Annotated in this window: 99 protein-coding genes (2 of these 99 only partly in view); 26 read left to right on the forward strand and 73 right to left on the reverse strand. The window is 74.7% G+C overall.

Annotation, left to right across the window (positions count from 1 at the left end; all coding sequences use genetic code 11):
* On the reverse strand, positions 1-676 hold the 5' end (the start) of the coding sequence (gene gltX / locus HL054_RS14745; protein ID WP_369139758.1) for a glutamate--tRNA ligase. 818 nt of this gene lie to the left of the window's left edge; 676 of the gene's 1,494 nt are visible here — the first part of the coding sequence; it begins with the start codon at positions 674-676; the stop codon falls past the left edge of the window.
* Positions 673-1,485, reverse strand: a complete 813-nt coding sequence (locus HL054_RS14750) for a fumarylacetoacetate hydrolase family protein (RefSeq protein ID WP_369139759.1) — start codon at positions 1,483-1,485, stop codon at positions 673-675. The genes gltX and HL054_RS14750 overlap by 4 nt, the downstream gene beginning before the upstream one ends.
* A 53-nt stretch (positions 1,486-1,538) precedes the next feature.
* Here HL054_RS14750 and HL054_RS14755 point away from each other — a divergent pair, with 53 nt between their 5' ends.
* Positions 1,539-1,937 carry a VOC family protein gene (locus tag HL054_RS14755; RefSeq protein ID WP_369139760.1) on the forward strand — a complete coding sequence of 133 codons (399 nt, stop codon included), beginning with the start codon at positions 1,539-1,541 and terminating at the stop codon, positions 1,935-1,937.
* Between the two features lie 24 nt (positions 1,938-1,961).
* Here the strand turns inward: HL054_RS14755 and HL054_RS14760 are convergent, their stop codons facing one another.
* From HL054_RS14760 to HL054_RS14775, 4 genes are all read right to left on the reverse strand, one after another.
* Complete coding sequence (locus HL054_RS14760) at positions 1,962-2,510, reverse strand: MarR family winged helix-turn-helix transcriptional regulator (protein ID WP_369139761.1); 549 nt, start codon at positions 2,508-2,510, stop codon at positions 1,962-1,964.
* 140 nt (positions 2,511-2,650) lie between these two features.
* A complete protein-coding gene (locus HL054_RS14765) occupies positions 2,651-3,859 on the reverse strand; it encodes a cytochrome P450 (protein ID WP_369139762.1) in 1,209 nt (402 codons plus the stop codon).
* On the reverse strand, positions 3,856-5,490 hold the full coding sequence (locus HL054_RS14770; protein ID WP_369139764.1) for a flavin-containing monooxygenase: 1,635 nt from the start codon (positions 5,488-5,490) through the stop codon (positions 3,856-3,858). Before HL054_RS14770 ends, HL054_RS14765 begins: the two co-directional genes overlap by 4 nt.
* 101 nt (positions 5,491-5,591) lie before the next feature.
* Complete coding sequence (locus HL054_RS14775) at positions 5,592-6,575, reverse strand: ABC transporter substrate-binding protein (protein ID WP_369139765.1); 984 nt, start codon at positions 6,573-6,575, stop codon at positions 5,592-5,594.
* 236 nt (positions 6,576-6,811) lie between these two features.
* Between HL054_RS14775 and HL054_RS14780 the strand changes: the two genes are divergently transcribed.
* Together HL054_RS14780 and HL054_RS14785 are read left to right on the forward strand one after the other, a co-directional pair.
* Positions 6,812-7,660, forward strand: coding sequence for an SDR family NAD(P)-dependent oxidoreductase (locus HL054_RS14780; protein WP_369139766.1), 849 nt, complete (start codon positions 6,812-6,814; stop codon positions 7,658-7,660).
* A 111-nt stretch (positions 7,661-7,771) separates the two neighbouring features.
* Positions 7,772-8,185 (forward strand): heme-binding protein, encoded by a 414-nt coding sequence (locus HL054_RS14785; protein WP_369139767.1) that lies wholly within the window; start codon positions 7,772-7,774, stop codon positions 8,183-8,185.
* 10 nt (positions 8,186-8,195) lie between these two features.
* On the opposite strand, the gene HL054_RS14790 is transcribed toward HL054_RS14785, so the two are convergent.
* The 4 genes from HL054_RS14790 to cimA form a co-directional block, all read right to left on the reverse strand.
* Positions 8,196-8,987: an ABC transporter ATP-binding protein gene (locus tag HL054_RS14790; protein WP_369139768.1), complete on the reverse strand. Its 792-nt coding sequence runs from the start codon at positions 8,985-8,987 to the stop codon at positions 8,196-8,198.
* A gap of 99 nt (positions 8,988-9,086) precedes the next feature.
* Complete coding sequence (locus tag HL054_RS14795) at positions 9,087-9,860, reverse strand: ABC transporter permease (RefSeq protein WP_369139769.1); 774 nt, start codon at positions 9,858-9,860, stop codon at positions 9,087-9,089.
* A complete protein-coding gene (locus HL054_RS14800; protein ID WP_369139770.1) occupies positions 9,860-10,726 on the reverse strand; it encodes an ABC transporter permease in 867 nt (288 codons plus the stop codon). Before HL054_RS14800 ends, HL054_RS14795 begins: the two co-directional genes overlap by 1 nt.
* 343 nt (positions 10,727-11,069) lie before the next feature.
* Positions 11,070-12,665 (reverse strand): citramalate synthase, encoded by a 1,596-nt coding sequence (cimA, locus tag HL054_RS14805; protein ID WP_369139771.1) that lies wholly within the window; start codon positions 12,663-12,665, stop codon positions 11,070-11,072.
* Between the two features lie 236 nt (positions 12,666-12,901).
* Between cimA and HL054_RS14810 the strand changes: the two genes are divergently transcribed.
* A complete protein-coding gene (locus tag HL054_RS14810) occupies positions 12,902-13,303 on the forward strand; it encodes a hypothetical protein (protein ID WP_369139772.1) in 402 nt (133 codons plus the stop codon).
* On the opposite strand, the gene HL054_RS14815 is transcribed toward HL054_RS14810, so the two are convergent.
* Positions 13,300-14,322, reverse strand: a complete 1,023-nt coding sequence (locus HL054_RS14815) for a 3-isopropylmalate dehydrogenase (RefSeq protein ID WP_369139773.1) — start codon at positions 14,320-14,322, stop codon at positions 13,300-13,302. The two genes, HL054_RS14810 and HL054_RS14815, sit on opposite strands and share 4 nt — an antisense overlap.
* 171 nt (positions 14,323-14,493) lie before the next feature.
* Positions 14,494-16,095: a phosphoglycerate dehydrogenase gene (gene serA / locus HL054_RS14820; protein WP_369139774.1), complete on the reverse strand. Its 1,602-nt coding sequence runs from the start codon at positions 16,093-16,095 to the stop codon at positions 14,494-14,496.
* A gap of 161 nt (positions 16,096-16,256) precedes the next feature.
* Here serA and HL054_RS14825 point away from each other — a divergent pair, with 161 nt between their 5' ends.
* Complete coding sequence (locus HL054_RS14825) at positions 16,257-17,183, forward strand: hypothetical protein (RefSeq protein WP_369139775.1); 927 nt, start codon at positions 16,257-16,259, stop codon at positions 17,181-17,183.
* A gap of 89 nt (positions 17,184-17,272) precedes the next feature.
* Here the strand turns inward: HL054_RS14825 and ilvC are convergent, their stop codons facing one another.
* From ilvC to ilvD, 6 genes are all read right to left on the reverse strand, one after another.
* Positions 17,273-18,298, reverse strand: coding sequence for a ketol-acid reductoisomerase (gene ilvC, locus HL054_RS14830; protein WP_369139776.1), 1,026 nt, complete (start codon positions 18,296-18,298; stop codon positions 17,273-17,275).
* 100 nt (positions 18,299-18,398) lie between these two features.
* On the reverse strand, positions 18,399-18,929 hold the full coding sequence (ilvN, locus tag HL054_RS14835) for an acetolactate synthase small subunit (RefSeq protein WP_369139777.1): 531 nt from the start codon (positions 18,927-18,929) through the stop codon (positions 18,399-18,401).
* Positions 18,930-19,020: 91 nt separating this feature from the next.
* Positions 19,021-20,940 carry an acetolactate synthase large subunit gene (locus HL054_RS14840; RefSeq protein WP_369139778.1) on the reverse strand — a complete coding sequence of 640 codons (1,920 nt, stop codon included), beginning with the start codon at positions 20,938-20,940 and terminating at the stop codon, positions 19,021-19,023.
* A 248-nt stretch (positions 20,941-21,188) separates the two neighbouring features.
* The gene (locus HL054_RS14845) at positions 21,189-23,957 is read right to left on the reverse strand and encodes a putative bifunctional diguanylate cyclase/phosphodiesterase (protein WP_369139779.1); all 2,769 of its coding nucleotides are present in this window, start codon (positions 23,955-23,957) and stop codon (positions 21,189-21,191) included.
* A complete protein-coding gene (locus HL054_RS14850) occupies positions 23,954-26,674 on the reverse strand; it encodes a putative bifunctional diguanylate cyclase/phosphodiesterase (RefSeq protein ID WP_369139780.1) in 2,721 nt (906 codons plus the stop codon). The genes HL054_RS14845 and HL054_RS14850 overlap by 4 nt, the downstream gene beginning before the upstream one ends.
* An 88-nt stretch (positions 26,675-26,762) precedes the next feature.
* The gene (ilvD, locus tag HL054_RS14855) at positions 26,763-28,472 is read right to left on the reverse strand and encodes a dihydroxy-acid dehydratase (protein ID WP_369139781.1); all 1,710 of its coding nucleotides are present in this window, start codon (positions 28,470-28,472) and stop codon (positions 26,763-26,765) included.
* Between the two features lie 270 nt (positions 28,473-28,742).
* Here ilvD and HL054_RS14860 point away from each other — a divergent pair, with 270 nt between their 5' ends.
* Both HL054_RS14860 and HL054_RS14865 read left to right on the forward strand, forming a co-directional pair.
* Positions 28,743-29,570, forward strand: a complete 828-nt coding sequence (locus HL054_RS14860) for a helix-turn-helix transcriptional regulator (RefSeq protein ID WP_369139782.1) — start codon at positions 28,743-28,745, stop codon at positions 29,568-29,570.
* Positions 29,571-29,614: 44 nt separating this feature from the next.
* A complete protein-coding gene (locus HL054_RS14865; RefSeq protein ID WP_369139783.1) occupies positions 29,615-29,977 on the forward strand; it encodes a PH domain-containing protein in 363 nt (120 codons plus the stop codon).
* Positions 29,978-30,009: 32 nt separating this feature from the next.
* Here the strand turns inward: HL054_RS14865 and HL054_RS14870 are convergent, their stop codons facing one another.
* Positions 30,010-30,969, reverse strand: a complete 960-nt coding sequence (locus HL054_RS14870) for a 2-hydroxyacid dehydrogenase (protein ID WP_369139784.1) — start codon at positions 30,967-30,969, stop codon at positions 30,010-30,012.
* Positions 30,970-31,053: 84 nt separating this feature from the next.
* On the opposite strand from HL054_RS14870, the gene HL054_RS14875 reads away from it, so the two are divergent.
* On the forward strand, positions 31,054-32,199 hold the full coding sequence (locus HL054_RS14875) for a PQQ-dependent sugar dehydrogenase (RefSeq protein WP_369139785.1): 1,146 nt from the start codon (positions 31,054-31,056) through the stop codon (positions 32,197-32,199).
* 3 nt (positions 32,200-32,202) lie between these two features.
* On the opposite strand, the gene HL054_RS14880 is transcribed toward HL054_RS14875, so the two are convergent.
* Genes HL054_RS14880 through gatC form a run of 5 tightly spaced genes read right to left on the reverse strand, consistent with a single transcriptional unit; the run spans position 32,203 to position 36,297 of the window.
* On the reverse strand, positions 32,203-32,745 hold the full coding sequence (locus tag HL054_RS14880; protein ID WP_369139786.1) for a GNAT family N-acetyltransferase: 543 nt from the start codon (positions 32,743-32,745) through the stop codon (positions 32,203-32,205).
* 9 nt (positions 32,746-32,754) lie between these two features.
* Positions 32,755-34,272, reverse strand: coding sequence for an Asp-tRNA(Asn)/Glu-tRNA(Gln) amidotransferase subunit GatB (gene gatB / locus HL054_RS14885; RefSeq protein WP_440347945.1), 1,518 nt, complete (start codon positions 34,270-34,272; stop codon positions 32,755-32,757).
* A complete protein-coding gene (locus tag HL054_RS14890; protein ID WP_369139787.1) occupies positions 34,269-34,472 on the reverse strand; it encodes a hypothetical protein in 204 nt (67 codons plus the stop codon). Before HL054_RS14890 ends, gatB begins: the two co-directional genes overlap by 4 nt.
* Positions 34,469-36,001, reverse strand: a complete 1,533-nt coding sequence (gene gatA / locus HL054_RS14895) for an Asp-tRNA(Asn)/Glu-tRNA(Gln) amidotransferase subunit GatA (protein ID WP_369139788.1) — start codon at positions 35,999-36,001, stop codon at positions 34,469-34,471. The genes HL054_RS14890 and gatA overlap by 4 nt, the downstream gene beginning before the upstream one ends.
* Entirely contained in the window at positions 35,998-36,297 is a 300-nt protein-coding gene (gatC, locus tag HL054_RS14900) for an Asp-tRNA(Asn)/Glu-tRNA(Gln) amidotransferase subunit GatC (protein ID WP_369139789.1), read from the reverse strand. Before gatC ends, gatA begins: the two co-directional genes overlap by 4 nt.
* Positions 36,298-36,479: 182 nt before the next feature.
* Here gatC and HL054_RS14905 point away from each other — a divergent pair, with 182 nt between their 5' ends.
* Positions 36,480-37,142 carry an ACT domain-containing protein gene (locus HL054_RS14905; RefSeq protein ID WP_369139790.1) on the forward strand — a complete coding sequence of 221 codons (663 nt, stop codon included), beginning with the start codon at positions 36,480-36,482 and terminating at the stop codon, positions 37,140-37,142.
* Positions 37,143-37,203: 61 nt separating this feature from the next.
* On the opposite strand, the gene ligA is transcribed toward HL054_RS14905, so the two are convergent.
* The 12 genes from ligA to HL054_RS14965 form a co-directional block, all read right to left on the reverse strand.
* Entirely contained in the window at positions 37,204-39,387 is a 2,184-nt protein-coding gene (gene ligA, locus HL054_RS14910) for an NAD-dependent DNA ligase LigA (protein ID WP_369139791.1), read from the reverse strand.
* A gap of 172 nt (positions 39,388-39,559) precedes the next feature.
* Positions 39,560-40,765: an HNH endonuclease signature motif containing protein gene (locus HL054_RS14915; RefSeq protein WP_369139792.1), complete on the reverse strand. Its 1,206-nt coding sequence runs from the start codon at positions 40,763-40,765 to the stop codon at positions 39,560-39,562.
* Between the two features lie 507 nt (positions 40,766-41,272).
* Positions 41,273-42,262, reverse strand: coding sequence for a methionine synthase (locus tag HL054_RS14920; protein ID WP_369139793.1), 990 nt, complete (start codon positions 42,260-42,262; stop codon positions 41,273-41,275).
* Between the two features lie 58 nt (positions 42,263-42,320).
* A complete protein-coding gene (locus HL054_RS14925; RefSeq protein ID WP_369139794.1) occupies positions 42,321-44,900 on the reverse strand; it encodes a bifunctional metallophosphatase/5'-nucleotidase in 2,580 nt (859 codons plus the stop codon).
* A 122-nt stretch (positions 44,901-45,022) separates the two neighbouring features.
* A complete protein-coding gene (mnmA, locus tag HL054_RS14930) occupies positions 45,023-46,135 on the reverse strand; it encodes a tRNA 2-thiouridine(34) synthase MnmA (protein ID WP_369139795.1) in 1,113 nt (370 codons plus the stop codon).
* A gap of 1 nt (position 46,136) precedes the next feature.
* Positions 46,137-47,327, reverse strand: coding sequence for a cysteine desulfurase family protein (locus HL054_RS14935; protein ID WP_369139796.1), 1,191 nt, complete (start codon positions 47,325-47,327; stop codon positions 46,137-46,139).
* Positions 47,324-48,721, reverse strand: coding sequence for an MFS transporter (locus HL054_RS14940; protein WP_369139797.1), 1,398 nt, complete (start codon positions 48,719-48,721; stop codon positions 47,324-47,326). Before HL054_RS14940 ends, HL054_RS14935 begins: the two co-directional genes overlap by 4 nt.
* A gap of 157 nt (positions 48,722-48,878) precedes the next feature.
* Positions 48,879-49,856, reverse strand: coding sequence for an electron transfer flavoprotein subunit alpha/FixB family protein (locus HL054_RS14945; RefSeq protein ID WP_369139798.1), 978 nt, complete (start codon positions 49,854-49,856; stop codon positions 48,879-48,881).
* Between the two features lie 25 nt (positions 49,857-49,881).
* A complete protein-coding gene (locus tag HL054_RS14950; RefSeq protein ID WP_369139799.1) occupies positions 49,882-50,661 on the reverse strand; it encodes an electron transfer flavoprotein subunit beta/FixA family protein in 780 nt (259 codons plus the stop codon).
* Positions 50,662-50,776: 115 nt separating this feature from the next.
* The gene (locus HL054_RS14955; protein WP_369139800.1) at positions 50,777-51,874 is read right to left on the reverse strand and encodes a PLP-dependent cysteine synthase family protein; all 1,098 of its coding nucleotides are present in this window, start codon (positions 51,872-51,874) and stop codon (positions 50,777-50,779) included.
* Between the two features lie 32 nt (positions 51,875-51,906).
* Positions 51,907-52,692 carry an enoyl-CoA hydratase/isomerase family protein gene (locus HL054_RS14960; protein ID WP_369139801.1) on the reverse strand — a complete coding sequence of 262 codons (786 nt, stop codon included), beginning with the start codon at positions 52,690-52,692 and terminating at the stop codon, positions 51,907-51,909.
* A 49-nt stretch (positions 52,693-52,741) separates the two neighbouring features.
* Positions 52,742-53,662: an ABC transporter ATP-binding protein gene (locus HL054_RS14965; protein WP_369139803.1), complete on the reverse strand. Its 921-nt coding sequence runs from the start codon at positions 53,660-53,662 to the stop codon at positions 52,742-52,744.
* Positions 53,663-53,692: 30 nt separating this feature from the next.
* Here HL054_RS14965 and glgX point away from each other — a divergent pair, with 30 nt between their 5' ends.
* Positions 53,693-55,867, forward strand: a complete 2,175-nt coding sequence (gene glgX / locus HL054_RS14970; RefSeq protein ID WP_369139805.1) for a glycogen debranching protein GlgX — start codon at positions 53,693-53,695, stop codon at positions 55,865-55,867.
* 281 nt (positions 55,868-56,148) lie between these two features.
* On the opposite strand, the gene HL054_RS14975 is transcribed toward glgX, so the two are convergent.
* Together HL054_RS14975 and glgP are read right to left on the reverse strand one after the other, a co-directional pair.
* Positions 56,149-57,114 carry an FHA domain-containing protein gene (locus tag HL054_RS14975; protein ID WP_369139807.1) on the reverse strand — a complete coding sequence of 322 codons (966 nt, stop codon included), beginning with the start codon at positions 57,112-57,114 and terminating at the stop codon, positions 56,149-56,151.
* Positions 57,115-57,371: 257 nt separating this feature from the next.
* Complete coding sequence (gene glgP / locus HL054_RS14980) at positions 57,372-59,921, reverse strand: alpha-glucan family phosphorylase (protein ID WP_369139808.1); 2,550 nt, start codon at positions 59,919-59,921, stop codon at positions 57,372-57,374.
* A 160-nt stretch (positions 59,922-60,081) separates the two neighbouring features.
* Between glgP and HL054_RS14985 the strand changes: the two genes are divergently transcribed.
* The 5 genes from HL054_RS14985 (at position 60,082) to HL054_RS15005 (ending at position 70,352) form a co-directional block, all read left to right on the forward strand.
* Complete coding sequence (locus HL054_RS14985) at positions 60,082-62,097, forward strand: alpha-1,4-glucan--maltose-1-phosphate maltosyltransferase (protein ID WP_369139809.1); 2,016 nt, start codon at positions 60,082-60,084, stop codon at positions 62,095-62,097.
* Between the two features lie 106 nt (positions 62,098-62,203).
* Entirely contained in the window at positions 62,204-64,078 is a 1,875-nt protein-coding gene (treS, locus tag HL054_RS14990) for a maltose alpha-D-glucosyltransferase (protein WP_369139810.1), read from the forward strand.
* On the forward strand, positions 64,078-65,448 hold the full coding sequence (locus HL054_RS14995) for a maltokinase N-terminal cap-like domain-containing protein (protein WP_369139811.1): 1,371 nt from the start codon (positions 64,078-64,080) through the stop codon (positions 65,446-65,448). Before treS ends, HL054_RS14995 begins: the two co-directional genes overlap by 1 nt.
* Before the next feature lie 109 nt (positions 65,449-65,557).
* Entirely contained in the window at positions 65,558-68,740 is a 3,183-nt protein-coding gene (gene glgB, locus HL054_RS15000) for a 1,4-alpha-glucan branching protein GlgB (protein WP_369139812.1), read from the forward strand.
* 178 nt (positions 68,741-68,918) lie between these two features.
* Positions 68,919-70,352: a neutral zinc metallopeptidase gene (locus tag HL054_RS15005; RefSeq protein WP_369139813.1), complete on the forward strand. Its 1,434-nt coding sequence runs from the start codon at positions 68,919-68,921 to the stop codon at positions 70,350-70,352.
* Positions 70,353-70,467: 115 nt separating this feature from the next.
* Here the strand turns inward: HL054_RS15005 and HL054_RS15010 are convergent, their stop codons facing one another.
* Genes HL054_RS15010 through HL054_RS15040 form a run of 7 tightly spaced genes read right to left on the reverse strand, consistent with a single transcriptional unit; the run spans position 70,468 to position 77,924 of the window.
* On the reverse strand, positions 70,468-71,442 hold the full coding sequence (locus tag HL054_RS15010) for a tetratricopeptide repeat protein (RefSeq protein ID WP_369139814.1): 975 nt from the start codon (positions 71,440-71,442) through the stop codon (positions 70,468-70,470).
* 51 nt (positions 71,443-71,493) lie between these two features.
* Positions 71,494-71,862, reverse strand: a complete 369-nt coding sequence (locus HL054_RS15015; protein ID WP_369139815.1) for a VOC family protein — start codon at positions 71,860-71,862, stop codon at positions 71,494-71,496.
* Positions 71,863-71,888: 26 nt separating this feature from the next.
* Entirely contained in the window at positions 71,889-73,574 is a 1,686-nt protein-coding gene (locus HL054_RS15020) for an acyl-CoA mutase large subunit family protein (protein ID WP_369139816.1), read from the reverse strand.
* A gap of 39 nt (positions 73,575-73,613) precedes the next feature.
* Positions 73,614-74,123 carry a MarR family winged helix-turn-helix transcriptional regulator gene (locus tag HL054_RS15025; RefSeq protein WP_369139817.1) on the reverse strand — a complete coding sequence of 170 codons (510 nt, stop codon included), beginning with the start codon at positions 74,121-74,123 and terminating at the stop codon, positions 73,614-73,616.
* Between the two features lie 56 nt (positions 74,124-74,179).
* Entirely contained in the window at positions 74,180-75,649 is a 1,470-nt protein-coding gene (locus HL054_RS15030; RefSeq protein WP_369139819.1) for a phytoene desaturase family protein, read from the reverse strand.
* A gap of 23 nt (positions 75,650-75,672) precedes the next feature.
* The gene (gene meaB / locus HL054_RS15035; RefSeq protein ID WP_369139820.1) at positions 75,673-76,698 is read right to left on the reverse strand and encodes a methylmalonyl Co-A mutase-associated GTPase MeaB; all 1,026 of its coding nucleotides are present in this window, start codon (positions 76,696-76,698) and stop codon (positions 75,673-75,675) included.
* On the reverse strand, positions 76,695-77,924 hold the full coding sequence (locus HL054_RS15040; protein ID WP_369139821.1) for an acetyl-CoA C-acetyltransferase: 1,230 nt from the start codon (positions 77,922-77,924) through the stop codon (positions 76,695-76,697). The genes meaB and HL054_RS15040 overlap by 4 nt, the downstream gene beginning before the upstream one ends.
* 240 nt (positions 77,925-78,164) lie before the next feature.
* On the opposite strand from HL054_RS15040, the gene mce reads away from it, so the two are divergent.
* The 5 genes from mce to HL054_RS15065 all read left to right on the forward strand — a co-directional run bounded on the left by mce (position 78,165) and on the right by HL054_RS15065 (position 83,813).
* Positions 78,165-78,626, forward strand: coding sequence for a methylmalonyl-CoA epimerase (mce, locus tag HL054_RS15045; protein ID WP_369139822.1), 462 nt, complete (start codon positions 78,165-78,167; stop codon positions 78,624-78,626).
* Positions 78,627-78,786: 160 nt separating this feature from the next.
* Positions 78,787-80,181, forward strand: a complete 1,395-nt coding sequence (locus tag HL054_RS15050) for a hypothetical protein (RefSeq protein WP_369139823.1) — start codon at positions 78,787-78,789, stop codon at positions 80,179-80,181.
* A 196-nt stretch (positions 80,182-80,377) separates the two neighbouring features.
* Positions 80,378-82,219 (forward strand): hypothetical protein, encoded by a 1,842-nt coding sequence (locus HL054_RS15055; protein ID WP_369139824.1) that lies wholly within the window; start codon positions 80,378-80,380, stop codon positions 82,217-82,219.
* 83 nt (positions 82,220-82,302) lie between these two features.
* Positions 82,303-83,172: a DUF4397 domain-containing protein gene (locus tag HL054_RS15060; RefSeq protein WP_369139825.1), complete on the forward strand. Its 870-nt coding sequence runs from the start codon at positions 82,303-82,305 to the stop codon at positions 83,170-83,172.
* An 80-nt stretch (positions 83,173-83,252) separates the two neighbouring features.
* Positions 83,253-83,813 carry a class F sortase gene (locus HL054_RS15065; protein ID WP_369139826.1) on the forward strand — a complete coding sequence of 187 codons (561 nt, stop codon included), beginning with the start codon at positions 83,253-83,255 and terminating at the stop codon, positions 83,811-83,813.
* A 67-nt stretch (positions 83,814-83,880) separates the two neighbouring features.
* On the opposite strand, the gene HL054_RS15070 is transcribed toward HL054_RS15065, so the two are convergent.
* From HL054_RS15070 to nucS, 3 genes are all read right to left on the reverse strand, one after another.
* On the reverse strand, positions 83,881-84,117 hold the full coding sequence (locus HL054_RS15070) for a hypothetical protein (RefSeq protein WP_369139827.1): 237 nt from the start codon (positions 84,115-84,117) through the stop codon (positions 83,881-83,883).
* Between the two features lie 84 nt (positions 84,118-84,201).
* The gene (locus tag HL054_RS15075; protein WP_369139828.1) at positions 84,202-85,980 is read right to left on the reverse strand and encodes a 3-hydroxyacyl-CoA dehydrogenase family protein; all 1,779 of its coding nucleotides are present in this window, start codon (positions 85,978-85,980) and stop codon (positions 84,202-84,204) included.
* 119 nt (positions 85,981-86,099) lie between these two features.
* Positions 86,100-86,771 carry an endonuclease NucS gene (nucS, locus tag HL054_RS15080; RefSeq protein WP_369139830.1) on the reverse strand — a complete coding sequence of 224 codons (672 nt, stop codon included), beginning with the start codon at positions 86,769-86,771 and terminating at the stop codon, positions 86,100-86,102.
* 54 nt (positions 86,772-86,825) lie between these two features.
* Between nucS and HL054_RS15085 the strand changes: the two genes are divergently transcribed.
* Positions 86,826-87,725, forward strand: coding sequence for a hypothetical protein (locus tag HL054_RS15085; RefSeq protein WP_369139831.1), 900 nt, complete (start codon positions 86,826-86,828; stop codon positions 87,723-87,725).
* 4 nt (positions 87,726-87,729) lie between these two features.
* Here the strand turns inward: HL054_RS15085 and HL054_RS15090 are convergent, their stop codons facing one another.
* Positions 87,730-88,503: an enoyl-CoA hydratase-related protein gene (locus HL054_RS15090; RefSeq protein WP_369139832.1), complete on the reverse strand. Its 774-nt coding sequence runs from the start codon at positions 88,501-88,503 to the stop codon at positions 87,730-87,732.
* A gap of 141 nt (positions 88,504-88,644) precedes the next feature.
* Between HL054_RS15090 and HL054_RS15095 the strand changes: the two genes are divergently transcribed.
* The 4 genes from HL054_RS15095 to HL054_RS15110 all read left to right on the forward strand — a co-directional run bounded on the left by HL054_RS15095 (position 88,645) and on the right by HL054_RS15110 (position 91,539).
* Entirely contained in the window at positions 88,645-89,304 is a 660-nt protein-coding gene (locus HL054_RS15095) for a DedA family protein (RefSeq protein WP_369139833.1), read from the forward strand.
* Between the two features lie 16 nt (positions 89,305-89,320).
* Positions 89,321-90,100 (forward strand): YqjF family protein, encoded by a 780-nt coding sequence (locus HL054_RS15100; RefSeq protein ID WP_369139834.1) that lies wholly within the window; start codon positions 89,321-89,323, stop codon positions 90,098-90,100.
* 13 nt (positions 90,101-90,113) lie between these two features.
* The gene (locus HL054_RS15105; protein ID WP_369139835.1) at positions 90,114-91,142 is read left to right on the forward strand and encodes a Gfo/Idh/MocA family protein; all 1,029 of its coding nucleotides are present in this window, start codon (positions 90,114-90,116) and stop codon (positions 91,140-91,142) included.
* 76 nt (positions 91,143-91,218) lie between these two features.
* Complete coding sequence (locus HL054_RS15110; RefSeq protein ID WP_369139836.1) at positions 91,219-91,539, forward strand: hypothetical protein; 321 nt, start codon at positions 91,219-91,221, stop codon at positions 91,537-91,539.
* A 1-nt stretch (position 91,540) separates the two neighbouring features.
* On the opposite strand, the gene murA is transcribed toward HL054_RS15110, so the two are convergent.
* Positions 91,541-92,836, reverse strand: a complete 1,296-nt coding sequence (murA, locus tag HL054_RS15115) for a UDP-N-acetylglucosamine 1-carboxyvinyltransferase (protein ID WP_369139837.1) — start codon at positions 92,834-92,836, stop codon at positions 91,541-91,543.
* Positions 92,837-92,928: 92 nt separating this feature from the next.
* On the opposite strand from murA, the gene HL054_RS15120 reads away from it, so the two are divergent.
* Positions 92,929-93,537, forward strand: a complete 609-nt coding sequence (locus HL054_RS15120; protein WP_369139838.1) for a cob(I)yrinic acid a,c-diamide adenosyltransferase — start codon at positions 92,929-92,931, stop codon at positions 93,535-93,537.
* A gap of 68 nt (positions 93,538-93,605) precedes the next feature.
* Here the strand turns inward: HL054_RS15120 and HL054_RS15125 are convergent, their stop codons facing one another.
* The 23 genes from HL054_RS15125 to lysA form a co-directional block, all read right to left on the reverse strand.
* The gene (locus tag HL054_RS15125) at positions 93,606-94,010 is read right to left on the reverse strand and encodes a DUF2550 domain-containing protein (RefSeq protein ID WP_369139839.1); all 405 of its coding nucleotides are present in this window, start codon (positions 94,008-94,010) and stop codon (positions 93,606-93,608) included.
* A 59-nt stretch (positions 94,011-94,069) separates the two neighbouring features.
* Positions 94,070-94,459, reverse strand: coding sequence for a F0F1 ATP synthase subunit epsilon (locus tag HL054_RS15130; protein ID WP_369139840.1), 390 nt, complete (start codon positions 94,457-94,459; stop codon positions 94,070-94,072).
* 230 nt (positions 94,460-94,689) lie between these two features.
* Positions 94,690-94,923, reverse strand: a complete 234-nt coding sequence (locus HL054_RS15135) for a hypothetical protein (protein WP_369139841.1) — start codon at positions 94,921-94,923, stop codon at positions 94,690-94,692.
* 302 nt (positions 94,924-95,225) lie between these two features.
* Complete coding sequence (gene atpD, locus HL054_RS15140; protein WP_369139842.1) at positions 95,226-96,671, reverse strand: F0F1 ATP synthase subunit beta; 1,446 nt, start codon at positions 96,669-96,671, stop codon at positions 95,226-95,228.
* Positions 96,672-96,779: 108 nt separating this feature from the next.
* Positions 96,780-97,739, reverse strand: a complete 960-nt coding sequence (locus HL054_RS15145; RefSeq protein WP_369139843.1) for a F0F1 ATP synthase subunit gamma — start codon at positions 97,737-97,739, stop codon at positions 96,780-96,782.
* Positions 97,740-97,741: 2 nt separating this feature from the next.
* Complete coding sequence (atpA, locus tag HL054_RS15150) at positions 97,742-99,379, reverse strand: F0F1 ATP synthase subunit alpha (RefSeq protein WP_369139844.1); 1,638 nt, start codon at positions 99,377-99,379, stop codon at positions 97,742-97,744.
* 73 nt (positions 99,380-99,452) lie between these two features.
* Positions 99,453-100,283 carry a F0F1 ATP synthase subunit delta gene (locus HL054_RS15155; RefSeq protein ID WP_369139845.1) on the reverse strand — a complete coding sequence of 277 codons (831 nt, stop codon included), beginning with the start codon at positions 100,281-100,283 and terminating at the stop codon, positions 99,453-99,455.
* Positions 100,283-100,873: a F0F1 ATP synthase subunit B gene (locus HL054_RS15160; RefSeq protein WP_369139846.1), complete on the reverse strand. Its 591-nt coding sequence runs from the start codon at positions 100,871-100,873 to the stop codon at positions 100,283-100,285. The genes HL054_RS15155 and HL054_RS15160 overlap by 1 nt, the downstream gene beginning before the upstream one ends.
* A gap of 50 nt (positions 100,874-100,923) precedes the next feature.
* Entirely contained in the window at positions 100,924-101,151 is a 228-nt protein-coding gene (gene atpE, locus HL054_RS15165) for an ATP synthase F0 subunit C (RefSeq protein ID WP_014742489.1), read from the reverse strand.
* Positions 101,152-101,252: 101 nt separating this feature from the next.
* Complete coding sequence (gene atpB, locus HL054_RS15170; protein WP_369139847.1) at positions 101,253-102,083, reverse strand: F0F1 ATP synthase subunit A; 831 nt, start codon at positions 102,081-102,083, stop codon at positions 101,253-101,255.
* Between the two features lie 22 nt (positions 102,084-102,105).
* Positions 102,106-102,300, reverse strand: a complete 195-nt coding sequence (locus HL054_RS15175; protein WP_369139848.1) for a hypothetical protein — start codon at positions 102,298-102,300, stop codon at positions 102,106-102,108.
* 176 nt (positions 102,301-102,476) lie between these two features.
* Positions 102,477-102,935, reverse strand: a complete 459-nt coding sequence (locus tag HL054_RS15180) for a hypothetical protein (RefSeq protein WP_369139849.1) — start codon at positions 102,933-102,935, stop codon at positions 102,477-102,479.
* On the reverse strand, positions 102,932-104,203 hold the full coding sequence (locus HL054_RS15185) for a glycosyltransferase family 4 protein (RefSeq protein ID WP_369139850.1): 1,272 nt from the start codon (positions 104,201-104,203) through the stop codon (positions 102,932-102,934). Before HL054_RS15185 ends, HL054_RS15180 begins: the two co-directional genes overlap by 4 nt.
* A 4-nt stretch (positions 104,204-104,207) precedes the next feature.
* Positions 104,208-105,515, reverse strand: coding sequence for a serine hydroxymethyltransferase (gene glyA / locus HL054_RS15190; protein WP_369139851.1), 1,308 nt, complete (start codon positions 105,513-105,515; stop codon positions 104,208-104,210).
* A gap of 285 nt (positions 105,516-105,800) precedes the next feature.
* Positions 105,801-106,442, reverse strand: coding sequence for an L-threonylcarbamoyladenylate synthase (locus HL054_RS15195; RefSeq protein ID WP_369139852.1), 642 nt, complete (start codon positions 106,440-106,442; stop codon positions 105,801-105,803).
* 47 nt (positions 106,443-106,489) lie between these two features.
* Positions 106,490-107,347 (reverse strand): peptide chain release factor N(5)-glutamine methyltransferase, encoded by an 858-nt coding sequence (gene prmC, locus HL054_RS15200; protein WP_369140036.1) that lies wholly within the window; start codon positions 107,345-107,347, stop codon positions 106,490-106,492.
* Positions 107,344-108,420, reverse strand: coding sequence for a peptide chain release factor 1 (prfA, locus tag HL054_RS15205; RefSeq protein WP_440347946.1), 1,077 nt, complete (start codon positions 108,418-108,420; stop codon positions 107,344-107,346). The genes prmC and prfA overlap by 4 nt, the downstream gene beginning before the upstream one ends.
* A gap of 112 nt (positions 108,421-108,532) precedes the next feature.
* Complete coding sequence (gene rpmE / locus HL054_RS15210; RefSeq protein WP_369139854.1) at positions 108,533-108,763, reverse strand: 50S ribosomal protein L31; 231 nt, start codon at positions 108,761-108,763, stop codon at positions 108,533-108,535.
* Between the two features lie 163 nt (positions 108,764-108,926).
* The gene (rho, locus tag HL054_RS15215; RefSeq protein ID WP_369139855.1) at positions 108,927-111,167 is read right to left on the reverse strand and encodes a transcription termination factor Rho; all 2,241 of its coding nucleotides are present in this window, start codon (positions 111,165-111,167) and stop codon (positions 108,927-108,929) included.
* Between the two features lie 271 nt (positions 111,168-111,438).
* Complete coding sequence (gene thrB / locus HL054_RS15220; protein ID WP_369139856.1) at positions 111,439-112,380, reverse strand: homoserine kinase; 942 nt, start codon at positions 112,378-112,380, stop codon at positions 111,439-111,441.
* A 2-nt stretch (positions 112,381-112,382) separates the two neighbouring features.
* Positions 112,383-113,465: a threonine synthase gene (thrC, locus tag HL054_RS15225; RefSeq protein WP_369139857.1), complete on the reverse strand. Its 1,083-nt coding sequence runs from the start codon at positions 113,463-113,465 to the stop codon at positions 112,383-112,385.
* Positions 113,462-114,760: a homoserine dehydrogenase gene (locus HL054_RS15230; RefSeq protein ID WP_369139858.1), complete on the reverse strand. Its 1,299-nt coding sequence runs from the start codon at positions 114,758-114,760 to the stop codon at positions 113,462-113,464. The genes thrC and HL054_RS15230 overlap by 4 nt, the downstream gene beginning before the upstream one ends.
* A protein-coding gene (gene lysA / locus HL054_RS15235; RefSeq protein WP_369139859.1) for a diaminopimelate decarboxylase crosses the window boundary here: on the reverse strand, positions 114,757-115,343 show its 3' end. Its footprint extends 907 nt past the window's final position; only the last 587 of its 1,494 coding nucleotides appear in the window; its start codon lies off the right edge, out of view — the gene reads right to left on this strand; its stop codon occupies positions 114,757-114,759. The genes HL054_RS15230 and lysA overlap by 4 nt, the downstream gene beginning before the upstream one ends.

The following is a 115,343-nucleotide window of genomic DNA, read 5'->3' on the forward strand; positions in this document are numbered from 1 at the left end:
TGGAGGGCAGCAGGTCCTCGCCGCGCAGCACGTCGGTGATGCCCATCAGGGCGTCGTCCACGGGGTTGACGAACGGGTACAGCGGCGCGCCGTTGCCCCGCACGAGCACGAAGTCGGGCACCGAGCCGGCGGCGAACCGCACCTCGCCGCGCACCAGGTCGGTCCAGACGAGGTCCTCGTCGGGCATCCGCAGCCGGAGCACCGGGGAACGCCCCTCGTCCCGGAACGCCGCCTTCTGCGCGTCGGTGAGCAACCGGTCGGCGTTGTCGTAGCCGAGCTTGGGGTCCTGCCCGGCGGCCCGCCGGCGGGCGTCGACCTCCTCGTTCGTGGAGTAGGACTCGTAGGCGTGGCCGGCCTCCAGCAGCCGGGCCGCGACGTCGCGGTAGACGTCGTGCCGCTCGGACTGGCGGTACGGGCCGTGCGGGCCGCCGACCTCGGGGCCCTCGTCCCAGTCGATGCCCAGCCAGCGCAGGCTGTCCAGCAGGTGCCGGTAGGACTCCTCGGAGTCCCGGGAGGCGTCGGTGTCCTCGACCCGGAACACCAGCTGCCCGCCCGTGTGCCGGGCGTGCGCCCAGTTGAACAGCGCGGTGCGCATCAGCCCGACGTGCACCATGCCGGTCGGCGAGGGGCAGAACCGGGTCCGGACGACGCCCGGCTCGAGCTGCGGAGCCGTCATCGGGCGGACCCGGCGGTGGACGCCGGGTCGGCGCCGGCGACGGAGTTGGCCAGCGTGCCGAGGCCCTCGATCGTGCACTCGACGCGCTGGCCGGGCGCGATCGGGCCGACCCCGGACGGGGTGCCGGTGAGCACGACGTCGCCGGGGAGCAGGGTCATCACCTGGGAGATGTGCGAGATGAGCGTGGGCAGGCCGAACAGCAGCTGGCTGGTGCGGCCGGACTGGCGCAGCTCGCCGTCCACGGTGCAGGTGACCTCCAGGTCGGCCGGGTCCTTGCCGATGCCGGCGAGGTCGGTCTCGATCCACGGGCCCAGGGGGCAGAAGGAGTCGAAGCCCTTGGCCCGGGTCCACTGCCCGTCGCTGCGCTGCATGTCGCGCTCGGTCACGTCGTTGCCGATCGTGTAGCCGAAGACGCTGGCCATCGCCTGCTCCGGGGTCACCTGCCGGGCGCCGCGGGCGCCGATGACGACGGCGAGCTCGACCTCGTGGTGCACGTTGGTGCTGCCGGCCGGGATGCGGATGGCGTCGCCGGGGCCGATGACCGAGGTGGAGGGCTTGAGGAAGATCAGCGGCTCCTTCGGGGCGTCGCCGGTGTTCATCTCCTGCACGTGGTCGGCGTAGTTCTTGCCGATGCAGACCACCTTGCTCGGCAGGATGGGCGAGAGCAGCCGGACGTCGGCGGCGGCGTACCGCTGCCCGGTGAAGGAGATCTGCCCGAAGGGGTGGCCCTCGATCTGGGCGACCTGACCGTCCCCGTCGAGGACTCCGAAGGACATGCCGGCTGGGTGGGCGAAGCGGACGATGCGCACCTGCCCAGGCTAGTCGCCGACCGCGGCCGTCCTCCCGGTCGCTACCGTGCGCCATGGCCAGCCGCATCACCGAGCTCGTCGTCGACTCCCGCGACCCCGCCGCCCTCGCGGCCTGGTGGGCCGAGGTGCTCGGTTACGAGGTCCAGGGCACCGAGGACGACGGCGCGGTCGAGATCGGCCCGCCCGGGCAGCCGCCGAAGGGCCCGGTGCCCACCCTGCTGTTCGCGCCGGTCGCGCACCCGACGCCGGGGAAGCTGCGGCTGCACCTGGACCTGAACGCCACCGACCGCGACCAGGACGCCGAGCTGGCCCGGCTGCTCGTCCTGGGCGCGACGCCGGTCGACGTGGGCCAGGGACCCCTCAGCGACACCATGACCTGGCACGTGCTCGCCGACCCGGAGGGCAACGAGTTCTGCCTGCTGGCCAGCACCGTGCCCCCGCTCGGCGGCTGAGGGCCGCGCACCACCCGCCGGGGGTCAGCCCGGGAGCGGTGGCGCCGCGCCGGTGTCCCCGCCGGTGTCCCCGCCGGTGTCCCCGCCGGTGTCCCCGCCGGTGTCCCCGCCGGCGCTGCCGGTCCCCGCGGGGTCGTAGGCGGCCAGGGCCGGCAGGTTGGCCAGCAGCTTGCGCAACAGACCCAACAGCTGGTCGACCTCCTCCGCCGACAGCCCGGCGAGGAGCGTCCGTTCCCGCTCCACAGCCACCGGGAGCATCTCCTTGTGCAGCGCGGCGCCCTTGGCGGTGAGGTACAGCCGGCGGAACCCGGGCGTGCGCTCGGCCGCGACCAGGCCCTCGTCGACCAGGGTCCGCACGCTCCGGCTGACGACCGACTTGTCCACCCGCAGCTCGTTGCTCACGACCTGCGCGGTGCAGCCCGGGTCCATCCCCAGGTGGGAGATGACCCGCCAGTCGTTGACCCCCACGCCGAACCGCCGCAGGTAGACCTGGGACGCCGAGCTGGAGACGACGTTGGCGATCAGGGTGAGGAAGTAGGGCACGTACCGGTCGCGGTCCAGCCGCGTCGCCATGGGCCGCCGCCGCACGTCCGCCGACGCCGGGCTCCCCCTCCTCGCAGGCCGTCGCATGGCCACCACCCTTCCTGACCCCTCGTGGCCGCCTGCGGACGCCGTCCCGGCGGCAGCTGCGGCGGCCGGGCACCCCGCGGGGCTCAGGCCGGCGTCAGCGCCACGGGCAGGCTCTTCCAGGAGCGCAGCGAGTTGTTCGGCTTCCGCTCACCCGGACCGAGGAGGTCGATCGCCGCGACCCGCCGGGCGAGCACCCGGAGGAACGCCTCGCCCTCCATCCGCGCGACGTGCTGGCCGATGCACTGGTGGACGCCGAGCCCGAGGTCCAGCTGCCCGTGCCCCCGCCGCCCGACCCGGAACTCGAGCGGGTCCTCGTACCGCCGGGGGTCGGCGTTCGCCGCGGCGAGCAGCAGCATCACCTTCTCCCTGGCCGGGATGCGGGTGCCGGCGACCACGACGTCCCGGGTCGTCGTCCGGAAGACGTTCTGCACCGGCGACTCGTACCGCAGCGTCTCCTCGAAGGCGTGCCGGGCCTGGTCCGGGTCGGCCCGCAGCACGGCCCACTGGTCGGGTCGGGCGGCCAGGCACTGCACCGCCGCCGAGAGGCCGGCGACCGTGGAGTCCAGCCCGGCGCCGAGCAGGGACCGGACCAGGATCGGCGCCTCCTGCTCGGTGACCGTGCCGTCGTCGGCCAGCGCCCAGACCGCGGCACCGATCCCGTCGCCGGCCAGCGACTCCCGCCGGCACTGGGCGCCCACCCACTCCGTCGCGCCCGCCGCGGCCTGCTGGGTGCTGCGGAACAGGTCGTTGAGCGGGCCGAAGCTGTTGAAGATCGAGTGGCCGTAGGGCAGCAGGTGCTCGCGCCCCTCGGTGCCGAGCCCGACCGCGTCGGCGAACACCTGGACGACGTAGGGCTCGGCGAGGTCGGTGACCACGTCGATGCGGCCGGCGGGCAGCAGCCGGTCCAGCAGCGCCGAGGCGGCCTGCTCGAACACCGGCCGCAGGTGCTGCAGCGCCCGGGGCAGCAGCAGCGGGTCGACCGCGTCCCGGTAGCGGGTGTGCTCGGGCGGGTCGTGCTCCAGCAGGAGGCTGCGGGGCCGCCAGGACGGCTCCTTCCGGTAGTCCTGCAGGCCGGTGCCCGCGCCGGACTCGAAGTCGGCCCAGTTCCGCAGGGCGGCCTTGACGTCGGCGTGCCGGCTGAGCACGTAGGCGCCGTACCGCGACAGCCGGACCACCGGGGCCTGCTCGCGCAGCTGCGTCTGCCACGGCACCGGGTCGGCGAGGGCGTCGAGGGAGAACGGGTCGACCTCCGACTCCGGCGCCGTGGCCGGGGCCGCCTCCGCGGTGCTCATGCCCGCGCCGTCCGGCGGTCCAGGACGAAGCCCTGGTAGCCGGCCGCGACGACCTGCTCGCACTTCTGCCGGTAGACCGGCACGCCCCCCAGGTAGGGCAGGAAGACGCGTGGCTTGCCCGGCACGTTCGCGCCGGTGAACCAGGACGCCGCGCGGGGGTAGAGGGTCGCGGCGGCGACGTCCTGCACGTGCTGCACCCACTCGGCCTCGGCGTCCGGGTGCGGCTCGATCGAGTCGATGCCGGCGTCGCGCAGGTACCGCAGGCACTCGGCGATCCAGTCGACGTGCTGCTCGATCGACACGATCACGTTGCTGATGATCGACGGGCTGCCGGGTCCGGTGACGGTGAACAGGTTGGGGAACCCGGCGACCTGGAGCCCCAGGTAGCTGCGCGGGCCGGCGGACCACGCGTCCCGGAGCGAGACGCCGCCGCGGCCCCGGACGTCCATCCGCAGCAGGGGCCCGGTGACCGCGTCGAACCCGGTGGCGAGGACCAGCACGTCCAGCTCGTGCTCCCGCTCGGTGGTCCGCACCCCGCGCGCGGTGACCTCGACGACCGGGGTGCGGCGCAGGTTGACCAGCGTCACGTCGTCGCGGTCGAGGGTCTCGTACCAGCCGGAGTCGAGGCAGACCCGCTTGGTGCCGAACGGGTGGTCGCGCGGCGTGAGGTCCTCGGCGAGCTGCGGGTCGCGGACCGCCTCCCGGATCTTGCCGCGGAGGTGCTCGGCCACCGTCTCGTTCGCGGCCAGGTCGGTCACCACGTCGGTGTAGGACGCCGTGTAGCAGGCGAACGCCCCGGCCTGCCAGCACGCCTCGAACCGGGCCGCCCGTTCCTCGGCGGAGGCCTCCAGCGCCCGGGTGGTGCCGCGCTCCACCAGGATCCCGGTCCGGGTCTGCAGCGCCGCCGCGCGGTGCTCCCGGTAGCGGGCCTTCCACGCGCGCTGGTCCTCGGGGTCCAGGGGGGCGTTGCGCGCGGGCACCGTGTAGTTCGGCGTCCGCTGGAAGACGGTCAGCGAGCGGGCCTGCTCGGCCAGGCGCGGGACCACCTGGATGCCGGAGGAGCCGGTGCCGACGACGCCCACCCGCAGGCCGGTGACGTCCACGTCCTCGTGCGGCCAGCTGCTCGTCGAGAGGACCCGCCCGCCGAAGGAGCCGATGCCGTCGAACTCCGGCGGCTTGGGCGCCGACAGGCACCCGGCGGCCGTGACGACCCAGGTCGCCGAGGCCTGCTCCCCGGAGTCGGTGGTCACCAGCCAACGGCCGGTGTCGTCCTGGTGCACCAGCGACTCCACCCGGGTGCCGAAGGTGATGTCCCGGCGGAGGTCGTGGCGGTCGGCGACGTGCTGGACGTAGCGGAGGATCTCCGGCTGCGCGGCGTACCGCTCGGTCCACTCCCACTCCTGCTCCAGCTCCGGGTCGAAGGAGTAGGAGTACTCCAGGCTGGGCACGTCGCAGCGCGCGCCGGGGTACCTGTTCCACCACCAGGTGCCGCCGACGTCCCCGCCGGCCTCGTAGACCCGGACCGACAGGCCCAGCCCGCGGACCCGGTGCAGCATGTACAGACCGGCGAGCCCGGCGCCGACGATCACGACGTCGACCCGGCGGTCCTCCGCGGGTCCCTGGTCGGGCATGGCTGCTCCTCGCTCGGCGCGGAGACCGCCCGGCCGGCGGCCGGGCGGGGTGGCGACCGGACGCAGGTGGCGGACCGGGGCCCGGGCCGCCACCTGACGCCTCAGTCGGCCACGTAGACGACCTCGTCGAGCACCGGCTCCTCCTCGAGGATGCCGAAGCGGACGGCCGCGTCCGCCATGGGGCCGAGGTCCTCCGGCTCGATGGACTCGCGGAACTCCGGCAGCCGCAGCTCCGCGATCAGCTCAGGGGCCAGCTGGGTGTAGTTCGGCAGCTGCGCCTTGACCGCGTCCGGGTTCGCCGCGGCGTACGCCTGCGACTCCGCGATCGCCTCCTGCAGCCGGGCGAAGAGCTCAGGGTCCTCGGCGATCGCCTGCTCGGTGCTGAAGTAGACCGAGGCGGTGATCTGCTCGCCCGGCGCGAGGTCGTCGTACGGGTTGGCGATGACGCGCGCACCGTTCGCCGCCGCCGTGCTGCAGAACGGCTCGGCGCAGACGAAGGCGTCGATGTCACCGGAGGCCAGGGCGACCAGCTGGTCGGGGAAGGACAGTTCGGCCAGCTTCACCTCCTCGGGGTCACCGCCGGCGGCCTCGACCGCCACGTCGACCATGAGCTCGGAGAGGTTGTTCAGCGTGTTCACCCCGACGGTCCGGCCGACCAGGTCGCCGGCGTCCTGGATGGCCGGGTCGACCGCCATCAGCATGTTGATGCCGAAGTCCGCGTCGCCCGTGCTCGCCGCGGCGGGCCCGACGATCGTCAGCGGCAGGCCCTGCTCCCGCGCCTGCATGATGGAGATGACGTTGCTGAAGGCGATGTCGTACTCGCCGCTGACCACCGACGGCACCAGGGCGGCCCCGCCCTGGCCGGTGTTGAAGTTCAGCGTGATGCCGCGGTCGGCGAAGAAGCCCTCCTCCTGACCGACGTAGAGCACCGCCACGTCGATCACGGGGATGACGCCCACCTCGACGGTGACGGGTTCGGCCGAGCCCGTGGAGCTCCCCCCGCCGCCCCCCGCGGCCTCCGGCGCGTCCCCGCCGCCGCAGGCGGCCAGCGTCAGCGAGACGCTCCCTGCGAGGGCTGCGGCCACCAGCGACCTGGACCTGCCCTGCCGTGCTCGTGCCATGGTGTACCGCTCTCGTCGATGACCCTGGTCTGGCGTGAACGTGACAGGGCTCACACCCCTTGTCAAGGACCGAGTTGCAACTGCAACCCGACAGCGACCTGCCCAGTCGGCTTGACGGTGCACAGCTCCGGCCGACACAGTTGCGACCGCATCAGCGCTCGCCCGTCGTGCAGGGGGTGCGGTCGACGAGAGGTGGAGCGGTGGACGAGGTGGGAGTGGTGGCCCCCGGCCGGGTGGCCGTCGTGACCGGTGCGGCGAGCGGGATCGGCCTCGGGCTCAGCCGGCGCTTCGCCGCCGAGGGCATGCACGTGGTCATGGCCGACGTCGAGGAGCCGGCCCTGACCGCCGCCGCCGACGGGATCGCGCGGGACGGCGGCAGCGTCCTGCCCCTGGTCACCGACGTCGCCGACCTGCCCGCGGTGGAGGCACTCCGCGACGCCGCGGTGGACGCGTTCGGCGGCGTCCACCTGCTGTGCAACAACGCCGGCGTCGGTGGCTCGCAGGAGCCGCTGTGGGAGGTCCCCCTCGGCGACCTCGAGTGGGTGTTCGGCGTCAACCTCTGGGGCGTCGTCCACGGCGTCCGGGCGTTCATGCCGGTGCTCGAGCAGCAGGACGCCGCGCACATCGTCAACACCAGCTCGGTGTTCGGCCTGTTCGCCGGCTCGCTGGGGGCCTACGGCGCCTCCAAGCACGCCGCCGTCGCCCTCTCCGAGTCGCTGCACTTCCAGCTGCGGGAGGCCGGCTCGCACATCGGCGTCAGCGTGCTCTGCCCGAGCGCGGTGCGCACCAACTTCGACACCTCGGCGCGGAACCGGCCGGCGTCCGCGGGCCCGGCCGCCGACGCCGACGCCACCCGGGCCGCGCAGCAGGACCTGCACGCGCGGTCGGCACCCATGCGCGAGCCGGACGAGGTCGCCGAGCTGGTCGTGGAGGCGGTCCGCACGTCGCGGTTCTACGTGCTCACCAACTCCGTCCGGGACACCGCGATCCGCATGCGCGCCGAGGAGGTCCTGTCCGGGACCCCACCCACTCCCCCGCTGACCTGGTGACCCCGCCGCCCGGTCGGCCGGGACGCGCGCGAGAGGGTGCACCAGGAAGCGTAGGACAGTGACGGCAGACCGGGGACCGCACACCCGGCACGAGGCACCCGAGGAGCAGGCATGACGCAGGGCACCGGGCAGGAGCGGGCGACCGCGGCGGCGGTCGCCGCGCTGCAGCACGCGCGGACCATCGGCGTGCGGGTGAGCGTGGCGCTCGTCGACCTCGCCGGCCACGAGCTCGTCGTCGTCCGGGACGACGGCGCACCCGGGTTCACCGCCGGCATCGCCCGCCGCAAGGCGGCCACGGCGGCCGCGTTCAACCGGCCCTCCGCGGAGCTCCGGGACGTCCAGGAGCGCCGCCCCGAGGTGCTCGAGGTGGCGGGTGAGCAGCTGCGCTTCCGGCCGACCACGCTGGGCGGCGGCCTGCCCTGGCTCCTCGACGGCCAGGTGGTCGGCGGGGTCGGGGTCAGCGGTGCGACCCCCGAGCAGGACACCGAGTGCGCGGAGGCCGCCCTGGCCGCGCTCGCCGGCTGACCGGCCGCACCTAGACCAGGTCGACCGCGCCGGGCAGGGTCTCCTTCGGCCGGTGGATCTGCTCGAACACCCGGGCGCGCAGCTCGGCGAAGCGGGGCGAGGAGCGGGTGTGCAGCTGGTCCCGGTGGTCGGGGAGGTCGATGGGCACGTCGTCCTGGATCACCGTCGGTGAACCGGACAGCACGATGACCCGCTGGCCGAGGTAGACGGACTCGTCGATGTCGTGGGTGACGAACAGCGTGGTCACCTGGAAGCGGTGCCAGAGGTCGAGCACCAGGTCCTCGAGGTCGGCCCGGGTCTGGGCGTCGACGGCGGCGAACGGCTCGTCCATGAGCAGCACCTGCGGCTCGTAGGCGATGGCCCGGGCGATCGCGACGCGCTGCTGCATGCCCCCGGACAGCTGCCAGGGGTAGGCGCTGTGCACGTCGGCCAGCCCGACGGCGGCGAGGGACTCGTCGACCAGCTCCCGGCGGCGCGCGGCCGGGACCCGCTTCTGCTTCAGCGGCAGGTCGACGTTCTCCCGCACGCTCATCCAGGGGAACAGGCTGCGGCCGTACTCCTGGAAGACGATCGCCATGCCCAGCGGCGGCCCGTCGACGCGCTTGCCGTCCAGGAGCACCTCGCCGGCGGTCGGCTCCAGCAGCCCGGACATGATCTTCAGCAGGGTCGTCTTGCCCGAGCCGGACGGGCCCACGAGGCAGGCGAACTCGCCCCGCTGCAGCGTGAAGGTCAGGTCGCGGACGGCCTCGACCGTGCGGGACTTGCCCTCGTACACCTTCTTGATGCCGTTGACCTCGAGCATCGCGTCACCATCCGATCGGGGGGCCGGGTCTTCGGGGGCAGGTCGTCGGGGGCAGGTCGTCGGGAGCAGGTCGTCGGGGACAGGTCGTCGGGAGGGCGGTCAGCCGGCGCGCTGCGCCCGGCGCAGGCCGTGGTACCAGGCCAGCCACCGGCTCTCCACCAGGCGGAACAGCAGCGAGAGCAGGAAGCCCAGCAGCCCGAGCATGAGCATGCCCGCCCACATCTCCGGGATGTTGAAGCTGCGCTGCGCCTGCACGATGGCGAAGCCCAGACCGTCGCTGGCGCCGAAGAGCTCGCTGATGACCATCAGGATGATCGCCACCGAGAGCCCCTGCCGGAGGCCGGCGAAGATCTGCGGGCTGGCTGCCGGCAGGACCAGGTGGCGCAGGCGGGCCGCCCCGCTGATCCGGTAGGTCCGCGCGGTGTCGGACAGCACGCTGTCGACGGCCCGCACGCCCTCGGTGGTGTTCAGCAGGATCGGCCAGGTGCAGCCGAAGGCGATGACCACGATCTTCATGGTGTTCTCGATGCCGAAGACGAGCATGAGGATCGGCACGACCACCGGCGGCGGGATGGCCCGGAAGAACTCCAGGACCGGCTCGAGCACGTCGCGGAGCCGCTTGTAGGTGCCGATCAGCACCCCGAGGGTGATCGCGGCGACCGCGGCGATCGCGTAGCCGGTGAGGAGGCGGACGAGGCTGGGGAACACGTCGTCGGCCAGCCGGGGCCCGAACCACTCCGCCACCAGGCTGTCGACGATCTCCGACAGCGGCGGGAAGTAGAAGTTGGTGCTGCCGGCCGAGGTCACCCACCACAGGGTCAGCAGGACGACGGGCAGCCCCACCGCGAGCAGCGTGCGGCGCAGGACGGCCACTAGAGGGCCACCTCCCCGCGCTGGGAGGGGTGCCAGCTCAGCGCCCGGCGCTCGATGGTGCGGAACACCAGGTTGACGACGACGCCGAGCAGGCCCGCGACCACCACCAGCGCGTAGGTCGCACCGATCGCGCCGCTGGTCTGCGCCACGGCGAGGCGGTTGCCCAGTCCCGGGTTGCCGATCACCAGCTCGGCGGTGACCGCGAGGATCAGCGCGACGGCTGCCGACAGCCGCAGCCCGGTCATGACGTAGGGCAGCGCGGTGGGCCAGGTGACGTACCGGATCCGGGCCACGAAGCTGAACCGGTAGGCGGCGGCGGTGTCCTGGGCGACCGGGTCGACGTCCTGGACGCCGTAGAGCACCTGGATCAGCATCTGGAAGAACGCCGCGTAGACGACCAGCAGCAGCTTGCTCTCCAGCGCGGTGCCGAAGAGCAGCACGGCCAGCGGGATCAGCGCCACCGACGGGATCGGCCGGAGGAACTCGATCGTGGAGGCGGTGACCTCGCGCAGCAGGCGGGAGCTGCCGATCACGATGCCGAGGACGATCCCGGCGACCGCCGCGATGGCCAGGCCGAGCGCCCAGCCGCGCAGGGTGTCCCACACGGCGAGCCAGAAGGCCGACTGCTGCGCCTGGTCGACCAGGGCCGCGCCGATCTCCGACGACGTCGGGAAGAACCGCCGGTCCAGCACGCCGGTGCGGGGCAGCACCTCGAAGGCCGCGACCAGTGCGAGGAGGCCGCAGGCACCCAGGAACAGCGGGGAGTCCCCCGGCGACCGGCGCGAGCCGCTGCGCCGGGCCGTCCCGCCGGGCTCCCCGGCGGCCGGCCCCGGCGCCACGACCGGTGCGGTCGGGGACCGGGTCACGTCGACCCCGGACCCGGGACCGCGAGCTGTGTCGGCACGGCGTCCTCCGTGGTGGGTGATGGGTCCGGAGGCCATCAGGGGTGGGCGTCGCGCCCTCGCCGGCCGTGGCGCGGAAGGGCGGCGCCGCGGTCCCCGAGGACGCGAGTGGGCGACAGGTTACCTGTGTACTGGCTCACAGTAGGCCACCCGGCGCGCGACTCGTCGGTTGACACCGCAACTCCGCCGTCCGGACCGCTCACCAGGCACGGGACCGGCCTGCGGGGCCGGCGGACACCCCGTTTCCGGAGCGCCCGCAACCGCCCTCGGCCGGGGTGGGGCGGACCCCGGCCGGGGGGGCAGCGGGTCAGCCGGCCACCGGTGGGCGGTGCCGGACGGCGTAGGTCATCGCGTCGACCAGCGCGTGCCAGGAGGCCTCGACGATGTTGTCGTGCACCCCGACGGTGGTCCACTCACCCGCCCCGTCGGTGCTGTCGACGAGCACCCGGGTGGTGGCGCTGGTGCCGCCCTTCCAGCCGAGGATGCGGACCTTGTAGTCGGCCAGCGACATGCCGGCCAGCTGCGGGTACCGGCCCACCAGCGCCTGCCGCAGCGCGGTGTCCAGCGCGTTGACCGGGCCGTTGCCCTCCCCGGTGCTGATGATCCGCTCGCCGTCCACGTGCACCTTGACCGTCGCCTCGCTCACCACCACGCCGTTGCCCCAGTGCTCGACCGAGGTGCGGTAGCTCTCCAGCTCGAACAGCGGCTCGGGCGCACCGGGCAGCTCGGCGCGCAGCAGCAGCTCGAAGGAGGCGTCGGCGGCCTCGAAGGACCAGCCGTCGGCCTCCAGCACCTTCACCTGGTCCACGACCCGGCCGATCGCGTCCGCCTGACCCGCCAGGTCGACGCCCAGCTCGCGGCCCTTCAGCTCGATCGACGCCCGGCCGGCCATCTCGGTCACCAGGATGCGCATGTCGTTGCCGACCACCTCCGGCTCGAGGTGGTTGTACAGCTGTGGGCGCACCTTGATGGCGCTGGCGTGCAGCCCGGCCTTGTGCGCGAACGCCGAGGCGCCGACGAAGGGCTGGTGGTCGTCGGGGGCGATGTTGGCCAGCTCGGCGATGGCGTGGCTGACCCGCTTGAGCTCGGGCAGGCACTCCGCCGGCACGACCGGCAGCCCCATCTTGGTGACCAGGTTGCCGATCAGCGCGAAGGTGTCGGCGTTGCCGGCCCGCTCGCCGTAGCCGTTGGCCGTGCCCTGCACGTGCGTCACCCCGGCCTCCACGGCGGCCAGCGTGTTGGCGACCGCGCAGCCGGTGTCGTCCTGGCAGTGGATGCCCAGCTTCCCCGTGGTGCGCGCCCGGACGTCGGCGACGACCCGGCCCACCCCCATCGGGAGCATCCCGCCGTTGGTGTCGCACAGGACGCCGACCTCCGCGCCGGCGGCGAACGCCGTCTGCAGCACCTGGACGCCGTAGTCGCGGTCGGCGGCGTACCCGTCGAAGAAGTGCTCGCAGTCGACGAAGACCCGCCGTCCGTGGCCGACGAGGTGGGCGACGGTGTCGGCCACCATCGCCAGGTTCTCCTCCAGCGTGGTCCGCAGCGCCTCGCGCACGTGCCGGACGTCGGACTTCGCGACCAGGCACACCACCGGCGTCTGCGCGTCCAGCAGCGCCTGCACCTGCGGGTCCTCGGCCACCGGGACGCCGGCCTTGCGGGTCGCGCCGAACGCCACCAGCTGGGCGTGCCGCAGCGAGAGCTCGGTGCGCGCCCGGGCGAAGAACTCGGTGTCCTTGGGCAGCGCGCCGGGCCAGCCGCCCTCGATGAAGCCGACCCCGATCTCGTCGAGCAGCCGCGCGACGGCGAGCTTGTCGGCGACGGAGTAGCTCACGCCCTCACGCTGCGCGCCGTCGCGCAGGGTGGTGTCGAAGACGTGGAAGTCGAGGGCGGCTTCGGTGGCCACGGGTTCTCCCGGTGAGTCGTTTCTGGCCCGGACACGAAAAAACCTCCCGGGGTACGGGAGGTTGCGCGCGGTCGGGGAGGTGACTGCGCGCTAGCTGATGATGATCGTGCGGGTGGCGTCCATCACCACCAGTACAGCACAGCCCGCCCGCGCCCCGGCAGCCCACCGCCCCGGAATGCGGGTGACGACGCCCCCGCGCGCACGGCACGATCACGGCCGATCGAGAGGGAGGACCCGTGACCACCACCTGGGAGGTCGTCCACCGCCCGGCGGACGGCGAGCGCGTCGGCTACCTGGCGCCCGCCCCGGCCGGCGACGGCCTCGTCGTCCCGATGACCCTGGCCGGCACCGTGGTCGGCGGGGCGCTGGCGGCCGAGGAGGCGACGGCGCTGCTGTCCGCCCGCGGCCTGGCGCTGCTGGACGGCCGCTGGTGGTGCCGGCTGCCCAGCCCCCTCCCCCGCGGTCTGACCGACGCCCGCGACCCGGCGCCGGACTGGCCGTGGCAGCCCACCGTGCTGGTCGAGGTGTCGCCCACCCAGCTGACGCTGCGCCCCGAGTGGCCCGCTCCCGGGGAGGCGGGCGCCCTCGCGGTGCTGCCGGTGCCGGCCGGTGACCTGCTGCGGAGCGAGGCCCCCTAGCCGCCGGAGAGGGCGGCCAGCCGGTCGCCGATCTCGGCGGTCCGGATGGTCGCCTTCGGCTCGCGGGTGGACAGGTCGAAGGCCACGGCGGCGTTGACCCGCTTGGCCAGCTCCGGCCGGCCCAGGTGGTCCAGCAGCATCCCGACCGACAGCACCGTGGCGGTCGGGTCGGCGATCCCCTGCCCGGCGATGTCGGGCGCCGACCCGTGCACCGGCTCGAACATGCTCGGGTTGGTGCCCGACACGTCCAGGTTGCCGCTCGCGGCCAGTCCGATGCCACCGGTGACGGCCGCGGCCACGTCGGTGACGATGTCGCCGAACAGGTTGTCGGTGACGATCACGTCGTAGCGGGCCGGGTCGGTGATGAAGAACATCGCTGCGGCGTCGACGTGCTGGTAGGCGACGGTGACCTCGGGGAACTCCGGCGAGAGCTCCTCGACGGTGCGCGACCACAGCGAGCCGGCGAAGGTGAGCACGTTGGTCTTGTGGATCAGCGTGAGGTGCTTGCGGGGGCGCGCGACGGCCCGCTCGAACGCGTACCGGACCACCCGCTCGACACCGAAGGCGGTGTTCAGGCTGACCTCGGTGGCGATCTCGTGCGGCGTGTCCCGGCGGAGCACGCCGCCGTTGCCCACGTAGGGACCCTCGGTGCCCTCGCGGACGCAGAGCATGTCGATCTCGCCGGGGGCGGCCAGCGGGCTGCGCACCCCGTCGTAGAGCTTCGCCGGCCGCAGGTTGACGTGGTGGTCGAGCTCGAAGCGCAGCTTCAGCAGCAGGCCGCGCTCCAGGATCCCGCTGGGCACACCCGGGTCGCCGACCGCGCCGAGCAGGATCGCGTCGTGCTGGCGCAGCTCGTCGAGCACCGAGTCCGGCAGCAGCTCACCGGTGCGGTGCCAGCGCGCCGCCCCCAGGTCGTACGGGGTGCTCTCGATGTCCGGTGCGACCGCGGCGAGGACCTTGAGCCCCTCCGCCACGACCTCGGGACCGATGCCGTCTCCAGGGACCACTGCCAGGCGCATGAGGCCAGAGGTTAGTGGGCGCCGGGTGGTGGACCTGCACCCGCACACGCCGGAGCGCCCTGCGGGGTCCCCCGGCGTCCCCCGGAGCACCGTCCGGGGACCCGACGGGGCCGCGCCGTCCGGGCGGACGACGCGGCCCCGGGCCGGGACGGCGCTGCGGCGCCGGGCGGCTCAGCTCGGGGTGAGGTCGGCGGCCTGCGCCCGCCGGGCACCGATCCGGCCGGCGATGTCGGCCAGCAGCTCGTTGCTGACCGGGTTGTCGACGGTGATCGCCATCAGCGCCTCGCCGTCCTGGGTCGGCCGGCTCACCTGCGCGCCGGCGATGTTGATCCCCGCCTCGCCGAGCGCGGCGCCGACGGTGCCGACGATGCCCGGGCGGTCGGCGTAGACGAAGAAGAGCAGGTAGCCGTCGGCGGTCAGGTCGACGTCGAAGCCGTCGACCTCGGTCAGCTTGGGCACCTGGTTCTTGCCGTACAGCGTGCCGGACACCGTCACCGCCGTGCCGTCGGCCATCGCGCCGCGCACCGTGATCAGGTTGCGGTAGTCCGGGCTCTCGGTGTTGCTCGACAGCGTCACGTCCAGGCCGCGCTGGTCGGCCAGCAGCGGCGCGTTGACGTAGGTGACGGCCTCCTCGACCACGTCGGTGAAGACACCGCGCAGCACGGCCAGCTGGATCACCGAGACGTCGAACTCGGCGATCTTGCCCTGCACCTCGACGGCGACCGACTGGGCCAGGCCACCGGCGAGCGCGGTGAAGACCCGGCCGAGCTTCTCCGCCAGCGGCAGCCCGGGCCGGATGTCCTCGGCGACCACCCCGCCGGCCTGCACGTTCACCGCGTCGGGCACGAACTCGCCCTGCAGCGCCAGCCGCACGCTGCGCGCCACCGCGGTGCCGGCCTTGTCCTGCGCCTCGGTGGTCGAGGCGCCCAGGTGCGGGGTGACCACGACGTTGGGCAGCCCGAACAGCGGGCTGTCGGTGCACGGCTCCTTGGCGTAGACGTCGATGCCGGCCGCGCCGACCTGGCCGGACTCCAGCGCCTCGGCCAGCGCCGCCTCGTCGACCAGCCCGCCGCGGGCGGCGTTGACGATGATCACGCCCCGCTTGGTGGCCGCGAGCTGCTCGGCGCCGATCAGGCCGAGGGTCTCGGGGGTCTTGGGCAGGTGGATGGTGATGAAGTCCGACTCGCGCAGCAGCTCGTCGAGCGACACCAGCCGGACGCCGAGCTGGGCGGCGCGGCCGGCCTGGATGTAGGGGTCGTAGGCGATGAGGGTGACGCCGAAGGCGGCCAGCCGCTGGGCGACCAGCACCCCGATCCGGCCCAGCCCCACGACGCCCACGGTCTTCTCGGTGACCTCGACGCCGGTGAACTTCGACCGGGCCCACCGGCCCTCGCGGAGCGAGGCGTCCGCGGCCGGGATGTGCCGGGCGGCGGCGAGCAGCAGCGCGACGGCGTGCTCGGCGGCGCTGACGATGTTGGAGGTCGGGGCGTTGACGACCAGCACACCCCGCTCGGTGGCGGCCGGGACGTCGACGTTGTCCAGCCCGATGCCGGCCCGCGCCACGACCTTGAGCAGCGGGGCCGCCGCGAGCGCCTCGGCGTCCATCTGGGTGGCCGAGCGGATCAGCACGGCCGAGGCCTCGGCGAGCGCCGGGAGCAGGGCGCTGCGGTCGGCGCCGTCGACGTGCCGGATCTCGACGTCGCCGCCGAGCACCTCCAGCACGCTGGGTGCCAGCTCTTCGGCGATCAGGACGACGGGCGCGGTCGTGGTCACAGGAGCACAGCGTAGGGACGACCCCGCCCACGCGGGCCGCCGGTGCCTCCCGGTCCCACTGGGTGGACGCCGCCCGTCCGGGGGGCGGTTGCTTGCCCACCCCCACGGGCACCGCCATCCTGGGCCGAGCGCCGGTGCCACCGGCCCGTGCGGAGGAGACCATGAGCAACGACCGGGACGACGCCCAGGGCCGTCAGGAGACGACCCCGTTCGGCCAGCAGCCGGGTGGGTGGCAGGCCCCGCCGGAGGGCGGCACGTCCGGGACGGGCGCCTCCGCCGCCGGCTCCTCCCCCGCCGTCCCGGCGCCGGGCCCGGAGCAGCCGTCCCCGTACGGGGAGCCGTCCTACGGCCAGCAGCCGCAGTACGGGCAGCAGCCCCCGTACGGCCAGTACGGGCAGGCGCCGTACGGGCAGTACGGGCAGGCGCCGTACGGGCAGCAGTACGGCCAGGAGCAGTACGGCCAGCAGCAGCACGGCCAGCCGGCCCCGTACGGGCAGCAGCCCTACGGCGGCCAGGCCGGGTACGGGCAGGTCGCCTACGGCCAGTCGCCCTACGGTGGCTCGCCCTACGGCGACGCCCAGCCGGCCCGCCCGGGCTCGGTGATCACCGCCGCGGTGCTCGGGCTGGTGCACGCGGCCATGGGCCTGCTGGTGACCGTGGCCTTCCTGGCCGGCGGGGCGGTGATCGACGACCTGGTCGACGCGCTGGAGGACAGCGACCCCAGCATCGACACCGGGACCACGGCGTCCGGCATCGGCGACGTCCGGGCCGTGCTGGTGCTCCTGGCGCTGCTCGCGCTGGCCTGGACCGTGGTGATGGTCTGGGGCAGCATCCTGGCGCTGCGCGGGCGCAGCCGGGTGCTGCTGCTCGTGGGCTCGTCGATCTCGGTCGCGGCCACCGGGCTGTTCTTCCTGTTCGGCACCATCGGCACCCTCGTCGACAGCGGTTCCTCCAGCGACGCCGGCGGGATCGTCTTCCTGCTGGTGCTCTTCCTGGCCTCGCTGGCGATGCTGGTGCTGCTGTGCCTGCGCTCGTCGGCGCAGCACTTCGCCGCGCACCGCCAGCGCCGGGCGCTCGCCGCCCGCTGATCGCCCGCCGCCGGCGGGACGAACGCCGGTGGACGCACGAGGGCCCCCGCAGCAGGTCGCTGCGGGGGCGCTCGTGCGTGCGGCGCGGGTTACCGCGCGGCGGTGCCGGTGTAGTCGTCGGTGGCGCTGACCCAGCTCATCAGGCCGCGCAGCTGGCGGCCGGTCTCCTCGATCGGGTGCGCCTCGGCGGCGGCCCGCTTCGCCTTGAAGTCCGGTGCGCCGGCGTCCTGGTCGGCGATGAAGCCGGCGGCCCAGGAGCCGTCCTGGATCGCGGTCAGGACGTCCTTCATCGTGTCCTTCACGCGGGCGTCGATGACCTTCGGGCCGGAGGTGTAGTCGCCGTACTCGGCGGTGTCCGACACCGACCAGCGCTGCTTGGCGATGCCGCCCTCGTACATCAGGTCGACGATCAGCTTGAGCTCGTGCAGGCACTCGAAGTAGGCGATCTCGGGCTGGTAGCCGGCCTCGGTGAGGGTCTCGAACCCGGCGGTCACCAGCGCCGACATGCCGCCGCAGAGCACGGCCTGCTCGCCGAACAGGTCGGTCTCGGTCTCCTCGGCGAACGTCGTCTTGATGACGCCGGCCCGCGTGCCGCCGATGCCCTTGGCGTAGGACAGCGCCAGGGACTGGGCGGCGCCGCTGGCGTCCTGCTCGACGGCGATCAGGCAGGGCACGCCCTTGCCGTCGCTGAACTCGCGGCGCACCAGGTGGCCCGGGCCCTTGGGGGCGACCATGGCCACGTCCACGCCGGCCGGGGGCTTGATGTAGCCGAAGCGGATGTTGAAGCCGTGGCCGAAGAACAGCGCGTCGCCGTCCTGCAGGTTGGGCTCGACCGACTCGGCGTACAGCTTCCGCTGCACGTGGTCCGGCGCCAGGATCATGATCAGGTCGGCCTCGGCCGACGCCTCGGCGGGGGTGACCACGCGCAGGCCCTCGGCCTCGGCCTTGGCCCGGCTCTTGGAGCCCTCGGGCAGGCCGACGCGGACGTCGACGCCGGAGTCGCGCAGCGACAGCGCGTGGGCGTGGCCCTGGCTGCCGTAGCCCAGGACCGCGACGGTGCGCCCCTGGATGATCGAGAGGTCGGCGTCGTCGTCGTAGAAGATCTCGGCGGCCATGCGGTTCGTGCTCCTTCAGTTCGTGGTGGGGGGATGGAACGGCCTCGTCGCAGGGACCCGCGGCGCGCGGAGCGTGTCGTGGGGGCGACGAGGTCCTTGATCAGGCGGAGCGCTGGTCGACCGGGCGCAAGGTACCGGCGCCGCTCATCGACCGCGGACCGCGGCCCAGCGCGACGGTGCCGGACTGGGCCATCTCCTTGATGCCCAGCGGGGCGAGGACGGCGATCAGCGCCTGCAGCTTGTCCGGCGTCCCGGTGGCCTCGAGGGTCACCGTGTCGACGTTGACGTCGATGACCCGGGCGCGGAAGAGCTCGGCGGTCTGCAGCACCTGGTGCCGGTCGGCCAGCGGGGCGCGGACCTTGACCAGCAGCAGCTCGCGCTGCACCGCGGCCCCGCCGTCCAGCTCGACGATCTTGATGACCTCGATCAGCTTGTTCAGCTGCTTGGTGATCTGCTCCAGCGGCTGGGACTCCGCGTCGGCGACGATCGTCATCCGGGAGAGGTCGGGGTTCTCGGTCGGCCCGACGGCCAGCGACTCGATGTTGAACCCGCGCCGGCTGAACAGCGCCGACACCCGGGCCAGCACACCGGACTTGTTCTCGACCAGGACGGACAAGGTGTGCCGTGTCATGAGCGGGGTCCTTCTTCCTGGATGCGGTCCGGCCCCGTCTCAGGGGCCCGCCGCGAGCGGAGCGAGTGGTGGGGGGAGACGGGGTCCTTCATCAGACTTGCCCTTCTCCGAAGACCGGGCGCACGTCGCGCGCGGCGAGGATCGCGTCGTTGCTCGCCCCGGCGGCCACCATCGGCCACACCTGGGCGTCCGAGCCGACGACGAAGTCGATGACGACGGGGGCGTCGTTGATCGCCATCGCCTTCTCGATCACCGCGTCGACGTCGTCCCTGGTCTCGCAGCGCAGCCCGACGCAGCCCAGCGCCTCGGCCAGGGTGACGAAGTCGGGGATGCGCACCGGCTTGCCCTGCCCGGGCCCGGCACCGTGCGTGTTGAGGTGGGTGTTGGAGTAGCGGCCCTCGTAGAAGAGGGTCTGCCACTGCCGGACCATGCCGAGGTTGCCGTTGTTGATCACGGCGACCTTGATCGGGATGCCCTCGATGGCGCAGGTGGCCAGCTCCTGGTTGGTCATCTGGAAGCAGCCGTCGCCGTCGATGGCCCACACCGTGGTGCCCGGCATGCCGTACTTGGCGCCCATCGCCGCGGGGACGGCGTAGCCCATCGTGCCCAGCCCGCCGCTGTTGAGCCAGGTGCCCGGCTTCTCGTACTTGATGAACTGCGCGGCCCACATCTGGTGCTGGCCGACGCCGGAGGCGTAGATCGCGTCCGGCCCGGCGATCGCGCCCAGCCGCTCGATGACGTACTGCGGCGACAGGGCGCCGTCCTCGGGCCAGTCGTAGCCCAGCGGGTAGCGCGCCCGCCAGTCCTCCAGCTGCTCCCACCAGGCGGTCAGGTCCGGCGTGCGGCCGGCCTGGTGCTCGGCCCGCAGCGCGGAGACCAGCTCGGCGATGGTCGCCTTGGCGTCGCCCACGATCGGGACGTCGGCCTTGCGGTTCTTGCCGATCTCGGCCGGGTCGATGTCGGCGTGGACCACCGCGGCGTGCGGCGCGAAGCTGGACAGCTCGCCGGTGACCCGGTCGTCGAAGCGGGCGCCGAGGGCGACCAGCAGGTCGGCCTTCTGCAGCGCGGTGACCGCGGTGACGTTGCCGTGCATCCCGGGCATGCCCAGGTTCAGCGGGTGGCTGTCGGGGAACGCGCCGCGGGCCATCAGCGTGGTGACCACCGGTGCGCCGGTGAGCTCGGCCAGCTGCGTCAGCTCCTCGCTGGCGCCGGCCTTGAGCACGCCGCCGCCGACGTAGAGCACCGGCTGGCGGGCCCCGGCGATCAGGGCCGCGGCCTCCCGCACCTGCTTGCCGTGCGGGCGGGTGGTCGGCTTGTAGCCGGGCAGGTCGATCCGCGGCGGCCAGGAGAAGTCGGTGGTCGCCTGCAGGACGTCCTTGGGGACGTCGACGAGCACCGGCCCGGGCCGGCCGGTGCTGGCCAGGTGGAAGGCCTCGGCGATGCGCTGCGGGATCTCGTCGGCCGAGGTGACCAGGAAGCTGTGCTTGGTGACCGGCATCGTGATGCCGCGGATGTCGGCCTCCTGGAAGGCGTCGGTCCCGATGAAGCCGGTCGACACCTGCCCGGTGATGGCGACGATCGGCACCGAGTCCATGTAGGCGTCGGCCAGCGGGGTGACCAGGTTCGTGGCCCCCGGGCCGGAGGTCGCCATGCAGACGCCGACCCGGCCGGTGGCCTGCGCGTACCCGGTGGCCGCGTGCCCGGCGCCCTGCTCGTGCCGGACCAGCACGTGCCGGATCCGGGAGTCGAACAGCGGGTCGTAGAGCGGGAGGATCGCCCCGCCGGGGATGCCGAAGGCGACCTCGACCCCGACGGCCTCGAGCGAGCGGACCAGGCTCTGCGCGCCGGTGATGCCGGTGGCCGGCTCGTGCGCCGCCTCCGCCATCGTCCGGGCGGTGGTCTCGACGCCGAGGGTCGCTGCGGCGGCGGCCTCGGTGGGCCCGGTGGGGGTGGCCGGCGCGGGGCCGGCTCCCGGCGCGGCGGTGCGGCCGGGGCTGCTGGTGGTGCTCATCTCGCTGATCTCCCTGGGCGCGGGGTGGGGTGCTGCGGCGGACGGCTGTCGCGGGTCCGGTGGGTCGGCCGGACGGCGCCCGGCCAACAAAAAACCCCTCGTGCCGATGGCACGGAGGGGTGGCGCGTCGGTCGGGGGGACCGGCGCGCTAGCGGATCGCTACGAGCAGACGAGTGCGGGGCACGGTCACACTGTGCGCCCCCCGAGCGGTCGGCGTCAACCGACCCGTACCACTGGTTGGGACGCGGTCACTCACCCACTGGGACGGCGACGACCCCGGGCGGCACCGCGGCGTCCAGCAGCCGCGGGTCGAAGGCGTCGATGAGCGCGCCCAGCTCGTCGGCGCCGGCCGGCCGCCCCAGCAGGAAGCCCTGCAGGAAGCGGCAGCCCAGCCCGGTGAGGGTGGCCAGTTGGCCGGTGGTCTCCACGCCCTCGGCGACGACGTCGATCGACAGCCGGCGGCCCAGCTCGATGACGCTGTGCACCAGGGCGGCGCCGCGCTCGTCGTCCTCGATCCCGGCCAGGAACTCCCGGTCCATCTTGAGCACGTCGACCGGCAGCCGGGCCAGGTAGGCGAAGGTCGAGTAGCCGCGGCCGAAGTCGTCGAGGGAGATGACGCAGCCCATGTCGTGCAGCGTCTGCAGGTCGCCGTCGGCCCGGTCGGGCTGGCCGATGAACAGCGACTCGGTGACCTCGAGCATCAACCGGTGCGGGGGCACGCCCGCCTTGGCCAGCGCTGCGGCGACGTCGGGCACCAGGCTCCCGGACTGCAGGTGCCGGACGCTGATGTTCACCCCCAGCTGCAGGTCCCGCCCCTGGGCCAGCTGGCCGGCCAGCTCGGCGGTGGCCTGCTCCAGCACCCAGCGCTGCAGCGGCACGATCAGCCCGTCGTCCTCGGCGAGCGGCACGAACTCCTCCGGCGACACCTCGCCCAGCACCGGGTGGTCCCAGCGGACCAGCGCCTCGATGCCGAGCACCCGGCGCTCCCGGGTGCCCACCACCGGTTGGTAGACCAGCCGCAGCTGCCCCCGGGACAGCGCGTCGGGCAGGTCGCGGGCCAGCCGGGTGCGGCGCACGGTGACGCTGTCGGCGGTCTCGCCGTGGCGGCGGACCCGACCCTTGCCGGCGGCCTTGGCCGCCCGCAGCGCCAGGTCGGCGTTGCGGATGGCGACCGGCACCTCCTCGGCCGGGTCCAGCCCGGTGACCCCGATGCTGCAGGAGACGTCGAAGACCAGGTCCGGGTCGGGCCCGGGGGTCGGCACGGAGCGGTGCACCCCGGCCAGCTCGGTGACGATCCGCTCGGCGAGCTGGGTCGCCTCGTCCAGCCCGGCCCGCACCACGACGGCGAACTCGTCGCCGCCCAGCCGGGCGACCAGGTCCCGGTCGCGCACGGTCGCCCGCAGCCGGTCGGCCACCTCGACCAGCAGCAGGTCGCCGGCCTCGTGCCCGGCGACGTCGTTGACCGCCTTGAAGCCGTCCAGGTCCAGCAGCAGCAGGCAGACCTGCTCGCCCTCGGTGGCGCGGCTGCGCGCCCTGTCGAGCGCCGCCATCAGCCGGGCCCGGTTGGGCAGCCCGGTCAGGTAGTCGGTGTAGGCCATCCGCTCGAGCTCGAGCTCGGTCCGCCGCCGGTCGTCGACGTCGCGCAGGTGGAGCACGAGGCCGGTCGTGCCGGCGGGCGGGGCGACCTCGGCGGTGGGCCCCAGCAGCGCCCCGGAGGCGACGACGCGCACGGTCTCGTAGACCGGCCACCGGCCGTCCCGGGCCCGCAGCCGGAAGGTCCGCCCGCGGCCCTGGTCGGGGTCCGAGCCGGCCGCCAGCGCCGCCACCAGCTCGGCCCGGTCGTCGGCGTGGACGAACTCGACCAGCCGCCGGCCCTCGAGCTCCCGCGCCGTCCAGCCGTGCGGGTGGTGCCCGGCGCCGGAGTCCCAGGTGATCCGGCCGTGCTGGTCGAGCACGATGGTGATGTCCGCGGCGCTGTGCACCAGGGTGCGGAAGTAGGCCTCGGTGCGCAGAACCTGCTTGGTGAGCCGGGCGCCGTCGGTGGCCCAGACGACGCTGCGCACGAACGTGAGCACCAGCAGCAGCGAGGCGGCGACCGCCTCGAAGGTGTCGATCGGCCGCCCGGCGATGCGCCCGGCCAGCAGCACGAGCACGACGCCGAAGGCCGCGCAGTAGCTGATCACCACGCCCAGCAGCGGGACGCCGCTGACGTCGTCGGGCTCGGTGGCCTGGCCGGGGTCCGCGGCGATGGCCAGCGTGCCGAAGGCGAGCATCGCCATCCACGCCGTCCCGGTGACGACGTCGGCGAGCGCCGAGGGGTCGACCGAGGCGACGGCGCCGCTCACGGTGACCACGCCCACCGAGGCGAAGCAGGCCAGCAGCCACCCCGCCGCACCCCGGCGGGCCTCGCCGACGCCGGCGAAGGTGAGCAGGCCGACCGTGCACAGCACCACGCCGAGGGCCGGGTAGCCCAGCACCATCAGGCCGTCGATCGAGCTCAGGCTCCGCCCCAGGACGGCGCCGAGCAGCACGTCGACCAGCACCGCCAGCGCGACCAGGGCCACCAGCGCGTCCAGCACGATGCGGGCGCTGATGCCCGTGGTGGCCGAGCGGATCAGCCGGGCGCAGCCGAGGAGGGCGAACGGGATCGCCGCCACCAGCGGCAGGTCCTGCAGGCCGGCGGAGGTGGCGTTGACCCCCACCCCGCGGACGGCGGCGATGCCCACCCCGAGCGTCAGCAGCGCGGCCAGCACCGCGAACGCGCGCCACGGTGCCGCGGACACCCGGTCCAGCCGGCGCTCGTGCCGGACGACCAGGACGCAGATCGCCAGCGAGGCGACGGCCAGGACCGCCGGGGCCAGGTGGGTGGAGGCGCGCGGCCACACCGTCTCGGCGACGCCGAGGCCGGCGGCGACGGCGGCCAGCAGGCCCAGCACCGCGGCCCGCGGCCAGGCGACGGCCGGCTCGGGGGTCCGGGCGGTCGCTGCGGGGGGTGCGGGCGGCGGGGTGGTGGTCACGACGTCCGTCCCTGGCCGACCAGGCCCGGCCACAGCAGGCCGTCGTGGGCGGCCAGCAGCTCGACCAGCCCGGCCAGGCCGACCGGGCGGGACAGCAGGAAGCCCTGCGCGTACCCGCAGCCGAGGCCGCTGAGCACGCCGAGCTGGCTGGCGGTCTCCACGCCCTCGGCGACCACGTCGACGTGCAGGGCGGTGCCCAGGGCCACGACGGCCTCGCACACCGCGCGGGTGTAGGGGTCGCGGTCGACGCGGGACAGCAGCGCGCGGTCCAGCTTGATGATGTCGACCGGCAGCCGGCCGAGCCCCGGCAGCGACGAGTTGCCGCGGCCGAAGTCGTCCAGCGCCAGGTGCACGCCCATCAGCCGCAGCGCGGTGACGTCGGCCACCACGTGCGCGCCGACCAGCGCCGACTCGTCGATCTCCACGACCAGCCGCTCCGGGGACAGCCCGCTCTCGCGCAGCGCCGAGGTGACGTCGCCGACCAGGGTGCCGGCGGTGAGGTACTGGCCGGACACGTTCACGCCCAGCCGCAGCTCCACGCCGTGCACGGGGAGGGCGGCCGCCGCGGCGGTCGCCGTGCGGAGCACCCAGCGCTGCAGCTCCACGACCAGGCCGGCGCGCTCGGCGACCGGCAGGAACTCGTCCGGTGGCACGTCGCCGTAGACCGGGTGCCGCCAGCGCAGCAGCGCCTCGACGCCGGTGACCCGGTGGTCGGCCAGCGCCACGATCGGCTGCCAGACCAGGCCCAGCTCGCCGCGCTCGCGGGCACCGACCAGGTCGCGGCGCAGCTGCTCGCGGCGGTCGCGGGCCGCGGTCAGCTCGGCGCGGTAGCGGCGCACCGAGCCGGCACCCGCCGCGCGGGCGTCGACCAGGGCCAGCTCGGCCCGGTCGACCACCTCGCGCTGGGTGAGCCCGGCGGGCAGCGGCGCCAGCCCGACGGCGGCGGTGAGGTCGACGATGCCGGCCTCGGTGGTGACTGGTGCCTCGATGACCGACAGGCAGCGGGCGGCGACCCGGTCGGGCTCGTCGCCGGTGCCGTGGGCCAGCACGCTGAACAGCTCGACGCCGATCCGGGCGACCTGGTCCTCGGCGCGCACGGTGGCGCGCAGCCGGCGGGCGACCTCCACCAGGGCGACGTCCACGACGTCCCGGCCGGCGTGGTCGTGGGCGTCACGGAGGCCCTGGACCTCGATCAGCAGCAGCGCGACGTCCTCGGGTGCGCCCTCGGCCGGGGCCGGTGCGGCGAGCTCGTCGAGCAGGCCGGAGAGCGCGAGCCGCTGGGCGGCCCGGTTGGGCAGCCCGGTGAGGGGGTCGGTGAAGGCGAGCGAGCTGAGCTCGTGCTCGCGGTCGAGCCGGGCGGTGACGTCGCGGCAGTGCAGCACCAGGGCGTGCACGTCGGCGTCGTCGCGCAGGTCGCTGACGCCGGCCTCCAGCACCCGCCAGGCACCGGTGGCGTCGCGCAGCCGGAAGTCGCACAGCCCGGTCGGCGCCGCCGGGGTCTGCGCCGCCGGGGTCTGCACCTGCGGGCTCGGTCCGGGCGCGGTCACGCCGGCCAGCCAGGCCCGCACCGCCTCGGCGTCCTCGGGGTGCACCGCCTCGGCGAGCCGCCGGCCGACCAGCGCGGGTGCGCCGGCCGGGGGCCGCAGGCTGGGCGCGGCCCAGGTGACCCGCAGCTCGCCGTCCAGGATGAGGACTGCGTCGCTGCTGGACCGGACCAGGGAGCGGAAGTAGGCCTCGCTGCGGCGCAGCCGGCCGCCGACGCGGGCCTCGTCGCGCGCCGCCACGGCGCGCTGGGCGGCGGTGAGGGCGAGGCAGCACAGCAGCGCGACCCCGGCGGCGTGGGACGGGTCGGCGCCGAGCAGCGGCGCACCCAGGTACACCCCGGCGGCCACCACCAGGACGACGTGCGGCAGCAGCTGGCCGGCCAGGCTCAGCCGGTCGGCGGTGCGGCTGGGGGCGGCGACGGCGTCGGCGCCCGGGTCGCGGTGCGCGGCCAGGCAGACCAGCAGCAGGGCGGACAGCTGGGCCCCGGTGACGCCGTTGGTCAGCAGCGGCAGCGCGAGCTCCTCGCCGGCGACGGCCAGCCCGTGGGCGCCGGCCCAGGTGCCGGCCGACAGCAGCAGCAGCGCGCCGCTGGCCCGGCGCGCGCCGGAGGACAGCGAGACGAGCACCAGCACCGCGGACAGGATCGCGGCGGTCAGCACGCAGGCCAGCTCGAGGACCTGGCGGTCCGGCGCGGTCAGCGGCTGGCCGTCGAGCGCGGGGCCGATGACCAGGACCTGCGCGAGCACCATCGCGGCGCTGAAGAAGAGAGCGGTCTCGGTGAGCAGCCGGGCGCCACCGGAGCGCAGCTGGGCACCGGTGGGCAGGGTGAGGACGGCGACCAGCGCGAGGGCGACCGCCGGCATCGGGACCAGCTGGTCCGTCGGGTCGAACAGGCCGGCGCGGGAGACGCCGTCCAGCAACCCGACGGCCGCGTTGCTGACCACGCCGAGGACGACGGCGACGGCGAGCAGCCGCCAGCCGCGCAGGCTGCGCCAGCCCCGCGCCCCGGGTGCGACCCGCCCGCCGTTGCGCCAGAGCACCACGACGGCGCCCAGCGCGGCGGCCAGCAGCAGCAGGTCGGCGACCAGCGGGGCGACACCGCCCGCAGCCCCGGTGGTCACCGGGACGGCGAGCAGCCACCCTCCCGGGACGCGCCTGCGCTGCTGCTGCACTCCAGGAAGGTCGGCGCCCGGAGGCGTCGGCACCAGTGCAGCAGGGGGCGCCTCACCCGTCCGGGCGAGGGCCGGACGGGTGGGGCGGTCAGTTGGTGATGGCCCCCTGGGCCGCGGAGCCGACCAGCTTGGCGTACTTGCCGAGCACGCCCCGGGTGTAGCGGGGGGCCGGGGGCGCCCAGCCCTCGCGCCGGCGGGCCAGCTCGTCGTCGTCCACCAGCAGGTCCATCGTGCGGGCCGCCAGGTCCAGCCGGATCCGGTCGCCGTCGCGGACGAAGGCGATCGGCCCGCCGTCGGTGGCCTCCGGCGCGACGTGCCCGACGCACAGCCCGGTGGTGCCCCCGGAGAACCGGCCGTCGGTCAGCAGCAGCACGTCCTTGCCCAGGCCGGCGCCCTTGATCGCGCCGGTGACGGCGAGCATCTCGCGCATGCCCGGGCCGCCCTTGGGGCCCTCGTAGCGGATGACCACCACGTCGCCGGCCTGCAGGGTGCCCTCGGTGACGGCGTCCATCGCGCCCTGCTCGCCGTCGAACACCCGCGCGGTGCCCTCGAAGACGTCGGCGTCGAAGCCGGCGGACTTCACCACCGCGCCCTCCGGCGCCAGCGAGCCGCGCAGGATGGTCAGCCCGCCGGTCTTGTGGATCGGGTCGTTCATGGCGTGCACGATCGTGCCGTCGAGGTCGGGCGGGGAGATCTCGGCCAGGTTCTCCGCCATCGTCTTGCCGGTCACGGTCAGCACGTCGCCGTGCAGCAGGCCGGCGTCCAGCAGCGCGCGCAGCACGACCGGCACGCCGCCGACGCGGTCGACGTCGGTCATCACGAAGCGGCCGAAGGGCTTGACGTCGGCCAGGTGCGGGGTGCGGTCGCCGATCCGGTTGAAGTCGTCGAGGTCGAGGTCGACGTCGGCCTCGTGCGCGATGGCCAGCAGGTGCAGGACGGCGTTGGTCGAGCCGCCGAGCGCCATGACGACGGTGATCGCGTTCTCGAACGCCTCCTTGGTCATGATCTGGCGCGCGGTGATGCCCTTGCGCAGCAGCTCGACCACGGCCTCCCCGGAGGCGATCGCGATGGCGTCCCGGCGGGCGTCGGGTGCCGGCGGCGCGGCGCTGCCCGGCAGCGCCATGCCCAGGGCCTCGGCGACGCTGGCCATCGTGTTCGCGGTGTACATGCCGCCGCAGGAGCCCATGCCCGGGCAGGCGGCCTTCTCGATGGCGGTCAGCTCGTCGCGGGTGATCTTCCCGGCGGCGCAGGCGCCGACGCCCTCGAAGACGTCGATCAGCGTGAGGTCCTTGTCGCCGAGCTTCCCCGGCAGCGTGGAGCCGGAGTAGACGAAGACGCTGGCCAGGTCCAGCCGGGCAGCGGCCATCAGCATGCCGGGCAGCGACTTGTCGCAGCCGGCCAGCAGCACCGACCCGTCCAGGCGCTCGGCGAACATGACGGTCTCGACCGAGTCGGCGATGACCTCGCGGGACACCAGCGACGCCCGCATGCCCTCGTGGCCCATGGAGATGCCGTCGGACACCGAGATCGTGCCGAACTCCAGCGGGTAGCCGCCGGCGGCGTGCACGCCCTCCTTGGCCCGCTTGGCGAGCCGGTCGAGGGAGAGGTTGCAGGGGGTGATCTCGTTCCAGGACGACGCCACGCCGATCTGCGGCTTCACCCAGTCGTCGTCGCCCATGCCGACGGCCCGCAGCATCGCCCGGGCGGGGGCCTTGGCGTCACCGTCGGTCACCTCGCGGCTGCGCGGCTTGACGTCGACGGTGCTGTTCTCGGTGGGGTGGTCTTCCACGGTCGTCACGACCGGTGATGGTATGCCGGGCGCGGCGGTGGTCGCCGCGGGTCCAGCGGCCGGGGAGGTCGTCGTCATGGCGTGCTCCTGATCAGTGACGGGCCGGGGCACCGGCCGGTGAGGGTGGGCCGGGGGTCGACTGCTCCGGACCCGGCGCACCCCGGTCTCTCCACCGCGGCGGCGCGGCCGGGTCAGCCTGCGGGCCGGTCGTCGGCAGCACAAGGAGAGGCTCGGTGCTGGTACTGGCACCACTACCCTGGCGGTCATGGCGGGATCGGCGTGACCAGCTCTGCGCGGAGCGAGCTGGCCGCCTTCCTGCGCTCCCGCCGCCGGCAGGTCGAGCCCGGCTCGGTCGGCCTCCCCGGGCACGGCACCCGGCGCTCACCGGGCCTGCGGCGGGAAGAGGTGGCGCTGCTGGCCGGGGTCAGCCACACCTGGTACACGTGGCTGGAGCAGGGCCGCGACATCTCGCCGTCCCGGCAGGTCGTCGACGCCGTCGCCCGCACGCTGCAGCTCTCGCCGGCCGAGCACCAGTACGTGCTCCGGCTGGCCGGGCACGGCGCCGGGGCACCGGCGGACGCCGACGCGGTGGAACTGCCGGCGCACGCCCAGCGGCTGCTGGACGCCCTCGGCCCCTCCCCCGCGTTCGTCACCACCCACAGCTGGTCGATCCTCGGCTGGAACGCCGCCTACGAGCGGCTGTACCCCGGGGTGGCCACGGCGCCGGAAGGGGCGCGGAACCTGCTGTGGGTGGTGTTCACCGACCCCGCCGTGCGGAGTCTGCTCGGCGACTGGGCCACCGACAGCCGGCGCTTCCTCACCCAGTTCCGGGCCGAGGTGGGCAACCGGGTGCACGACCCGGCCGTCGTCGACCTCGTCACCAGGCTGCAGGCGGCCAGCGAGCACTTCCGCGCCGGCTGGGCCAGCCACGACGTCGACTCGTTCAGCTCCAGCGAGCGCCGCTTCGAGCACCCACGGGTGGGCAGCCTGCTGCTGGAGCACCACCAGCTCACCCTGTCCGACTCCCCCGACCTGCACCTGGTCGTCTACACCGCGGCGCACGGCACCGAGAGCGCTGCCCGGCTGGCCCGGCTGAGCAGCGGCTGACCGTCCCCGGCCGCCGCGCGGGCCGGGTCTGGGACCATCGCTGCGTGGCAGTCGCTCGGATGCGGATGAGCCGGACCGCGTTGCTCCCCGTCCTCTTCCTCTGCTTCTGCGTGCTGCCGCTGGCCGCCGCGACCCCGTGGCTGCTCCTGCTGCTGGCCGTGCCCGCGACGCTGGCCGCCTGGGTGGTCCGGGTCGGGGTGGACGTCGGCGACGACGGGATGACCGTCCGGTCGCTGGCCGGCGAGCGCACGGTGGGCTGGCCGGAGCTGGCCGGCATCCGGGTCGGCCCGCGGGGTGACCTGTGGCTGGTCACCACCGCCGACACCGAGGTGCGGCTGCCGGTGCTGCGTGCCCGGGACCTCCCCCGCCTCTCCGCCCTCTCCGGCGGCCGCATCCCCGCGCCCTGACGGAGGACCCCGTCCTCCTCGGGACGGGGGCGTCAGTACTCGGCCACGACGTTCTGCAGCGGTTCGCCGGACAGCACCCGCTGCAGCTGCTCGGTGACGGCGGCGGCGGCCCGGGCGTTGGTGTCGGGCACGGCCCCGGCCACGTGCGGGGTGAGCAGCAGCCCGGGCGCCGACCACAGCGGGTGGCCCTCCGGGAGCGGCTCGGGCTCGGTGACGTCGACGGCGGCGCGCAGCCGGCCGGCGGTGAGCTCGGCGAGCAGCGCGTCGGTGTCGACGACCACCCCGCGGGCGGCGTTGACCAGCAGCGCGCCGTCCGGCATGGCCGCGAGGAAGGCGGCGTCGACCATGCCGGTGGTCTGCGGGGTGACCGGCACGATGAGCACGACCACGTCGGCGTGCGGCAGCAGCTCCGGCAGCTCCTCGAAGGCGTGCACGCCCTCCCGCGCGGTCCGGGCCACCCAGGTGAGCTCCACGTCGAAGCCGCCCAGCATCCGGCCGATGGTGCGCCCGATGTCACCGGCGCCGACCATCAGCACCCGCGCCCCGACCACCGAGTGCTCGGTGCCCGGCGACCACCGGCCGGCGTCCTGCTCGCGGGTGAAGTGCGGGATGCCGCGCTGCGCGGCGAGCATCGCCGTCACCGTCCACTCGGCGGTGGCCGGCGTGTGGGCGCCGCGGGCGTTGCAGAGCGTGACCCGGTCCGGCAGCCGGCCGGTGAACTTCTCCGCACCGGCGCTGAGCAGCTGGACCAGCTGCAGCCGGGGCAGCGCATCGAGCACCTCGGGCGCGATGTCGTCGCCGCCGCGCGGCACCATCACCTGCGCCTGCGCGGCCTCGCCGGTCGGCACGCCCTCGGCCGGGTCGAAGCGGTGCGCCCGCACCCGCGGGGACAGCGCCTCCACCGCCTCGGCGAGGGCCCGGGAGGGCACGAGGACGTGCAGCGTCTCGTCGGGACCGAGCGGCAGGACGGGTGCGGCGGGGGTGTCTGGCACGGGTCCCGACCCTAGGCCGGGCGCCCGGGGGCGCGCAGCGCGGGCCGCGGTGCTCCCTCCGCCGGCCGCCGTACTGTTGCGGGCGTGGCACGGCGGAGGGCACCCGGCGCGCGGCGGCTGGCCGCGGTGACGCTGGGCTGCCTGCTGCTCTCCGGCTGCGGCGGCGGCTACGTGCCCTCCGGCCCGTTCCGCGAGGTGCCGCAGGGCGAGCCGCCGCAGGTCGCCCCGCCGGCGCCGAGCGGTCCGGTGCCCGCACCGGCCGACCCGTCCACCCCCGGCACGGACGACCAGCAGGACGGCGACCCGAACGTGGTGGCCACCGGGCTGTCGGTGCCGACCGGTCTGGTGGTGCTGCCCGACGGGACGGCGGTCGTCGGGGAGCGCGACACCGGCCGGCTGCTGCAGGTCTTTCCCGACCGCTCCCCCGCCCGCGAGGTCATGACGGTCCCTGGGGTCGACGCCACCGGGGACGGCGGCCTGCTGGGCATGGCGCTGTCGCCGACGTTCACCGAGGACCAGCTGGTCTACGCCTACCTCACCACCGCCACCGACAACCGGGTGGTCCGCTTCCCGCTCGGCGGGACGCCGAACCCGGTGCTCACCGGGATCCCCCGTGGCGAGGTGGGCAACGGCGGCGGCCTGCTGTTCGGGCTGGACGGCACCCTCTACGTCGGCACCGGCGACACCGGGGACCCGGCGCTGGCCGCCGACCCCGCGTCGCTGGCGGGCAAGGTGCTCGCCGTCGACGTGTTCGGCCAGCCGGTCGGGAACACCCCGGTGTTCAGCCGCGGCCACCGCGACGTCACCGCCCTCTGCCAGGGCGCCGAGCAGGTCTACGCCACCGACGAGGGCACGACCGGCCCGGACGTGCTGGACGCGCTGACCACCGGCGGGGACGTCGGCCCGGACGGCGCCGACCCGGTGCTGGAGGTGCCGGCCGACGAGGGCGGCCTGGGCGGGTGCGCCGTCTCGGGCCCGTACGTCTTCCTGGGCGCGATGGACGGCCGGCAGGTGCAGGTCGTGGAGCTCGACGGCCGGGGCGTGCCGGTCGGCGAGCCGGAGTCGTTCCTGGCCGACGAGTACGGGCGGCTGCGCACGGTCGTGCTGGACCCGCGGGGCGCGCTGTGGATCACCACGTCCAACCGCGACGGCATCGGCACGCCCGAGGCCGACGACGACCGCGTGCTGCGGGTCGTCCCCCCGGCGTCGGGCTCGGACTCCCCGCTCTGACGCCTACCGGGTGAACCGGTGGACGACGTGGTCGGGCGGGTCGACCGGGTTGTCCGGCTCCAGCTCGCCCGCGGCGTACCAGGTCGCCCCGGCCCGGACCAGGGCCCGCCAGGAGGCCTCGTTGCCCAGCGCGACCGGCACGAGCACGTCGGCGGCGTCCGGGTGGTCGGCGAACCCGCGGGCCACCGCCGCCGCGATCAGCGCCGTCCCGAGCCCCCGGCCGCGGGCCGACGGCTCGCCGACCAGGTAGTCGATGCTCAACGACCCCGGCGGCACCGGGCACACCGGCGCCAGCTCCGCGACGTACTCCGGGTAGTCCTCGATCCGGTAGACCTGGACCAGCCCGAACGGCCGGCCGTCGTGCACCCCCAGGTACAGGGCGGTCGGGTCGTCGCCGTCCAGGCTGGGGCCGAAGTCGCGCTCGACCGCCTCGGGCGAGCTGTCGTGGTGCCACCACCGGGCCACCAGCGGCTCGGCCAGCCACCGGCCGACCAGCGGGAGGTCCGCCCGCCGCAGCGGGCGGAGCTCCACCTCCAGCAGGTCCACGCGGTCAGGCTAGGAGCTGAGCACCCGCTCCTCGAGCATCCGCTTCACGGTGGCCGCATCGGCCTTCCCGCGGGTGGTCTTCATGACCGCCCCGACGAGCGCGCCCAGCGCCTGCACCTTGCCCGACTGCACCTTGGCCACCACGTCGGGCGCCCCGGCGATCGCGGCCTCGACGGCGGCGACGAGCTCGTCGCTCTCCCCCAGCACGGCAAGGCCCTGCGCCTCGACGACCTGCGCCGGGCTGCCCTGACCGGCCAGCACGCCGTCGAGCACCTGCCGGGCCAGCTTGTCGTTGATGGTGCCGGCCTTGACCAGGCCGGTCAGCTCGGCGACGTCGGCCGGGGTGACGGCCAGCTCGCCGAGCTCGGTGCCGGCCTCGTTCGCGCGGCGGGCGAGGTCGCCCAGCCACCACTTGCGGGCGTCGCCCGGGTCGGCCCCGGCGGCGACGGTCTGCTCGACCAGGCCGAGCGCACCGGCGTTGGCCAGCCACGTCATCTCGGTACCGGAGATGCCCCACTCCTGCTGCAGCCGGGTGCGGCGGGCGGCGGGCAGCTCCGGCAGGGCGGCCCGCAGCTGCTCGATCCACGCGGCGTCCGGGGCCAGCGGCACCAGGTCGGGCTCGGGGAAGTACCGGTAGTCGGTCGCCTCCTCCTTGCTCCGCCCGGAGGAGGTGCTGCCGGTGTCCTCGTGGAAGTGCCGGGTCTCCTGGACGACGCGGCCTCCGTCGTCCAGGACGGCCGCCTGCCGGCGCATCTCGAAGCGCACGGCGCGCTCCACCGACCGCAGCGAGTTGACGTTCTTGGTCTCGGTGCGGGTGCCCAGCTCGGTCGCGCCGACGGGGTTGAGCGAGATGTTCACGTCGCAGCGCAGGCTGCCCTGCTCCATCCGGACGTCGGAGGCGCCGAGGGCCTGGACGATCTCGCGGAGCTCGGTGACGTAGGCGCGGGCGACCTCGGGGGCCAGCGCACCGGCGCCGGGGACCGGGCGGGTGACGATCTCGACCAGCGGGATGCCGGCCCGGTTGAAGTCGACCAGCGAGTGGTCGGCGCCGTGGATCCGGCCGGTGGCGCCGCCGACGTGCAGGTTCTTGCCGGTGTCCTCCTCGAGGTGCACCCGCTCGATCTCGACGCGGTACGTCCGGCCGTCCACCTCGACCTCGAGGTGGCCGTCGACGCACAGCGGCTCGTCGTACTGGCTGGTCTGGAAGCCCTTGGGGATGTCGGGGTAGAAGTAGTTCTTCCGGGCGAACCGCGACCACGGGGCGATCGAGCAGCCCAGCGCCAGGCCGATCTGGATGGTGGCCTCGACGGCGGCGGCGTTGGCCACCGGCAGCGAGCCGGGCATGCCCAGGCACACCGGGCAGGTGTGGGTGTTGGGCTCGGCGCCGAAGGTGGTCGCGCAGCCGCAGAACATCTTCGAGGCGGTGCCCAGCTCGACGTGCGTCTCGAGGCCGATGACCGGCTCGTACCGGGTCAGCAGCTCGTCGTAGTCGACCAGTCGGTCGCCAGCGGTCACGGCGGTCGTCACTTGCGCTCCTCAGGGGAGGACGGGGTGGCCCGGCCGGTGGCCGGCGGGGTGCGGAAGGCGAGGAGCGCGGCCCCGCCGGTCAGCACCCCGAGGACGATGAAGACGGCGAAGACGGGCCGGCCGCTGGCGGCCCAGCCGACGATCCCGACGACGACGACGAAGACGGTCAGCGCCCAGGCCGCCTTGAGGGCGCCGCTCACGCGGCACCGGCCAGGGCGGGGAGCTCGTCGAGCAGCCGGTGCCCGCGGGCGGCGTCCTGCGCGGCCTCCAGCGCGGCGGCGACCCGGTAGCACCGGTCGTCGGCCAGCGCCGGCGCCATGATCTGCAGGCCGACGGGGAGGCCCTCGGAGAGCCCGCTGGGCACCGAGATGGCCGGCAGCCCGGCGAGGCTCGCCGGCAGCGTGCAGAGGTCGGCGGCGTACATCGCGATCGGGTCGTCGACGCGGGCGCCGAGCGGGAACGCGACGGTCGGCATGGTGGGGCTGACCAGCACGTCGACGTCGGCGAAGCCCGCGGTGAACTCGCGGGTGATCAGCGTGCGGACCTTCTGCGCCTGCCCGTAGTAGGCCTCGTAGTAGCCGCTGGACAGCGCGTAGGTGCCGAGGATGATCCGGCGCTTGACCTCCGGCCCGAACCCCTGCTCGCGGGTGAGCGCCATGACCTCGTCCAGGTCGTGGCTGCCGTCGTCGCCGACCCGCAGGCCGAAGCGCACTCCCTCGTAGCGGGCCAGGTTGGACGACGCCTCGCTGGGCGCGATCAGGTAGTACGCCGGCAGGGCCAGGTCGAACGAGGGGCAGGAGACCTCGACGACGTCGGCGCCCAGGCCGGCGAGCACCTCGACCGCCTCGTGGGTGCGGGCCAGCACGCCGGGGTCGTAGCCGTCGGTGTGGCCGTCCCCGCCGAGCTCCCGGACGACGCCGACGCGGAGGCCGCGCAGGTCGCCGTCCGCACCGCTGCGGGCGGCGTCGGCCAGACCGGCCAGCGGGGCGTCGATGCTGGTGGAGTCGCGCGGGTCGTACCCGCCGATCACCTCGTGCATCAGGGCGGCGTCCAGCACGGTGCGGGCCATCGGACCGGCCTGGTCCAGGCTCGAGGAGAACGCGATGAGGCCGTAGCGGGAGACCGAGCCGTAGGTGGGCTTGTGCCCGACCAGGCCGGTGACCGCGGCGGGCTGCCGGATGGAGCCGCCGGTGTCGGTGCCGATCGCCCACGGGGCGAGGTGCCCGGCGACCGCGGCGCTCGAGCCGCCCGAGGAGCCGCCGGGGATCCGGTCGAGGTCCCAGGGGTTGCGGCTCACCTGGTAGGCGGAGTTCTCGGTGGAGGAGCCCATCGCGAACTCGTCCATGTTGGTCTTGCCGAGCATCACCGTGCCGGCGTCGGCGAGCCGGGTGGCGATGGTGGCGCTGTAGGGCGGCAGCCAGCCCTCGAGGATCTTCGAGCCGCTGGTGGTGGGCACGCCCTCGGTGACGACGAGGTCCTTGAGCGCAACCGGCACGCCGGCCAGCGGGCCGAGGTCGGCGCCGCCGGAGCGGGCCTCGTCGACCGCGGTGGCGGCGGCGAGCGCGGAGTCGTGCTCGACGTGCAGGTAGGCGCCGAGCCGGTCGTCGGCGGCGGAGATCCGGTCCAGGTGCGCCCGGGTCACCTCGGCGGCGCTCACCTCGCCGGTGGTCAGCAGCCGGGACAGCTCGGCGACGTCGACCGTGGTCAGGTCGGTGCGGCTGGTGGTCACGCCTCCTCCTGGAGGATGCGCGGGACGCGGAAGCGGTCGTCCTCGGCGGCGGGCGCACCGGCCAGCACCGCGTCGCGCGGCAGGCTGGGGGTGACCACGTCGGCGCGCAGCACGTTGGTCAGCGGCACGGCGTGCGACATCGGCGGGACGTCGACGACGGCGGCCTCACCGACCCGGGCCACCGCGGCGAGCACCTGGTCGAGCTGGCCGGCGAACTGGTCGAGTTCCTCGTCGGTCACCGCGAGGCGGGACAGCCGGGCGAGGTGCGCCACGTCGTCCCGGGAGATGCTGCTCATGCTCTGCCGTCCATGCTGGGTCAGGACCCTCTTCCGTATCGCTCCAGGACCCTGCCACTGTACGTGGGGGCGGCTGCGGCCCCGATCGCGAGCCGGGGTGGATCCCGGGGCCGCGATGCGAGAGGGTTGCGGCGTTCACGATCGACGTCGATCGGCCGCGCAGCACGGCACCGGAGGGATCCGTGTCCTACCTCTTGCGGCTGGTCGTCCCCGACCGGCCCGGCATCCTCGGCGCGGTCGCGACCGCTCTGGGCACCGCCGGCATCGACATCGTCTCCATCGACGTGCTGGAACGCGGCAACGGGGTGGCGGTCGACGACATCGTCGTCGAGCTGCCCGCCGACCGGGTCGCCGACAGCCTGATCACCGCCGCCACCGCCGTCCCCGGCGTCCAGGTCGAGTCGCTGCGGCCGTTCGCCGGCCCGATGGACACCCACCGCGAGCTCGACCTGCTCGAGGCGCTGGCCCCGGCGGGCTCGGGCACCGCGAAGGTGCTGGCCGCCGAGCTGCCGCGGGTCTTCCGCAGCGGCTGGGCCGTGGTGCTGGCCGGCAGCGGGGACGACGCGACGCTGCTCGCCGCCTCCGACGCGGCCCCGGCGCTGGAGGGCGTGGCGCTGCCCTGGCTGCCGCTGCGGTCGCCGCTGCTGCTGCCCAGCGACGCCGAGTGGGTGCCCCGGCGGTGGCAGGAGATGGCGGTGGAGATGATGGCCGCGCCGCTGGACCCCGAGGGCACCGCGGTGCTGCTCGGCCGCTCCGGCGGGCCGGCGTTCCGCCGCTCGGAGCTGCTGCGGCTGGCCCACCTGACCGGCCTGGCCGCGACCGTGGCGCGGCTGCCCCCGGCCTGACGAAGGACCCCGCTGCCCCCCACCGCTCGCGCGCTCGCGGCGGGCCCCTGCAGCGGGGCCGTCACGCTCCGGTGGCCTCCGCGGCCTGGGTGCCGTCGCCGATGGTGGCGACCGCGCGGGCGGCGTCCGGGCCCTGCTCCAACAGCACCGCGAAGCCGTCGTCGTCCAGGACCGGGGCCTTGACCGCGACGGCCTTGTCGTACTTGCTGCCGGGGTCGGCGCCGACGACGACGAAGCCGGTCTTCTTCGACACCGAGCCGGTCACCTTGCCGCCGCGCTCCTGGATGGCGGCGATGGCGGTGTCCCGGCTGTGGTCGCGCAGCGACCCGGTGACGACCACGGTGACGCCGGTGAGCGGGCCGGGGCCGTCGTCGGACTCGGGGTCGGCCATCCGGACGCCGGCGGCCCGCCACTTCGCGACGACGTCGCGGTGCCAGTCGACGGCGAACCAGTCGCGGACGGCGGCGGCGATGGTGGGCCCGACGCCCTCGGCCGCGGCGAGCTCGTCCTCGCCGGCCTCCTGGAGCCGGTCGAGGGAGCGGAACTCCCGGGCCAGGGCCTGCGCGGCGGTGGGGCCGACGTGCCGGATGGACAGCGCGACGAGGACCCGCCACAGCGGGACGTCCTTGCGCGTCTGCAGGTTGGCGAGCAGCTTCTGGCCGTTCGCCGAGAGGGTGCCGTCCTTCTTGGTGAAGAAGTCGGTGCGGCGCAGGGCCTCCTCGTCGAGGGAGAAGACGTCGCCCTCGTCGGTGAGCAGCGAGCTCTGCAGCAGCGCGACGGCGGCCTCGTAGCCGAGCACCTCGATGTCGAAGGCGCCGCGGCCGGCGACGTGGAAGACGCGCTCGCGGAGCTGGGCGGGGCAGGACCGGGCGTTCGGGCAGCGGATGTCGGCGTCGCCCTCCTTCTCCGGCCGCAGCTCGGTGCCGCACTCGGGGCAGTGCGTGGGCATCACGAACTCGCGCTCGTCGCCGGTGCGGGCCGCGGCGACCGGGCCGAGGACCTCGGGGATGACGTCGCCGGCCTTGCGGATGACGACGGTGTCGCCGATCAGCACGCCCTTGCGCTTGACCTCGCTGGCGTTGTGCAGGGTGGCCAGCTGGACGGTGGAGCCGGCGACCTTGACCGGCTCCATGTAGGCGAAGGGCGTGACCCGGCCGGTGCGGCCGACGTTCACCCGGATGTCCAGGAGCGTGGTGGTCGCCTCCTCCGGGGGGTACTTGAAGGCGATGGCCCAGCGGGGGGCGCGGCTGGTCGAGCCGAGCCGGCGCTGCAGGGAGACCTGGTCGACCTTGACGACGACGCCGTCGATCTCGTGCTCGACGGAGTGCCGCTGCTCGCGGTACCGCTCGATGTAGGCCCAGACGCCCTCGAGGTCGTCGACGACCTCGTAGCGCGAGCTGACCGGGAGGCCCCAGGCGGCGAGCTGCTCGTAGGCGTCGGACTGGCGCTGCGGCTCGAAGCCGCGCCGGGCGCCGATGCCGTGCACGACCATGCTGAGCGGGCGCTTGGCGGTCTCCCGCGCGTCCTTCTGGCGCAGCGAGCCGGCGGCGGCGTTGCGCGGGTTGGCGAAGGGGGCCTTGCCGGCCTCCACGAGCCCGGCGTTGACGTCGGCGAAGGCGGCGACCGGGAAGTAGACCTCGCCGCGGACCTCGAGGAACTCCGGGACGTCGTCGCCGGCGAGCTGCTGCGGGACGACCGCCAGGGTGCGCACGTTGGCGGTGACGTCCTCACCGGTGACCCCGTCGCCGCGGGTGGCGGCGCCGACCAGCCGGCCCTTCTCGTAGACCAGGTCGATGGCCAGGCCGTCGACCTTGAGCTCGCAGAGGTAGCCGGCGCCGGCGGCCCCGTCGCGCTCGGCGCGGGCGGCCCAGGCGGAGAGCTCGTCGGAGGAGAAGGCGTTGTCCAGGCTCTGCATCCGCTCCGGGTGGGTGACCGGGGCGAAGGTGGCGCCGAAGCCGCCGTTGACCTTCTGGCTGGGCGACTCGGGGGTGACCAGCGCGGGGTGCGCGGCCTCGAGCTGCTCGAGCTCGCCCATCAGCTCGTCGTACTGCCCGTCGCTGACCAGCGGGGCGTCCTGGACGTAGTAGGCGAAGGCGTAGCGGTCGAGCTCCTCGGACAGGTCCCGGTGCCGGGTGCGCGCGTCGTCGGGGACCTCCGTGAGGTCCTCCCGGTCGACCGCGGCCTCGACCGCCGGCTGGCCCGGCCCGTCGACCGCTTCCTGCTCCACCTCTGCCTCGGTGCTCACGCTGCAGACCGTAACCGCCGGTGCCGACGGGAAACCGGCATGCGGACGCCGTCCCCCTCCGGGGTGGCACGCCGGCGTCGGTCAGCGCAGGGCTCTGTCGACGACGCACGTCCGGGCACGCGTCGTCGGGGACGCGTGCCGGGTGGCGCATGCCATGGGTGCGGCCGGCCGCTCAGACGAGCAGCGGTGTCCCGATCAGGATCTCGGTGCCGTCGGGTCGCCAGGTCCTCCATCGCCCGCCGGGATCTCGCTGGACGCGGAAGCCGTGGTGGACCTTCGTGTGGTGCCGCTCGCAGAGCAGTCCTGAGTTGGCCAGGCTCGTCTCACCGCCGTGCAGCCAGTGCACGAGGTGGTGGACGTCGCACCACCAGTGCGGGGCACCGCAGCCGGCGAACACGCAGCTCTGATCTCGCCGGACGACGGCCTTGCGGAGGCCCGGGGTGACCACCCGGTGGTCCCGGCCCAGGTGCAGCGGCACCCCGTCGGGGCTCATCACGATGCGCGAGATGCTGCCATCGCAGGCCAGCCACCGCGCCCGGGCCGCCGAGACCTGCGCACCGAACCCGGTCCGGGCCGCGCCCGGGCCGGTGCTCTGGTCGACGGCGTCGTCCAGGTCGAGCCCGAGCACCACGTGCGGCTTGACCGTCCGCAACGTCGGCAGGCTCCCGGCGGCGAGCTGGTTGTCACACAACTGGACCAGGGCGTCGGCGTTCTGCTGCGCCCGGGTGCGGTCATCCCCCAGCGGCCGGTTCGCCTGCACGATCGACTCGATCGCCGCCTGCACCTTCTCCCCACCTACGGCGTCCAGGTCGAACCGGCCACTGACGCTGCCGTCGGCATGCCGGGCGATCGACAACCGGCGCCCCTCGGTGGGGTCCGGCTCCACACCGTCAGGGTCGAGGGCTTCCAGGTAGTGGTGGACGGCCTGGCCCAGCCGCTCGTGCGCCGGCCCTTGCGCGACCTCGGTCAGCGCCTGGTCGACGGCACCAAGGTCTACTTCCTGCGCCTCGGCCGCTGCCCGTTCCGCCTCGCCCGCGATCGGGGCGATCGTCGCCACCTGAGCAGCGGTCAGCGCGCCGTCGGCGAATGCCGCCGCCGTGGCCGGCAGGTGCTCCAACGCTCGACCGGTCCGCACCACCCGCGCCGCCTCAGCCGTCGAGAGGTGGGCGTGCCCGCGCAGCCAGGCGGCCATGGACTTCAACCCGTCGTGCTCTGCCGCCCCGGTCAGTTCGCACTGCCGGACCGTGCGAGCGACCTCGGCGGCGATCCGGTTCTGCAGCACCAGCAACGGACCCAGCCGCTCCAGAAGCGCGGGACCGAACAGATGGGTCAGGTCTTCCGCCGCGAGGGCGTCCACGGCCGACTGCAGCTCGCCCACGACACCTCCCGATTGCTTCGAACACCTGTACGGATCTTAGCGCGTCAGGTGCGACACGACCAGCTGTATCCGCAGGTCAGAGGCCTGTCCACAGATTTTGCGGAGCTCTTGACAGGCCGCTCCAAAGCGCGACGAAACCGAGATGCGGCCCCCGCGATGCTCGGCCCGTGGACCCACAACTGCTCGCAGCCCAGATCCCCGTGCTCGACGACCGCCGCGCCACGGGAGCCCCGCTGCCGGCCGACATCTGGGCGTGCAGCTGAGACGACGACCCCACCACCGCCACCGCCACCGCCACCGCCACCACAGTGCTGTGGAGCGACGGCGTCAGCAGGGCGGGCGTCCAGGTGCGCCCGGGCGCCGCCGTCGCCGACCAGGTGGTGAAGGTGACCGACCAGGTGCAGGGGGTGGGCGGTCGAGGAACTCGGCAGCACCGACCGGACCAACTGGCCACCCCACCCGCGGGACGGGCTCCCCGTCGGCCGAGGAGGACCCTCGGTCGACCGGTCACTCCGGCAGCAGGTACTTGGCCGCCTCGCGGACGTGCGCCATCGCCGTCCGGGCGTACGCCGGGCCGGCACCGGCCAGACCGCACGCCGGGGTGAGCGTGACGGCCGTGTGCAGCTGCTCCGCGGGGAAGCCGAGCTCCCGCCACCAGGCGCCCAGCCGGCTGGCGGTCGCCTTGGCCGGCGGCAGGGTCGCGTCGGTGCCCGGGACGACGCCGACGAACAGGTGCGTGCCGGCCTCCACCGCGGCGCCGACGGCGTCCAGGTCCTGCACCGTGCCCAGGTCGAAGGAGAGCGCCGCGGCGCCGGCGGCGCGGAAGAGGTCCAGCGGCGCGCGCTGGGCGCAGCAGTGCACGACCACCGGCGCGGGCACCCGGCCGACCAGCTGGCTGAGCTGCTCCTCGACGACGTGCGCCTCCACCTCGGGCAGCTTGCCGAAGCCGCTCACCGTGGGCAGCCCGCCGATCAGCACTGCGGGCACGGACGGCTCGTCGAGCTGGACGACGACCTGGGCGCCCGGCACCCGCGCGCGGACGTCGGCGACGTGCGCCGCGATCCCCTCGGCGAGCGACTGCGCCAGGTCCCGCCGTGCGCCGGGGTCGACGACCGCCCGGTCGCCCCGGGTGCGCTCGAGCCCGGCCGCCAGCGTCCACGGCCCGGCCACCTGGAGCTTGAGCGGGCCGGTGTAGCGCTCGGCCACCTCGAAGAGCGCGTCGACGTCCCGCGCCACCATCGCCCGGGCCCGGCGCAGGTCGGCGCCCGGCCGCGACACCAGCCGCCAGCCGGCCGGGGTGAGGTCGACGTAGAGGTCGACCAGCAGGGCGGCGGTGCGGCCGATCATGTCCGCGCCCGCCCCCCGCCCCGGCAGCTCGGGCAGGTGCGGGAAGTCCGGCAGCTCGCCGGTCACCAGCCGCACCGCCTCGACCGGGTCGGTGCCGGGCAGCGACCCCACGCCGGAGGCCGGTCCCCACGCGGTGGGCACCGGCGTCACGGCGCCGTCAGGCTGCTGGTCCGGAGCGTGCGGGCCGGCGGAGGAACCGGGTCCTTCGTCAGTCGGCGAGGCCACGGCGACGACGGTAGCCCGCTGCCGTCAGCACGACGCCGGCCGCCGTCAGCAGACCGCCCAGGGCGAGCGTCTCGGTCACCGGCGCCCCGGTGTAGGCCAGCGTCGGAGGCCGTCCCCCGCTGCCGGCACGCGGGCCGCTCGCGACCGGCCGGTTGCCGCCGGAGCCGCTGCGCGGAGCGCTCGCGACCGGCCGGGTGCCGCCCGAGCCACCCGGTCGGACGACGTTGCCGCCGGCCTGGCCACCACCGGGAGCAGGCGCCGCGGTCGGCGGCGAGGGCGGCGTGGCGGGCGGCGGGGGCGTCGTCGTGGTGCTCCCCGGCGTGCACGGCCCGGCACCCGAGCCGTCGTCGTCGTAGCTGTTGGCCGGGTCGAGCGAGACCGCGCGGTCCAGCGCGGGCGGGCTCACCGGGGAGTTCGCCTGGAGGTAGGCGTTGAAGGCGTCGACGTCGTTGCCCCCGGTGACCACCGCCGCCCCGGCCGCCCGGCCGTCGACGAAGGCGGTGAAGCTGTCGCCGCCGCCGGTGAGGAAGGAGTTGGCCGCCACCAGGTAGGTCGCCGCCGGGTCGAGCGGCGCACCGCCGACGAGGACCGTCGCGGGGTCGACCCGGTCACCGGCCGGCCGGGCCGGGTCGAACCGGTAGGTCAGCCCGGCGACCGACAGCTGCAGGAAGCTGGCGGACCCGCTGCGCACGGCCCACTGCTGCTCCAGCACCTGCTCGATGCCGGCCCCGGTCAGCGCGACGGTGTTCACCGTGTTGCTGAACGGCTGGACGGCGAAGGTCTCCGCGTAGGTGACCGTGCCGTCGGGGTCGGCCGGACCGGTCGACAGGCAGTTGAGGTCGGCCCGGAGACCGCCGGGGTTCATGAAGGCCACGTCGACGTCGGCCCCGCCGAGGCTCGGGGTGGCCCGGGCGTAGGCGAGCTGCGCGTCGGCGACGAGGTTGCCCAGCGCCGACTCGGAGTCCCGCGCCGCGGTACCGCCCCGGTAGGCGCGGTCCAGGTCGGCGGTCTGCGTGCCGACCGCGACACCGCCCTCGACGGCGGCCCGGCCCTCCCAGTAGGTGACGATCGCCTGCACGGCGGCGTCCGGCGCGGTGCGGCGGACCGGCACGTTGGTCGCGGTCGACAGCGCCCGGTCGACGTCGCCGCTGGCCGTCAGCGTGAGCCGGATGTCGGTGAGCGCCTTGCCGTAGAAGCCGGCCTGGGTCACCAGTCGCGGGTTGCCGGCGGGGTCGGTGAGCGTGCAGTCGTAGGGCACGTGGGTGTGCGCGCTGATGAGGACGTCGACCGCGGCGTCGACCTCGGCGTTGATCGTGCCGATCGGCGTCCCGGCCAGGTCGCCGGCACAGCCGTCGACGCTGCCGCCGGCCGTCTGGGTGCCGCCCTCGTGGACCATCACCGCGATCGCCTCGACGCCCTGCGCCTGCAGCTCGGCGGCGTACGCGTTGATCGTGTCGGCCTCGTCCTCGAACGTCAGCCCGGCGATCCCCTCGGGGCTGACGATGTTCGGGGTGTCGTCGGTGACGACGCCGATCAGGCCGATCTCGTTGCCCGCGGCATCGGTGACCACCTCGTAGGGCGGCAGCACCGGCTCGCCGTCGCCGCCGACGACGTTGGCCGCCAGGTAGGGGAACTGCGCGCCCGCGAAGGGCGCGCCGGTGCTGTCGGTGAAGCAGCCGGTCTCCTCGGGGACGACGCCCTCGCAGGCGGTCACCGTGCCACCGTGGTCGGCCTCGTGCTCGTCGGTCGCGGCAGAGATGCGCTGCAGCTCGGTGAAGCCCCGGTCGAACTCGTGGTTGCCCACCGAGGAGTAGTCGAGCCCGAGCGCGTTGAGCACCTCGATCGTCGGCTCGTCCCTGAAGACGCTGGAGTTGAACGGCGAGGCGCTGACCAGGTCGCCCGCGCCGACGAAGAACGAGCTGTCGGCCGGACCGGCGAAGGCGGCCCGCAGCTCGGCCAGCGTCGTCGCGATGTTCGCCGCCCCGCCGACGGTCTCGCTGACGTCGTCGGCGGTGCCGAAGACGGCGTCGGGACCGGCGCTGGTGACGAGGCTGCCGTCACCGCCGGGCTGCGGGCTGATCCGCCCGTGGAAGTCGTTCATCGCGACCAGCTGGACGACGTCGCCCGCGGCCGCTGCGGCGACCGGCGCCTCGACGGCCGGGACGGTCGCCGCACCGGCGGTCGGCGGCGCTGCCGGGACGGCGGCCTCCGGCGCCGGCTCGGCCGCCTCCGTCGCCGGGACGGCCGCCGGCGCGTCCACCGCAGCCGCGGCCCCGTCAGCCGGCTCCCCCGCGACCGGCTCCCCCGCGACCGGCTCCCCCGCGACCGGCTCCGCAGCGACGTCCGGGCCGTCGGCGTCCGGGTCGTCCCCGGCGTCCGGGTCGTCCCCGGCGTCCGGGTCGTCCGCGTCGTCGACGTCCGACACCGGGGCGTCCGGGGCGGCCGGCTCCGTGACGGACGGCGCCACCGGGTCCTCCGGCGCCGCCAGCGCCACCGTCGGCAGGCCGAGCACGGCGGTCGAGGCGACCGCGAGGACGGCGAGGGAGAGGCGCGTTCGACGCACGTTGTCCTCCACGGGACAGCCGAGGACGGACCACCCGTCGGGCGGCCCGGACAGCCGGGGTGCTGCGCGGCGGGACCGGCCTGGACCGGACCGTTCCGTCACCCGAAGCTAGCCGCTCGCCGTCACTCCGCCAAGAGCGGGCCGGAACTCGCCCCGTGCCGTTCACCGGCGCGCCAGACGGTGCCCTGGCCGAGCACCCGGTCGCCCCGCTCGGCGTCCGGCGCGTAGAGCACGGCCGACTGCCCCGGCGCCACCCCGCGCTGCCGCGAGCCGAGGGTGATGCGCAGCCCGCCGTCCTCGGCCGCCGCGACCTCGCACGGCACTGCGGCACCGTGCGCCCGCAGCTGGACGGTGGCGCTGAACGGCAGCTCGGGCACCGGCCCGGCCCAGCTGGGGGCGCCGGTGAGCACCTCGTCGACCTCGGCCTGCTCGGCGGTGCCGATGGTGACGGTGCGGCTGACCGGCTCGATGCCCAGCACGTACCGCGGCCGCTGGTCGCCTGCGGTGACGCCGAGGCCGCGTCGCTGCCCGATGGTGAACCCGTACGCGCCTGCGTGCGTGCCCACGGTGGCCCCGGTGGCGGCGTCGACCACCGGGCCGGGCTGCTCGCCCAACCGGCGGGCGAGGAAGCCGCGGGTGTCGCCGTCGGGGATGAAGCAGATGTCGTGCGAGTCGGGCTTGGTGGCCACCGCGTAGCCCCGCTCGGCGGCCAGCTCGCGCACCCGGTCCTTGGTCATCGAGCCCAGCGGGAACACCGCCCCGGCCAGCTGCTCGGCGGTCAGCACGCCCAGCACGTAGGACTGGTCCTTGGCCGCGTCGACCGAGCGGCGCAGCTCGCCGTCGGCCAGCCGGGCGTGGTGCCCGGTGACGACGGCGTCGAAGCCCAGCGCCCGGGCCCGGTCCAGCACCGCGGAGAACTTGATCTTCTCGTTGCAGCGCAGGCACGGGTTGGGCGTGCGGCCGGCGGCGTACTCGGCGACGAAGTCCTCGACGACGTCGTCGGCGAACCGGTCGGCGAGGTCCCAGACGTAGAACGGGATGCCGAGCTCGTCGGCGACCCGGCGGGCGTCGTGCGCGTCCTCGACGCTGCAGCACCCGCGGGCGCCGCTGCGCAGCGCCTGCCGGTCCGGCGACAGGGCCAGGTGGACGCCGGTCACGTCGTGCCCGGCCTCGACGGCCAGCGCGGCGGCGACGGCCGAGTCCACTCCCCCGCTCATGGCGGCGATCAGGCGCATCTCAGCGCCCGCCCATGCCGGCCCGGCGGGCCCGCTCGACCACCGGGGCGATGACCTCGAGGAGCGCGTCGACGTCGGCGTCGGTCGAGGTGTGGCCGAGGCTGAACCGCAGCGAGCTGCGGGCCCGGGCGGGCTCGGCGCCGGCGGCCAGCAGCACGTGGCTGGGGCGGGCCACGCCGGCGCTGCAGGCCGAGCCGGTGGAGCACTCGATGCCGCGGGCGTCGAGCAGCATGAGCAGCGCATCGCCCTCGGCGCCGGGGAAGGACAGGTGCGCGTTGCCCGGCAGCCGCCCCGGCCCACCGGCGACCACGTCGTCCAGGGCGGGGCCGTTGAGCTGGGCGTCGGGCACCTGCGCCACCACGCCGGCCACCAGCCGGTCGCGCAGGGCGCTGACCCGTGCCGCGCGCTCGACCCGCTCGTCGACGGCGCTCTGCGTGGCGGCCGCGAGGCCGACGATCGCCGCGACGTCCAGCGTGCCCGAGCGGACGTCGCGCTCCTGGCCGCCGCCGTGCAGCAGCGGGGTGCACTCGGCGTCCCGGCGCAGCAGCAGCGCGCCGGCGCCCATCGGACCGCCGAGCTTGTGGCCGGTCATCGTCAGGGCGTCGACACCGCTCGCGGCGAAGTCGACCGGCAGCACGCCGATGGCCTGGACGGCGTCGGTGTGCAGCGGCACCCCGACCTCGTGGGCGACCTCGGCGAGCGCGGCGAGGTCGCTGACGGCGCCGATCTCGTTGTTGGCCCACATGACGCTGGCGACCGCGACGTCGGTGCCGTCACCGAGCGCGTCGGCCAGGGCCGCCGGGCTGATCCGGCCGCTCGGCTCGACGTGCAGCCAGGTGACGTCGGCGTCGTCGTGCTTCTCCAGCCACTCGACGCTGTCGAGCACCGCGTGGTGCTCGGCCGGGCTGGCGACGATCCGTCGGCGCCGCTGGTCGGCGGCCCGCCGCGCCCAGTACAGGCCCTTGACGGCGAGGTTGTCGCCCTCGGTGCCGCCGCCGGTGAACAGCACCTCGGACGGGCGGGCGCCCAGCGCCGCGGCCAGCCGCTCCCGGGACTGCTCGGCGACCCGCCGCGCCTCCCGGCCGCTGGCGTGCAGCGAGGAGGCGTTGCCGACCCGCGCCAGCTGCTCGGTCATCGCCGCGAGGGCGGACGGCAGCATCGGCGTGGTGGCGGCGTGGTCCAGGTACGTCATGGCCCCGCCAGGGTAGTCGCGCCGGCCGGGCGGGTCGGCGGGACGACCGGGGCGGCCGCCCGGGGCGCGACCACCGCACCCACGACGGCCAGCACGGCGTACCCGGCGGCCACCGCGACCACGACGGCGCGGAACGGCAGCAGGTCCGCCGCCGCGGCCGCGACCAGCACCCCGGTGAGGCCGATGCACAGCGCCGACGCCGTCACGTCGGCGACGTTGAGCGCGGCGGAGTCGGCCCCCCGACGGTGCTCCGGCGACTGCGCCAGCAGCAGCACCCCGACGCTCGGCATGCCCAGCCCCATGCCCAGCCCGGCCACCGCCCACGTCAGGTAGGCCGGCCACCCGCCGACACCGGGGACTGCGATCACCGCGGTGCCCACCAGCCCGGCCGCGAGCAGCACGAACCCCAGCCGCAGCAGCCACACCCGGGAGGCCCCCGGCAGCCGGCCCTGCAGCTGGGAGGCGGTCGCCCAGCCGACCGCACCGGCGGTCAGCGGGATGCCGGCCGCCGTCGGGCTGTAGCCGTGCACCGCGCCGAGGGTCAGCGGCAGCAGCGCGTCCATGCCGAAGAAGGAGCCGGCCAGCAGGCCGCGGGCCGCCACCACGGTGGGCAGCCCGCGCCCGGCCCGCACGGTCCGCCGCGGCAGCAGCGGCCGCAGGCCGACCACCAGCGCGACCAGCCCGACGACGGCGAGACCGGCGCCGAGCAGGTCCAGCCGCTGACCGGCGTACTGCAGCGCACCCACGCCGGCGCCGGCGAGCACGGCCCACCAGCGGCGGGCGACCCGGGCCGGCGGCGGGTCCGCCGGCACGGTGAGGGACCGCAGCGCGGGCAGCACGAGCGTGAGCCCGGCCAGCACCAGCGGCAGCAGGGCGAGGAAGACCCAGCGCCAGCCGACCGACGTGGTCAGCGCGCCGGCGACGAGCGGTCCGATCAGCGCCGGCAGCACCCAGGCCGCGGCGGTGGCGCCGAAGAGCCGGGGCCGCAGCCCGGCGTCGTAGGCCTGCCCGACGACCACGTAGATGGCCACCGAGATCAGCCCGCCGCCGAAGCCCTGCACCGCGCGACCGGCGACGAACAGCGCCATGTCCGCCGCGACCCCGCAGGCCAGCAGCCCGGCCGCGAAGATGCCGACGCCCCAGAGCAGCCCGGCGCGGGCGCCCTGCCGGTCGCCGACGTCGCCGCCGACCACCATGCCCACCACCTGGGCGACCAGGAAGGCGGTGAACGGCCAGCCGAACCAGCGCAGCCCGTCGAGCTCGCCGACCGCCGTGGGCATCGCCGTGGCGACCGCCATCGACTCGAAGGCGACCAGGGTGATCAGCAGCAGCAGGCCGACGGTGGTCAGCCGGTGCCGCGCGTCCAGCAGCCCCGGCGTCCCTGGTCCTCCCACCCCGGGCGCAACCCGCACCCCGGCCCGTCCCTTCCCGACCCGCCGGGACGCGCCGAGCGCCGGCCCCCGCAGGGACCGGCGCTCCGTGCAACCGTCTGCACCGGCCTCGCTCAGAGGCTCACCCCGAGCTTGCGAGGGGTGAGGAGAGCGAGGTCCTTCATCTCCGGGCCGTGATCTGCTCGGTCGCGGCCGGGACGACGGTGTTCAGGTCGCCGACGACGCCGAAGTCGGCGAGCTCGAAGATCGGCGCCTCCGGGTCCTTGTTGACCGCGACGATGGTCTTGGAGGTCTGCATGCCGGCCCGGTGCTGGATGGCCCCGGAGATGCCGACGGCGATGTACAGCTGCGGGGAGACGGTCTTGCCGGTCTGCCCGACCTGGAAGGAGTGCGGGTAGAAGCCGGAGTCCACCGCCGCCCGCGAGGCACCCACCGCGGCGCCGAGGGAGTCCGCCAGGCTCTCGATGATCGCGAAGTTCTCTGCGCTGGCCACGCCGCGCCCGCCGGACACCACGATCGAGGCCTCGGTGAGCTCGGGGCGCGAGGACTTCTGCTCCACCACCCGGTCGGTCACCTTGGTGACCCTGGCGGCGTCGGAGAGGGTGACCTGCACGGTCTCCTGCTCCGCCGCGCCGGGGGCCGGCTCGGGGGTGACCGAGTTGCCGCGCAGCGTGTAGATCGGGGTGCCGACCGTCACCTGGGAGTGCACGATCGTCGCCCCGGCGAACGCCACCTGGGTGGCGGTGCCGTCGGCGCGGATCTCGGTGACGTCGGTCAGGAACCCGGAACCGGTCTTGATCGCCAGCCGGCCGGCGATCTCCTTGCCCTCCGGGGAAGAGGGGATGACCACCGCAGCCGGGGACTTCTCGCGGACGAGCTGCGCCAGCACCTCCGCCTTGGGGGCCACGAGGTACGCCTCCACCTCGTCGGACTCGGCGACGTAGACCTTCGCCGCGCCGTACTCCGCGAGGGCGTCCTGCAGCCCGGCGGCGGTGCCGGGGGCACCGATGACGACCGCGGACGGTTCGCCGAGCGCGCGGGCGGCGGTCAGCGCCTCGAGCGTCGTCTTGCGCGGCACTGAGCCACCCGACGCACTGGCGGCGGGGTTGAGCTCGACCAGGACCAGGACCTCTGCCATGTCTGCGTCTCCTCGACTGTCCGGGTCAGACGATCTTCTGGGCGGCCAGGTAACCGACGAGCTTCTCGGCGCCGTCGCCCTCGTCGGGGACCTTGACGCCCTCGCCCTTGGGCGGGCGGCCGGCGAAGTCGACGACCTTGCTCGTGGCGGTGGCCAGGCCCACCGTGGCCGGGTCGATGCCCAGGTCGGCCAGGGTCAGGGTCTGCACCGGCTTCTTCTTCGCCGCCATGATCCCCTTGAACGAGGGGTAGCGGGGCTCGTTGATGGTGTCCCAGGTGGAGACGATCGCCGGGAGCGGCGCCTCGACCTCCCAGTACCCGCCATCGGTCTGCCGCTCGATCTTCGCCATCCCACCCTCGACGGTGAGCTTGCGCGCGCCCGACAGCTGGGGCAGGCCCAGCCGCTCGGCCAGCAGCGCCGGCATCACCGACAGCTGTGCATCGGTGGCCTCCGCGCCGCACAGCACCAGGTCGTACTCCAGCGTGCCCAGCGCCGCGGCGATGACCGCGGAGGTCTGCACCGCGCACGAGCCGTGGATCGCCGGGTCGGACACGTGCACCGCCTTGTCCGCACCCATCGACAGGGCCTTGCGGATGGCGTCGGTGGCGGTGTCGGGGCCGACGGTCAGGATGGTGACCTCACCGCCGTGGGCCTCCTTGACCGTCAGCGCCTCCTCGATGGCGTACTCGTCCATCTCGTTGATCACGTTGTCGGCGGTGGCCCGCGCGACGGTGTTGTCCGACGGGTCCAGCTTCCGCTCGCTGCCGGAGTCGGGGACCTGCTTGACCAGAACGACGATGTTCATCGTCAGACCATCCTCCGTGTCGTCTCGTGGCACGGGCGGAGCCCGCCTCGCTGCCGATCATCGAGGTTACTTCCGGGTAACACCCGGCGTGCAGGGCGGGTGCCGGTGAGCCCGGTCACGTCCCGGACGGCCACTCCCCGGAGCGGGTGAAGGCTGCCAGCGTGGCGGCGTGCGGTGCCAGGTCGAGGCCCTGCGCGGCCACCCAGGCGTCGTCGTAGTAGGTGCAGGCGTACCGCTCGCCGCCGTCGCAGAGCAGCGTGACGACGCTGCCGGTGCGCCCGGCCGCCCGCATCTCGGCGATCAGGGTGAAGGCGCCCCACAGGTTCGTGCCGGTGGAGCCGCCCGCCCGCCGGCCGGTCACCCGCTCCAGGTGCCGCATCGCGGCCAGCGACGCGGCGTCGGGCACGCACACCATCCGGTCGACGATGGTCGGCACGAACGACGGCTCGACCCGCGGCCGGCCGATGCCCTCGATCCGCGAGCCCCGGCCGGTGGTCGCCGGGTCGCCGTCCCGCCAGCCCGGGAAGAACGCCGAGCCCTCCGGGTCGACGACCGCGAGCCGGGTGGGCAGCCGGCGGTAGCGCAGGTACCGGCCGATCGTCGCGCTGGTGCCGCCGGTGCCGGCGCCGACGACGACCCACTCCGGCACCGGGTGGCGCTCCCGGGCGAGCTGGTCGAACACCGACTCGGCGATGTTGTTGTTGCCCCGCCAGTCGGTGGCCCGCTCGGCGTTGGTGAACTGGTCCAGGTAGTGCCCGCCGGTCTCGGCGGCGATCCGCCGGGCCTCGTCGTAGACGCTGCCGGCGTCGGCCACCAGGTGGCAGCGCCCGCCGTGGAACTCGATCAGCGCGATCTTCTCGGCGCTGGTCGTCGCCGGCATCACCGCGACGAAGGGCAGCCCGAGCATCCGGGCGAAGTAGGCCTCGCTGACGGCGGTCGACCCGCTCGAGGCCTCCACCACGGTGCTGCCCTCGCGCAGCTGCCCCGAGCACAGCGCGTAGAGGAACAGCGAGCGCGCCAGCCGGTGTTTGAGGCTGCCGGTCGGGTGGGTCGACTCGTCCTTGAGGTACAGGTCGATGCCCCACTCGGCGGGCAGCGGGTAGACCAGCAGGTGGGTGTCGGCGGACCGGTGGGCGTCGGCCTCGACGAGCGCGACCGCCCGCTCCAGCCAGGCCCGGCCACCGGGGTCGGAACGGTCCAGGTCGGCGGTCACCCGGACATGCTCCCCCACCGGCCCCAACGACCTCACCGGCCGGTGAAGGTCGCCTTGCCGGGCCCGCGCTCGAGGAAGGAGGCCATGCCGGTGCGCTGGTCCTCGGTGTCGAACAGCTCGGCGAACAGCCGGCTCTCCAGCTGCAGGCCGGCGTCCAGCGGACCGTCCAGCCCCTCGTCGATCGCGCGCTTGGCGGCGGCCAGGGCCAGCGGCGGGCCGGCGGCGAACTTCCGGGCCATCGCGACCGCGGTCGGGTACACCTCGTCGTCGGGGACGACGGCGTCGGCCAGGCCCAGCTCCAGCGCCTCCTCCGCGCCGACGTGCCGGCCGGTGAAGACGAGGTCCTTGGCCTTGGCCGGGCCCACCAGCCGGGCCAGCCGCTGGGTGCCGCCGGCGCCGGGGATGACGCCGAGCAGGATCTCCGGCTGGCCGATCTTGGCGTTGGTGCCCAGCAGGCGGAAGTCGGCGCACAGCGCCAGCTCGTAGCCGCCGCCCAGCGCGTAGCCGGTGACCGCGGCGATGACCGGCTTGGGGATGCGCGCGACGGCGGTGAACGAGGTGGTCAGCTCCCGGCCCCAGTCGACCATCTCCGCGCCGGACAGCCGGGACATCGTCTTGATGTCCGCCCCGGCGGCGAACACCCGCTCCCCGCCGTAGAGCACGACGGCCCGCACGGCGTCGTCGCCGGCGGCCTGCTCGGCGGCGGCCCGCACCTCGAGGTGGAGCTGCTCGTCGATCGCGTTCATCTTCGGGCGGTCGAGCCGGATCGTGCCGACCCCGTCCTCGACCTGCAGGGTGACGAACTCGGGCGTTGCCATGCCGGGCCTCCGGGGGATCGGGGTGGGACGTCGGTGTCCCGCGGCGACCCTAAGCGGCGCGGCGGGCGCTGAACCGGCCGCGCTCGCGCTGGACCTCAAGCGGGACGCCGAACGCGTCGGACAGCAGCGGTGCGGTGAGCACCTCGTCGGCCGGCCCCGCGGCCACCACCTCGCCGGCCCGCAGCAGCAGCGCGTGGGTGTACGCCGGCGGGATCTCCTCGACGTGGTGGGTGACCAGCACCTGGGCCGGCGCGTACCGGTCGCGGGCGAGGTCCGAGAGCCGGGCGACCAGGTCCTCGCGCCCGCCCAGGTCCAGGCCGGCGCCGGGCTCGTCGAGCAGCAGCAGCTCCGGGTCGGTCATCAGCGCGCGGGCGATCTGGGTGCGCTTGCGCTCCCCCTCGGACAGCGTGCCGAACGGGCGGTGCGCCATCCGCGCCACGCCCCACTGCTGCATGAGCACCGCTGCGCGGGTCAGGTCGTGGACGTCGTAGCGCTCCCGCCACCGGCCGACGACGGCGTACCCGGCGCTGACCACGATGTCGCCGACCCGCTCACCGGGCGCGATCCGCTGGGCCAGCGCGGCGCTGGTCAGCCCGATCCGCGGCCGCAGCTCGAACACGTCGACCGCGCCGAGGGTCTCCCCCAGGATCGTGACCGTGCCCCGGGTCGGGTGCATCTGCGCCGACGCCAGCTGGAGCAGCGTCGTCTTGCCCGCCCCGTTGGGGCCGAGCAGCACCCAGCGCTCGTCGGGGCGGACGGTCCAGTCGACGCCACGGAGCAGGTGCGCCTCGCCCCGGACGACGTCCACACCGCGGATCTCGACGACCGGCTCTGTCCACACGCCGCCCATCCAACCAACCCGCCGCGCGTCCCGGGCGCCGGGCTGCGGGACGGCGCGCCGCCGGTCGGGCACGATGCCCTCGGTGCGCGAGCTCGCGAGCGCACCCAGGTGCACAGCGACGCCGGACACGGGTCCGACGAGCGCCGGCGAGGAGGACACGTGGACCCATCGAGGAGCATCCGGCCGGTCGAGGTGTGGCCCGGGCACGCGGCACCCCTGGGCGCCCACTGGGACGGCACCGGCACGAACTTCGCGCTCTGGTCGGCCGGCGCCTCCGCCGTCGACCTGTGCCTGTTCGACGCCGACGGCACCGAGCACCGGGAGCGGCTGCGGGAGACGACGCACCAGGTCTGGCACGGCCGGCTGCCCGGCATCGGCCCCGGCCAGCGGTACGGCTACCGGGTGCACGGCCCGTACGACCCGGCGTCGGGGGCGCGGTACAACCCGGCCAAGCTGCTGCTGGACCCCTACGCCCGCGCGGTGGACGGCGAGCTGGTGCTCGACGACGCGCTCTTCGGCTCGGTCCCGCACGACCCGGGCGCGGCCGACCCCGCCGACTCCGCGCCGTTCGTCCCGCGCGGGGTGGTCATCCACGACTCCTTCCCGTGGGGCGGCGACGAGCTGCTGGACACCCCGTGGTCGGACACCGTCATCTACGAGGTGCACGTCAAGGGCGCCACCATGCGGCACCCCGACGTCCCGCCGGCGCTGCGCGGCACCTACGCGGGCCTGGCCCACCCGGCGTTCGTCGAGCACCTGGTCTCCCTCGGCGTCACCGCCGTCGAGCTGCTGCCGGTGCACCACTTCGTCAGCGAGCCGCACCTGCTGCGCCGCGGGCTGACCAACTACTGGGGCTACAACACGCTGGGCTACTTCGCCCCGCACGCCGCCTACAGCTCCGCCGGCTCCCGCGGCGGGCAGGTGACCGAGTTCAAGGCGATGGTCAAGGCGCTGCACGCCGCCGGCATCGAGGTCATCCTCGACGTGGTCTACAACCACACCGCCGAAGGTGACCACACCGGGCCGACGCTGTCGTTCAAGGGCATCGACAACGGCGGCTACTACCGGCTCGGCGGCGGCGACCCCTCGCGCTACACCGACTACACCGGCTGCGGGAACACCCTCGACGTCCGTCGTCCGCCGGTGCTCGCGCTGCTGATGGACTCGCTGCGCTACTGGGTCACCGAGATGCACGTCGACGGGTTCCGGTTCGACCTCGCGTCGGCGCTGGCCCGCTCCTTCCACGACGTCGACCGGCTGTCGGCGTTCTTCGACGTGGTGCACCAGGACCCGGTGGTCAGCACGGTGAAGCTGATCGCCGAGCCGTGGGACGTCGGTGAGGGCGGCTACCAGGTGGGCAACTTCCCGCCGCCGTGGACCGAGTGGAACGGCAAGTACCGCGACACCGTGCGCGACGTCTGGTCCGGCGCGAAGGTCGGCGTCCGGGACCTGGCCTACCGGCTGACCGGCTCGTCGGACCTCTACCGCTCCGACGGCCGCCGGCCGTTCGCCTCGGTCAACTTCGTCACCGCCCACGACGGCTTCACCATGGCCGACCTGGTCACCTACGAGCACAAGCGCAACGAGGCCAACGGCGAGGACAACCGGGACGGCGAGAGCCACAACCGCAACTGGAACAGCGGGGTCGAGGGGGCCACCGACGACCCCGAGGTCCGCGAACTGCGCGGGCGGCAGGTGCGCAACATGCTGGCCACGCTGCTGCTGTCCACCGGCGTCCCGATGCTCACCGCCGGCGACGAGCTGGGCCGCACCCAGGGAGGCAACAACAACGCCTACTGCCAGGACAACGAGGTCTCCTGGCTGGACTGGGGCGCCATCGACGCCGACCTGTGGACCTTCGTGTCCCGGGTGGTGGCGCTGCGCCGCGGCTCGCCGGCGCTGCGGCAGGAGGCGTTCTTCGAGGGCACCGAGATCCCCGGCTCGGAGGTGCCGGGCGCGGGGGTGCCCGGCTCCGGCCGTACCAAGGACCTGGCCTGGTTCGCCCCGGACGGCGAGCAGCTGACCAACCGCGACTGGTTCGACACCGGGCTGCAGACGATCGGCATGTACCTGGACGGGCGCGGGCTGCGGCACCGCGACGAGCGCGGCCGGCCCGTGGTCGGCGACTCGTGGCTGGTCTGGCTGCACGCCGGCCCCGACCCGGTGGACGTCGTCCTGCCCGGCGCCCCGTGGGGCGAGGCCTACGAGCTGGCGCTGGCCACCGAGCACCCGACCGGCGCGCCGCCGGAGCCGACGACCGTCGCGCCGGGTGCGGTGCGGCTCCCCGGCCGCTCGGTCTGGGCGCTCCGGGTGCTGCGCACGCCCCGCCCCTGACGGACCGCACCCGGCCCACCCACGGTCCCGCACGCCGACCTACCCGCGGTTCCGCGCGCCTTCCCACGCGCGGTTTCGCGCGCCTTCCCACGCACGGTTTCGCGCGCCTTCCCACGCGCGCTTTCGCGCGCCTGCCCACGCACGGTTTCGCGCGCCTTCCCACCCGCGGTTTCGCGCGCCTTCCCACGCGGGGAGCGGCGTGCTCGGCCGGCTCGTCCCCGCGACGCGGCACGGCCCCGCCCCCCGGGAGGGGGACGGGGCCGTGGACGGAGCGGGTGCGGCTACTCGGGGGCCTGCTCGAAGGTGATGACGGTCCAGCCGAGCAGCAGCCGGTCGCCGTCGGCGAGCGGGTGCGGGACGCCGGGCTCGAGCTGGGTCCACTCGGTGGCCTCGGGGCCGGCGACGTGGGTGCCGTTGAGCGAGCCGAGGTCGGTCAGCGAGACCTCCCGGCCGGCCCGCTGGATGGCGGCGTGGGCGGAGGAGAGCACGTTCTGGGTGTCGGCGATCGGCACCGGCCGGGCGTTGCCGCTGGTCACCAGGTCATGGCCGTCCGGACGGCGACCGAGCACCAGGTCCTCGTCCACGGTGACGACCATGCCGTCGTCGAAGCGCAGGACCGGGGCCGCCGGCGGCTCCGGCCGCCAGAACGCGGTCTGCTCGCCGCCCTGGCCGACGACCGGCTGGTCGGCGATGCGTCCGGAGTTGCCGAACCCGGCGTCGGAGCCGGCGGTGAAGGACTCCCCGCTGGGCAGCGACGTGGCCGGCGGGACGGCGACCGACGGGGCGGCCGTGGCCGCGAGCTGGAGCAGCGCGCCGGAGCCCGGCACGGTGCCCTCCACCAGGTCCAGGGCGACGCCCGGGGGCATGGCGGCGGCGGGCTGACCGGGGCCGACGTAGAGGGTCTGGCCGAGGGCGAAGCCGGAGGCGAGGGTGCCGCCGTCGACCGCCGAGCCGGACACCGGGACGCCGTCCACGGCGGGCTGGCCCTTGCCGGACCACAGGGCCACGCCGGCGCCGCCCGAGGGGTCGGCGAGCACCAGCGCGAAGGACGCCGGCCCGTCGGCCAGCCGGGAGACCGTGCCGGCCACCGCGGCCAGCACGCGGTCGGCGCCGGGGCCGCTCACCCCCAGACAGGCGTGCAGGGCGGCGACGAGTGCCGGCGACCCGGGGGCGTCGACCCACAGCAGGCCGCCACCACGTCGGGCGACGACAGAGTCTCCGGGGAGGACCTCACAGCGGTCGGGCATGACGTCCAGCCTAATGATGCGCGCGCACATCCGGCGGCCTGCCGTGGCGTGGCACGCCACGACTTCGGTCCATTGCGCACGACCCGTCCCACTGGTCTCACCCGCCGCAGCCGCGCCGGGACCCCGCGCAACCGGTTGCACGCGCACCGTGACCGATCGTCCCCGCTGCCCCACCCGTCCCGGGGAGTTGGACGCCCGGCCCCGCTGCAGGGGTCCGCGCCGAGCCTGCGCGGCGTGGGGGGCAGCGGGGTCCTTCCTCAGGCGTTGACCACGACCCCCAGCTCCGCCGGGACCGCGGCGTTGGCGGAGTGCGGCAGCACCCGCACCGTGTAGCCGAACGCGCCGGTCCGGGTCAGCGGCACGGTGGCGGTGAACCAGTGCCGCGAGCCCTCGGTGCCGTCGTGCTGCATCGGCACGGTGGTCACCTGGTGCAGCCCGTCGGCGTCGTCCACCCGGCCGAAGGCCGCCTCGACGAGGACGTCGCCCGGCGTCAGCCCCGGCAGCTCGACCTCGGCCCGCAGGTCGATGCCGCCCCCGATCTCCGGGGTCTCCCCCACGCCGGTCGCCTCCACGTGCGCCACCCGCACCCCGTGCCAGTGCTCGAGCAGGGCCGCCCGCCACGCGGACTCGGTGCGCGCGACCTCGTAGCCGCCGGCGGCCATGGCCCGCGCCGCACCGGCCGCGGGCACGTACAGCTGCTCGACGTAGTCGCGCACCATCCGGGTGGCGAGCACCTTCGGGCCGGTCTCCCGCAGCGTGTCCCGGACCATCTCCACCCAGCGGGTGGGCACCCCGTCGCCGTCCACCTCGTAGAACCGGGGCAGCACCTGCCGGTCCAGCAGCTCGTAGATGGCCTGCGCCTCGACCTCGTCGCGCCGCTCCGCGTCGGCCACGCCGTCCGCGGTCGGGATCGCCCAGCCGTTCTGGCCGTCGAACCACTCGTCCCACCAGCCGTCGCGGATGGAGAGGTTGAGCCCGCCGTTCAGCGCGGACTTCATCCCGGACGTGCCGCAGGCCTCCAGCGGGCGCAGCGGGTTGTTCAGCCAGACGTCGCAGCCCCAGTACAGGTAGCGGGCCATGCCGATGTCGTAGTTGGGCAGGAAGGCGATCCGGTGCCGGATGGCCGGGTCGTCGGCGAACTTCACCATCTGCTGGATCAGCTGCTTGCCGCCGTCGTCGGCCGGGTGGCTCTTGCCGGCGATCACCAGCTGGATGGGCCGCTCGTCGTCCAGCAGCAGCGCCCGGAGCCGGTCGGGGTCGCGCAGCATGAGGGTCAGCCGCTTGTAGGACGGCACCCGCCGGGCGAACCCGATGGTGAGCACGTCGGGGTCGAAGGCGGTCTCGGTCCAGCCCAGCTCGGCCTCGGCCGCACCGCGCGACAGCGCCGTCGCCCGCACCCGGCGGCGCACCTCGTCCACCAGCCGGCCGCGCAGCAGCCGGCGGGTGCGCCACAGCTCACCGGGGTCGATCCGGTCGACGCCGTCGAAGTGGACGTCGCCCTGGACGGTGGCCGGGTCGCCCTGGCTGGTCGTCTGGGTGCCGAGCTCGACCAGCTCCCGCGCCGTCCAGGTGGGGGCGTGCACGCCGTTGGTGATCGAGCCGATCGGCACGTCGTCGGGGTCGAAGCCGGGCCACAGGGCGCCGAACATGTCCCGGCTGACGTGGCCGTGCAGCCGGCTCACGCCGTTGGCCCGCTGGCCCAGCCGCAGGCCCATGTGCGCCATGTTGAACTTGCTCGGGTCCTCCTCGGCGCCCAGCGGCAGCAGCTGGTCGACCGGGACGCCGAACCCGGCGAAGTACCGCTCGATCAGCGTCCGCGGGAAGCGGTCGATGCCGGCCGGGACCGGGGTGTGGGTGGTGAAGACCGTGCCGCCGCGCACCGCCTGCAGCGCCTCGGCGAAGGTGAGCCCGTGCGACTCGGTCAGCTCCCGGATGCGCTCGACGCCCTGGAAGCCGGCGTGGCCCTCGTTCGCGTGGAAGACCTCCGGCTGCGGCGTGCCGGTGAGCGAGCAGTACGCCCGCACCGCCCGGACCCCGCCGATGCCCAGCAGCATCTCCTGGCGAAGGCGGTGGTCCTCGCCGCCGCCGTAGAGCCGGTCGGTGACCAGCCGCTCGGACGGCGCGTTCTCCTCGATGTCGCTGTCGAGCAGCAGCAGCTGGACCCGGCCGACCTGGGCGCGGTAGACGTGCGCCGACAGGGTCCGCCCCTCGGGGAGCGGCACGGTGATGACCACGGCGTTGCGGTCGGCGTCGCGCAGCAGCTTCAGCGGCAGGCCGTGCGGGTCGAGCGCCGGGTAGTGCTCGAGCTGCCAGCCGTCGGGCGACAGGCTCTGCGAGAAGTACCCGGCCCGGTAGAGCAGCCCCACCCCGATCAGCGGGACGCCGAGGTCGGAGGCGGCCTTGAGGTGGTCGCCGGCCAGGATCCCCAGGCCGCCGGAGTACTGCGGGAGCACCTCGGTGATGCCGAACTCGGCGGAGAAGTAGGCGATCGTCGACGGCGCCCGGTCGCCGAGCGACTGGTACCAGTGTGGCGCGTCGAGATAGGTGCGCAGGTCCGCGGCCACCGACTCCAGCCGCTGCAGGAACGCCGGGTCGTCGGCCAGGGTGGCCAGCCGTTCGGCGGAGACCTCGCCCAGCACCCGCACCGGGTCGCCGTTGCAGGTCTCCCACAGCTCGGGGTCCAGCGCCTCGAAGAGGTCGCGGGTCTCCGGGTGCCACGACCAGCGCAGGTTGACCACCAGCTGCGACAGCGGCCGCAGGGCGTCGGGGAGGGAGGCTCGGACGGTGAGTCTGCGGAGTGCTCGCACCTGGGGGACCCTAGCCGTGACAGCGCTCACGTCCAGGGTCGTCCACAGCTCCCGGCGGGCCCGCCCCCGACCCCTCCCGCCCCACCCGTCCCCACCCTCCCTGTGGAGGGCAGCGGCCGCCGACGTGTGGACGGGTGGCGTTCTGGATAGCGTTGCCGCGATGACTGGCCGCCCTGACCTCCGCCTCGGCATCTCCGATGTCGCCCCCGTCGTGTCGTGCGGGTCCTTCTCGACCCGTGCCGTGGTCGGCGAGCACCTGCCGATCAGCGCATCCGTCTTCCGCGAGGGCCACGACGCCGTCAACGCCGACGTCGTGCTCACCCCGCCAGCGGCCGACGGCGGCGCGGCCGCCGTCCCGCAGCTGGTGCGGATGACCAAGTCCGGCCCCCAGCCCGACCACTGGACCGCGACCGTCGTCCCCGACCGGGAGGGCCTGTGGACCTACCGGGTCCAGGCGTGGGACGACCCGCTGGCGACCTGGCACCACGACGTCGAGGTCAAGGTCGAGGCCGGCCAGGGTCCCGAGGAGCTGGCCAACGACCTGGAGTCCGGCGCCCGGCTGCTGGAGGAGGTGGCCGGCACCGCGCCCGCGGAGCACCGCGAGCAGCTCATCTCCGCGGCCGCCACGCTCCGCGACACCGACCGCGAGCTCACCGCCCGGATCGCCCCGGCGCTGTCCCCCGCGCTGCAGCAGGTGCTCACCACCCACCCGGTCCGCCGGCTGGTCACCGACTCCGCCGAGATCGAGCTGTGGGTCGACCGGCCGCGTGCGCTGTACGGCTCCTGGTACGAGTTCTTCCCCCGCTCGGAGGGTCCGGTGGTCGGCGGCACGCCCACCCACGGCACCTTCGCCCAGGCCGCCGAGCGGCTGCCGGCGATCGCCGAGATGGGCTTCGACGTCGTCTACCTGCCGCCGATCCACCCGATCGGCACCACCAACCGCAAGGGCAAGAACAACACCCTGGTCGCGGGCCCCGACGACGTCGGCTCCCCGTGGGCGATCGGCAGCGCGGAGGGCGGGCACGACGCCGTCCACCCGCAGCTGGGCACGATGGCGGACTTCGTGGCCTTCGTGGACCGCACCCGGGAGCTGGGCATGGAGGTGGCGCTGGACTTCGCGCTGCAGGCCACCCCCGACCACCCCTGGGTGACCAGCCACCCGGAGTGGTTCACCACCAAGCCCGACGGCACGATCGCCTACGCGGAGAACCCGCCGAAGAAGTACCAGGACATCTACCCGATCAACTTCGACAACGACCCCGAGGGCATCTACGCCGAGTGCCTGCGGGTGATCCGGGTCTGGGTCGAGGCCGGGGTGCGCGTCTTCCGGGTCGACAACCCCCACACCAAGCCGCTGAACTTCTGGCACTGGCTGATCTGGGAGGTCAAGAAGACCGATCCCGATGTGCTGTTCCTGGCCGAGGCGTTCACCCGGCCGGCGATGATGCACCAGCTGGCCCGGGTGGGCTTCACCCAGAGTTACACCTACTTCACCTGGCGCACCGAGAAGTGGGAGCTGGAGGAGTACGGCCGCGAGCTGGTCGCGGCCTCGCACTACATGCGGCCGAACTTCTTCGTGAACACCCCGGACATCCTGCACGAGTCGCTGCAGGTGGGCGGCCCGCCGATGTTCAAGATCCGGGCGGTGCTCGCCGCGATGATGAGCCCGACCTGGGGCGTCTACTCCGGCTTCGAGCTGTTCGAGCACGTCGGCCTGCGCCCGGGCAGCGAGGAGTACCTGGACACCGAGAAGTTCCAGCTGCGGCCGCGCGACTGGGCCGCCGCGGACGCCACCGGCCGGACGCTGGCGCCCTACCTCCGCCGGCTCAACGAGGTGCGCCGGGCCCACCCGGCCCTGCAGCAGCTGCGCACCCTGCAGTTCCACGCCGTCGACAACCCTGACCTGCTGGTCTTCTCCAAGACCGACCCGGCCTCGGACGACGCCGTGCTGGTGGTCGTGTCGCTCAACAGCAGCTACACCCAGATCGGGACGACGGCGCTGGACATGCCGGCGCTCGGCCTGGACTGGTCGGACCGGTTCGCCGTCACCGACGAGATCACCGGCGCGCACTACGACTGGGGCCAGTCCAACTACGTCGAGCTGGACCCCTACCGCGAGCCGGCCCACGTCTTCACCGTGCACCGCAGCCGGCACACCCCCGTCCCGCCGGCCTGATCGAGGACCTGCCCGCCCCGTCGTAGGCCGACGCGGGGCGGGCCGGCGCAGGCGGGCCGCGCCACCACCCCAGCGACACCAGCCCAGTGAGCGAGGACCCCTTCCCATGACCCTCCCCGTCCCCGCCCAGTCGACCTCCACCGCGGGCGATCAGTCGGCCGGCCCGTCGGCGCTGCCCTCCCCCGGCAGCGACCCCGAGTGGTTCAAGCGCGCCGTCTTCTACGAGGTGCTCGTCCGCGGCTTCGCCGACAGCAACGCCGACGGCATCGGCGACCTGCGGGGCATGATCGGCAAGCTCGACTACCTGCAGTGGCTCGGCGTCGACTGCCTGTGGCTGCCGCCGTTCTTCGCCTCCCCGCTGCGCGACGGCGGCTACGACGTCAGCGACTACACCGCGGTGCTGCCGGAGTTCGGCGACATCGAGGACTTCAAGGAGCTGATCGCCGAGAGCCACGCCCGGGGCATGCGGATGATCATCGACTTCGTCATGAACCACACCTCGGACCAGCACCCCTGGTTCCAGGCCAGCCGCAGCGACCCCGACGGCCCGTACGGCGACTTCTACGTCTGGGCCGACGACGACACCGGCTACGCCGACGCCCGGATCATCTTCGTCGACACCGAGAGCTCGAACTGGACGTTCGACCCGGTGCGCAAGCAGTACTTCTGGCACCGGTTCTTCAGCCACCAGCCCGACCTGAACTTCGAGAACCCGAAGGTGCAGGAGGCGATCATCGACGCCCTGCGCTTCTGGCTGGACCTGGGCATCGACGGCTTCCGGCTGGACGCCGTCCCCTACCTGTTCGAGGAGGAGGGGACCAACTGCGAGAACCTCCCCCGGACCCACGAGTTCCTCAAGAAGGTCCGCAAGGTCGTCGACGCCGAGTACCCCGACCGGGTGCTGCTGTGCGAGGCGAACCAGTGGCCCGCCGACGTCGTCGAGTACTTCGGCGAGGACGGCGACGAGTGCCAGATGGCCTTCCACTTCCCGGTGATGCCGCGCCTGTTCATGGCCGTCCGGCGAGAGCAGCGGTTCCCGATCTCGGAGATCATGGCGCAGACGCCGGCGATCCCGGAGAACTGCCAGTGGGGTGTCTTCCTCCGCAACCACGACGAGCTGACCCTGGAGATGGTCACCGACGAGGAGCGGGACTACATGTGGGGGGAGTACGCCAAGGACCCCCGGATGAAGGCCAACATCGGCATCCGCCGCCGGCTGGCCCCGCTGCTGGACAACGACCTCGACACCCTCGAGCTGTTCACCGCGCTGCTGCTGTCGCTGCCGGGCTCACCGGTCATGTACTACGGCGACGAGATCGGCATGGGCGACAACATCTGGCTCGGTGACCGCGACGGCGTCCGCACCCCGATGCAGTGGACGCCGGACCGCAACGGCGGGTTCTCCACCGCCGACCCGCAGCGCATGCACCTGCCGCTGATCGCCGACCCGGTCTACGGGTTCCAGGTGACCAACGTGGAGAACCAGCTGAGGAACTCCAACTCGATGCTGCACTGGATCCGCACGATGATCTCCGTGCGCAAGCAGCACCCGACCTTCGGCGTCGGCAGCTTCACCGAGATCAGCTCCCGGAACCCGACGGTGCTGTCCTTCGTCCGCGAGTTCGGCGACGACGTGGTGCTCTGCGTCAACAACCTGTCGCGCTTCCCGCAGCCGGTCGAGCTGGACCTGCGCCGCTTCGAGGGCTACACGCCGGTCGAGCTGACCGGCCGGGTGCAGTTCCCGCAGATCGGCGTCCTGCCCTACATGCTCACCCTCGCCGGCCACGGCTTCTACTGGTTCGAGCTGTCCAAGCCGGCCGTGCCGGCCACCGACGAGGACGACAGCTGGGAGACCACCGTCAGCAGCAGCGTGGCCCAGTCCCTGCTGGACGCCGGCGTGGTGGGCGCGACCGACGCCCCCGCCGGCAGCGGCGGCCTCGGCGCCGAGGCCCCGACCACGACGACCCACGGAGAAGCCTGATGAGCGCTCTGACCGACATGCTCGCCGACTGGATGCCCCATCAGCGGTGGTTCGGCGGCAAGGGCCGCGAGTGGGCGTCTGTGAGCGAGGAGGGCTTCTTCCTCGACCAGTCCGACCCCGCGCTCTCGGTGCACCGGGTGCGGATCACCTACACCGACGGGCACGCCGACACCTACCTCGTCCCGCTGTCCTGGCGTGACTCCCCGGCCGAGGAGCTGTCCGGGGCGTTCGTCGGTGCGGTCCCCGGTTCGCACGGGGAGAACTACGCCTACGACGCGATGCGCGACCGCGACGCGACGGTGCCGTGGCTGACCCACCTGGTGGCCGCCTCGACCGTGGGACCGATGCACTTCCACCCGGCCGGGGTCGCCTACATCCCCGAGGGGCTGCCCGGCGACGTCATCTCCACCGAGCAGAGCAACACGTCCCTGGTCTACGGCGAGGTCGCCATCCTCAAGCTGTTCCGCCGGCTGGAGCCCGGGCTGAACCCGGACGTGGAGATCCACGACGCACTGCGGCGGACCGAGAACAAGCACATCGCCCCGCTGCTCGGGCACATCGAGATCGACGACCCGGCCGGCGCGGAGCCGGCCACGGTCGCGATGCTGCAGACCTTCGTGCCCAACGCCAGCGACGGCTGGCGGCTGGCCACCTCCAGCGTCCGCGACCTCTACGCCGAGGCCGACCTGCACGCCGACGAGGTGGGCGGCGACTTCGCCGGCGAGAGCGAGCGGCTGGGCGAGGCGACCGCCTCGGTCCACGCCGACCTCGCCCAGGTGCTGCCGACCGAGCCCGCCGACCGCGACTGGTACGCCGCGCTGGCCGGTCAGATGTCCGGCCGGCTGGAGGCCGCGCTCGCCGTGGTCCCCGACCTGGCCGAGCACGCCGACGCGCTGCGGGCGCTCTACGCCGCGGTCGCCGGCACCGACGAGCCGGTGGTCCGCCAGCGGGTGCACGGCGACCTGCACCTGGGCCAGGTGCTGCGCACCACCAGCGGCTGGATCGTCCTGGACTTCGAGGGCGAGCCGGCCCGGCCGCTGGCCGACCGCCGCGAGCTGGACACCCCGCTGCGCGACGTCGCCGGGATGCTGCGCTCCTTCGACTACGCCGCCCGGCACATGCTGGTCGAGCAGCCCGGCGACCCGCAGCGCGCCTACCGCGCGCAGGAGTGGGCCGAGCGGAACCGGACGGCGTTCTGCACGGGCTACTCCGCCGCGGCCGGGGGCATCACACTGTCGGGCGAATCCGCGCTGCTGCGGGCCTTCGAGGCCGACAAGGCGGTGTACGAGTGCGTCTACGAGGCGCGCAACCGGCCGCACTGGTTGATGATCCCGCTCAGCTCGCTGTCCCGGTTGACCTCCGGCGACTGAAGAAGGACCCGGTGCCCCCCACCGCTCGCAGGCTCGCGGCGGGACCCTGCACCGGGGCCTGGACACCCGGACGACCACGAAGGACCACGAAGGACCTGGAAGGACCGCCATGAGCACCGACGACACGCAGCCTCCGGGCACCGACACGCCTGAGCAGCCCGCCGACAAGGCCGAGCTCACCCGCCGCGTCGAGGAGAAGACCGCGGCGGTGCAGGCCGCCGCCGAGGTGGAGCCCGCACCCGCCAAGCGCACCCGCAAGGCCGCCGCGAAGGCCGCCCCGGGTGCCGTCGCCGCACCGGCGAAGCGCACCCGCAAGACCGCCGCGGCCCCGCTGGGCGACGCCGTCGTCGAGGGCACCGCCCCGGCGGAGGCGGCACCGGCCAAGCGCACCCGCAAGGCCGCCGCGAAGACGGCGGCCCCGGCGGCCGACGGCGGGCCCGACGCCGCGGCGGCACCGGCCAAGCGGACCCGCAAGGCCGCGGCCAAGAAGGTCACCGCCACCCCGGTCGTCGCGCCGGCCCCGATCGCCGAGCCCGGCAACCCGTCGGCGCCCTCGGCCCCGCAGCCCGAGCCGCCGAGCCCGGACCCGGCCGAGCCGAACACCCCGCAGGCGCCGGCCGACGGCCGGCACGCCGGCACCGGTGGCAGCTCGCCCGCGGAGACGGCGTCCAACCCCGGCGACGAGCTGGCCCCGGACACCGTGCCGGTCGAGGCACCGTCCACCGACGAGTCGTCCACGCCCGCCGCCACCTCCCCGTCCGCCGGGTCGTCCGGCACGGCAGGGCCGTCGGGGACCTCGGGGACGTCGTCCCCCGCCGGCGGCGTCACCGGCGCCGACGTCACCACCGCGGACCTCGCGACCGGTGAGGTCACCGACCTGCCCCCGGCGCCGGAGCAGGCGCCGGAGCCGGCCGCCGCCGAGCTGGTCGCGGCGCTCCCGGACGGAGAGGCGCCGGTGAGCACGTCGGTGCCGGCCGAGGCGACCCCCCGCGGCGCCGAGGTCGACCACGACGCGCTGGCCGCCGTCGTCGACGGCTGGTCCTTCGACCCGCACGGCGTCCTGGGCGCGCACCGGGTGCCCGACGGCTGGGCGGTCCGCACGCTGCGGCCCGACGCCGTCGCCGTCGTCGTCGTCGACCAGGACGGCAGCCGCTACGAGGCCCAGCAGGTCTTCCGCGGCGGGGTCTACGAGGCCCGGCTCCCCCAGCAGCCCGGCGACTACCGGATCGAGGTCGTCTACCCCGACGGCGCCAACGGCACCGCCACCTACCTGGTCGACGACCCGTACCGCTGGCTGCCCACGCTGGGCGAGATCGACCAGCACCTGCTGCGCGAGGGCCGGCACGAGAAGCTGTGGACCGTCCTGGGCTCGCACGTGCGCAGCTACGAGACCCCCGGTGGCGTCGTCGAGGGCGTCTCCTTCGCCGTCTGGGCGCCCAACGCCCGGGGCGTGAAGGTCACCGGCGACTTCGACTACTGGGAGGCCCGCGCCTACCCGATGCGGTCGCTGGGCTCCTCCGGCATCTGGGAGATCTTCGTGCCCGGTGCCGCGGTGGGCACCCGCTACCGCTTCCACGTGCTCGGCGCCGACGGCCAGTGGCGGGTCAAGAGCGACCCGATGGCGTTCGCCACCGAGGTGCCGCCGGCCAACGCGTCGGTCGTCACCACGTCGACCCACCAGTGGGGTGACGACGAGTGGCTCGCTGCCCGCGCGGACGGCAAGTGGCACGAGCGCGCGATGAGCGTCTACGAGGTGCACGCCGGCTCCTGGCGGCAGGGCCTGTCCTACCGCGAGATGGCCGACGAGCTCGTCGCCTACGTCAAGGACGCCGGGTTCACCCACCTGGAGTTCATGCCGCTGGCCGAGCACCCCTTCGGGGGGTCCTGGGGCTACCAGGTCACCTCCTACTACGCCCCGACGTCGCGGTTCGGCTCGCCCGACGACCTCCGCTACCTCGTCGACGCCGCCCACCAGGCCGGCATCGGCGTCATCGTCGACTGGGTGCCGGCGCACTTCCCCAAGGACGAGTGGGCGCTGGCCCGTTTCGACGGCACCCCGCTCTACGAGCACCCCGACCCCAACCGAGGCGAGCAGCTGGACTGGGGCACGTACGTCTTCGACTTCGGCCGCCCCGAGGTGCGCAACTTCCTGGTCGCCAACGCGCTGTACTGGGCCCAGGAGTTCCACGTCGACGGCATCCGGGTCGACGCCGTCGCCTCGATGCTCTACCTGGACTACTCCCGCCCCGACGGGCAGTGGACGCCGAACCAGTACGGCGGCCGGGAGAACCTCGAGGCGGTGGCGTTCCTGCAGGAGATGAACGCGACCGTCTACCGCGAGGTGCCCGGCGTCGTCACCATCGCCGAGGAGTCGACCGCGTGGCCGGGCGTCACCCGGCCCACCTACCTCGGCGGTCTGGGCTTCGGCTTCAAGTGGAACATGGGCTGGATGCACGACTCGCTGGGCTACATGTCCAAGCAGCCGGTGTACCGCAGCTTCCACCACAGCCAGCTCACGTTCTCGCTGGTCTACGCGTTCTCCGAGAACTACACGCTGCCGATCAGCCACGACGAGGTCGTCTACGGCAAGGGCTCGCTGCTGCGGAAGATGCCGGGCGACCGGTGGCAGCAGCTGGCCAACCTGCGCGCCTACCTCGGCTACATGTGGGCGCACCCCGGCAAGCAGCTGCTGTTCATGGGCTCGGAGTTCGGCCAGCTGTCGGAGTGGGCCGAGAGCCGGTCGCTGGACTGGTGGCACCTCGACGACCCGGCGCACCGCGGCGTCCTGGACCTCGTCCGCGACCTCAACACCGTCTACAAGGACACCGAGGCGCTGTGGAGCCAGGACGTCGACCCGGCGGGCTTCCAGTGGATCGACGCCAACGACGCCGGTGGCAACACGCTGACCTTCCTGCGCTACGGCAAGGGCGGGCAGGTGCTGGCGTGCGTGTCCAACTTCTCCGGGCAGCCGCACGCCGACTTCCGGATCGGCCTGCCCCGCGGCGGCCGCTGGCGTGAGCTGGTGAACACCGACTTCCAGGGCTACGGCGGCTCGGGCGTCGGCAACCTCGGCGGGGTCGACGCGGTGCCGGAGTCCTGGCACGGCCAGCCGTGGTCGGCCACGCTGACCGCGCCGCCGCTGGCGACGGTGTGGTTCGTGCACGAGGGCCCCGAGCCCGAGCTGCCCGACGACGGCGTGCCCGCGGACGCCGCCCAGCTCGCGGCCGCCGAGGCCTCCGGGCTGGCCGAGGGCCCGGGCACCGGCCTCGAGGCGGGGTCCGCCGAGCGCTGACCCGGCGGGCGCCGGCCGGACCGGGGCTGGACGGACGAGGGGGCGGGGCCTGCGGGCTCCGCCCCTTCGCCGTTCGCCCCACCGTCGGTGCGCGCCGAGCCGTCGCCGGTCCGCGCAGGGTCCGGCAGGATGGAGACACGCAGCCGCCGGGTCGGGCGGCCCGACCGATCGGGAGCCCATGTCCGTCTCGCCCCGCCGGGCCCTGCTGCGCGCCGTCCTGGGCGCCGGTGCGGCCGCCACCCTGCTCACCGGGTGCGCGGTCACGCTCATCGACGGCGACGGCAGCCCGGCAGCCGGCATCGCCGGCGACGTCACGGCGCAGGAGTTCCCCATCGCCGGCGCGAGCGACGGGGACGTCGACCGGATCGCCCGCAACGCGCTGGCCGACCTGAACACCTACTGGACCGAGCAGTTCCCGCCGACGTTCGACCAGGACTTCACCCCGCTCGCCGGGGGCTACTACTCGGTCGACCCGCGGGACGTCGACCCGGCGCAGTACCCGAACGGCCAGATCGGCTGCGGCGAGCCGCCGGAGTCGGTGGAGGACAACGCCTTCTACTGCAGCGCCAGCGGCGACTACCCCAACGGCGACGCCATCCAGTACGACCGCGCGTTCCTCGACGAGCTGGCGTTCGGCAGCGGCGGCAGCGAGGGCTACGGCCGGTTCATCCCCGCCCTCGTCATGGCCCACGAGTTCGGCCACGCCATCCAGGGCCGGGTCGGCTACCCGTTCCAGGCGTCGATCGCGATCGAGACCCAGGCCGACTGCTTCGCCGGGGCGTGGACGGCGTGGGTCGCCGACGGCAACGCCCCGCACAACACCATCCGTCCGGCCGAGCTGGACGACGTGCTGCGCGGCTACCTGCTGCTGCGCGACCCGGTCGGCACCGGGCTGAACGAGGGCGAGGCGCACGGGTCGTACTTCGACCGCGTCTCGGCGTTCCAGCAGGGCTTCGACGACGGCCCGACCGCCTGCCGCGACGAGTTCGGCCAGGACCGTCCGTACACCCAGCGCGAGTTCAGCGACGCCGACATCGCGACCAGCGGCAACGCCCCCTACGAGCAGACCGTCGAGCTGTTCGCCACCGACGGGTTCGCCGAGTTCTTCCAGGCCGCCTTCGACCAGCTCGGTGAGGACTTCACCGCCCCGACGCTGGAGGCCTTCGACGGCGAGGCCCCGGAGTGCGGCGGCGAGCGGCCGGACACCGACCTCGTCTTCTGCCCCGACGACGACACCGTCAACTTCGACCAGACCGACCTCACCGGGCCGCTCTACGAGAGCGAGGCGGGCGGCGACTACGCCGTCATGACCGCGATCGGCATCCCCTACGGCCTCTCCGTCCGGGACCAGCTCGGGCTGTCCACCGACGACCAGGACGCGATCCGCTCCGCCGTCTGCCTGGTGGGTGCCTTCACCGCCGGGGTGCTCAACGGGCAGAGCACGGTGCTGAGCATCTCCCCCGGCGACGCCGACGAGAGCGTGTCGTTCCTGCTCGAGTACAGCGACGACCCGGAGGTGTTCGCCGAGAGCGGGCTGACCGGGTTCCAGCTGGTCGACGTCTTCCGCAGCGGCGTCTTCGAGGGCCTGGCCCCCTGCGACATCGGCGCCTGACGCCCCCTCTGCAGGCCAGCTCTGATCAGGTGACCTGATCAAAGACCGTCCTCCCGCACCAACGCTGCTGCGGGAGGACGGCGTTCGATCAGGTCACCTGATCAAAGTGGGGCGGTCAGAAGAGGGCGGTCATCAGGGCGCGGCGGGCGGGGCCGACCCGGGGGTCCTCGTCGCCGACGATGCCGAACAGCTCCACCAGGTGCTTGCGGGCGGTGTCCCGGTCCTCGCCCGCGGTGCGGCGGACGACGTCCAGCAGCCAGCCGAAGGCGGCGTCGACGTCACCGGTGCCGAGCAGGAAGTCCGCGGCCCGGGCCTGGGCGGCGACGTCGTCCGGTGCGGCCTCGGCGGCGGCCAGCGCGTCCGGCCCGGCCTCCTCGGCGCGGCGGAAGAGCTGCACCTGGCGCAGCGCCAGGCCGGCCACCGGGTGGTCGGGCTCGGCGTCCAGGATCGAGCGGTAGGCCGCCTCGGCGCTGGCCAGGTCACCGGCGTCCAGCGCGGCCTCGGCGGCGTCCAGCCGCGGGTCCTCGGCCTCGGCCGGGTCGCCGTCGGTGCCGTCGACGCCGGGCACCGCCCCGCCGGAGGTGGCGGCGACGAGCTCGGTGACGAACTGGCGGGCCTGGTCCTCGGGGATGGCGCCGGTGAACTCGGCGACCAGCTGCCCCTGCCAGACGGCCTTGACCGCCGGGATGCCCTGCACGCGCAGGCCCTGGGCGAGCGCGGGGTTGGCGTCGACGTCGACCTTCGCCAGCACCCACGAGCCGGCGCCCTCGGTGGCCAGCCGCTCCAGCACCGGGGAGAGCTGCTTGCACGGGCCGCACCACTCGGCCCACAGGTCCAGCACGACCGGCACCTGGAAGGAGCGGTCGAGGACCTCGGACTGGAAGGTGGCCTCGGTGACGTCGACGACGGCGCTGCCCGGCGTACCGGCCGGGGCTGCGGCGCTCGGCGGCGGGGCGGCCGCGGCGCGGGCCGCCGCCTCGTTGCGCGCCTGGACGGCGGCGAGGTCGACCGCGCCGGCGAGCGAGGCCGCCATCTTGGCCTGCTGGGCAGCGGCCCGGGGATCGGTTCGGGCGGGACGGTTGGGCTGCATGACCTCGATCATCCCACCCGCCGGCAACCGGCCGGGACCGGGCGGAGCAGGTCAGACCGGTGACCAGACCCCCAGCTCGTTGCCGCTCGGGTCGGCGAAGTGGAACCGCCGGCCACCCGGGAAGCCGTAGGGCCCCCGGACGACGCGACCGCCGGCGGCCTGCACCGCCGCGAGCGTGCCGTCGAGGTCGGCCGACCACAGCAGCACCAGCGGGCCGCCCGGGCGCACCTCGGTGCCGAGGGCCAGGCCGCCCACCTCGCCGTCGCCGGACCGGCTGCGGATGCCGGCGTAGGCGTCGCCGTACGCGGTGAACTCCCAGCCGAAGGCGTCGGCGTAGAAGCGCTGGGCGTCGGCGAGGTCGAGCACGGTCAGCTCGACGTAGTCGAGGGCGTGGTGCCGCTGCGCGGCGAGGTCGGTCATGCCGGGCAGGGTGCCCGACGGGTACGTCAGAACCGGGCGGGCTCGGTGTAGGTGCCCCACTCGACGCGCAGCGCGTCGCAGATCTCGCCCAGCGTGGCCTCGGCCCGGGCGGCGTCCAGCATCGCCGGCACCATGTTCTCCCCGGCGCGGGCCACCTCGACCATCCGGGCGACGGCGGCCCGGGCGGCCGCGTCGTCCCGGCTGGTGCGCCGGGCGGCGAGCTCGGCCCGCTGGTCGGCCTCCACCTGGTGGCCCACCCGCAGGATCTCCAGCTTCCCGTCGACCGAGCCGGTGAGCGTGTTGACCCCGACCACCTTCTTCTCGCCCTTCTCCACGGCCCGCTGGTAGGTGAACGCGGCCTCGGCGATCTCGCCGGTGAACCAACCGTCCTCGATGCCGCGCAGGATGCCGCTGGTCATCGTGCCGTCGCCGCCCATCTCCCGGATCCGGGTGAAGGTCGCCTCCGCCTCGGCCTCCAGGGCGTCGGTGAGCGCCTCGACGTACCAGGAGCCGCCGAGCGGGTCGGCGACGTTGGCCACCCCGGTCTCCTCGGCGATCACCTGCTGGGTGCGCAGCGCGATCTGCGCGGCCTTGGCGCTGGGCAGCGCGAGCACCTCGTCCAGGGCGTTGGTGTGCAGCGAGTTGGTGCCGCCGAGCACCGCGGCCAGCGCCTCGACCGCCGTCCGGACGATGTTGTTGTCCGGCTGCTGGGCGGTCAGCGAGACCCCCGCGGTCTGGGTGTGGAAGCGCAGCTGCTGGGCCTTGGCGGTGCGGGCGCCGTAGACGTCGCGCAGCCAGCGGGCCCAGATCCGGCGGGCGGCGCGGAACTTGGCGATCTCCTCGAAGAAGTCGATGTGCGCGTCGAAGAAGAACGACAGCCCGGGGGCGAAGACGTCGACGTCCAGGCCGCGGGAGAGGCCGAGCTCCACGTAGGCGAAGCCGTCGGCCAGGGTGTACGCCAGCTCCTGCGCGGCGGTCGAGCCGGCCTCCCGGATGTGGTAGCCGGACACCGAGATCGGCTTGTAGGCCGGGACCTCGGCCGCGCACCACTCCATCAGGTCGCCGATCAGCCGCAGGTGCGGCTCCGGGGCGAACAGCCACTCCTTCTGCGCGATGTACTCCTTGAAGATGTCGGTCTGCAGCGTGCCGTCGAGCCGCGCGAGGTCCGCCCCCTGCCGCTCGGCGGCGACCAGGTACATGCAGAACACCGGGACGGCGGGGCCGCTGATCGTCATCGACGTCGTGGTGTCCTGCAGCGGGATGCCGTCGAAGAGCACGTCCATGTCGGCGGCGGAGTCGACCGCCACCCCGCAGTGCCCGACCTCGCCGAGCGCCCGCGGGTCGTCGGAGTCCCGGCCCATCAGCGTGGGCATGTCGAAGGCCACCGACAGCCCGCCGCCGCCCTCGGCCAGCAGCGAGCGGAAGCGTTCGTTGGTCTGCCGGGCGTTGCCGAAGCCGGCGAACTGCCGGATGGTCCACAGCCGGCCTCGGTAGCCGGTGGCGTGCAGCCCGCGGGTGTAGGGGAACTCCCCCGGCCAGCCGATCCGCTCGAACCCCGGCACCGAGGCCTCGTCGGCCGGCCCGTAGGCGGGGTCGACGTCCAGCCCGGACAGCGTGGTGAAGTCCGCGTCGCGCACCCGCCCAGCGGCCAGCGCGGCGTCGTAGCGCTGCTGCCACCGGCTGCGGGCGTCGCTGCCCGGGGAGTCCGTCATGGCCAGATGGTAGGACGTCCAACTAGTTCGCGGCCACGGTCAGTCGGCAGCGACGTCCCCGGCGCCGAGGCGGACCTTCCGGAGGATCGTGAACAGCATGTCCAGCTCGTCCTCGGGCAGGTCGGCCAGCCCGAAGTCCTGGCCGGTCAGCGCCTCGGTGGCCAGCGGGACGACGTCCCGGCCGGCGTCGGTGATCGCCGCGAGCACCCCCCGGCCGTCGGCGGGGTTCGGCCGGCGCTCCACGTACCCGGCGCCGACCAGCCGCTCGATCGCGTTGGTGACGCTGGTCGGGTGCACCATCAGCCGGCTGCCGATCACCTTCAGCGGCAGGTGCCCGGTGCGGGAGAAGGTGAGCAGCACCAGCACCTCGTAGCGGGCGAAGGTGAGCCGGTGCGGCCGGAGCGCCTCGTCGAAGCGGGCCAGCAGGATCTGCTGCACCCGGAACACGCTGGTCGCCGCTCGCATCGAGGCGGCCGGTCCGAACCGCTGCTCCCAGGTCTGGGCGGCGCGCTCGATCGGGTCGAAGGGCAAGCCCAGCGGTCGCACCATGGCTGCAGAGGCTAGTGCCGGGCCGGGACACCCCCTCCGGACGCCGGCCCGGGGCGTCAGCGCGGGGCGGGGCGCAGCCGCGGGGCCTTGCGGATGCCGAAGACCTCCTTCAGCGCGACCCGGGCGGCGTTGTCGCCGCAGTGGCCGTGCACGGCCGGCCCGGGCGGGGTGGCCGCCGAGGCGAGGTAGGTGCCCGTGATCGGCGTCGAGTAGGTGTTCCAGCGGGGCACGGGCCGGGCGAGCATCTGCCGCAGCGACGCCTCGCCGTTGGAGATGTCCCCGCCCACGTCGTTGGGGTTCCAGTGCTCCATCTCTGCGGCGTGCATGGTGTGCCGGCCGACGATGGTGTCCCGGAAGCCGGGGGCGAACCGCTCGACCTGTGCCTCGATCGCCTCGGTCATGTCCACCGTCGAGCCGTGCGGCACGTGCACGTAGGCCCAGAAGACGTGGCTCCCGGCCGGCGCACGGCTCGGGTCGACGACGGTCGGCTGGACGGCGAGGACGTAGGGCTTGTCGGCCAGCCGCCCGTGCGCCGGCGCCGACTCCCCCGCGATCGTCTCCTCGATGGTGCCGGCGACGTGGATGGTGCCGGCCCGGCGGACGTCGGGGTTGGCCCAGGGCACCGGCTCGGACAGCACCCAGTCGATCTTGAAGACACCGGGGCCGTGCTTGTACCGCCGCACCCAGCGCCGGTAGCCCTCGGGGAGCCGGTTGCCGGCCATGGCCACGAACGCGCCGGGCGAGGTGTCCAGCAGCACGGCGGGCACCCCGGCGAACTCGCGCAGGTCGGTGACCTCGTGTCCGGTGACCACCTCGCCGCCCTGCTGCTCCAGGGCGGTGACCATCGCGTCGGCCAGCTTCTGCGACCCGCCCTCGATCAGCGGCCAGCCCTGGTGGTGGCTCATCATCCCGAGGAACATGCCGAGCGCCGCGGTCAGCGGCCGGGTGAGGTCGAGCATCCCGTGCGCGGCGGCGCCGGCCAGCAGCGCCTTGCCGGCGTCGGTGTCGAAGTAGCGGTCGGCCAGCCAGGTGACGTTCGGCAGCCCCTGCAGGCCGAAGCTGGCGATCGCCGGGGCGCCGCGGACCGGCAGTCGGCGGAACGCCGAGGTGAGGAAGAAGTCGGTGATCTCGTCGGCGTGCCGCAGCAGCGGGCCGAACAGCCGCCGGTACCCGGCGGCGTCGGCGCCCAGCCGGTCGGCGGTCTGCTCCATCGACGGGAACGACAGCGCGGCCCGGCCGCCGTCCAGCGGGTGGGCGAAGCTGATCTCCGGGTGCAGCAGCCGGACCCCGCGGGAGGCCAGGTCGAACTCGCGGAAGAACGGCGCGGCCGCGGCCATCGGGTGCACCGTCGAGCAGATGTCGTGCCAGTGGCCGGGCCGGATGTGCTCCTCGGTGCGCAGCCCGCCCCCGGGTCGGTCACCGCGTTCCACCACCCGCACCGACAGACCGGCGGCGGCCAGCCGCAGCGCGGCCGCCAGCCCGTTCGGCCCAGCTCCGACGACGACGGCGTCCGGGGTCCCGTTCACCCGGCCATCCTCCCCGCCAGGGGTCAGAGCTGCGCGACGAGCTGGTCGGCGGCCCGGTAGGGGTCGGTCTCCCCCGCCACCACCTGCCCGGCGAGCGCACCCAGCGCCGCCGAGCCGTGCACGTCGCCCATCCGCTCGCGCAGCCCCGCCACGGCGATGGCCTCGATCTCGCCGGCCGCGCGCGCCACCCGGCGCCGGTGACCCGCGCCGGAGGAGGCGAGCCAGTCGGCGTGCTCGGCGATCCGCGCCACGACGTCGGCGATGCCGTTGTCGGCGTCCCGCGAGGCGACCGTCTTGACGATCGGCGGCCGCCAGGCGCCGGCCTCGGTGTGCCGGCCGCCGAGGGACTGCATCGCCCGCAGGTCGCGCACGGTCTGGTCGGCGCCGTCCCGGTCTGCCTTGTTGACCACGAAGACGTCGGCGACCTCGAGGATGCCGGCCTTCGCCGCCTGGATGCCGTCGCCCATGCCGGGGGCGAGCAGCACCAGCGTGGTGTCGGCGAGCGAGGCGACCTCCAGCTCCGACTGCCCGACGCCGACGGTCTCGACCACCACGACGTCGCAGCCGGCGGCGTCGAGCACCCGCAGCGCCTGCGGGGTGGCCCAGGCCAGGCCGCCGAGGTGGCCGCGCGAGGCCATCGAGCGGATGTAGACGCCGGGGTCGCCGGCGTGGTCCTGCATCCGCACCCGGTCACCGAGCAGCGCGCCCCCGGAGAACGGCGACGACGGGTCGACGGCGAGCACCCCGACCCGCTGCCCGGCCGCCCGGAAGGCGCGCACCAGCGCGGTCGTGGTGGTCGACTTGCCGACACCGGGCGGCCCGGTCAGGCCCAGCACCCGGGCCCGACCGGTGTGCGGGGCCAGCGCCGCGGCGACCTCGCGCAGCAGCGGGCTGGCGTCCTCGACCAGCGAGATCAGCCGGGCCACCGAGCGCGCGTCGCCCTCGCGGGCCCGCTCGACCAGCGTGCCGACGTCGGCCGTCCGCCGCCCCCGCCGTCCGGCCGGGACGGCGGGGGCGGGGGTCTGGACGGCGAGGCCGTCCCCGGTCACGCGCCGACGGGCTGGTCCGCGAGCGCCCGGCCGGGCACGTGCAGGATCAGGGCGTCGCCCTGGCCGCCGCCGCCGCACAGCGCGGCCGCGCCGACCCCGCCGCCCCGGCGGCCGAGCTCGAGCGCCAGGTCCAGCACGATCCGGGCCCCGCTCATCCCGACCGGGTGGCCCAGGGCGATGGCACCGCCGTTGGGGTTCACCTTCGCCGGGTCGATGCCCAGCTCGCGGGTGGACACGATGGCGACGGCGGCGAAGGCCTCGTTGAACTCGACCAGGTCGAGGTCCTTCGGGTCGATGCCCTCCCGCTCGCACGCCTTCTGGACGGCGCGCGAGGGCTGGGTCTGCAGGGTGGCGTCGGGGCCGGCCACGACGCCGTGCGCGCCGATCTCGGCCAGCACCGTCAGGCCCAGCTCCTCGGCCTTGGCCGCCGACATGACCACGACCGCGCACGCGCCGTCGGAGATCTGGGACGCCGAGGCCGCGGTGATCGTGCCGTCCTCCGCGAACGCCGGCTTGAGCTTGGCCAGGCTCTCCGCGGTGGTGTCCGGGCGGATGCCCTCGTCCTCGCGGAACTCGATCGGGTCGCCCTTGCGCTGCGGGATGAGCACCGGGGTGATCTCGGCGTCGAAGATGCCGTCCTTGGCGGCGCGGGCGGCCTTCTGGTGGCTCTCCGCGGCGTACGCGTCCTGCTCCTCGCGGGTCAGGCCGTACCGGCTGTTGGAGTCCTCGGTCAGCTTGCCCATCGCGACCTGGTCGAAGGTGTCGGTGAGCCCGTCGTGGGCCATCGAGTCGACCAGCGTGGCGTCGCCGAACTTGGTGCCGGTGCGCGATCCCTGCAGCAGGTGCGGCGCCCGGGTCATCGACTCCATGCCGCCGGCGACGACGACCTCGAACTCGCCGGCCCGGATGAGCTGGTCGGCCAGCGCGATCGCGTCCAGCCCGGACAGGCACACCTTGTTCAGCGTGAACGAGGGCACCGACATCGGGATGCCGCCGGCCACCGCGGCCGGGCGGGCCGGGTTCTGCCCGGCGCCGGCCTGGATGACGTGGCCCATGATCACGTAGTCGACCTGGTCGCCGGTGATCCCCGACCGCTCGAGCGCGGCCTTGATCGCCACGCCGCCGAGGTCGGCCGCGGAGAAGTCCTTGAGCGAGCCGAGCAGGCGGCCCATCGGGGTGCGGGCACCGCCGACGATGACGGAACGGGCGGGGGCGGGCTGGCTCATCGGGGCTCCAGTGGCTCCGGTCGCCGGCGTTGGCGACCGCGTTCGACAGGACACCGCGCAGGCCGGGGGGCGCCACGGGCTGCCGCCAGGATAGGGCGACCGGCGGACGACGACCCCGGTCGGTGACCCGGGTCACCGCGCGGCCGACTCCCGCCGTCCACCCCGGACGACGGCGCCCCGGCGCGTGAGCCCGACCACACCCGGTGCCGCGCCCCGGCCGCCGGCGGCAGGATGCCCCGCATGACCCACACCGTGCCCGACGACGCGCACCCCGGCCTGCCCCCCGGCCTGCTGACCACGATCGACCACGTCGGCATCGCCGTGCCCGACCTGGCTGAGGCGATCGCGTTCTACGAGCGGACCTTCGGCGTCACGTCCGTGCACGACGAGGTGAACGAGGAGCAGGGCGTCCACGAGGCGATGCTGGCCGTCGGCGACGGCGAGACCCGGGTCCAGCTGCTGGCGCCGCTCACCCCGGAGTCCACGATCGCGAAGTTCATCGGCCGGTCCGGCCCCGGCCTGCAGCAGCTCGCCTTCCGGGTGACCGACGTCGAGGCGGTCAGCGCGACGCTGCGCGAGCGCGGGCTGCGACTGCTCTACGACGAGCCGCGCCGCGGCACCGCCGGCAGCCGGGTCAACTTCGTGCACCCCAAGGACGCCGGCGGGGTCCTCGTGGAGCTGGTCGAGCCCGCGCCGCACTGATCCGCGGACCGCCGCACCGGCCTCGCCAGCGGCCCGGCGACGACCCCGGCGTGGCCCCTTGGAACGGTGCCGCTGCGGTGCGTCACCGGTCGTCTGGGAGTTCGCTGGGAGACGCCCACCACGCTGACCCCGGCCCCCGGTTTCTGCGAGGATGACGGGCATGACCGACCCCCGCGACGACGTGCTCGCCTTCCGCGACGGCGGCCCGACCTTCGACGTGGTGCGCAAGGGCTACGACCGGGACCAGGTGGCCGAGACCCTCGCCGGGCTGGACGCCGACATGCGGGTGGCGCTGGCCGACCGGGACGCCGCCGTCTCGCGGTCCGCCGACCTCGCCCGCCAGCTGCAGGCCCTGCACGGCGAGGTCGAGGCGCTCCGCCGGCGCGCGGCGAGCGCGAGCGCGCCCACGTTCGAGAACATGGGCGAGCGCATCTCCAACATGCTGCAGCTGGCCGAGGACGAGGCCGCCGAGATCCGCCGCTCCGCGCAGGAGCAGGCCGGTGCCCTGCAGGCGCAGGTCGCCGCCGAGGCCGAGGCCATCCGGGAGCGCATCGCCGGCGAGGAGCGGGCCCTGGGCGAGCGCTCGGCCGCCAGCCAGGCCGAGGCCGAGCGGCTGGTCCTGGAGGCGCGCCAGCACGCCGAGCAGATCATGGGCGTCGCCCAGGCCCGCGCCGACGACCTGGTCACCAAGGCGCAGGAGCGGGCCACCCGGCTCGACGCCGACTCGCAGGCCCGCCGCACCAAGGTGGAGCAGGACTTCGAGATCGCCCAGCGGGCCCGCCGCACCGAGGCGGCCCGGCTGGAGGAGGAGCGCGAGCGGGCCTCGCACGCCGCCGCGCAGCAGCGGGTGGCGGCAGCCGACGAGCAGGCGCAGCGCACGGTGGCCGAGGCGGAGGCCGCCGCGGCTGCGATCCGCGCCGTCCGGGACGACCTGACCCGCCGGCTCACCGACGTCCGGACGCTGCTCGGCCAGCTGCCGGACCTCTCCGACCGCCAGCCGCAGCGGGACGGCGCCCCCCGCCAGCAGCAGCCGGCCGGGCAGCAGGCGGAGCAGGGCGGGCAGCAGGCGGAGCGGTCCGAGGCGCAGCCGGACGGCCCGCGCACCGAGCCGGCGCTGGTCGCCCCGGCACAGCAGGGCCAGCCGATGCAGCAGGCCCAGCCCGTCCAGCAGGCCCAGCCGGTCCAGCAGGCGCAGCCGGTGCGGGCGTCGGAGCAGCGCGCGGCGACCACCGGTGCCACCGCGGCGTCGGCCCCGCAGCGGGCCGCCCAGACGCAGGAGGTCCGGCTGCCCGCGGGGGCTCCGCAGACCGGTGAGCAGGGCGTCGCCCAGTCGCAGCGTCCCGCGGCGACCCCGACCCCGGCGCACCCCACCCAGACGGCGGCCACCCAGCAGACGCCGGTGCAGCAGGCGGGCGCCGGGCCGCAGGCCCAGCGCCCGCAGCCCGGCCAGCGGCAGACGCCGCCGGTCCCGGCCCGCCCGACCCGCGGGCAGGGCCCGGTCACCCCGCCGGTCTCCGCCGGACAGGGCGGCCCGGCCGTCCCCGGACGGGGCTGACCGACCCGCCCCACCGAGCGCTGCACCGACCCACTCCGATCGACGGCCCCCGGCTCGTGCCGGGGGCCGTCGGCGTGTCCGGGTGTCCGGTGGCCGCTGACCGGCGGCCGTGCCATGGTCGGCGGGAGGCCGTCCCCGCCGCCCCGCCTGCGACCAGCTCCCGGGTGCCCACCGAGCGCCGGGAGGAACCGCACCGGTGTCCGACCCGACCGCCCGGGCGCCCGGGGCCCGGCCACGCCCGGCCCCGCACGGCACCGACGGCGGGTCCGTGGCCGGCCGGGGGCGGGACGCCGGCCGGCACCGGGCGTCGGGTGGGCCGCTCGCCGGCCGGCTCCGGGCCGGGCTGCTCTGGCCGCTGGCCGCGCTCGGGGTCGTCGCCCTGGTCGCCGTCCGCACGCTGCGCGGCGCCCGGCTGCCCGGCGACGGCGAGCTCGGCGCCGCGGCCGCCGCCCTGCTGCGCGGGGAGAGCGCGCCGGCGCCGGTCTCCCCCGAGGGTCTGGGGGCGGCGCACACGGCGGTGTACGCGACCGTCACCCGGGCGTTCCAGCGGCACGGGACGCTGGCCGGCGCCGAGCGGGAGCTGCTGACGGTCCTGCTGCTGCTCGGCGCCGTCCTGCTCTGGCGCACCGCACGCCGCCTGGACGTCCCGGACGCCGGGTGCGCCGTGGCCGTCCTGCTCCTCGGCGGGGCCGGGTTGCTGGTGCCGCTGCACGCCGCCGCCACCCCGGCGGCGTTCGCCGTCTGCTGGCTGCTGCTGGCCGGCTGGCTGGCCACCTGGGTGCTGGCCGGCGGGCGCCCGCCACCGGTGGTGGCAGTGCTCGCGGTCGCCGCCGCCGTGCTGGCGGTGCTGCTCGCGCCCGACGTGCTGCTCCTGCTGGCGGCCGCCGCGGTCGCCGCGGTGGCGCTGCGGCCCGGCCCGGCAGCCCGCCGGGCGTCCGTGGTGGCGGCCGGGGTCCTGCTGCTCGCCGGCACCCGGCTGCTGGTCCAGCGCTGGGACCCGCAGCCCGACGACCCCGCCCGCTGGGGCGGCGGCGCCACGGACCTGCTCGTGCTGACCACCGCCCTGCTGGCGGCCGCCGCCGTGGCGGCGTGGCGGCTCCCCCGGTACCGCGCCCCGGCCGCCGCGCTGGCGGTGACGACGCTGCTGGCGGTGGCCCCGCCGTCGGGGCGGCTGCCGGCCCTGCTGCTCTGCCTCCCGCTGGGCGCCCTGCTGGTCGGTGCGCTGGTCGGTGCGCTGGTGCCCGCGCCGGCCGGCCGGACCGCGGCGGTGGGCCGACGGCCACGGGCCCTGGTCGCGGCCGGGGTCACCGCCGCCCTGCTGCTCACCGGCCTCGGTGCGGCGACCGCCGCCGGTCCGGACGACGGCGGCGACGTCTCCGCCGACATCGTCGCGCTGGCCGGCTGGGCGCGGGAGCAGCTGCCCGGCACCGGCGCCCTCCTCGCGTCCCCGGTGCTCACCGCAGAGCTGGTGCACGCCGGGGCCGACCCCGCCCGGCTGCGGACCGCCGCCACCGGTCCGCCGTCCCCGGTGCTGCAGGTGACCGACGGGCCCCCGCCGGACGGCGCCGCGGTGGTCGCGCGGTTCGGCGCGCTCACCGTGGTCGACCCGAGCCCGGTGCAGCCGACGGCCGAGCAGGAGGCCGCGCGCCGGGAGCTGGCCGGCGCGCTGCAGGCCGCCCCCACCATCGACCTGCCGGCCGCCGACGCCGACGTGCTGGCGGCCGGACGGGTCGACCCGCGGCTGCTGGTGCTCCTCGCCGGGGTCACCGCACGGATGGGCGCCGGGCTGCGCGGCCTGCCCGCGGTCGCCGGGGAGCCGGCCGGGGCGCTGGTGCGGCAGGCCGTCGTCACGCCCGCCGGCCGCGCCGCGGACGCTGCCGGGGACGCCGCCGCGACCGAGGAGCTGCGCAGCTTCCTCACCGCCCAGCAGGGGCCCTACCGGCCCGACCGGGTCACCGAGGTCGAGGGCGGGCTGCTGGTCGGCTACGACCTCGTCCCGGACCCGGACGAGCTCGTCGGGTTGCCCGGGGGAAGATGACAGCGCAGGGTGCAGGAACCGCGACCGTGGGTACGCCCGGCCCGGCGCCCGACCCCACGCCCGACCCCATCTGGAGGCCCCCGATGTCCCGGTCGACCCGAGGGCTCCTGCTCTCCCTGCTCGTGGCGGGGCTGTGCGCGCTCGGGATGCCGGCCGCCGGCGCGGCGCCGGACCCGGCGAGCGGCACCGGGCTGCTGCGGATGATGCACCTCTCCCCGGACACGCCCTCGGTGGACGCCTACATCGACTCGGTGTCCGACCCCGGCTCGGGCGTGGTCCTGCCGGCGGTCAGCTACGGCGACGTCTCGCCGTACCAGACGGTGCCGGCCGGCACGTACACCGTCAGCGCCCGCGCCGCGGGCGCCGACCCGGCCAGCCCGCCGGTGCTGGCCACCACCGTGAGCGTCACCGCCGGGACCGCCACCACCATCGCCGGGGTGGGCTCCTTCGCCCAGCTCAGCTTCGCGGTGCTCCCCGACGACCTCACGCTGCCGCCCGCGGGCCAGGCGCGCGCCCGGGTGGTCAACGCGGCGGCGACCGCGTCGCCGCTGGACCTCGCGCTGGGCGGGGGCACGGCGCTGGCGAGCGGGCTGGCGTTCGGCGCGGGCACCGGTTACGTCGACGTCCCGGGCGGGGCGGGCACGCTGACGCTGACCCCCGGGACCGCGAGCCCGGCGGAACTGCCGGTGGAGCTGGCGGCCGGTTCGGTCTACACGGTGCTGGTGCTGGACCTGGACGGCGGCGGGCTGACCGTGACCACGGCGCTGGACGCCGCCAGCCCGGGCGTGGTGCCGGTGGGCGGCGTCGAGGCCGGCGCCGGTGGGGCGAGCGCGGGCACCGGCTCCCCCGTCGGCCCGTTCGCGCTGGCCGTCCTCGCCCTCGCCGCCCTGCTGCTGACCGTCCGCGCCCGGCTGCCCCGGACGAGGCGCCCGGCGCGGCACGCAGCCCGCTGAGCCGGTCCCTGCCGGGGCGGCACCACCGCCCGCGCCGCCGGCTGCTCACCGTCCTGCGGTGGGTCCTGGCTGCGGTCGTCGTGACGGCCGGGGCGGTGGCGCTGCTCTCCCCCGCGGCGCCGGCCGCCGGCCCGGCCCGGGAGCCCGTCGAGGGCCCACCGGCCCCGGTGGTCGCCGGCCCGGCACCGGTGGGGTCCGGCGTGGCCGTCCCGGCGCGGGTGGCCATCCCGGCCATCGACGTCGACACCCCGCTCGCCGAGATCGGGGTCGACGGTGCCGGCGCCCTCGTCCCGCCCGCCGACCCCGACGTCGCGGGCTGGTTCGCCGCCGGACCGGCGCCCGGGGAGACCGGGCCGGCGGTGCTGGCCGGGCACGTCGACGACCGCACCGGTCCGGCGGTGTTCTTCCGGCTCGAGGAGCTGGCCCCCGGCGACCAGGTGGTGGTGACCGGCACCGACGGGCGGCCGGTGCCGTTCACGGTCACCCGGGTCGCCAGCTGGCCCAAGGACGGCTTCGCGACCGCGGAGGTCTACGGCCCGACCACCGGCGCGGAGCTGCGCCTGATCACCTGCGGCGGCACCTTCGACCGCTCCCGCCGCAGCTACACCGACAACGTCGTCGTCTTCGCCGTGGTGACCTGATGGAACGGCCACCCTCCAGGGCCCCGACGCGAGCGTGCGAGCGTTGGGGGGAAGGGTGGTCCTTCTGCTAGCGCCGGCGGTCGCGGGCCCGCCAGCAGGCGGTGTGCCAGTGCCGGCGCCAGTCCGCGGCGGACTCGGTGTCCCAGGGGTCCAGGTCGGAGTCCCGGGCGTAGGCGGGCCAGGTGACCACGTGCGGGGTGCCGGGGCGGATCTCCTGGTCGCAGCCCGGGCAGCGGTAGACCTTGTCGGCGCCCGACCCGGTGAGCGCGCGCACCGCCCAGTCGCCGTCGGTCGCCTCCTCCACCGGGGTGGCCGGAGGGCGCCGCGCGGGGGTGCCACCGGCCGGCCCGGTCCTGCCGCGGCGGTTGCCGCCTCGCCGGGGCACCGGTTACCGGTTCGGGTGGTCGCGGAACCCGCGACCGGCCTTGCGGCCGAGGTGGCCGGCGGTGACCAGGTGCTCGAGCAGCGGCGCCGGGGCGAGCCCGGGCTCGCCGGACTCGGCGTACAGCTCCCGCTGGACCGCCAGGGCGACGTCCAGGCCGACGGCGTCCAGCTGCTGGAACGGCCCCGTCGGGTAACCGCAGCCCAGCGTCATCGCGGCGTCGATGTCGTCGGCGGTGGCGTAGCGCGCCTCGAGCATCCGCACCGCGTCGTTGAGGTAGGGGAACAGCAGCGCGTCGACGATGAGCCCGGCCCGGTCGGGGCAGGAGACGGCGTGCATGCCGAGCTGCGCGCAGACCGCGTGCGCGGTGGCGGCGACGTCCGGTGCGGTGGCGATCGTGGAGACCACCTCGACCAGCGCCATGGCCGGTGCCGCGTCGGGGAAGTGCAGGCCGACGACGTCGCCGGGGCGCCCGCTGGCCGTCGCGCAGCCGATCACCGGCCCGCCGGACGTCGTGGCCAGCACCGCACCCGGCTTCGCGATCCCGCCGAGCGCGGCGAACAGGGCCTGCGTGCCGTCCCGGTCGTCGGCCACCGCCTCGACCACCAGGTCGGCGTCGGCCAGGTCGTCCAGCCGGGCCGAGCCGGTGACCCGGGCGAGGGCGGCGTCCCGCTCGGCCTGCCCGATCCGCCCGCGGACCACCTGCTCGTCCAGGCTCGTGGTGAGCGCCTGCTGCACCCCCTCGACCGCGTCGACGGTGCGGGCGACGGAGGTGACGTCGTAGCCGGCCCGGGCGGCAGCCTCGACGATGCCGGTCGCCGTCGTCCCGGAGCCCACGACGCCCACGCTGCACACCGGCCGGGCACCCTCCCCGGCGCCGGTGGCCGGCGGGGTCTGCGCGTCCGGCACGATCTCGGCCGAGCCCCGGCCGGCGTAGCTGTAGAAGCCGCGGCCGGTCTTCCGGCCGAGCAGCCCGGCGGTCGTCATCTGCTTGATCACCGGGCTGGGGGCGTGCAGCCGGTTGCGCGACTGCTGGTACATCGTCACGAGGACCTCGTGGGCGGTGTCGATGCCGATCAGGTCCAGCAGCGCCAGCGGGCCCATCGGCAGGCCGCAGCCCAGCCGCATCGCCGCGTCGATGTCCTCCCGGCTGGCGTAGCGGTCCTCGTACATCGAGACGGCGTGGTTGAGGTAGCCGAAGAGCAGCGCGTTGGCGACGAACCCGGCCTTGTCGCCGATGGTGACGCCGACCTTCCCCAGCCGGCGCGCCAGCGCCTCGACGTCGTCCACCACGGACTGCTCGGTGACCACCGTGCGGACCACCTCGACCAGCTTCATCACCGGGGCGGGGTTGAAGAAGTGCATCCCGACGACCTTGCCGGGCCGGCCGGTGGTCACCGACAGCTCGGTCACCGAGAGGCTGGAGGTGTTGGTGGCCAGGATGGTGTCCGGCGGGCAGATCCGGTCCAGCTCGGCGAGCACCCGGGCCTTGAGCTCCATCCGCTCCGGGATCGCCTCGACCACGAGCTCGGCGTCGGCCAGGTCGGCCATGGCGGTGGTGAACCGGATCCGGGACAGGATCTCGTCGCGGCCGGCGGCGTCCAGCTTCCCGCGGGCGACCGCCTTGCCGGTGGACTGCTCGGCGTGCGCGCGGCCGCGCCGGACGGCGTCGTCGGTGACGTCGACGGCGGTCACCGAGAGCCCGGCCCGGGCCAGCACCTCGGCGATCCCGGCGCCCATGGTGCCGAGCCCGACGACGCCCACCTCGGTCAGTTCTCTGGCCACGCCCGCAGTCTCCCATCCGCCAGGTCTGCCGGCGTCCGACGGTTACCCATCGGTAGGTCGGCCCCCTGCAGGGGCCCGCCGCGAGCGTGCGAGCGGTGGGGGGCACGGGGACCCCTTCCTCAGAAGAGGCGGGCCGAGGGGTCGTCGGTCCCCTTGAGCACGGCGTAGTCGACGGTGACGCACTCGATGCCGCGGTCGGCGGCGAGCACCCGGGCCTGCGGCTTGATCTCCTGCGCGGCGAAGACGCCCTTGACCGGGGCCAGCAGCGGGTCGCGGTTGAGCAGCTCCAGGTAGCGGGTCAGCTGCTCGACGCCGTCGATCTCCCCGCGCCGCTTGATCTCCACCGCGATCGTGGTGCCCCCTGCGTCCCGGCACAGCAGGTCGACCGGGCCGATGGCGGTGGGGTACTCGCGGCGGACCAGCGACCAGCCCTCGCCGAAGGTCTCCACGTGCAGGGCCAGCAGCCGCTGCAGCTCGGCCTCGACGCCGTCCTTCTGCAGCCCGGGGTCGACGCCCAGCTCGTGCCGGTGGTCGTGCTCGACCGACTCGATGGTGATCACCAGCTGCTCACCGGCCTTGTTGGTGACCGTCCAGGTGCCCGACCCGTCGGTGAGCTCCTCCTTGAGCGAGCACGGCGGGCTCATCCAGTTCAGCGGCTTGTAGGCGCGGTCGTCGGCGTGGATCGACACCGAGCCGTCGGCCTTCACCAGCAGGAGCCGGGTGGCGAGCGGGAGGTGGGCGGTGAGCCGTCCGATGTAGTCCACGGAGCAGCGGGCGATGACCAGACGCACGGACGGCGACGCTACCGGGTGGAACCGTCGTGGCTCCCGGCGCGTCTGATCAGCGTGACCCGTCTGCCCGCCGTCGTCCCGGTGACCGCCCTCGGCCTGGCGGTGCTGCTGAGCGCCTGCGCGGAGCAGGGCGGCACCGGCGCCGCCCCGACCGGCTCGGAGCCGGCACCGGTGACCCTGCCCGGGGACGCCGACGTGCCGGTGCTGCAGGTGGCGTACACCGGCGGCTTCGTCACCCCGGAGACGCTGGCCGGGCGGCTGCCGGTGGTGGCCGTGTACGCCGACGGCCGGGTGTTCAGCCAGGGCCCGGTGGCCGCGGTCTTCCCCGGTCCGGCGTGGCCCAACGTGCAGGTGCAGCAGGCCGACCCGGGCACCGTCGAGGCGCTGGTCCGCCGCGCGCTGGACGGCGGGGTCGCCGGCACCTCCGACCTGGGCACACCGCCCATCGCCGACGCCGCGTCGACCCGGTTCACCGTCACCACGGCCGAGGGCACCACGGTGCGGGAGGTCTACGCGCTGATGGAGGGCGCCGGGGAGACGACCGGGCTCACCGACCAGCAGCAGGCCGACCGGGCCGAGCTCGCCGAGTTGTTCGGCGAGCTCACCGACCTGCCGGCGACGCTGCCGCCGGAGGGCGAGGCGCCGGCGTCCTACGAGCCGGCCGCGGTGGCCGCACTGGTCCGGCCGTGGACGGCGCCGGACGGCGACCCCGCGCTCGACCCGACGGTCCAGCAGCCCGAGGCGGCCTGGCCGGGGCCGGCGCTGCCCGGTGAGCCGACCGGACCGGGGGTGAGCTGCGTGGTGGCCACCGGGGACCAGGCGCCGGCGGTCACCACGGCGGCGCGGGCGGCCAACCAGCTCACCCCGTGGCGCACCGACGACGGTGCCCGCTGGGCGGTCACCTTCCGGCCGCTGCTGCCGCACGAGACCGGCTGCGCCGACCTCACCGACTGACGCCCTAGTCGGTCCAGACCGGCGGGCGCTTCTCCAGGAACGCGCCCATCCCCTCGCGGGCGCCGGGCAGCTGGCTGGCCGAGGCCATCACCTCGACGGCCACCCCGTAGGCGTCGCGCTCCGGGCGGTCGAGCTGGGCGTACATCGTCGCCTTGCCCCACGCCTTGCTCGCCCGCGAGCCGCGGGTGGCCCGGCCCAGCAGCTCGGCGACCGCCGCGTCCAGGTCGGCGTCGGGCACCACCCGGTTCACCAGCCCCCAGTCCAGCGCCGTCCGGGCGTCGATCACGTCGCCGGTCAGCGCGAGCTCCATCGCCCGCTTGCGGCCCACGTTCCGGGCGATGGCAACCATCGGGGTGTGGCAGAACCAGCCGCCCTTGCCGCCGGGGGCGGCGAAGCCGGCCGACTCGGCCGCGACGGCGAGGTCGCAGGAGGCGACCAGCTGGCAGCCGGCGGCCGTCGCCAGCGCGTGCACCCGGGCGAGCACCACCTGCGGCACGGCCTGCAGGGTCTGCATCAGCTCGGTGCACAGCGCCAGCAGGCTGCGCACCTCGGTGACCGGGCGGCCGGCCACGTCGGCGAAGTCGTGCCCGGCGCTGAACACCGGCCCCTCGCCGGCCAGCACGATGCCGGTGGCGTCGCTCTGCCCGGCCGCGGTGACCGCGGCGAGCAGCTGGGTGAGGTGCTCGCGGGAGAGCGCGTTGCGCCGGGCGGGGCGGGTCATCGTGATGCGCACGGTGTCGCCGTCGCGCTCGGTCCGGGGGGCGCCGTTGCCGTCCATGCCCGACCCCACCACGGCGGACCTGCCGCGGGCAACGTCGTCCTCGGTACGACTCCTGGCGTACACCCGGGTGCGCCCTGGGGTGGATGTGCCGGCCACCGTCGCGGAGCAGGCTCGGGGCATGCCGACCCGGAGCCGACCGTGACCGACGCCGTGCTGGGCTGGGTCCAGGACCTGATGAGCTCGCCCTGGCTGTACCTGGCCCTGTTCGGCCTGGCCGCGCTGGACGGGTTCCTGCCGGTGCTGCCCAGCGAGAGCGTCGTCATCACCGCCGGGGTCTTCGCCGCGACCGGGCAGCCGGACCTGCTCGCCGTCGTCGTGGTGGCGGCGCTGGGCGCCCTCGCCGGCGACCACACCTCCTACCTGTTCGGCCACCTCGCCGGACCCCGGCTGCAGGCCCGCGCCCGGCCCGGCACCCGGCGGCGCCGTGGCCTGGACCGGGCCGACCGGCTGCTGGCCACCCGCGGCGGGGTGCTGCTGGTGACCGCGCGCTACGTGCCCGGCGCCCGGACCGCGCTCACCCTGACCGCCGGTGCGCTCCGCTGGCCGCTGCGCCGGTTCACCCCGTTCGCGGTGCTCGGCGGCGTCACCTGGGCCCTGTGGTCGGCGGGCATCGGGTACGTCGGCGGCCTCGCCTTCGAGGAGGACCCGTTGCTCGGGCTGCTGCTGGGCCTGGGTCTCGCGCTGGGCCTGGCGGCGCTGGGCGAGGGCGTCCGGCACCTGGTGCAGCGGCGGCGGAAGCCCCCGCCCGCGCCGGCCGTCCCCCGCCCGGCCCGGGAGCGCTGCACGTCCGCGGCCTGACGGGGAAGCTGGAGCCGTGGTCCCCGTCGAGCCCGTCACCAGCACCGCCCCGCGTCCCATCGGCCGCACCGTCTTCACCCAGGGCTGGCGGGACGCGACCTTCCTGCACTGGGCCGTCGACCCGGCGCTCGTCGCCCCGCTGCTGCCGCCGGGCACCCGCCCCGACGAGCTGGACGGCGCCAGCTACGTGGGGCTCATCCCCTTCCGGATGCGCCGCATCGGCCTGCTCGGCGCCCCGGGCCTGCCCTACCTGGGCTCCTTCGCCGAGACGAACGTGCGGCTCTACTCGGTGGACGACGACGGCCGGCGCGGCGTCGTGTTCCGGTCGCTGGAGGCCGACCGGCTGCTGCCGGTGCTCGCCGCCCGCTGGGTCGCCCACCTGCCCTACCTGTGGTCGCGGATGCGGATCGAGCGGGACGGCGACCGGGTCACCTACCGCGCCGCCCGCCGCTGGCCCGGTCCGCGGGGAGCCGGTGGCACCGTCGCCGTCCGGGTCGGGGAGCCGCTGGCCGACCCCGGCCCGCTGCCGCTGTTCCTGACCGGCCGCTGGGGACTGCACCAGACCGCGTTCGGCAAGCTCGCCTACTGGCCCAACGAGCACCCCCCGTGGCCGCTGCACGCCGCCGAGCTGCTCGCCCTGGACGACGACCTGGTGGCCGCGGCCGGGCTGCCGACGGTCGGCGGGGCGCCGGACAGCGTGCTGTTCTCCCCCGGCGTGGACGTCCGGTTCGGCCCCCGGCTCGGGTCACCGGGCAGGATCTCCCCCACCACCGACGACCGGCGAACGACGACGTGAGGAGCGCGGACTGATGGAGCCCGTCCGGTTCGGCCTGCTGGGGTACGGCTTCGGCGGGCGGTGGTTCCACGCCCCGCTGCTGGCCGCCGCACCGGAGTGCACCTTCCTGGGCGTGGTGACCACCGCTGCGGAGCGCCGGGAGCTGCTCGGCCGCGAGCACCCCGACGCCACCGCGTTCGGGTCGCTGGCCGAGCTGGCCGCGGCCGGCGCCGAGGCGGTGGCCGTGTCCACCCCGGCGGACACCCACTCCGCGCTCACCGACCAGGCGCTCGACCTCGGGCTGGCCGTCGTCTGCGACAAGCCGTTCGCGCTGGACGCCGCGGCCGCCCGGGCCAGCGCCGAGCGCGCCGCGCGGGCCGGCCTGGTCCTGGTGCCGTACCAGAACCGCCGCTGGGACTCCGACTTCCTCACCGTCCGCTCGCTGGTCGACCGGGGCGAGCTCGGCACGGTCACCCGCTTCGAGTCGCGGTTCGAGCGGTTCACCCCCGACCCCGGCCCCGGTGCCGCCGGCGGCGGGACGCTGCTGGACTTCGGCGCCCACCTGGTCGACCAGGCGCTGGTGCTGCTCGGCCCGGTGGCGACCGTCTACGCCGAGTGGCGGGTGCGGGAGAGCGGCCTGGACGACGACGTCTTCGTCGCCCTCACCCACACCTCCGGCGCCCGCTCGCACCTGTACGGCAGCTGGAGCGAGGGGGCACCCGGCGACCGGTTCCGGGTCACCGGAACCACCGGCAGCTACGTGGTCGGCGGGCCGATGGACGGCCAGGAGGCGGCGCTGGTCTCCGGGCAGACGCCGGCCACGCTCGGCGCCGGCTGGGGGGCCGAGCCGCCGGAGCGGTACGGCCGCGTGCAGCGCGGGGACGCCGCCGAGACGGTGCCCACCGTCCCCGGCGCCTGGGACACCTTCTACCCGGCCGTCGCCGCCGCGGTCCGCGGCACCGGCCCCGTCCCGGTCGACCCGGCGGACGCCGTCGCCAGCCTCACCGTCCTGGACGCCGCGCGCCGCAGCGCGACGGGAGGCGGGGTCGTCCGGATCGGGTGACCGCACGGCTCCCGGACCGGTGGCACACTCGGTCGTGGGCCACCGACCGGCGACCCGAGCCCCCGGGAGGTCCGCTGTGCCGATCGACGCCGGCAGCCTGCACTTCCTGGTCGGACCGGGCATCGCCCTGCTGGCCATCGCCCTGATCGGGCTGTTCCTGCGCTGGGCCTTCGAGTCCGACTCCTCCTCGTCGCGCCCGCGGCCGCGCGAGGAGCTGCTCACCCCGGTGGCCACGCTGACCCGCCGGGAGTCCGCGCTCGCCCTGCGGGCGGTGCTGTCCGACGCCGGCATCCGTTCGACCATCCGCGAGCCGGCCGCCCACCGTGCGGACGTGCTGGTGTTCCCCGAGGACCTCGACCGGGCCCGCGCGCTGGCCCTGTCCTTCGGCGGCCGGTAGCTCAGTCGGGGCGTTCGGTGCGCTCGATCCCGACGCCCACGCCGCGCAGCTGCTCGAGGAAGTCCGGGTAGCCCCGGTCGACGTGCCGCACGTCCTGCACCTCGGTGACCCCGTCGGTGAGCAGCCCGGCGAGCACAAGCCCGGCCCCGGCGCGGATGTCGGTGGCCAGCACCGGTGCGCTGGAGAGCCGCTCGCGGCCGCGGACCACCGCGTGGTGGCCGTCGATGCGCACGTCGGCGCCGAGCCGGACCAGCTCGTTGACGAACATGAACCGGCCCTCGAAGACGTTCTCGGTGATCAGCGCGGTGCCGGTGCTGACCGCGGCCAGCGCGACGGCCATCGGCTGCAGGTCGGTCGGGAAGCCGGGGTAGGGCAGCGTGACGACGTCGACGCCCAGCGGGCGCTCGGCCATGCTCACCCGGACGCCGTCGGGCTGGGGCTCGACGGTGGCGCCGGCGGTGACCAGCTTCTGCAGCGGGACGCTGAGGTGCTCGGCCACGGCCCGCTCGATGACCAGGTCGCCCCGGGTCATCACCGCACCGATCGCCCAGGTGCCGGCGACGATCCGGTCCGGCACGGTCGTGTACTCGACCGGGTGCAGCTCCTGCACGCCCTCGACGGTGATGGTGGAGGTGCCCTCGCCCTCGATCCGGGCGCCCATCGTCACCAGCATCCGGCACAGGTCGACGATCTCCGGCTCGCGTGCGGCGTTGTCCACCACGGTCGTGCCGGTGGCGAGCGCCGCGGCCATCACCAGGTTCTCCGTCGCGCCCACGGACGGGAAGTCCAGCCAGATGGAGGTGCCGACGAGCTGCGGGGCGGTCGCGATCAGGAAGCCGTGCTCGTTGACGACGGTCGCGCCGAGCCGCTCCAGACCGGCGATGTGCATGTCCAGGCCGCGGGAGCCGATGGCGTCACCGCCGGGCAGCGCCACCTTCGCGGTGCCGAGCCGGGCGACCAGCGGGCCCAGCACGCTGATCGAGGCGCGCATCCGGCGGACCAGGTCGTAGTCGGTCTCGCTGGAGGGCTCCTCCGGGACGTCGATGAGCACGCGGCCGCCGCCGCTCGGGCTCCGGCCGGGCTCGAGCGGGTAGCGCTCGAAGGTGACGCCGCAGCCCAGCCGGCGCAGCACCTCGCTCATGATCTCGACGTCGAGGATGTCCGGCACCTCGTCCAACGTCGTCCGGCCGGGGGCGAGCAGCGCGGCGGCCATCAGCTTCAGCGCGCTGTTCTTGGCCCCCGTGACCCGGACGCGGCCGCGCAGCGGCGTGCCACCGGTCACCTCGAAGCAGTCCACCGGGTCACCCTACGGCGGGGTCGCCGCGGGGTCGTACCGCGAGCCGGGCAGCGACGGCGGCGCGGCCGGCCTCCGTCACTACAGTCGGCGGCATGACCGTCCGGCTGACCCGCATCTACACCCGCACCGGTGACGCCGGGCAGACCCACCTCGGCGACATGTCCCGGGTGGCGAAGACCGACCCGCGGCTGGTCGCCTACGCCGACGTGGACGAGACCAACAGCTCGCTCGGCGTGGCGCTGGCGCTCGGCTCCCCGCCCGCCGAGCTGACCGCGCTGCTGCGCAGCGTGCAGAACGACCTGTTCGACGTGGGCGCCGACCTCTCCACGCCGGTGCAGGAGGCCCCGGCGCACCCGCCGCTGCGGATCACCCCCGCCTACACCGAGCGGCTGGAGGCGGCGTGCGACGCCGCCAACGCCGAGCTGCCCGCGCTCACCTCCTTCGTGCTGCCCGGCGGCACCCCGCTGGCCGCCCTGCTGCACACCTCGCGGACGATCGCCCGAAGGGCCGAGCGCAGCGTGTGGGCGCTGCTGGCCGTCGACGGCGAGCGCACCAACGCCGAGACGGCCCGCTACCTCAACCGGCTGTCGGACCTGCTGTTCATCCTCGCCCGGGCCGCCAACCCGGACGGCGACGTCCTCTGGGAGCCCGGCGCGCACAGCGGCGTGCACGCCCAGCGCGCAGCCCGCGCCGACCAGTAGCCGTTCGGCCCCGCTGCAGGGGCCCGCGCCGAGCTCGCGAGGCGTGGGGGGCAGCGGGGTCCTTCGATTCATCGGTCGATCGGCGGGGCCGACTCGATCCAGGAGAGGAAGCCGGTGACCGCGGAGCCGTCCATCGCCAGCTCCTGCCGACCGGCGCCGGTCCGCACGGTGAGGATGACGGTCTCGCACGGCAGCGAGAGGTCGTCGGCGGTGGGCCCGCGCCGGGCCTCGACCTGGAACTGCGAGCGGACCAGCCGCCGGTTCGGGCGCACCGACAGCGACAGCGCCCGGTACCAGAGCAGCGTGTCGCCGGAGTACCAGGCGACGCCGACCGCCCACCGCGGGGCACCGGGGGCGCGCAGCCACATGGTGACCGCGCCCAGGCCGGAGAGCAGGAAGTGCCGGCGCAGCAGGAAGGCCGCGACCAGGGCGACGACCAGCAGCCCCAGGACGACCAGGACGACCGTGGTCACCGGCGGGCGGTCAGCGCGGCGGGGACGGGACGGGCCTGGGTCGTCGGGTCAGTCGTCGCTCAGACGTCCTGACCGACGGCGCGCAGCCGCGACTGGGCGCGACGGGCGGCGGCCAGCGCCTCCGGGTCGTCCCCGTCGGACTCGGCGCGGCGCAGGGCCTCGCGGGCCCGCTCGGCGTCGATCTCGGTGGAGATCTCCGCGGTCTCGGCGAGGATGGACACCCCGCGCTCGGTGACCGAGAGGAAGCCACCGTGGGCGGCGACGACCAGGTCGTCACCGGAGTCGGTGCGGATGGTGACGACGCCACCGGGAGCGAGCTCCCCGAGCAGCGGGGCGTGGCCGGGCAGGACGCCGAGCTCTCCCTCGGTCGTGCGGGCGATGACCATGCGGGCCTCACCGGACCAGATCATCCGCTCCACGGCCACGAGCTCGACCTGCAGGGTCGCCACGACACTCCTCGGGGTCCACCGCCGGCCGGTCAGGCCGACTGTGCGGGGTCACCGGGACGGGACAGCACCCGGCGACAGGGTGCTCCCACTGTAGCGGCGCGCCCGGCGGCGCTCCCCCGCAGCCCCGGCGAGGCGGCTGGACGCCTGCCCACGACACGACCCCGGGCCGCCCGGGACGGCCGGCGGACGCGTCGGCGACCGGCCCGCGCGGAGGCCCTCCCCCGGCGTGCTCAGCTGCGGCGGTAGACGACGGTCCAGCGACCGAGCCGCACCTGCGGGTGCCAGACGACCGAGGACGGCGCCCACTCGACGGTGTCGAACGGCTCATCGTCGGTCTCGACCGGGGCGTACGGCGGCCAGCTCCACTCGAGGGCGTCCGCCGGGAGCACCGCCGGGACGGGGCGCTCGAGCGTCGTCGCCGAGGTCGCCGACCCGCTCCGCCGCAGGACTGCCGTGAGGTCCAACCGGTGCACCGTCGTACTCCCGTGCATGGCGCCCGCCGCTCGGACGCGCTGGTCACGATGATCGGCCCTGCCGGGCCGTTGCTTGAGCGTTCATGCGCACGACCACCCGATCAGGTGGCCGGGACCCACCCGCAGCGGGTCCCGCACCGACCAGAGGCCCCCCGACACCCCGGTGATACACCCCGCCACCGACAGGAACGGCCGGGCACCCCCCGAAAGGAGCACCCGGCCGCCGTGCTGTCGGCCCCGCTGCAGGGTCCCGCGCTGAGCTTGCGAAGCGTGGGGGGCAGCGGGGTCCTTGTTCAGCTCTTCTTGAGCTTGTCGAAGTTCCGCTCGAGGTCCTCGAGGCCACCGCACATGAAGAAGGCCTGCTCGGGGACGTGGTCGTACTCGCCGGACGCGACGGCCTTGAAGGCCTGCAGCGTCTCGCTCAGCGGCACGTAGGAACCCGGCTGCCCGGTGAAGGCCTCCGCGACGAACATGTTCTGGGACAGGAAGCGCTCGATGCGGCGGGCCCGGTTGACGGTGACCTTGTCCTCTTCACCGAGCTCGTCGATGCCGAGGATGGCGATGATGTCCTGCAGCTCCTGGTAGCGCTGCAGGATGCGCTGCACCTCGCGGGCGGTGTCGTAGTGCTCCTGCCCGACGTACTGCGCGTCGAGGATCCGGCTGGTGGAGTCCAGCGGGTCGACGGCCGGGTAGATGCCCTTCTCCGAGATCGGCCGGGAGAGCACCGTCGTCGCGTCGAGGTGGGCGAACGTGGTGTGCGGCGCCGGGTCGGTGATGTCGTCGGCGGGGACGTAGATCGCCTGCAGCGAGGTGATCGACCGGCCACGCGTCGAGGTGATCCGCTCCTGCAGCGTGCCCATCTCGTCGGCCAGGGTCGGCTGGTAGCCCACGGCGGAGGGCATGCGGCCCAGCAGCGTGGAGACCTCGGACCCGGCCTGGGTGAAGCGGAAGATGTTGTCGATGAACAGCAGCACGTCCTGCTGGATCTCGTCGCGGAAGTACTCCGCCATCGTCAGCGCCGAGAGGGCCACCCGCAGCCGGGTGCCCGGCGGCTCGTCCATCTGGCCGAAGACCAGCGCGGTCGAGTTGATGACGCCGGACTCGGTCATCTCGGTGATGAGGTCGTTGCCCTCACGGGTGCGCTCGCCGACGCCGGCGAACACCGAGACGCCACCGAACTCCTGGGCGACGCGGCGGATCATCTCCTGGATGAGCACGGTCTTGCCCACGCCGGCCCCGCCGAACAGGCCGATCTTCCCGCCCTTGACGTAGGGGGTCAGCAGGTCGATGACCTTGATGCCGGTCTCGAGCAGCTCGGTGCGACCCTCGAGCTGGTCGAACTTCGGCGCGTGCCGGTGGATCGTCCAGTGCGGGGCGTCCTCGCCGTAGCCGGGGGTGTCCAGGCACTCGCCGAGCGCGTTGAACACGTGGCCGGTGACGGCCTCGCCGACGGGCACGGAGATGGCCGAGCCGGTGTCGCGGACCTCGGCGCCGCGGACCAGGCCGTCGGTCGGGGCCATCGAGATGGTGCGGACCACGTTGTCACCCAGGTGCTGGGCGACCTCGAGGGTCAGCGTCTTGCCCAGGTCGGCCAGCGTGACCTCGACCTTCAGCGCGTTGAACAGGTCGGGCATCGCGTCGCGGGGGAACTCGACGTCGACGACCGGGCCGGTGACCCGGACGACCCGGCCGCTGCCGGTGGTCTCCTGAGTGCTGGGGCGGTCCTCGGTGACGGTCATCTGTGCTGCTCTCCTGCCCTCGGGCTCGGTCGTTCTGTGTCGTCATTGTCCCCGGTCGCGGCGCGTCGCGCCGCGACCGGGGCGGTGCTCAGTGGTTCGTCGTCGGGATCAGTCGTCGCTGCCGGCGGACACCAGCGCGTCGGCGCCGCCGACGATCTCGCTGATCTCCTGGGTGATCTCCGCCTGGCGGGCCTGGTTCGCCTGCCGGGACAGGTTCTTCGCCAGCTCCTCGGCGTTGTCCGACGCCGACTTCATCGCCCGCCGCCGCGAGGCCGACTCCGAGGCAGCCGCCTCGAGCATCGCCGCGTAGATGCGGGTGGTGACGTACTTCGGCAGCAGCGCGTCCAGCAGCGCCTCGGCCGAGGGCTCGAACTCGTAGGACGTGGGGACCTCGTTGGAGCCGCCCGGCTGGCCGGCCTCGTCGCGGAACTCGTCGACCTCCTCGACCACCAGCGGGGCCATCCGGTTGGCGACGGGGACCTGCGAGAGCAGCGAGCGGAACTCGGTGTAGACGATGTGCAGCTCGTCGACCCCGAGGATCCCGTCGGCACCCGCGCCGCCGTCCTCGTCGTCCTCACCGGCGGTGAAGGCGTCGATGAGCGTGCGGCCCACCGCCTGCGCGTCCTCGTAGCCGGGCTGCTCGGAGAAGCCGGTCCAGGACTCGGCGAACTCGCGGTCGCGGAACCGGTAGTACGTCTCGCCCTTGCGGCCGACGACGTAGAGGACCGGCTCCTTGCCCTCGTTGCGCAGCAGGCCGAGCAGCTCCTCGGTGCGGCGCAGCACGTTGACGTTGTACGAGCCGGCGAAGCCCCGGTCGGAGGTGATGACCAGGACCGCGGCCCGCCGCGCCTCGGGACGCTCGGTGAGCAGCGGGTGGTCCAGGCTGGCCGAGCTGGCCAGCGCGGACAGCACCCGGGTGATCTCCCGGGCGTAGGGCTTGGACGCCTCCACCCGGTTCTGGGCACGCACGATGCGGGCACCGGCGATCAGCTCCTGCGCCGAGAAGATCTTCTTCGTCGACTGCGTGGAGCGGATCCGGCGCCGCAGTGCGCGGAGGGAACCGGCCATGGTCAGGCGCTCCGCTTGACCTGGACGGTCTCCTGGCCACGGTCCTTGGCGTCCATCGCCTCGACGTCGGGGTCCTTGACCTGCAGGGACTCACCGTCCGAGGTGGTGAACTGGCCGTAGAAGGTCTCGACGGCCCGCTCCAGGCTGCCCACGGAGTCGTCGCCGAGCTTCTTGGTGTTCCGGATGTCGTCGAAGATCGTGTTGTCCCCACGCGCGATGAAGTCGAGGAACTCGGCCTCGAAACGCCGCACGTCCGGCACCGGCACCCGGTCCAGCTTGCCGGTGGTGCCCAGCCACAGCGAGACGACCTCGCGCTCGACGGGGAACGGCGAGTACTGGCCCTGCTTGAGCAGCTCGACCAGGCGCTGACCGCGGTCCAGGGTGGCCCGGCTGGAGGCGTCCAGGTCCGAGGAGAACGAGGCGAAGGCCTCCAGCTCGCGGAACTGGGCGAGGTCCAGGCGCAGCCGGCCGGCGACGGACTTCATCGCCTTGATCTGCGCCGAACCACCGACCCGGGACACCGAGACGCCGACGTTGATCGCCGGGCGGACACCGGAGTTGAACAGACCGGTCTCGAGGAAGATCTGCCCGTCGGTGATGGAGATGACGTTGGTCGGGATGTACGCCGAGACGTCGTTGCCCTTGGTCTCGATGAGCGGCAGACCGGTCATCGAGCCCGCGCCGAGCTCGTCGGAGAGCTTCGCGCAGCGCTCCAGCAGGCGGGAGTGCAGGTAGAAGACGTCGCCGGGGTAGGCCTCGCGGCCCGGCGGGCGGCGCAGCAGCAGGGAGACGGCGCGGTAGGCCTCGGCCTGCTTGGACAGGTCGTCGAACACGATGAGGACGTGCTTGCCCTCGTACATCCAGTGCTGGCCGATGGCCGAGCCGGTGTAGGGGGCGATGTACTTGAAGCCGGCCGCCTCGGAGGCGGGGGCGGCCACGATGGTCGTGTACTCCATCGCGCCGGCGTCCTCGAGCGCAGCCTTGGTAGCGGCGATCGTGGAGCCCTTCTGGCCCACCGCCACGTAGATGCAGCGCACCTGCTGGCTCGGGTCGCCCGTCGCCCAGGCCTGCTTCTGGTTGATGATCGTGTCCAGCGCGATGGCGGACTTGCCGGTCTGCCGGTCGCCGATGATCAGCTGGCGCTGGCCCCGGCCGATCGGGGTCATGGCGTCGATCGCCTTGATGCCGGTCTGCATCGGCTCGTGCACCGACTGCCGCTGCACCACGCTGGGCGCCTGCAGCTCCAGGGCGCGGCGGCCGGTCGTCTCCAGCGGGCCGGCGCCGTCGATCGGGTTGCCCAGCGGGTCGACGACGCGGCCGAGGTAGCCGTCACCGACCGCGACCGAGAGGACCTCACCGGTGCGGCGGACCGTCTGGCCCTCCTCGATCCCGGCGAAGTCGCCGAGGATGACGACGCCGACCTCGCGCACGTCGAGGTTCAGCGCCAGGCCGCGCACGCCACCCTCGAACTCGAGCAGCTCGTTGGTCATGACCGAGGGCAGGCCCTCGACCCGGGCGATGCCGTCGCCGGCCTCGGTGACGACACCGACCTCCTCGCGGGAGACGTCCGGGGTGTAGTCGGAGACGTAGTTCTGGATGGCACTGCGGATCTCGTCCGCTGAGATCGTCAGCTCGGCCATGGCTCTCGCGTCCTCTTCTGCTGGGGTGTGACTGGTGCGTGGGGTCGGGCGGGTGGCTGCGCCGGCGGTGCCGTCAGCCGGCCAGCCGCCGGCCGGCGGCCTCGAGTCGGTGGGCGATGCTGCCGTCGATGACCTCGTCGTCGACGCGGATGACCAGACCGCCGAGCACCGCCGGGTCGACCTGGACCTGCAGGCCCATGGTCCGCCCGTAGAGGCGCTCGAGCGTGGTGACCAGGCGCCGCTCCTGCGTGGCGGTGAGCGGGACGGCACTGGTCACGTGCGCGACCGACTGGCCGCGACGGCGGGCCGCCGCGGTGGACAGCCGCTCGATCTCGTTCTCCGCACTGTGCACGTGCGAGCTGGTCAGGGCGTTCCGGACCAGCCGCTCGGTGACCGGGCTGACCTTCCCGGTCAGCAGCCGGTCCAGCAGCGCGGACTTGCCCTCCCGCGACGCCGACCGGTTGCCGAGGATCCGGGCCAGGTCGTCGTCGCCGGCCACGATCCGGCTGAAGCGGAAGAGCTCGTCCTCGACGCTGTCGAGCTCCCCGCGGGCGTCCGCGGCGTCGAGCGCGGCCTCGGTGGCCAGCGTCTCGGTCGCCTCGACCAGGTCCAGCGGCCGGGACCACCGCTGCCGGGCCACGGTCTCGAGCACCTGGAGGGTGTTCTCGGCGACCTTGGCCGACAGCAGCCGGCGGACCAGCCCGGCACGGTCGTCGGGGCGGACCGACGCGTCGGCCAGCGCCCGCCGCAGCGACAGCGTGCCGTCGAGCACGTGCGCGACGGAGAACAGCTCGTCGGCCAGCACGAGGAGCGCGTCGCCGCGGTTGCGGCTGCGCGCGCCGTCGGTCTGCGCGCGCAGCGCCTCCCGCGACGCCTCCATGGCTGCCCGGCTGGAGGCGTGCATCAGCGGGCGTCCTGCGGGACGTAGGCCGAGCTGCCCCCACGACCGTCGCCGGGGGTGGCGCCGGTCGTGGCGGACATGCCGTCGAGGGAGTCGAGGAACCGGTCGACGGTGCCGCTGCGGCGCGCGTCGTCGGCCAGCGACTCACCGACCACGCGGCCGGCGAGGTCGACCGCGAGCGTGCCGATCTGGCCGCGCAGCTCGTTGACGACCTGCTGCCGGCTCGACGCCAGCTGCTCCTCGCCGCGGGCGACGATGCGGGCCGACTCCTCCTGCGCCTGGGCGCGGAGCTCCTCGATGATCTGCTGGCCCTCCGCGCGTGCGGAGTCGCGGATCTGCGCGGCCTCGGTGCGGGCCTCGGCGAGCTGGGCGCGGTACTGCTCCAGCGACGCCTTCGCCTCGGCCTGCATGGCCTCGGCCCGCGCGATGCCGCCCTCGATCGCGTCGCGCCGGGCGACGAAGGCCTTCTCGAACTGCGGTGCGACGAACTTGAACATCACGAACAGCACGATCGCGAAGGCGATCAGGCCGATGATGATCTCGCCCACCGGGGGGATGAGCGGGTTAGCGCTCTCCGCAGCCAGGATGCTCATGGATTACGTCCCTGTCTCGATGTCGGTGACCGGACTCGATCGAGCGCGGATCAGGTGCCGAAGACGAAGGGGACGACGAAGCCGATCAGCGCCAGCGCCTCGGAGAGGGCGAACCCGAGGAACGCGTAGGTGCGGGTCAGGCCGGCGGACTCGGGCTGCCGGGCGGTGGCCTGGATGTAGGCCGCCCACACGATGCCGACACCGATGCCGGGGCCGATCGCGGCGAGGCCGTAACCGACCGAGCCGATGCTGCCGGTCAGTTCTGCCAGAACGTCCATTTCGGGGTGTTCCTCCTGTGTCGGTCGCCCGGATCGTTCCGGGCGGCTGGCGGGATCGTGCAGGTGGTGCTGGTGGTGCAGTCAGGGGGCCGCGGTGCGGCTCAGTGCTCGGCCTCGATGGACCCGTTGAGGTAGGTGCCCATCAGCACCGTGAAGACGTAGGCCTGCAGGAAGATGACCAGCAGCTCGAAGAACGTCATCACGATGGCCATCAGCGCGGAGATGGGGCCGAAGACCACCGAGTAGTTGCCGACCTGGAACAGGTACACGGCGCCCAGGGAGAAGACGACGAGCAGCATGTGGCCGGCGAACATGTTGGCGAAGAGCCGGACGGCGAGGGTGAACGGCCGGACGACGAAGTTCTGCAGGATCTCGATCGGCGTCACCAGGATGTACATCGGCTTCGGGACGCCGGGCAGGAACAGGATGTCCTTGAAGTAGCGCCCGACGCCCTGCTCGCGGATGCCGATGTAGATGTAGAGCACCCAGCAGATCGCGGCGAGCACCAGCGGGAAGGCGAACTTGCTCATCGGCGAGATCTGGGCGAACGGGATGATCGCCATCAGGTTGTTCGCCAGGATGAAGAAGAACAGCGAGGCCAGGAACGGGGCGAACGGGAGACCGCGGGGGCCCACCACGTCGCGCGCGATGCCGTCCCGGACCAGCGAGTAGCCGCTCTCCCCGACGAACTGGAGCTTGCCGGGGACGATCTTGGCGTTCCGTGCGGCGAGGTAGAGGAACGCGACGAGCGCCAGGGTCGCGATCCAGAGGATCAGCGTGATCCGGGTGATCTCGAAGTCCACACCGAGCACGGAGAAGTCGGCGATCGACTCCGGGTAGAACTCGGAGAGGCCGGGGGCCTGGAAGCCGCTGTCCCCGCCGCCGCCTTCGGCGGCGAGCACCTGCACGAGCGCGAGGGCGCTGGAGGTCACCGTTGTCCCTTCTGCGTCCTTGTCACTGTCCCGGCCGGCTCCGTCGTCCGCCCGGGGTCTTCGTCGCCGGCTTCCCCGGGAGTGGGTCCGCTGCGCCGTACCGCTTGACCACCAGGTAGATGGCCACCGTCATGCCGAAGATGATGCCGACCGGGAAGAACACCACGATGTCCAACCAGCGGTCGAGCAACCACCCGCCCCCGCCCCACACGGCCATGCCGGAGATCAGCGTCCCCGTGACCGCCCAGCCGGTGTCGGCCCCGCTGGACCGACGAGCTGGACCTGCAGGTCGTGGTCGGGCGCCCCCGGGTGTGGGAGTGTCCTCGGCCATTGATCGGGACCCTATCAGCCGCCTGTCGGGCGGAATTCCGGCACTTCCGCCCCCCGGACGGTTCAGTCCGCCGAGGTCCGCGGCGGGGCCGGCGGCGGCACGTAGTACAGCTGCCGGGTCCACACCCAGCGCAGCTGGACCGCGCTCCACAGCAGCGCCCCGGCGATGACCGCCCAGGCGAAGGCCCGGCGGTCCAGCCAGCCGTCCTCCGGCAGGGCGTTCAGCACCGCGAAGAGCACCAGCGCCTTGACCCCGAAGGTGCCCAGCGCCGCGGGCAGCGTGTACGTGTCGTCGATCTTCCCGGCCCAGGCGATGACCAGGCCGGACACGCAGAAGAAGGCGGTGACCACGGCGGCGCCGACCAGGACGCCCACCGCCTGGGGCCAGCCGGCCAGCAGCCCGGTGACCGGCACGGCCACGGCGGTGACCGCCAGGGCGGCCAGGGCGCCCACCCGGAGGAACGACAGGTCCCAGGGCGCGTCGCTCCGCGGCCCGGTGCGCTCGGGGAACAGGCCGCTCACCGCCGCACCCCCGCCGCCCGGCCGGTCGGCAGCGGCCCCGGTGCCGGGGCACCGCCGACGGGCCCACCCGGCCCCGGCGGCCCGCCGCGGCTCACCCGGCTGGCCGGGTGCGCGGCCTTGCTGCGCTCCTTGAGCGCGGCCAGCTCGGCCTGCCGCGCGGCGATGGCCGCCCGCCGGGCCCGCGGGCTCAGCACCACCACCACGCCCACCACCAGCAGGGCGGCGATGATGACCAGCACCTCGACCGTGCCCCCGGTGATCGACAGGGCCACCGCGCCGAAGCTGAGCAGCGCCGCCCAGAAGTACATGATCAGCACCGCCCGGCGGTGCGAGTGGCCGATCGACAGCAGCCGGTGGTGCAGGTGCATCTTGTCCGGGCTGAACGGCGACTGGCCGCGGCGGGTGCGCCGGACCACGGCCATCAGCAGGTCGATGAACGGGATGAAGAGCACCGCGATCGGCACGAGCAGCGGCAGGGTCAGCGGCAGCAGGCTGGCCGCCGAGCCCAGGGTCTGGGAGTCGGTCTGGCCGGTCGCCGACACCGCGGCGGCCGACAGCATGAGGCCGACCAGCATCGAGCCGGAGTCGCCCATGAAGATCCGCGCCGGGCTGAAGTTGTGCGGCAGGAAGCCCAGGCAGGCGCCGGCCAGCACGGCCGTGATCAGCGCGGGGGCGCTGGCCACGTCGTCGTAGCCGACCAGCCCGAGGTGGTAGCTGTAGGCGAAGAACGCCAGCGCGGCGATCGCCGAGACCCCGGCCGCCAGCCCGTCCAGCCCGTCGATGAAGTTCAGCGCGTTGACGGTGAGGACGGTCAGCAGGATGGTCGCCGGCACCCCGACGTCCGACCCCAGGGACAGCGTGCCGATGTCGGCGACCGGCAGGAACAGGAACGCCAGCTGGACGCCGAGCAGCACCATCACCCCGGCCGCCGCGATCTGACCGGTGAACTTGGTCAGCGCGTCCAGCCCGAACCGGTCGTCCAGGACGCCGAGCAGGCAGATCAGCCCACCGGCGACCAGGACGGCGATGGTCTGCGTGCTGAACTCGAAGCTCCGCTGCAGCGACGGCAGCTGCGAGGCCACCAGCACCCCGGCCGCGACCCCCAGGTACATCGCCACTCCCCCGCCCCGCGGGGTGGGGATCACGTGGACGTCGCGGTCGCGGACCGCGGCCATCACCCGGAAGCGGACCGCCGCCACCCGCACCACCGGGGTGGCCAGGAACGTGACCATCGCGGCGGCGAGGAGGACGACGGCGTACTCGCGCATGAGGTCAGACGGCTCGGGTCGGCTCGGGGTAGGCGGGGTGCGCCCCGACCAGCTCGCGGACGGCGGCGGCGACCTCGGCGGTGCGGGAGCCGTCGGCGTCCCGGATGGCCGTGCCGATCAGCGACGCGACCTGCTTCATGTCGCCCTCGACCATGCCCTGCGTGGTGACCGACGGGGTGCCCACCCGGATGCCCGAGGCGACCGAGGCCGGTTGCGGGTCGAAGGGGATGGCGTTCTTGTTCAGCACGATGCCGGCGGCGTCGCAGCGGGCCTCGGCGACCTTGCCGGTGACGAGCTCGCCGGCGGTGTCGGTGACCTCGCGCAGGTCCAGCAGTGCGAGGTGGGTGTCGGTGCCGCCGGCGACCGGTCGCAGCCCCTCGGCGGCCAGGCCCTCGGTGAGCGCCTGGGCGTTGGTGACCACCTGCCGGGCGTAGGCCTGGTACTCCGGCTGCAGGCACTCCTTGAGGTTCACCGCCTTCGCCGCGACGGCGTGCATCAGCGGGCCGCCCTGCATCATCGGGAAGGCCGACTTGTCGATCGCCTTGGCGTGCTCGGCCTTGCAGACGATGGCGCCGCCGCGGGGGCCGCGCAGCACCTTGTGGGTGGTGAAGGTGACGACGTCGGCGTACGGCACCGGCGAGGGGATCGCCTTGCCGGCCACCAGGCCGATGAAGTGGGCCGCGTCGACCATGAAGACCGCCCCCACCTCGTCGGCGATCTCGCGGAAGGCGGCGAAGTCGATCAGCCGCGGGATGGCCGAGCCGCCCGCGACGATGAGCTTCGGCCGGTGCTCGCGGGCCAGGTCCCGGACCTGGTCGTAGTCGATGTGCTCGGTCACCGGGTCGACGCCGTACTGGACGGCGTTGAACCACTTGCCGGAGAAGGACACCTTGGTGCCGTGGGTCAGGTGCCCCCCGTGCGGGAGCGCCATGCCCATCAGGGTGTCGCCGGGCTCCAGGAACGCCCCGTAGGCGGCCAGGTTGGCGCTCGCCCCGGAGTGCGGCTGCAGGTTGGCGTGGTCGGCGCCGAACAGCTCCTTGGCCCGGGCGATGCCCAGGGACTCGGCCCGGTCGACGACCTCGCAGCCGCCGTAGTAGCGGCGTCCCGGGTAGCCCTCGGCGTACTTGTTCGACAGCGTGCTGCCGAGCGCCGCGAGCACCGCGGGGCTGGTGAAGTTCTCGCTCGCGATCAGCTGCAGACCGCTGCGGAGGCGGTCGAGCTCGTCGACGACGACGCCGGAGATCTCCGGGTCGAAGGCCGCCAGGGCGTCGAAGTCGGGCCCCCAGTAGGGGGTCGGGGCCGGGGTGCTCATCGCGGGTGCACTCCTGCTGTTCGGTGCGGGCGCCCGCGAGCACCGGGACGAGGGGCGCGCGGCTGTCGCACCACGGTATCGCTGTGACACCGCGGTCCTCCGGACCGCACCGCGGCCACGTGACGTTCCCCCGTGGCGTGGAGCCGTCGGGTGCGATCGCGCCGGGACCCTCCGGGTCCGCGACGCCCTCGCGCAGCGGTGCTGCGCACCGCGGGTCCGGACCCGTGGCCCCGCTGCAGGGGCCCGCCGCGAGCCTGCGAGCGGTGGGGGCAGCGGGGTCCGTCGTCAGTCGGTGATGCCGGGGACGACCTCGCGGAGGCGGTCGACGTCGATCGCGCCGAGGCGGAGCACGCGCGGCACCGGGGAGGTGCAGTCGACGATCGTGCTGGCCGCGGAGCCGGTGCGCGGGCCGCCGTCCAGCACGACGGCGACGTGCTCGCCCAGCTGGTACTGCGCCTCGGCCGCGGTGGTCGCCGCCGGCCGGCCCGAGCGGTTCGCGCTGGACACGGCCAGCGGGCCGGTGCGCCGGAGCAGGTCGCGCGCCACGTCGTCGTCGGGCAGCCGGACGGCGACCGTCCCCTCGGCCTCGCCGAGGTCCCAGGCCAGCGAGGGGGCGTGCTCGACCACCAGGGTCAGGCCGCCGGGCCAGAACGCCTCGGCGAGGTCGTGCGCGACCGGCGGGATGGTCGCCACCAGACCGGCCAGCGTCGACGCCTCGCCGACCAGCACCGGCACCGGCATCGAGCGGCCCCGGTTCTTGGCGGCGAGCAGCCGGGTGACGGCGGCCGGGGTGAAGGCGTCGGCGGCCACCCCGTACACGGTGTCGGTGGGCAGGAGGACCAGCTCGCCCCGGGAGAGCGCGCCGGTCGCGGCGGTCAGCCCGGCCTCGCGCTGGTCGGGGTCGCTGCAGTCGAAGACGTCGGCCACGGGTCCGGAGTCTCCCCCACCCGGGGTCGGCGCCTCGCAGCGGTAGGTCAGCCGGCGCGCTGCGCGGTCGTGTAGCGCGGCCGCCCGGCCAGGTCGGGGTGGTCGGCGACGCCGGTCCAGCCGCCGGAGGCGCGCACCAGCGCCGGCAGCGCACCGCCCTGCTGGTCGGCGTGCTCGATGCCCAGCCAGCCCCCGGGCCGGGCCAGCCGGGCGGCGGTCACCAGCAGCCCGCGGACGACGTCGAGCCCGTCCGGTCCGCCCCACAGCGCCAGCGGCGGGTCGTGCTCGGCCACCTCGCGGGGCAGCCGGGCGTCGTCGGGCACGTACGGCGGGTTGGAGACGACGACGTCGACCGCACCGTCGAGCTCGCGGAGCAGCTGCGGATCGGTCATGTCGCCGCCGAGCACCTCGACCGGGGTGTCGCCGGCCGCGGTGCGGGCGGCGGCGTTGTGCCGGGTCCACTCGATCGCCCCGGGGTCCCGCTCGACGGCCACGACCCGCGCACCGGGGTGCTCGTTGGCCACGGCCAGGGCGATCGCGCCGGAGCCGGTGCCCAGGTCGACGACGGTCGGGGCGGCGAGCCCGGCGATCCGGTCGAGCACCCAGCCGGCGACCTGCTCGGTCTCCGGCCGGGGCACGAAGACCCCGGGGCCGACGGCGAGCTCGACGTGCCGGAACGGCGCGGTGCCGGTGAGGTGCTGCAGCGGCACCCGGGAGGCCCGCTGGTCGACCCAGCCGCTGAACCGGGCGGCGGGCCCGGGCGCGACGTCGTCCAGGGTGAGCAGCCGGCCCCGCGGCACGCCGAGGGCCGCGGCCAGCAGCAGCTCGGCGTCCACCCGCGGCGACTCGACGCCGGCCCCGGCGAGCCGGCGGGCCGCCTCGGCGAGCAGCGTGCGCGCGTTCAGGAGCCGTCCGCCAGCAGCTCGGCGGTGTGCGCCGTGGTGAGGGCGTCGAGCACCGGGTCCAGGTCGCCGTCCAGGACGGCGTCCAGGTTGTGCGCCTTGAAGCCGACCCGGTGGTCGGCGATCCGGTTCTCCGGGAAGTTGTAGGTGCGCACCCGCTCGCTCCGGTCGACCGTGCGCACCTGGCTGCGCCGCTGGTCCGACGCGGTGGCGGCCGCCTCGTCGCGGGCGGCGGCCAGCAGCCGGGAGCGGAGCACCCGCAGCGCGGACTCGCGGTTCTGCAGCTGGCTCTTCTCGTTCTGCGAGCTCACCACGATGCCGGTCGGCAGGTGGGTGATCCGGACGGCGGAGTCGGTCGTGTTGACGCTCTGGCCGCCCGGGCCGGACGAGCGGAAGACGTCGATGCGCAGGTCGTTGGGGTCGACGGTCACGTCGACCTCCTCGGCCTCGGGCAGCACCAGGACGCCGGCGGCCGAGGTGTGGATCCGGCCCTGCGCCTCGGTGACCGGCACCCGCTGCACCCGGTGCACGCCGGCCTCGAACTTGAGCCGGGAGAAGATGCCCTCGTCGGTGCGGGACTTGATCGCCACCGCCACGTCCTTGTACCCGCCGAGCTCGGCGTCGACGGCGTCCAGGACCTCGGTGGCCCAGCCGCGCCGCTCGGCGTAGCGCAGGTACATCCGCAGCAGGTCGCCGGCGAACAGCGCGGACTCCGCGCCGCCCTCCCCCGCCTTGATCTCGAGGATGACGTCCTTGTCGTCGTCGGGGTCCTTGGGCAGCAGCAGCTCGGTGAGCCGGGCGGTGAGCCCGGTGACGGTGTCCTCGAGCTGCTCGGCCTCCCGGGCGAACGAGGCGTCCTCCCCGGCGAGCTCGCGGGCGGTGCCCAGGTCGTCGCGGGCGGCGTCCAGCGCGCGAGCGGTCTCGACGACCGGGGCGAGCGCTGCGTACCGGCGGCCCAGCCGGCGGGCGCGGGCCGCGTCGGCGTGCACCGCCGGGTCGGCCAGCTCGGCCTCCAGCTCGCGGTGCTCGGCCAGCAGGCCGGCGAGCCGGTCGCTGCCGGTCTCGGCACTGCTCACGATGGCTCCTCAGGTGGTGTCGCGCGCTCGGGCGCAGGTGGTGCGGTGGCGGACATGACGACGGCGCCCGCGCCGCCCTGGTTGCAGGGCGGCGCGGGCGCCGTCGGGGGTGCTACTTGTCGGCGGAGGCGCCGGAGGCGCGCTTGCCGAACCGCTTCTCGAAGCGGGCGACGCGGCCACCGGTGTCCAGGATGCGCTGCTTGCCCGTGTAGAAGGGGTGGCAGGCCGAGCAGGTCTCGACGGTCATCACGCCGCCGGGCGCCGTGCTCTTGGTGGTGAACGTGTTGCCGCAACCGCAGGTCACCTGGGTGACGTGGTAGTCCGGGTGGATGTCGGCCTTCATGCCGGTGCACCCTCTCTCTGGTCTCGGGTCTGGTGGTTCGGACGCCGCCGACGTGCAGCGGCGGAGGCTCGATCGGCCAGTGTACGGGCCTGGTGAGGTGCTGGAGCGGCCCCCTCGCAGGGTCCCACCGCGAGCTTGCGAGCGGTGGGGGGCGAGGGGGTCCTTACTCCTTGTCGCCCACGCCGAGCGTGGTCTTCTGCACCTGCATCAGGAACTCGATGTTGTTGCGGGTCTTCCGCATCCGGTCGAGCAGCAGCTCCAGCGCCTGCTGGGGCTCCAGCGCCGACAGCACCCGGCGGAGCTTGATCACGATCGCCAGCTCGTCGGGCGAGAGGAGGATCTCCTCCTTGCGGGTGCTGGAGGCGTTCACGTCGACGGCCGGGAAGACCCGCTTGTCGGCGAGGCGGCGGTCCAGCTTCAGCTCCGCGTTACCGGTGCCCTTGAACTCCTCGAAGATGACCGTGTCCATCGTGGAGCCGGTCTCGACCAGCGCCGAGGCGATGATCGTCAGCGAGCCGCCGTTCTCGATGTTGCGGGCGGCACCGAGGAAGCGCTTCGGCGGGTAGAGCGCCGTGGAGTCGACACCACCGGAGAGGATGCGCCCGCTGGCGGGGGCCGCCAGGTTGTAGGCGCGGCCCAGCCGGGTGATCGAGTCCAGCAGGACGACGACGTCGTGGCCCATCTCGACCAGGCGCTTGGCCCGCTCGATGGACAGCTCGGCGACCGTGGTGTGGTCGGCCGGCGGCCGGTCGAAGGTCGAGGCGATGACCTCGCCCTTCACCGAGCGCTGCATGTCGGTGACCTCCTCGGGCCGCTCGTCGACGAGCACGACCATGAGGTGGACCTCGGGGTTGTTCGTCGAGATCGCGTTGGCGATCGACTGCAGCACCATGGTCTTGCCGGCCTTCGGCGGGCTGACGATCAGGGCGCGCTGGCCCTTCCCGATCGGCATGACCAGGTCCATGATCCGCGTCGTCATCAGGTGCGACTCGGTCTCCAGCCGCAGGCGGTCCTGCGGGTAGAGCGGGGTCAGCTTGGTGAACTCCGGCCGGTTGCGGGCCTGCTCGGGGTCCAGCCCGTTGACCGAGTCCAGCCGCACCAGCGCGTTGTACTTGTCCTTGCGCTCGCCCTCGCGGGGCTGGCGGACCGCACCGGTGATCGCGTCGCCGCGGCGCAGGCCGTAACGGCGCACCTGCGACAGCGACACGTAGACGTCGTTCGGGCCGGTCAGGTAGCCGGAGGTGCGGACGAAGGCGTAGCTGTCCAGCACGTCCAGGATGCCGGCGACCGGCAGCAGGACGTCGTCCTCGCTGACCGTGGGCTCGGACTGGTCGAAGCGCTCGCGGCCACCGCCGGCGTTGCCGCCACGGCGGTTGCGGTCGCGGTACCGGCGGCCACGGCGACCGCGGCCACCACCCTCGAAGTCGTCGTCGTCCTCGTCGGGCCGGGGCTCGTTGCGGGAGTCGTTGCGGGGCTCGGTGCGGGCCGGGGCCTCCGTGCGGTTGCCGTCGCGGCCACCGTCCCGGGCGCCGTCCCGGGCACCGTCCCGGGCGCCGTCACGGGCGCCGTCGCGGGCGCCCTCGGTGCGGTTGCGGCCGTTGCGCCCACCGGCGTCGCCGTCGGTCCGGGTGCGGCCGCCGCGCTCGTCGCCGTCACGGGAAGCACCGTCACGGGAAGCACCGTCACGGGAAGCACCGTCACGGGAAGCACCGTCACGGGAAGCACCGTCACGGGCGGCACCGTCACGCTCGGCGGTGCGGCCGCCGCCGTCCCGGTCGCGGTCGTCGCGGGTGGCCCGCTCGCCGCGGTCCCGGTTGCGGCTCCGCTGCGGGCGCTCGCCCTCGGCGGGCGGGGTCTGGGCGGTCTCGGGAGCGGACTCGCCGCTCACCGGGGCGTCGGTGGACGCCGGGGCCTCGGCGTCCGCGGTCGGCGCACCGGCCGGGCGGGACGCGCCACGGCGACGGCGGCCGGTGGCCGGCGCCTCGGCGGCCGGGGCGTCCACGGGGGCGTCCACGGGGGCGTCGGCGGTGCTGGCCGACGGCGCGGTCACCGGGCTGCCGTTGGCGCCACCGGAGACCGGGGCCTCCAGCGGTGCCGTGGTCTCCGGCGCGGCCGGGGTCTCGGCTGCGGCGGTGGGCTGCGCCGGGGCCGCCGAGGAGGTGTCGGCCGGCGTGCTCGCCGTGCCGTTCGACCCGACCTGCCGCTCGGAGATGGCGGCGACCAGGTCGCTCTTGCGCATCTTCGCGGTGCCGGGGATGCCCAGCTCGCCGGCCAGGCGCTGCAGCTCGGGCAGCAGCATCCCGGACAGCCCGCTGCCACGGCGGCGGGAACGGGGAGCCGTCCCGGCGGCGGCAGCTGCCTCGTCGGACGGCGCGCCGTCGATGAGGTCGGTGGTCTCGCTCACGTACAGGTCCTTCCCTGCGGTGACCTGCGCCTACCAGCGCAGGGGGTGACCCATCTCCGCGACGGCGAGAGCCCTGGACTGGACTCGGCTCGTCGATCGGGAGGTACGGGTCTGTGGATGCGGGTCGGGCGGCGACGGATCGCGGCCTACGCCCCACCTGGAGCAACGCCCGGAGGCGGCTACGTCGTCAGCCTAGACACGGGCTGACATCGTCCACAACACGATCCCCCACGGGTGTGTTCCGGACGCCCGAAACGATACCGCATCGTGATCAGCTCCCGGCGGGGGTCACGACCGCGCCGGTGTGGTCGACGCGCAGCGGGCGGCACTCCCAGCCCGCCGGGGTGAGCGCGCGCAGCTCCCTGACCTGGGCGGCGGACGACGGGTCGCCGGCGTGCTCGTCGTGGCCGAGCACGGCCAGGGTCAGCACGCAGGGCCCGGCACCGGAGACGACGGCGGCGTGCCCGCCGTCCCTCAGACGGGTGAGCAGCGCGGCGCTCTCCGGCATCGCCGGGGCCCGCTGGGCCTGGTGGAGCCGGTCCTCGGTGCCCTCGAGCAGCAGCGCGGGCTCACGGGTGAGGGCGTGCACCAGCAGCGCCGACCGGCCCGCGGCGTGCGCGGCGTCGGCGTGCGGCACGGTCGCCGGCAGCAGGCCCCGGGCGACGTGGGTGGCCAGCGTCCCGCTCGGCACGAACAGCACCGGCGCCACCCGCGGGTCGACGGTCAGCCGGGCGGCGCGGGCACCGGTCGACGTCGTCCAGGACAGCGTCGCCCCGCCCAGCAGGCACGGGGCGACGTTGTCCGGGTGGCCCTCGATCTCCGAGCACAGCCGGAGCACCGCCGCGTCGTCGACCCCGGCGACGTCCGGGCACAGCGACCAGGCGGCGAGCACCCCGGCGGTCACCGCAGCGGCCGACGAGCCCATCCCCCGCCCCTGCGGGATGCCGTTGCGCGCGGTGAGCCGCAGCCCCGCCGGCGACCAGCCGAGCTCGGCGCAGGCCGCCCGGAACGCCTGCACGACCAGGTGCGACTCGTCGGTGGGCAGCTCCCCGGCCCCGGCACCGCTGACCTGCACGTCCAGGCCGCCGCCGGTGACCGCGACGTCCAGGTCGTCCCAGCAGGACAGCGCCAGCCCCGCCGAGTCGAACGCCGGGCCCAGGTTGGCGCTGGTGGCCGGCACCCGGATGCGGACGGCGGGACCCGCGCTCGGCACCCTCAGAGCCCCAGCTGGGCAGCCGCCGCGGCGGAGTCGACCGGGATGGTGACCGGGGCGGGCGCACCGGAGATGGCCCACTCCGGGTCCTTGAGCCCGTTGCCGGTGACGGTGCAGACCACCCGCTGGCCGCGCTCGAGGCCACCGGCCTCGGCGACCTGCAGCAGCCCGGCGACCGACGCGGCCGAGGCCGGCTCGACGAAGACCGCCTCGGTGCGGGCGAGCAGCCGGTAGGCGGCCAGGATGGCGCGGTCGGTGACGGCGTCGATCCGGCCGCCGGAGTCGTCGCGGGCGGCCAGCGCCTTGGTCCAGGACGCCGGGTTGCCGATCCGGATGGCGGTCGCGATCGTCTCCGGCCGCTCGACGACCTCGCCGCGCACGATCGGGGCGGCGCCGGCGGCCTGGAAGCCCCACATCCGCGGGGTGTGGGTGGCCGGGCCGTCCGCGGCGTACTCGCGGTAGCCCTGCCAGTAGGCGGTGATGTTGCCGGCGTTGCCCACGGGCAGGCAGTGGATGTCCGGGGCGTCGCCGAGGACGTCGACGATCTCGAACGACGCGGTCTTCTGCCCCTCGATGCGGTACTGGTTGACGCTGTTGACCAGGCTGACCGGGTAGTCGATGGCCAGCTTGCTGGCCAGCGCCAGGCAGTCGTCGAAGTTGCCCTCGACCTGCAGCAGCTTCGCCCCGTGCACCAGCGCCTGGGCCAGCTTGCCGGTGGCGATCTTCCCGGTCGGCACCAGCACGGCGCAGGTCAGGCCGGCGCGGGCGGCGTAGGCCGCGGCGCTGGCGCTGGTGTTGCCGGTGGAGGCGCAGATGACCGCCTGGGCGCCCTCCTCGACGGCCTTGGTGATCGCCATCGTCATGCCGCGGTCCTTGAACGACCCGGTCGGGTTGGCGCCCTCGACCTTGAGCCACACCTCGCAGCCGGTGCGCCGGGACAGCTCGGGGGCCGGGACCAGCGGGGTGGCGCCCTCCTGCAGCGTCACCACCGGCGTGGACGGGCTCACCGGCAGCCGGTGCCGGTAGGCCTCGATCAGCCCGGGCCAGTACGGCGAGACGGCGCCACGCAGGGACGTGCCGGTCATGAGAGCCCCTCGACTCGTAGGACGCTGGTGACGCCGCGGACGGCGTCCATCTCGCGCAGCCGGGTGACGGTGGCGGCGAGCGCGGAGTCCGGCGCCCGGTGGGTGACGATCACCAGCGTGGCGGCGTCACCGTGCCCGTCCTGGCGGACGGTCGCGATGCTGACGCCGTGCGCCGCGAACTCGTGCGCCACGGTCGCCAGCACGCCCGGCTTGTCCGCGACGTCCAGGCTCACGTGGTAGCGGGTGGGGGTGTCGGCCATCGGGCTCACGGTCAGCCCGGCGTAGCCCGTCGTCCCCGGGCCGGCCGCGCCGGCCAGCCGGTTGCGCGCCACGGCGACCAGGTCGCCCAGGACGGCGCTGGCGGTGGGCTCGCCGCCGGCACCGCGGCCGTAGAACATCAGCTCGCCGGCCGCCTCCGCCTCGACGAAGACGGCGTTGAACGCGCCGCCGACCGCGGCCAGCGGGTGGGTGGTCGGGATCATCGCCGGGTGCACCCGGACGGCGACGCCGTCGTCGGCACCGTCGGCGCCGGGCACCCGCTCGCAGATCGCCAGCAGCTTGACCGTGCAGCCGATCTCGGCGGCGCGGGCGACGTCGGTCGCGGACACCGCGGAGATGCCCTCGCGGTAGACGTCGGCCGCGGTGACCGGCGAGTGGAAGGCCAGCGAGGCGAGGATCGCGGCCTTCGCGGCGGCGTCGAAGCCGTCGACGTCGGCGGTCGGGTCGGCCTCGGCGTACCCGAGCTCGGTGGCCTCGGCCAGCGCCTCGCCGAAGCCGGCGCCGGTCTCGGCCATCCGGGACAGGATGTAGTTCGTCGTCCCGTTGACGATGCCGACGACGCGGCGCAGCTGGTCACCGGCGAGCGACTCGCGCAGCGGCCGCAGCAGCGGGATGGCGCCGGCCACCGCCGCCTCGTAGTACAGGTCGACGCCGGCCTCGCTGGCCGCGGCGTGCAGCGCGACGCCGTCGTCGGCCAGCAGCGCCTTGTTCGCGCTGACCACCGACTTGCCGGCGCCGATGGCGGCCAGCAACAGGCTGCGGGCCGGCTCGATCCCGCCGATCACCTCGACCACCAGGTCGACGTCGGGCCGGGTGGCGAGCGCGAGCGCGTCGGTGGTGAGCAGGTCGGCGGGCACCTCGGGGTGCCGGTCGGGACGGCGGACGGCGACGCCGGCCACCTCGATCCGGCGGCCGACCCGGGCGGCCAGGTCGTCGCCCTGCTCGGACAGCAGCCGCAGCACGGCACCGCCCACCGTGCCGCAGCCCAGCAGGGCCACCTTCAGGGAGTCGCTCACGAGGTGGCTCCAGCAGCGTGCTCGGGTGCCGGCTGGTCGATCGCCGGACTGGGGGCGGGGACGTCGGCGAGGACGGCGTCGAGGGCGAACACGTCGGACAGTGTCTGACGCCGGACCACCTCGGTGGCGACGCCGTCCCGCACGGCGACCACCGGGGGCTTGAGCAGGTAGTTGTAGTTGCTCGCCATCGACCAGCAGTAGGCGCCGGTGGCGGCCACCGCCAGCAGGTCGCCGGGCTGCACGTCCGAGGGCAGCCACAGGTCGCGGACCAGCACGTCACCGCTCTCGCAGTGCTTGCCCACGACCCGGCACAGCGCCGGCGGGGCGTCGGAGCTGCGGTTGGCCAGCACGCAGGTGTAGCTGGCGTCGTACAGGGCGGTGCGGATGTTGTCGCTCATCCCGCCGTCGACCGACACGTAGTTGCGCACCAGCGGCGCCCCGGGCGAGCCACCCGCGCCGAGCCGGACCGGCTTGATCGTGCCGATCTCGTAGAGGGTGACCGTGCCGGGCCCGGCGATGGCCCGGCCCGGCTCGACGGCCAGCCGCGGCACCGGCAGCCCGAGGGCGGCGCACTCTGCGGCGA

The sequence above is a fragment of the Modestobacter versicolor genome, from assembly GCF_041028285.1.
GTDB lineage: Bacteria > Actinomycetota > Actinomycetes > Mycobacteriales > Geodermatophilaceae > Modestobacter > Modestobacter versicolor_A.

Excerpts from the sequence above, each read along its gene's own strand:
- HL054_RS14755 (WP_369139760.1), top strand. The coding sequence starts at position 1,539 with ATGGCCAGCCGCATCACCGAGCTCGTCGTCGACTCCCGCGACCCCGCC.
- HL054_RS14760 (WP_369139761.1), bottom strand. The coding sequence starts at position 2,510 with ATGGCGACGCGGCTGGACCGCGACCGGTACGTGCCCTACTTCCTCACC.
- HL054_RS14765 (WP_369139762.1), bottom strand. The coding sequence starts at position 3,859 with ATGAGCACCGCGGAGGCGGCCCCGGCCACGGCGCCGGAGTCGGAGGTC.
- HL054_RS14770 (WP_369139764.1), bottom strand. The coding sequence starts at position 5,490 with ATGCCCGACCAGGGACCCGCGGAGGACCGCCGGGTCGACGTCGTGATC.
- HL054_RS14785 (WP_369139767.1), top strand. The coding sequence starts at position 7,772 with ATGACGCAGGGCACCGGGCAGGAGCGGGCGACCGCGGCGGCGGTCGCC.
- HL054_RS14790 (WP_369139768.1), bottom strand. The coding sequence starts at position 8,987 with ATGCTCGAGGTCAACGGCATCAAGAAGGTGTACGAGGGCAAGTCCCGC.
- HL054_RS14815 (WP_369139773.1), bottom strand. The coding sequence starts at position 14,322 with ATGCGCCTGGCAGTGGTCCCTGGAGACGGCATCGGTCCCGAGGTCGTG.
- HL054_RS14825 (WP_369139775.1), top strand. The coding sequence starts at position 16,257 with ATGAGCAACGACCGGGACGACGCCCAGGGCCGTCAGGAGACGACCCCG.
- ilvC (WP_369139776.1), bottom strand. The coding sequence starts at position 18,298 with ATGGCCGCCGAGATCTTCTACGACGACGACGCCGACCTCTCGATCATC.
- ilvN (WP_369139777.1), bottom strand. The coding sequence starts at position 18,929 with ATGACACGGCACACCTTGTCCGTCCTGGTCGAGAACAAGTCCGGTGTG.
- HL054_RS14840 (WP_369139778.1), bottom strand. The coding sequence starts at position 20,940 with ATGAGCACCACCAGCAGCCCCGGCCGCACCGCCGCGCCGGGAGCCGGC.
- gatC (WP_369139789.1), bottom strand. The coding sequence starts at position 36,297 with ATGAGCAGCATCTCCCGGGACGACGTGGCGCACCTCGCCCGGCTGTCC.
- mnmA (WP_369139795.1), bottom strand. The coding sequence starts at position 46,135 with ATGCGCCTGATCGCCGCCATGAGCGGGGGAGTGGACTCGGCCGTCGCC.
- HL054_RS14935 (WP_369139796.1), bottom strand. The coding sequence starts at position 47,327 with ATGACGTACCTGGACCACGCCGCCACCACGCCGATGCTGCCGTCCGCC.
- HL054_RS14945 (WP_369139798.1), bottom strand. The coding sequence starts at position 49,856 with ATGGCAGAGGTCCTGGTCCTGGTCGAGCTCAACCCCGCCGCCAGTGCG.
- HL054_RS14950 (WP_369139799.1), bottom strand. The coding sequence starts at position 50,661 with ATGAACATCGTCGTTCTGGTCAAGCAGGTCCCCGACTCCGGCAGCGAG.
- HL054_RS14960 (WP_369139801.1), bottom strand. The coding sequence starts at position 52,692 with ATGGCAACGCCCGAGTTCGTCACCCTGCAGGTCGAGGACGGGGTCGGC.
- HL054_RS14975 (WP_369139807.1), bottom strand. The coding sequence starts at position 57,114 with ATGCCCGACCGCTGTGAGGTCCTCCCCGGAGACTCTGTCGTCGCCCGA.
- HL054_RS14985 (WP_369139809.1), top strand. The coding sequence starts at position 60,082 with ATGACTGGCCGCCCTGACCTCCGCCTCGGCATCTCCGATGTCGCCCCC.
- treS (WP_369139810.1), top strand. The coding sequence starts at position 62,204 with ATGACCCTCCCCGTCCCCGCCCAGTCGACCTCCACCGCGGGCGATCAG.
- HL054_RS14995 (WP_369139811.1), top strand. The coding sequence starts at position 64,078 with ATGAGCGCTCTGACCGACATGCTCGCCGACTGGATGCCCCATCAGCGG.
- glgB (WP_369139812.1), top strand. The coding sequence starts at position 65,558 with ATGAGCACCGACGACACGCAGCCTCCGGGCACCGACACGCCTGAGCAG.
- HL054_RS15005 (WP_369139813.1), top strand. The coding sequence starts at position 68,919 with ATGTCCGTCTCGCCCCGCCGGGCCCTGCTGCGCGCCGTCCTGGGCGCC.
- HL054_RS15010 (WP_369139814.1), bottom strand. The coding sequence starts at position 71,442 with ATGCAGCCCAACCGTCCCGCCCGAACCGATCCCCGGGCCGCTGCCCAG.
- HL054_RS15015 (WP_369139815.1), bottom strand. The coding sequence starts at position 71,862 with ATGACCGACCTCGCCGCGCAGCGGCACCACGCCCTCGACTACGTCGAG.
- HL054_RS15020 (WP_369139816.1), bottom strand. The coding sequence starts at position 73,574 with ATGACGGACTCCCCGGGCAGCGACGCCCGCAGCCGGTGGCAGCAGCGC.
- HL054_RS15025 (WP_369139817.1), bottom strand. The coding sequence starts at position 74,123 with ATGGTGCGACCGCTGGGCTTGCCCTTCGACCCGATCGAGCGCGCCGCC.
- HL054_RS15040 (WP_369139821.1), bottom strand. The coding sequence starts at position 77,924 with ATGAGCCAGCCCGCCCCCGCCCGTTCCGTCATCGTCGGCGGTGCCCGC.
- mce (WP_369139822.1), top strand. The coding sequence starts at position 78,165 with ATGACCCACACCGTGCCCGACGACGCGCACCCCGGCCTGCCCCCCGGC.
- HL054_RS15050 (WP_369139823.1), top strand. The coding sequence starts at position 78,787 with ATGACCGACCCCCGCGACGACGTGCTCGCCTTCCGCGACGGCGGCCCG.
- HL054_RS15060 (WP_369139825.1), top strand. The coding sequence starts at position 82,303 with ATGTCCCGGTCGACCCGAGGGCTCCTGCTCTCCCTGCTCGTGGCGGGG.
- HL054_RS15090 (WP_369139832.1), bottom strand. The coding sequence starts at position 88,503 with ATGGACGGCAACGGCGCCCCCCGGACCGAGCGCGACGGCGACACCGTG.
- HL054_RS15105 (WP_369139835.1), top strand. The coding sequence starts at position 90,114 with ATGGAGCCCGTCCGGTTCGGCCTGCTGGGGTACGGCTTCGGCGGGCGG.
- HL054_RS15120 (WP_369139838.1), top strand. The coding sequence starts at position 92,929 with ATGACCGTCCGGCTGACCCGCATCTACACCCGCACCGGTGACGCCGGG.
- atpD (WP_369139842.1), bottom strand. The coding sequence starts at position 96,671 with ATGACCGTCACCGAGGACCGCCCCAGCACTCAGGAGACCACCGGCAGC.
- HL054_RS15145 (WP_369139843.1), bottom strand. The coding sequence starts at position 97,739 with ATGGCCGGTTCCCTCCGCGCACTGCGGCGCCGGATCCGCTCCACGCAG.
- atpA (WP_369139844.1), bottom strand. The coding sequence starts at position 99,379 with ATGGCCGAGCTGACGATCTCAGCGGACGAGATCCGCAGTGCCATCCAG.
- HL054_RS15155 (WP_369139845.1), bottom strand. The coding sequence starts at position 100,283 with ATGCACGCCTCCAGCCGGGCAGCCATGGAGGCGTCGCGGGAGGCGCTG.
- HL054_RS15160 (WP_369139846.1), bottom strand. The coding sequence starts at position 100,873 with ATGAGCATCCTGGCTGCGGAGAGCGCTAACCCGCTCATCCCCCCGGTG.
- atpE (WP_014742489.1), bottom strand. The coding sequence starts at position 101,151 with ATGGACGTTCTGGCAGAACTGACCGGCAGCATCGGCTCGGTCGGTTAC.
- HL054_RS15175 (WP_369139848.1), bottom strand. The coding sequence starts at position 102,300 with ATGGCCGTGTGGGGCGGGGGCGGGTGGTTGCTCGACCGCTGGTTGGAC.
- HL054_RS15185 (WP_369139850.1), bottom strand. The coding sequence starts at position 104,203 with ATGCGCGAGTACGCCGTCGTCCTCCTCGCCGCCGCGATGGTCACGTTC.
- glyA (WP_369139851.1), bottom strand. The coding sequence starts at position 105,515 with ATGAGCACCCCGGCCCCGACCCCCTACTGGGGGCCCGACTTCGACGCC.
- rpmE (WP_369139854.1), bottom strand. The coding sequence starts at position 108,763 with ATGAAGGCCGACATCCACCCGGACTACCACGTCACCCAGGTGACCTGC.
- thrC (WP_369139857.1), bottom strand. The coding sequence starts at position 113,465 with ATGACCGGCACGTCCCTGCGTGGCGCCGTCTCGCCGTACTGGCCCGGG.